Annotated in this window: 113 protein-coding genes, 1 tRNA gene and 1 riboswitch (2 of these 115 cut by a window edge); of the genes, 61 read left to right on the top strand and 53 right to left on the bottom strand. The window is 59.9% G+C overall.

From position 1 onward, the window contains the following. From groL to GRI91_RS06675, 3 genes are all read right to left on the bottom strand, one after another. Positions 1 to 237: the 5' end (the start) of a chaperonin GroEL gene (gene groL, locus GRI91_RS06685; RefSeq protein ID WP_160735830.1), read on the bottom strand. It extends 1413 nt beyond the left edge of the window; the window shows 237 of its 1650 coding nt (coding positions 1–237); it begins with the start codon at positions 235 to 237; the stop codon falls past the left edge of the window. Between the two features lie 56 nt (positions 238 to 293). Beyond that, positions 294 to 581, bottom strand: coding sequence for a co-chaperone GroES (groES, locus tag GRI91_RS06680; protein ID WP_160735829.1), 288 nt, complete (start codon positions 579 to 581; stop codon positions 294 to 296). A 151-nt stretch (positions 582 to 732) separates the two neighbouring features. Then, complete coding sequence (locus GRI91_RS06675) at positions 733 to 2130, bottom strand: MATE family efflux transporter (protein WP_160735828.1); 1398 nt, start codon at positions 2128 to 2130, stop codon at positions 733 to 735. Positions 2131 to 2295: 165 nt separating this feature from the next. Here GRI91_RS06675 and GRI91_RS06670 point away from each other — a divergent pair, with 165 nt between their 5' ends. Next, positions 2296 to 2778, top strand: a complete 483-nt coding sequence (locus GRI91_RS06670; protein ID WP_160735827.1) for a c-type cytochrome — start codon at positions 2296 to 2298, stop codon at positions 2776 to 2778. Positions 2779 to 3018: 240 nt separating this feature from the next. On the opposite strand, the gene rplL is transcribed toward GRI91_RS06670, so the two are convergent. The 3 genes from rplL to GRI91_RS06655 all read right to left on the bottom strand — a co-directional run bounded on the left by rplL (position 3019) and on the right by GRI91_RS06655 (position 5436). Continuing rightward, a complete protein-coding gene (gene rplL, locus GRI91_RS06665; protein ID WP_160735826.1) occupies positions 3019 to 3393 on the bottom strand; it encodes a 50S ribosomal protein L7/L12 in 375 nt (124 codons plus the stop codon). An 81-nt stretch (positions 3394 to 3474) separates the two neighbouring features. After that, positions 3475 to 3990 (bottom strand): 50S ribosomal protein L10, encoded by a 516-nt coding sequence (gene rplJ, locus GRI91_RS06660; protein WP_160735825.1) that lies wholly within the window; start codon positions 3988 to 3990, stop codon positions 3475 to 3477. Positions 3991 to 4608: 618 nt separating this feature from the next. Then, entirely contained in the window at positions 4609 to 5436 is an 828-nt protein-coding gene (locus tag GRI91_RS06655; RefSeq protein ID WP_160735824.1) for an oxidoreductase, read from the bottom strand. Between the two features lie 97 nt (positions 5437 to 5533). On the opposite strand from GRI91_RS06655, the gene GRI91_RS06650 reads away from it, so the two are divergent. After that, the gene (locus GRI91_RS06650; RefSeq protein WP_160735823.1) at positions 5534 to 6460 is read left to right on the top strand and encodes an AraC family transcriptional regulator; all 927 of its coding nucleotides are present in this window, start codon (positions 5534 to 5536) and stop codon (positions 6458 to 6460) included. Positions 6461 to 6610: 150 nt separating this feature from the next. On the opposite strand, the gene GRI91_RS16320 is transcribed toward GRI91_RS06650, so the two are convergent. The 5 genes from GRI91_RS16320 to GRI91_RS06625 all read right to left on the bottom strand — a co-directional run bounded on the left by GRI91_RS16320 (position 6611) and on the right by GRI91_RS06625 (position 9341). After that, positions 6611 to 6721, bottom strand: a complete 111-nt coding sequence (locus tag GRI91_RS16320) for a helix-turn-helix domain-containing protein (protein WP_160735822.1) — start codon at positions 6719 to 6721, stop codon at positions 6611 to 6613. Further along, positions 6722 to 8269, bottom strand: coding sequence for a hypothetical protein (locus GRI91_RS06640; protein WP_160735821.1), 1548 nt, complete (start codon positions 8267 to 8269; stop codon positions 6722 to 6724). 144 nt (positions 8270 to 8413) lie between these two features. Continuing rightward, on the bottom strand, positions 8414 to 8617 hold the full coding sequence (locus tag GRI91_RS06635) for a helix-turn-helix domain-containing protein (RefSeq protein WP_160735820.1): 204 nt from the start codon (positions 8615 to 8617) through the stop codon (positions 8414 to 8416). Continuing rightward, positions 8617 to 9165: a DUF2975 domain-containing protein gene (locus GRI91_RS06630; protein WP_237437698.1), complete on the bottom strand. Its 549-nt coding sequence runs from the start codon at positions 9163 to 9165 to the stop codon at positions 8617 to 8619. The genes GRI91_RS06635 and GRI91_RS06630 overlap by 1 nt, the downstream gene beginning before the upstream one ends. Positions 9166 to 9200: 35 nt before the next feature. After that, positions 9201 to 9341, bottom strand: coding sequence for a hypothetical protein (locus GRI91_RS06625; RefSeq protein ID WP_160735819.1), 141 nt, complete (start codon positions 9339 to 9341; stop codon positions 9201 to 9203). Between the two features lie 443 nt (positions 9342 to 9784). Between GRI91_RS06625 and rpoB the strand changes: the two genes are divergently transcribed. Beyond that, positions 9785 to 13960: a DNA-directed RNA polymerase subunit beta gene (rpoB, locus tag GRI91_RS06620; RefSeq protein WP_160735818.1), complete on the top strand. Its 4176-nt coding sequence runs from the start codon at positions 9785 to 9787 to the stop codon at positions 13958 to 13960. 74 nt (positions 13961 to 14034) lie between these two features. Next, on the top strand, positions 14035 to 18348 hold the full coding sequence (rpoC, locus tag GRI91_RS06615; RefSeq protein ID WP_160735817.1) for a DNA-directed RNA polymerase subunit beta': 4314 nt from the start codon (positions 14035 to 14037) through the stop codon (positions 18346 to 18348). An 89-nt stretch (positions 18349 to 18437) separates the two neighbouring features. Here rpoC and GRI91_RS06610 read toward each other — a convergent pair whose 3' ends face one another. After that, positions 18438 to 19322 (bottom strand): AraC family transcriptional regulator, encoded by an 885-nt coding sequence (locus GRI91_RS06610; protein WP_160735816.1) that lies wholly within the window; start codon positions 19320 to 19322, stop codon positions 18438 to 18440. A 130-nt stretch (positions 19323 to 19452) separates the two neighbouring features. Here GRI91_RS06610 and gltX point away from each other — a divergent pair, with 130 nt between their 5' ends. Continuing rightward, on the top strand, positions 19453 to 20784 hold the full coding sequence (gene gltX / locus GRI91_RS06605) for a glutamate--tRNA ligase (RefSeq protein ID WP_160735815.1): 1332 nt from the start codon (positions 19453 to 19455) through the stop codon (positions 20782 to 20784). A 350-nt stretch (positions 20785 to 21134) separates the two neighbouring features. Here the strand turns inward: gltX and pyk are convergent, their stop codons facing one another. Continuing rightward, positions 21135 to 22592, bottom strand: coding sequence for a pyruvate kinase (gene pyk / locus GRI91_RS06600; protein WP_160735814.1), 1458 nt, complete (start codon positions 22590 to 22592; stop codon positions 21135 to 21137). Positions 22593 to 22638: 46 nt separating this feature from the next. Here pyk and GRI91_RS06595 point away from each other — a divergent pair, with 46 nt between their 5' ends. The 8 genes from GRI91_RS06595 to GRI91_RS06560 all read left to right on the top strand — a co-directional run bounded on the left by GRI91_RS06595 (position 22639) and on the right by GRI91_RS06560 (position 26658). Beyond that, entirely contained in the window at positions 22639 to 22953 is a 315-nt protein-coding gene (locus GRI91_RS06595) for a DUF1244 domain-containing protein (protein ID WP_160735813.1), read from the top strand. Between the two features lie 119 nt (positions 22954 to 23072). Further along, positions 23073 to 23309, top strand: coding sequence for a DUF2312 domain-containing protein (locus tag GRI91_RS06590; protein ID WP_160735812.1), 237 nt, complete (start codon positions 23073 to 23075; stop codon positions 23307 to 23309). A gap of 155 nt (positions 23310 to 23464) precedes the next feature. Beyond that, positions 23465 to 23782, top strand: a complete 318-nt coding sequence (locus tag GRI91_RS06585) for a heavy metal-binding domain-containing protein (protein ID WP_160735966.1) — start codon at positions 23465 to 23467, stop codon at positions 23780 to 23782. Between the two features lie 125 nt (positions 23783 to 23907). Beyond that, positions 23908 to 24651 carry a YebC/PmpR family DNA-binding transcriptional regulator gene (locus GRI91_RS06580; protein ID WP_160735811.1) on the top strand — a complete coding sequence of 248 codons (744 nt, stop codon included), beginning with the start codon at positions 23908 to 23910 and terminating at the stop codon, positions 24649 to 24651. Positions 24652 to 24660: 9 nt separating this feature from the next. Then, positions 24661 to 25134: a crossover junction endodeoxyribonuclease RuvC gene (gene ruvC, locus GRI91_RS06575; protein WP_160735810.1), complete on the top strand. Its 474-nt coding sequence runs from the start codon at positions 24661 to 24663 to the stop codon at positions 25132 to 25134. 1 nt (position 25135) lies between these two features. Beyond that, on the top strand, positions 25136 to 25444 hold the full coding sequence (locus GRI91_RS06570; protein ID WP_160735809.1) for an antibiotic biosynthesis monooxygenase family protein: 309 nt from the start codon (positions 25136 to 25138) through the stop codon (positions 25442 to 25444). A 67-nt stretch (positions 25445 to 25511) separates the two neighbouring features. After that, complete coding sequence (locus tag GRI91_RS06565) at positions 25512 to 25859, top strand: ArsC family reductase (RefSeq protein ID WP_160735808.1); 348 nt, start codon at positions 25512 to 25514, stop codon at positions 25857 to 25859. Positions 25860 to 25890: 31 nt separating this feature from the next. Further along, positions 25891 to 26658: a siderophore-interacting protein gene (locus tag GRI91_RS06560; protein WP_160735807.1), complete on the top strand. Its 768-nt coding sequence runs from the start codon at positions 25891 to 25893 to the stop codon at positions 26656 to 26658. Positions 26659 to 26661: 3 nt separating this feature from the next. Here the strand turns inward: GRI91_RS06560 and ubiG are convergent, their stop codons facing one another. Continuing rightward, complete coding sequence (ubiG, locus tag GRI91_RS06555; protein ID WP_160735806.1) at positions 26662 to 27402, bottom strand: bifunctional 2-polyprenyl-6-hydroxyphenol methylase/3-demethylubiquinol 3-O-methyltransferase UbiG; 741 nt, start codon at positions 27400 to 27402, stop codon at positions 26662 to 26664. A gap of 52 nt (positions 27403 to 27454) precedes the next feature. Between ubiG and GRI91_RS06550 the strand changes: the two genes are divergently transcribed. After that, complete coding sequence (locus GRI91_RS06550) at positions 27455 to 28723, top strand: aspartate kinase (RefSeq protein WP_160735805.1); 1269 nt, start codon at positions 27455 to 27457, stop codon at positions 28721 to 28723. Between the two features lie 109 nt (positions 28724 to 28832). Continuing rightward, positions 28833 to 29624: a hypothetical protein gene (locus GRI91_RS06545; RefSeq protein ID WP_160735804.1), complete on the top strand. Its 792-nt coding sequence runs from the start codon at positions 28833 to 28835 to the stop codon at positions 29622 to 29624. A gap of 13 nt (positions 29625 to 29637) precedes the next feature. Here GRI91_RS06545 and GRI91_RS06540 read toward each other — a convergent pair whose 3' ends face one another. Then, on the bottom strand, positions 29638 to 31668 hold the full coding sequence (locus GRI91_RS06540; RefSeq protein ID WP_160735803.1) for a DUF3857 domain-containing protein: 2031 nt from the start codon (positions 31666 to 31668) through the stop codon (positions 29638 to 29640). 330 nt (positions 31669 to 31998) lie between these two features. Between GRI91_RS06540 and GRI91_RS06535 the strand changes: the two genes are divergently transcribed. Then, entirely contained in the window at positions 31999 to 33012 is a 1014-nt protein-coding gene (locus GRI91_RS06535) for an NAD(P)H-dependent flavin oxidoreductase (protein WP_160735802.1), read from the top strand. A gap of 112 nt (positions 33013 to 33124) precedes the next feature. Then, on the top strand, positions 33125 to 34132 hold the full coding sequence (locus tag GRI91_RS06530) for a glycerophosphodiester phosphodiesterase family protein (RefSeq protein WP_160735801.1): 1008 nt from the start codon (positions 33125 to 33127) through the stop codon (positions 34130 to 34132). Positions 34133 to 34267: 135 nt separating this feature from the next. Here GRI91_RS06530 and ligM read toward each other — a convergent pair whose 3' ends face one another. Next, positions 34268 to 35668, bottom strand: coding sequence for a vanillate/3-O-methylgallate O-demethylase (gene ligM / locus GRI91_RS06525; protein WP_160735800.1), 1401 nt, complete (start codon positions 35666 to 35668; stop codon positions 34268 to 34270). A gap of 110 nt (positions 35669 to 35778) precedes the next feature. Between ligM and GRI91_RS06520 the strand changes: the two genes are divergently transcribed. Then, the gene (locus tag GRI91_RS06520) at positions 35779 to 36180 is read left to right on the top strand and encodes a VOC family protein (protein ID WP_160735799.1); all 402 of its coding nucleotides are present in this window, start codon (positions 35779 to 35781) and stop codon (positions 36178 to 36180) included. Between the two features lie 12 nt (positions 36181 to 36192). Here GRI91_RS06520 and GRI91_RS06515 read toward each other — a convergent pair whose 3' ends face one another. Continuing rightward, on the bottom strand, positions 36193 to 37167 hold the full coding sequence (locus tag GRI91_RS06515; RefSeq protein ID WP_160735798.1) for a GlxA family transcriptional regulator: 975 nt from the start codon (positions 37165 to 37167) through the stop codon (positions 36193 to 36195). Between the two features lie 95 nt (positions 37168 to 37262). Here GRI91_RS06515 and GRI91_RS06510 point away from each other — a divergent pair, with 95 nt between their 5' ends. Continuing rightward, the gene (locus GRI91_RS06510; RefSeq protein ID WP_160735797.1) at positions 37263 to 37811 is read left to right on the top strand and encodes a cysteine hydrolase family protein; all 549 of its coding nucleotides are present in this window, start codon (positions 37263 to 37265) and stop codon (positions 37809 to 37811) included. Between the two features lie 99 nt (positions 37812 to 37910). Here GRI91_RS06510 and GRI91_RS06505 read toward each other — a convergent pair whose 3' ends face one another. The 12 genes from GRI91_RS06505 to GRI91_RS06450 all read right to left on the bottom strand — a co-directional run bounded on the left by GRI91_RS06505 (position 37911) and on the right by GRI91_RS06450 (position 47340). After that, a complete protein-coding gene (locus GRI91_RS06505; RefSeq protein ID WP_160735796.1) occupies positions 37911 to 38069 on the bottom strand; it encodes a hypothetical protein in 159 nt (52 codons plus the stop codon). 1 nt (position 38070) lies between these two features. Continuing rightward, complete coding sequence (locus tag GRI91_RS06500; protein WP_160735795.1) at positions 38071 to 38274, bottom strand: hypothetical protein; 204 nt, start codon at positions 38272 to 38274, stop codon at positions 38071 to 38073. 62 nt (positions 38275 to 38336) lie between these two features. Beyond that, positions 38337 to 38543, bottom strand: coding sequence for a cold-shock protein (locus GRI91_RS06495; RefSeq protein WP_160735794.1), 207 nt, complete (start codon positions 38541 to 38543; stop codon positions 38337 to 38339). Positions 38544 to 38766: 223 nt separating this feature from the next. Beyond that, positions 38767 to 39666: a TauD/TfdA dioxygenase family protein gene (locus tag GRI91_RS06490; protein WP_160735793.1), complete on the bottom strand. Its 900-nt coding sequence runs from the start codon at positions 39664 to 39666 to the stop codon at positions 38767 to 38769. Between the two features lie 222 nt (positions 39667 to 39888). Continuing rightward, positions 39889 to 40884, bottom strand: a complete 996-nt coding sequence (locus GRI91_RS06485) for a zinc-dependent alcohol dehydrogenase family protein (RefSeq protein ID WP_237437697.1) — start codon at positions 40882 to 40884, stop codon at positions 39889 to 39891. Positions 40885 to 40918: 34 nt separating this feature from the next. Then, positions 40919 to 41323, bottom strand: coding sequence for a VOC family protein (locus GRI91_RS06480; protein ID WP_160735791.1), 405 nt, complete (start codon positions 41321 to 41323; stop codon positions 40919 to 40921). Between the two features lie 12 nt (positions 41324 to 41335). Next, on the bottom strand, positions 41336 to 42109 hold the full coding sequence (locus tag GRI91_RS06475) for a glutathione S-transferase family protein (RefSeq protein WP_160735790.1): 774 nt from the start codon (positions 42107 to 42109) through the stop codon (positions 41336 to 41338). Positions 42110 to 42171: 62 nt separating this feature from the next. After that, positions 42172 to 42918, bottom strand: a complete 747-nt coding sequence (locus tag GRI91_RS06470) for an SDR family NAD(P)-dependent oxidoreductase (protein ID WP_160735789.1) — start codon at positions 42916 to 42918, stop codon at positions 42172 to 42174. A 96-nt stretch (positions 42919 to 43014) separates the two neighbouring features. Next, positions 43015 to 43887, bottom strand: coding sequence for an amidohydrolase family protein (locus GRI91_RS06465; RefSeq protein WP_202385483.1), 873 nt, complete (start codon positions 43885 to 43887; stop codon positions 43015 to 43017). Between the two features lie 154 nt (positions 43888 to 44041). After that, positions 44042 to 45553 carry an aldehyde dehydrogenase family protein gene (locus tag GRI91_RS06460; protein ID WP_160735788.1) on the bottom strand — a complete coding sequence of 504 codons (1512 nt, stop codon included), beginning with the start codon at positions 45551 to 45553 and terminating at the stop codon, positions 44042 to 44044. Between the two features lie 159 nt (positions 45554 to 45712). Beyond that, positions 45713 to 46501 (bottom strand): glutathione S-transferase family protein, encoded by a 789-nt coding sequence (locus GRI91_RS06455; protein WP_160735787.1) that lies wholly within the window; start codon positions 46499 to 46501, stop codon positions 45713 to 45715. Beyond that, a complete protein-coding gene (locus GRI91_RS06450) occupies positions 46501 to 47340 on the bottom strand; it encodes a glutathione S-transferase family protein (protein WP_237437696.1) in 840 nt (279 codons plus the stop codon). The genes GRI91_RS06455 and GRI91_RS06450 overlap by 1 nt, the downstream gene beginning before the upstream one ends. Before the next feature lie 110 nt (positions 47341 to 47450). On the opposite strand from GRI91_RS06450, the gene GRI91_RS06445 reads away from it, so the two are divergent. Then, positions 47451 to 48560 carry a 5-methyltetrahydropteroyltriglutamate--homocysteine S-methyltransferase gene (locus GRI91_RS06445; protein WP_160735786.1) on the top strand — a complete coding sequence of 370 codons (1110 nt, stop codon included), beginning with the start codon at positions 47451 to 47453 and terminating at the stop codon, positions 48558 to 48560. 73 nt (positions 48561 to 48633) lie between these two features. Here GRI91_RS06445 and GRI91_RS06440 read toward each other — a convergent pair whose 3' ends face one another. From GRI91_RS06440 to GRI91_RS06425, 4 genes are all read right to left on the bottom strand, one after another. Continuing rightward, complete coding sequence (locus GRI91_RS06440; protein WP_160735785.1) at positions 48634 to 50982, bottom strand: TonB-dependent receptor; 2349 nt, start codon at positions 50980 to 50982, stop codon at positions 48634 to 48636. Between the two features lie 194 nt (positions 50983 to 51176). Next, positions 51177 to 52304: an amidohydrolase family protein gene (locus GRI91_RS06435; RefSeq protein ID WP_160735784.1), complete on the bottom strand. Its 1128-nt coding sequence runs from the start codon at positions 52302 to 52304 to the stop codon at positions 51177 to 51179. Between the two features lie 68 nt (positions 52305 to 52372). Further along, positions 52373 to 52882, bottom strand: a complete 510-nt coding sequence (locus GRI91_RS06430) for a nuclear transport factor 2 family protein (protein WP_160735783.1) — start codon at positions 52880 to 52882, stop codon at positions 52373 to 52375. After that, on the bottom strand, positions 52879 to 53574 hold the full coding sequence (locus GRI91_RS06425) for a nuclear transport factor 2 family protein (protein ID WP_160735782.1): 696 nt from the start codon (positions 53572 to 53574) through the stop codon (positions 52879 to 52881). The genes GRI91_RS06430 and GRI91_RS06425 overlap by 4 nt, the downstream gene beginning before the upstream one ends. 74 nt (positions 53575 to 53648) lie before the next feature. Between GRI91_RS06425 and GRI91_RS06420 the strand changes: the two genes are divergently transcribed. From GRI91_RS06420 to GRI91_RS06405, 4 genes are all read left to right on the top strand, one after another. Continuing rightward, the gene (locus GRI91_RS06420) at positions 53649 to 54578 is read left to right on the top strand and encodes an SDR family NAD(P)-dependent oxidoreductase (RefSeq protein ID WP_160735781.1); all 930 of its coding nucleotides are present in this window, start codon (positions 53649 to 53651) and stop codon (positions 54576 to 54578) included. Between the two features lie 124 nt (positions 54579 to 54702). After that, entirely contained in the window at positions 54703 to 55587 is an 885-nt protein-coding gene (locus tag GRI91_RS06415) for a dienelactone hydrolase family protein (protein ID WP_160735780.1), read from the top strand. Further along, on the top strand, positions 55584 to 56207 hold the full coding sequence (locus tag GRI91_RS06410) for a GrpB family protein (protein ID WP_202385482.1): 624 nt from the start codon (positions 55584 to 55586) through the stop codon (positions 56205 to 56207). Before GRI91_RS06415 ends, GRI91_RS06410 begins: the two co-directional genes overlap by 4 nt. A gap of 74 nt (positions 56208 to 56281) precedes the next feature. Continuing rightward, positions 56282 to 56382, top strand: a riboswitch (SAM-I-IV-variant riboswitch). A 44-nt stretch (positions 56383 to 56426) separates the two neighbouring features. After that, a complete protein-coding gene (locus GRI91_RS06405; protein WP_160735779.1) occupies positions 56427 to 57485 on the top strand; it encodes a threonine aldolase family protein in 1059 nt (352 codons plus the stop codon). Between the two features lie 17 nt (positions 57486 to 57502). Here GRI91_RS06405 and GRI91_RS06400 read toward each other — a convergent pair whose 3' ends face one another. From GRI91_RS06400 to GRI91_RS06365, 8 genes are all read right to left on the bottom strand, one after another. Further along, positions 57503 to 58303: a CmcJ/NvfI family oxidoreductase gene (locus GRI91_RS06400; protein ID WP_160735778.1), complete on the bottom strand. Its 801-nt coding sequence runs from the start codon at positions 58301 to 58303 to the stop codon at positions 57503 to 57505. Positions 58304 to 58473: 170 nt separating this feature from the next. Further along, on the bottom strand, positions 58474 to 59460 hold the full coding sequence (locus GRI91_RS06395) for an aldo/keto reductase (RefSeq protein ID WP_160735777.1): 987 nt from the start codon (positions 59458 to 59460) through the stop codon (positions 58474 to 58476). Next, positions 59460 to 60419, bottom strand: coding sequence for a Gfo/Idh/MocA family oxidoreductase (locus GRI91_RS06390; RefSeq protein WP_160735776.1), 960 nt, complete (start codon positions 60417 to 60419; stop codon positions 59460 to 59462). The genes GRI91_RS06395 and GRI91_RS06390 overlap by 1 nt, the downstream gene beginning before the upstream one ends. A 102-nt stretch (positions 60420 to 60521) precedes the next feature. Further along, the gene (locus tag GRI91_RS06385; protein WP_160735775.1) at positions 60522 to 61430 is read right to left on the bottom strand and encodes a class III extradiol dioxygenase subunit beta; all 909 of its coding nucleotides are present in this window, start codon (positions 61428 to 61430) and stop codon (positions 60522 to 60524) included. Next, a complete protein-coding gene (gene ligA, locus GRI91_RS06380; RefSeq protein ID WP_160735774.1) occupies positions 61430 to 61837 on the bottom strand; it encodes a protocatechuate 4,5-dioxygenase subunit alpha in 408 nt (135 codons plus the stop codon). Before ligA ends, GRI91_RS06385 begins: the two co-directional genes overlap by 1 nt. A gap of 11 nt (positions 61838 to 61848) precedes the next feature. After that, positions 61849 to 62874, bottom strand: a complete 1026-nt coding sequence (locus GRI91_RS06375; RefSeq protein WP_160735773.1) for an amidohydrolase family protein — start codon at positions 62872 to 62874, stop codon at positions 61849 to 61851. Continuing rightward, positions 62871 to 63683 carry an NAD(P)-dependent oxidoreductase gene (locus tag GRI91_RS06370; RefSeq protein ID WP_237437695.1) on the bottom strand — a complete coding sequence of 271 codons (813 nt, stop codon included), beginning with the start codon at positions 63681 to 63683 and terminating at the stop codon, positions 62871 to 62873. Before GRI91_RS06370 ends, GRI91_RS06375 begins: the two co-directional genes overlap by 4 nt. A gap of 107 nt (positions 63684 to 63790) precedes the next feature. Further along, positions 63791 to 64930, bottom strand: coding sequence for a LysR family transcriptional regulator (locus GRI91_RS06365; protein WP_160735771.1), 1140 nt, complete (start codon positions 64928 to 64930; stop codon positions 63791 to 63793). 170 nt (positions 64931 to 65100) lie between these two features. Between GRI91_RS06365 and ligK the strand changes: the two genes are divergently transcribed. The 5 genes from ligK (at position 65101) to GRI91_RS06340 (ending at position 69452) form a co-directional block, all read left to right on the top strand. Beyond that, the gene (gene ligK / locus GRI91_RS06360) at positions 65101 to 65775 is read left to right on the top strand and encodes a 4-carboxy-4-hydroxy-2-oxoadipate aldolase/oxaloacetate decarboxylase (protein ID WP_160735770.1); all 675 of its coding nucleotides are present in this window, start codon (positions 65101 to 65103) and stop codon (positions 65773 to 65775) included. Between the two features lie 74 nt (positions 65776 to 65849). Further along, positions 65850 to 66908 (top strand): 4-oxalomesaconate tautomerase, encoded by a 1059-nt coding sequence (locus tag GRI91_RS06355; RefSeq protein ID WP_237437694.1) that lies wholly within the window; start codon positions 65850 to 65852, stop codon positions 66906 to 66908. A 48-nt stretch (positions 66909 to 66956) separates the two neighbouring features. Next, complete coding sequence (locus tag GRI91_RS06350; RefSeq protein WP_160735769.1) at positions 66957 to 67826, top strand: amidohydrolase family protein; 870 nt, start codon at positions 66957 to 66959, stop codon at positions 67824 to 67826. 172 nt (positions 67827 to 67998) lie between these two features. Beyond that, complete coding sequence (locus GRI91_RS06345) at positions 67999 to 68973, top strand: SPFH domain-containing protein (protein WP_160735768.1); 975 nt, start codon at positions 67999 to 68001, stop codon at positions 68971 to 68973. Beyond that, on the top strand, positions 68973 to 69452 hold the full coding sequence (locus GRI91_RS06340) for an NfeD family protein (protein ID WP_160735767.1): 480 nt from the start codon (positions 68973 to 68975) through the stop codon (positions 69450 to 69452). The genes GRI91_RS06345 and GRI91_RS06340 overlap by 1 nt, the downstream gene beginning before the upstream one ends. Before the next feature lie 20 nt (positions 69453 to 69472). On the opposite strand, the gene GRI91_RS06335 is transcribed toward GRI91_RS06340, so the two are convergent. Continuing rightward, a complete protein-coding gene (locus GRI91_RS06335) occupies positions 69473 to 70411 on the bottom strand; it encodes a complex I NDUFA9 subunit family protein (protein ID WP_160735766.1) in 939 nt (312 codons plus the stop codon). Between the two features lie 194 nt (positions 70412 to 70605). Between GRI91_RS06335 and GRI91_RS06330 the strand changes: the two genes are divergently transcribed. Together GRI91_RS06330 and GRI91_RS06325 are read left to right on the top strand one after the other, a co-directional pair. After that, positions 70606 to 70692: transfer RNA gene (locus GRI91_RS06330), tRNA-Leu, on the top strand. 162 nt (positions 70693 to 70854) lie between these two features. After that, entirely contained in the window at positions 70855 to 72090 is a 1236-nt protein-coding gene (locus GRI91_RS06325; RefSeq protein WP_160735765.1) for a tyrosine-type recombinase/integrase, read from the top strand. Here GRI91_RS06325 and GRI91_RS06320 read toward each other — a convergent pair. After that, complete coding sequence (locus GRI91_RS06320; protein ID WP_160735764.1) at positions 72082 to 72294, bottom strand: helix-turn-helix transcriptional regulator; 213 nt, start codon at positions 72292 to 72294, stop codon at positions 72082 to 72084. The genes GRI91_RS06325 and GRI91_RS06320 overlap by 9 nt on opposite strands. A gap of 275 nt (positions 72295 to 72569) precedes the next feature. Here GRI91_RS06320 and GRI91_RS06315 point away from each other — a divergent pair, with 275 nt between their 5' ends. The 4 genes from GRI91_RS06315 to GRI91_RS06300 all read left to right on the top strand — a co-directional run bounded on the left by GRI91_RS06315 (position 72570) and on the right by GRI91_RS06300 (position 78324). After that, positions 72570 to 73769, top strand: coding sequence for a DUF932 domain-containing protein (locus GRI91_RS06315; protein WP_160735763.1), 1200 nt, complete (start codon positions 72570 to 72572; stop codon positions 73767 to 73769). A 128-nt stretch (positions 73770 to 73897) separates the two neighbouring features. After that, a complete protein-coding gene (locus tag GRI91_RS06310) occupies positions 73898 to 76000 on the top strand; it encodes a ParB/RepB/Spo0J family partition protein (protein WP_160735762.1) in 2103 nt (700 codons plus the stop codon). A gap of 77 nt (positions 76001 to 76077) precedes the next feature. After that, positions 76078 to 77109, top strand: coding sequence for a DUF7146 domain-containing protein (locus GRI91_RS06305; protein ID WP_160735761.1), 1032 nt, complete (start codon positions 76078 to 76080; stop codon positions 77107 to 77109). A 294-nt stretch (positions 77110 to 77403) separates the two neighbouring features. Next, positions 77404 to 78324, top strand: coding sequence for a DUF2493 domain-containing protein (locus tag GRI91_RS06300; RefSeq protein WP_160735760.1), 921 nt, complete (start codon positions 77404 to 77406; stop codon positions 78322 to 78324). 27 nt (positions 78325 to 78351) lie between these two features. On the opposite strand, the gene hmuQ is transcribed toward GRI91_RS06300, so the two are convergent. After that, positions 78352 to 78663 carry a heme-degrading protein HmuQ gene (gene hmuQ / locus GRI91_RS06295; RefSeq protein WP_160735759.1) on the bottom strand — a complete coding sequence of 104 codons (312 nt, stop codon included), beginning with the start codon at positions 78661 to 78663 and terminating at the stop codon, positions 78352 to 78354. Between the two features lie 263 nt (positions 78664 to 78926). Here hmuQ and GRI91_RS15870 point away from each other — a divergent pair, with 263 nt between their 5' ends. Continuing rightward, positions 78927 to 79085 carry a hypothetical protein gene (locus GRI91_RS15870; protein WP_202385481.1) on the top strand — a complete coding sequence of 53 codons (159 nt, stop codon included), beginning with the start codon at positions 78927 to 78929 and terminating at the stop codon, positions 79083 to 79085. Between the two features lie 203 nt (positions 79086 to 79288). Here GRI91_RS15870 and GRI91_RS06290 read toward each other — a convergent pair whose 3' ends face one another. Next, complete coding sequence (locus tag GRI91_RS06290; RefSeq protein WP_160735758.1) at positions 79289 to 79921, bottom strand: tyrosine-type recombinase/integrase; 633 nt, start codon at positions 79919 to 79921, stop codon at positions 79289 to 79291. Positions 79922 to 80158: 237 nt separating this feature from the next. Next, positions 80159 to 81325: an alpha/beta hydrolase family protein gene (locus GRI91_RS06285; RefSeq protein WP_160735757.1), complete on the bottom strand. Its 1167-nt coding sequence runs from the start codon at positions 81323 to 81325 to the stop codon at positions 80159 to 80161. A gap of 219 nt (positions 81326 to 81544) precedes the next feature. Here GRI91_RS06285 and GRI91_RS06280 point away from each other — a divergent pair, with 219 nt between their 5' ends. Both GRI91_RS06280 and GRI91_RS06275 read left to right on the top strand, forming a co-directional pair. Then, complete coding sequence (locus tag GRI91_RS06280) at positions 81545 to 82750, top strand: FAD-dependent monooxygenase (RefSeq protein ID WP_160735756.1); 1206 nt, start codon at positions 81545 to 81547, stop codon at positions 82748 to 82750. Next, a complete protein-coding gene (locus tag GRI91_RS06275) occupies positions 82737 to 83336 on the top strand; it encodes a TetR/AcrR family transcriptional regulator (protein ID WP_160735755.1) in 600 nt (199 codons plus the stop codon). Before GRI91_RS06280 ends, GRI91_RS06275 begins: the two co-directional genes overlap by 14 nt. A 293-nt stretch (positions 83337 to 83629) precedes the next feature. On the opposite strand, the gene GRI91_RS06270 is transcribed toward GRI91_RS06275, so the two are convergent. Beyond that, positions 83630 to 84481: a DMT family transporter gene (locus GRI91_RS06270; protein ID WP_160735754.1), complete on the bottom strand. Its 852-nt coding sequence runs from the start codon at positions 84479 to 84481 to the stop codon at positions 83630 to 83632. 495 nt (positions 84482 to 84976) lie between these two features. Between GRI91_RS06270 and GRI91_RS06265 the strand changes: the two genes are divergently transcribed. The 9 genes from GRI91_RS06265 to GRI91_RS06225 all read left to right on the top strand — a co-directional run bounded on the left by GRI91_RS06265 (position 84977) and on the right by GRI91_RS06225 (position 96893). Then, positions 84977 to 86818, top strand: coding sequence for an AAA family ATPase (locus GRI91_RS06265; RefSeq protein ID WP_160735753.1), 1842 nt, complete (start codon positions 84977 to 84979; stop codon positions 86816 to 86818). A gap of 347 nt (positions 86819 to 87165) precedes the next feature. After that, positions 87166 to 87567, top strand: coding sequence for a hypothetical protein (locus tag GRI91_RS06260; protein ID WP_160735752.1), 402 nt, complete (start codon positions 87166 to 87168; stop codon positions 87565 to 87567). A 1-nt stretch (position 87568) separates the two neighbouring features. Further along, the gene (locus tag GRI91_RS06255) at positions 87569 to 88225 is read left to right on the top strand and encodes a hypothetical protein (RefSeq protein WP_237437692.1); all 657 of its coding nucleotides are present in this window, start codon (positions 87569 to 87571) and stop codon (positions 88223 to 88225) included. A gap of 206 nt (positions 88226 to 88431) precedes the next feature. After that, complete coding sequence (locus GRI91_RS06250) at positions 88432 to 89121, top strand: GIY-YIG nuclease family protein (RefSeq protein WP_160735750.1); 690 nt, start codon at positions 88432 to 88434, stop codon at positions 89119 to 89121. 109 nt (positions 89122 to 89230) lie between these two features. Continuing rightward, positions 89231 to 89878, top strand: a complete 648-nt coding sequence (locus GRI91_RS06245) for an AbiU2 domain-containing protein (RefSeq protein ID WP_160735749.1) — start codon at positions 89231 to 89233, stop codon at positions 89876 to 89878. Positions 89879 to 90132: 254 nt separating this feature from the next. Continuing rightward, positions 90133 to 94527, top strand: a complete 4395-nt coding sequence (locus tag GRI91_RS06240; protein WP_202385480.1) for an NACHT domain-containing protein — start codon at positions 90133 to 90135, stop codon at positions 94525 to 94527. Positions 94528 to 94540: 13 nt separating this feature from the next. Then, entirely contained in the window at positions 94541 to 95542 is a 1002-nt protein-coding gene (locus GRI91_RS06235) for a hypothetical protein (protein ID WP_160735748.1), read from the top strand. Between the two features lie 70 nt (positions 95543 to 95612). Next, on the top strand, positions 95613 to 95891 hold the full coding sequence (locus tag GRI91_RS06230) for a hypothetical protein (protein ID WP_160735747.1): 279 nt from the start codon (positions 95613 to 95615) through the stop codon (positions 95889 to 95891). A 675-nt stretch (positions 95892 to 96566) separates the two neighbouring features. Further along, the gene (locus tag GRI91_RS06225) at positions 96567 to 96893 is read left to right on the top strand and encodes a DUF736 domain-containing protein (protein WP_160735746.1); all 327 of its coding nucleotides are present in this window, start codon (positions 96567 to 96569) and stop codon (positions 96891 to 96893) included. 63 nt (positions 96894 to 96956) lie between these two features. Here GRI91_RS06225 and GRI91_RS06220 read toward each other — a convergent pair whose 3' ends face one another. Then, entirely contained in the window at positions 96957 to 97184 is a 228-nt protein-coding gene (locus GRI91_RS06220) for a helix-turn-helix domain-containing protein (RefSeq protein ID WP_160735745.1), read from the bottom strand. A 254-nt stretch (positions 97185 to 97438) separates the two neighbouring features. Between GRI91_RS06220 and GRI91_RS06215 the strand changes: the two genes are divergently transcribed. From GRI91_RS06215 to GRI91_RS06170, 11 genes are all read left to right on the top strand, one after another. Next, positions 97439 to 97711, top strand: coding sequence for a DNA -binding domain-containing protein (locus GRI91_RS06215; protein WP_160735744.1), 273 nt, complete (start codon positions 97439 to 97441; stop codon positions 97709 to 97711). A gap of 79 nt (positions 97712 to 97790) precedes the next feature. Next, on the top strand, positions 97791 to 98057 hold the full coding sequence (locus tag GRI91_RS16030; protein WP_337190331.1) for a transcriptional regulator domain-containing protein: 267 nt from the start codon (positions 97791 to 97793) through the stop codon (positions 98055 to 98057). A 13-nt stretch (positions 98058 to 98070) separates the two neighbouring features. Then, entirely contained in the window at positions 98071 to 98619 is a 549-nt protein-coding gene (locus tag GRI91_RS06210) for a DUF2285 domain-containing protein (RefSeq protein ID WP_337190333.1), read from the top strand. A 116-nt stretch (positions 98620 to 98735) separates the two neighbouring features. Further along, positions 98736 to 98999, top strand: a complete 264-nt coding sequence (locus tag GRI91_RS06205; RefSeq protein WP_160735743.1) for a helix-turn-helix transcriptional regulator — start codon at positions 98736 to 98738, stop codon at positions 98997 to 98999. Continuing rightward, positions 98996 to 99496, top strand: a complete 501-nt coding sequence (locus GRI91_RS06200) for a DUF2840 domain-containing protein (RefSeq protein ID WP_160735742.1) — start codon at positions 98996 to 98998, stop codon at positions 99494 to 99496. The genes GRI91_RS06205 and GRI91_RS06200 overlap by 4 nt, the downstream gene beginning before the upstream one ends. Beyond that, positions 99493 to 100050: a S26 family signal peptidase gene (locus tag GRI91_RS06195; protein ID WP_160735741.1), complete on the top strand. Its 558-nt coding sequence runs from the start codon at positions 99493 to 99495 to the stop codon at positions 100048 to 100050. The genes GRI91_RS06200 and GRI91_RS06195 overlap by 4 nt, the downstream gene beginning before the upstream one ends. Positions 100051 to 100086: 36 nt before the next feature. Beyond that, complete coding sequence (locus GRI91_RS06190) at positions 100087 to 100422, top strand: DUF736 domain-containing protein (protein WP_160735740.1); 336 nt, start codon at positions 100087 to 100089, stop codon at positions 100420 to 100422. Positions 100423 to 100426: 4 nt separating this feature from the next. Then, positions 100427 to 101182, top strand: coding sequence for a lytic transglycosylase domain-containing protein (locus tag GRI91_RS06185; RefSeq protein ID WP_160735739.1), 756 nt, complete (start codon positions 100427 to 100429; stop codon positions 101180 to 101182). A gap of 238 nt (positions 101183 to 101420) precedes the next feature. Next, positions 101421 to 103178 (top strand): relaxase/mobilization nuclease domain-containing protein, encoded by a 1758-nt coding sequence (locus tag GRI91_RS06180; RefSeq protein ID WP_160735738.1) that lies wholly within the window; start codon positions 101421 to 101423, stop codon positions 103176 to 103178. Positions 103179 to 103197: 19 nt separating this feature from the next. Continuing rightward, positions 103198 to 105174: a conjugal transfer protein TraG gene (locus GRI91_RS06175; protein WP_160735737.1), complete on the top strand. Its 1977-nt coding sequence runs from the start codon at positions 103198 to 103200 to the stop codon at positions 105172 to 105174. A gap of 9 nt (positions 105175 to 105183) precedes the next feature. Continuing rightward, complete coding sequence (locus GRI91_RS06170; protein ID WP_160735736.1) at positions 105184 to 105633, top strand: ribbon-helix-helix domain-containing protein; 450 nt, start codon at positions 105184 to 105186, stop codon at positions 105631 to 105633. Positions 105634 to 105850: 217 nt separating this feature from the next. On the opposite strand, the gene GRI91_RS06165 is transcribed toward GRI91_RS06170, so the two are convergent. The 5 genes from GRI91_RS06165 to GRI91_RS06145 are packed head-to-tail and all read right to left on the bottom strand — an operon-like array spanning position 105851 to position 109879. Then, positions 105851 to 106798 carry a copper resistance protein B gene (locus GRI91_RS06165; RefSeq protein WP_202385478.1) on the bottom strand — a complete coding sequence of 316 codons (948 nt, stop codon included), beginning with the start codon at positions 106796 to 106798 and terminating at the stop codon, positions 105851 to 105853. Beyond that, positions 106798 to 108558 carry a copper resistance system multicopper oxidase gene (locus tag GRI91_RS06160; RefSeq protein WP_160735735.1) on the bottom strand — a complete coding sequence of 587 codons (1761 nt, stop codon included), beginning with the start codon at positions 108556 to 108558 and terminating at the stop codon, positions 106798 to 106800. Before GRI91_RS06160 ends, GRI91_RS06165 begins: the two co-directional genes overlap by 1 nt. Positions 108559 to 108590: 32 nt before the next feature. Beyond that, positions 108591 to 109151, bottom strand: a complete 561-nt coding sequence (locus GRI91_RS06155; protein WP_160735734.1) for a sigma-70 family RNA polymerase sigma factor — start codon at positions 109149 to 109151, stop codon at positions 108591 to 108593. Between the two features lie 6 nt (positions 109152 to 109157). After that, positions 109158 to 109598, bottom strand: a complete 441-nt coding sequence (locus GRI91_RS06150; protein ID WP_119593153.1) for a Spy/CpxP family protein refolding chaperone — start codon at positions 109596 to 109598, stop codon at positions 109158 to 109160. Beyond that, the gene (locus tag GRI91_RS06145; protein ID WP_237437689.1) at positions 109595 to 109879 is read right to left on the bottom strand and encodes a hypothetical protein; all 285 of its coding nucleotides are present in this window, start codon (positions 109877 to 109879) and stop codon (positions 109595 to 109597) included. Before GRI91_RS06145 ends, GRI91_RS06150 begins: the two co-directional genes overlap by 4 nt. 125 nt (positions 109880 to 110004) lie before the next feature. Here GRI91_RS06145 and GRI91_RS06140 point away from each other — a divergent pair, with 125 nt between their 5' ends. The 3 genes in view from GRI91_RS06140 to GRI91_RS15865 are tightly spaced (at most 21 nt apart) and all read left to right on the top strand, a layout consistent with a single transcriptional unit that may run on beyond the window. After that, a complete protein-coding gene (locus GRI91_RS06140) occupies positions 110005 to 110715 on the top strand; it encodes a DUF2231 domain-containing protein (protein WP_160735733.1) in 711 nt (236 codons plus the stop codon). 21 nt (positions 110716 to 110736) lie between these two features. Beyond that, a complete protein-coding gene (locus GRI91_RS06135; protein WP_237437688.1) occupies positions 110737 to 111201 on the top strand; it encodes a DUF411 domain-containing protein in 465 nt (154 codons plus the stop codon). An 18-nt stretch (positions 111202 to 111219) separates the two neighbouring features. Continuing rightward, on the top strand, positions 111220 to 111613 hold the 5' portion of the coding sequence (locus GRI91_RS15865; RefSeq protein WP_202385477.1) for a hypothetical protein. The gene runs 23 nt beyond the window's last position; 394 of the gene's 417 nt are visible here — the first part of the coding sequence; it begins with the start codon at positions 111220 to 111222; the stop codon falls past the right edge of the window.

Raw genomic sequence — 111613 nt, 5'->3', positions numbered from 1 at the left:
GGAAGCCACTTCGCGCAGCATCTGTGCGCCCATATTTTCGAACTTGTCCTTAAGTTCGATTTCCTTGGCGACGGAAACGCCGTCCTTGGTAATACGGGGAGCGCCGAAGCTCTTGTCGATCACGACGTTGCGGCCCTTGGGGCCCAGCGTAACCTTTACGGCATTGGCGAGCGTATCAACGCCCTTGAGGATGCGTTCGCGTGCGTCGCGCGAGAATTTCACGTCCTTGGCAGCCATTATCGTTTCTCCTGAATTTCAGATTTCGTTGAAAGTAGCGTTGCGTCGGGGATGGCTCAGGCCATCACGCCGAGGATGTCGCTTTCTTTCATGATGAGCAGATCTTCACCGTCGACCTTGACTTCGGTGCCCGACCATTTGCCGAACAGGACGCGATCGCCTGCCTTGACATCGAGCGGGGTAACCTTGCCATCTTCAGCCTTGGAACCGGTGCCGACAGAGACGATTTCGCCTTCGCTGGGCTTTTCCTTGGCGCTGTCGGGAATGATGATGCCGCCGGCCGTTTTTTCTTCGGCTTCGATGCGACGGACCAGAACGCGGTCGTGGAGCGGACGGAATGCCATATGTATGACCTCTTCCAAAAATTGGTTGTGTGTTTTGGCACTCTCCGATTGAGAGTGCCAGCGACGCGGATATGGTTCTGTCGCCCGCCGCCGTCAACCACTGGCTGGGCAATTTTTTTGACGAGACAATGAATCGTACGGTGAAGCGGTGTCAGTGCCGGACGAGACCCAGTTTTTCGCGCCGGACCCAGCGTTGCAGCAAGGCGATGGCGACCAGCGTCAGGCCCAGCGCAAGCCCGATCCAGATACCGCGCCCGGCCAGCGGCGTGTAAAACGCCAGATAGGCGGCAAGGGTAAAGCCGCAGCCCCAATAACCGAGCAGGGCATAGGCCATCGGCACCCGCGTATCCTGCAAACCGCGCAACGCGCCCATCGCCACGGCCTGCACGGCGTCTGACAGCTGGAACGCGGCGGCAATCGCCAGATAGCTGACGGCGAGGCTGACCATCGCCAGATTTTCAGGTGCCTCCGGATCGATCCAGACCGACAGCAAGAGCCGCGGCATGAACAGCATCGCGCCGCCGGTTATCATGACGAAGACCAGACCGCACAGAATAGCGACCCAGCCCGCGCGGCCCATTGCATCACGGTCCTTCGCCCCGAAATGATAGCCGACCCGGATCACCGCAGCCTGTCCGATGCCAAAGGGAATCTGAAAGGCGAGGGCTGCAATATTGAGCGCCAATGTGTGCGCGGCCAGTTCCAGTGCGCCGATATTGCCCATCAGAAAGGCAGCGGCATTGAACAATCCAGCCTCGGCCACGATCGTGACGGCAACTGGCGTGCCGATCTTCAAAATTGCGCGAAAAGCTTCCCATTCGGGTCGCCAGATATTGCCGAAGACATAATAACGCTTCAGGCGCCGGTCGCGGAAAATTGCGACGACAAAGGCCAGCATCGTCACCACGCCTGTAACCACACTGGCCCAGGCCGCACCGGCGAGGCCCATTTCGGGTATCCCGAAGGCGCCAAAGACAAGGATGTAATTGCCAACGAAGTTCACCGGCAAAACCGCCAGCGCTATCATGGTGGCGAAAAAGGGACGCCCCAGCGCAGACACGAAGCTGCGGAGCACATTGGCGATCAGCTGGGGGATGAAGGCCCAGGCGATAATATTCAGATAAACCGCCGAATGGGCGGCAACTTCCGGCTCCTGACCGGTGATATCCATGAACCAGCGGCCGCCGAAACAGGCCAGCATCGCCAGCATGCCGAACAAAACAGCCTGCCACATGGCCATGCGTGTCGCCCGGCGGACCTCGCGGATGGCAGGGCCGCGGCGTCCGATAGCTTCGGCTATCAGGGCTGCGACCGATCCGGTCAGCCCGCACAGGCTCCAGATCATCGTCCCCTGAAACGCGACCGCCAGACTGGCCCCGGCAAGCTCTATGGGGCCGAGCCGCGCAATGAACATCACATCCATTGCCCCGATGGCCATCTGCAGCAAGCCGGCGACCGCCAGCGGTCCTGCCAAACGCAAGGTGGCGGCCAGCTCTTCGCGCCAGCTATCGGCGCTATGGCCGGAGGTTATGGGTAAGGTTGCAGTCATGGCGGCGTGGCGAATAGGCCTGTTTGTTATCTGGGCATAGGGACGATTTGCCCAATTGATCACATTGCCAGTTTGCAGCAGATCAGCTGGGTGAAGGTTTGTGCTTTTCGCACTGGATCAGGCGCGATAGTAACGACCGTGATAATTGATGGAGGGCCTTAGAATATGCGTAGAATCCTTTTGGGTGCAGCTCTTACACTGGCTTTGTCCGCCTGTGGGGGCGGGGACGAGCAAGGCGGTGCAACTGCTGATGATCAGGCGGCCGCTCCGGCCAGCAACGATACGGCACCCGCTGCAGAAACCACTCCAGCCCCAGAGGCAAGCGCGGAACCTGTGGCTTACGATCCGGCATCTGGCCCGCCACAGGCGTTCACCCAATGTGCGGTCTGCCATTCGGTTGAGCCCGGCAAACAAATGATCGGCCCGTCGCTGCACGGCATTTATGGTGAAAAAGCGGGCGACGTCGAAGGTTATACCTTTAGCAAGGCGATGCTTGATTCAGGGCTGACCTGGGACGATGAAACGCTTGATACCTATCTGCAGAATCCGCGCAAAATGGTCCCCGGAACCAAGATGAGCTATGCTGGTCTGCGCGATGACGCGAAGCGCCAGGAAGTCATCACCTATATCAAATATCTTTCGGAATAAGTCTCCGTCTCCCATGTGATCGCGCGCTGGCAACACGAGCTGGCGCGCGTTTTCTTTGTGGCCCCCCGGCACGGCCCAGTCGGTCAGCCTGTTACCCGTTCGTGAGTCCGGTTCTCGGACGCTGTCATTATGTAGGGAAGGCCGCCCGGCAAACAAAAAGGGTGGCACCTTGCGGTACCACCCCTTCCGAATCTCTCAGCAGAGAGAAGTAGCGGGGCCGGCAAACCGGCCCCAACCCAATTACTTGAGTTCGACGGTACCGCCGGCTGCTTCGATCTTGCCCTTGATTTCTTCGGCTTCAGCCTTGTTGACGCCTTCCTTGACGGCCTTCGGAGCGCCTTCGACCAGAGCCTTCGCTTCGGTAAGGCCGAGACCGGTGATGGCGCGGACTTCCTTGATGACCTGGATTTTCTTGCCACCGTCGCCGGTGAGAACGACGTCGAATTCGTCCTTTTCTTCAGCAGCCGGGGCATCGCCACCAGCAGCCGGGCCAGCAACCGCAACGGCTGCAGCAGCGGAAACGCCCCACTCTTCTTCAAGAGCCTTGGCGAGTTCAGCAGCTTCCATGACGGTCAGCTGCGACAGTTCTTCAACAAGCTTGGCGATATCGGCCATTGTGCTTCACTCCAATTAATTGACTGGCCGGGCGGGTCTTCATGACCCCGAACCCGGTAAATTCGCGTTTGGAAAAACCTCTTACGCCGCTTCTTTGGCGCCATAGGCACCGAAGACGCGGGCAAGCTTGGCTGCCGGCTCGTTGACGGTCCGGACGATCTTCGTCGCCGGAGCGTTGATAAGGCCGACAATCGTGCCACGCAGCTCGTCGAGCGAAGGCATCGAGGCAAGCGCCTTGATACCAGCTTCGTCGAGCAACTGGCCGCCCATGGCACCACCGACGATTTCGAGCTTGTCGTTCGTCTTGGCGAAGTCCACCGCAACCTTGGCAGCCGCAACCGGGTCTACCGAGGAAGCAAGAGCAGTCGGACCCGTGAGCATATCGCTCAGATCTTCGTACTCTGTGTCCTTAAGGGCAAGCTTGGCAAGACGGTTCTTCGCAACCTTGTAGCTCGCGTCAGCTTCACGCATCTTCTGCCGAAGATCGGTGGACTGAGCCACCGACAGGCCGAGATTGCGGGTGATGACCACCACGCCAACCTCGTTGAACATTGCGTTGAGCTGGGCGACGGATTCGGTTTTTTGCGAACGATCCATGCCGTACTCCTTCACTATGGTCACGGCAGTGGAACCCACCAGCGTGACCGGCTCACAATCATCCGCTCCGGACGAAATCCGGAACGGCAACGGTCCGCTGACTAGGGAAGGAGGAGCGCCGATAGCGCCAACAGGTCAGGGCCAGGCCCCGCCTTGAAAACTCTTTCCCGTCTAGGCTGGAAATTAAGAAGGCCCAATTGCCTTCACCAACTGTCTCGGACGGATGACCCCGCCGGAAATCCGGCAGAGGGTCGTGGCGGCAATTAGCGGAGCGGGCAGCAGAGTCAAGAAAATTTCCCCTGAGCGGCCAGAATACGCGATTTTCCGGGTGGAACGGAAGTGACACTGTTCTGGAGCACGTTTTTTGGCCGTTTTTTCTGTCCATGACCGGGTCTCCGTGGTGTGCGAAAAGTGCTTCCACTCTGGAAGGGGCGCGAGCCTGTAGGAAAGCGCGAAGAATACGGGCGTTCCGGCGCAGGACAGTGCGGTGTCCCACTCCCGGCACCGCCCGTGCTGGTCGTTACCCCGACCTCTCCCCATCGTCATTCCTGCGCGGGCGGGAAGCCATCAAGGCGACCCGCACACCCCAAGAAACTCGCGAGCCGCCATCGGGAAGGGTCAGCCATCCGTCGAACGGGTAAGTGATTCCCACTCGGAAATCTCAGCCTCCATCGCGGACAAGCGCTTGCGAACCAGAGTTAGCGCATCGCTTCCGAGCAACAATTGCGGCGGGGGGGCATCCGACGATACCAAGGTCAAAACCGCTTGCGCCAGCTTGTCGGGATCGCCGAGTTGGTTGCCGTCCTTTTGCCTGCGCGCTTCGCGGATCGGATCGAACAATGCGTCATAATCGGCGATCGCCCGGTCGGTGCGGACCATCGACCTGCCCGCCCAGTCGGTTCGGAACGATCCCGGACACAGCGCGGTGACATGCACGCCGAACGGTGCCATTTCAGCGCGCATGACTTCGGAAATACCCTGGAGCGCGAACTTGCTTCCGGAGTAATAGGCGATGCCGGGCATCGTGATGAGCCCGCCCATCGAGGTAACGTTTACGATGAACCCGCTGCGACGCTCTCTAAACCGCGGCAGGAAGGCTCTCGCCATGGCGACCGCGCCAAAGACGTTGACGTCGAACTGGCGACGCATTTCCTCGAGCGGAGATTCCTCCAACACGCCTTCATGTCCGTACCCTGCATTGTTGATCAGCACATCGACTGAACCGTGATCCTTTTCAGCCTGTTCGACAATCGCCGGGATCGCTTCGAATTCGGTGACGTCGCAAAGCACCGCCCGCGCATCTGGCAAACGCCCACACAGAGAGGCGCGCGCCTCGTCCGAGCGCACAGCACCAATTACGCGGTGCCCGGCGGCCAGGGCTGCGCGTGCGATCGCAAAGCCGAAGCCCGAATTGGCCCCCGTGATAAAAAAAGTAAGACCTGTCATTGTCATTGCTCCAAGATAGTTGCGCTGCAGGCTTGCTAATTGCTATCGATGGGCTGCCTCCTCAATCGCGATTCCTCGCAGTTTCTTGCTCAATTCTATGACAGCCGTCCCTGATCTGCCCCCCCTCGCGAAACTAGCTTCCCCGCTGGCGCCGCAACACGGCTACAATTCGACCCCACTGCCGGGGCTGCGCATCCTGCGATCGGAGGCCATGCTCGACGATGTGCCCGTGCTGTATCGGCCCGGCGCGGTCTTCGTTTTGCAGGGGGCGAAACAGGGCGTGCTTGACGGGCAGGTCCTGCGATATGATGTCGATCACTATCTTGCCGTGTCGGTGCCGGTTCCGTTCCGCATGACGTCGCAGGCGAGCGCAGAGCATCCGCTCCTCGCGCTCTATTTCGATTTCGACCTGCAGCTTGCGGCGGAAATCGTCAGCGCTCTCGACCGGCGGGTAGGGACTCGTCCGGCGGAGCGCGCGCGCAGCCTTGTCTCCAGCCCGACCGAGCCAGCCATCGCACAGCTGCTTGATCGGCTGTTGCGCGCGCTTGCCCAGCCCGACGAGCTTGCCATTTTAGGCCCCGGCCTGCTTCGCGAGCTGCATTATCGCGTGTTGGTCGGCCAACAGGGGGGAGCGCTGATGGCGGCACTTCGTGGCGACGGGGCGACGACGCGGCTGGTCAACAGCCTCAACCTGATCCGCCGCCGCTATGCAGAGCCTCTGACCATCGCCGATCTCGCGCGCGAAGCGGGGATGAGCGCCCCGTCCTATCACGCCGGGTTCAAGGCGCTGACCGGCAGCACCCCGATCCAGTATATCAAGGCGATACGCCTGCATGAGGCACGATGGATGATTGCGATGCGAACCGGACCCATCGCTTCAATCGCGACCCGGGTCGGCTATGCCAGCGCGGCGCATTTCAGCCGCGATTTCAAACGCCATTTCGATCGCAATCCCAGCGAGGAAGCTGAGTGGATGCGCCACCATTTGGGAGAGCTGGCCACTGAGCGCAAACCTTCTGGTTAGCCAAACCAGGGCGAGCGGCAGCTTTTAGCATTATGCAAACCGCGAACTGCCGGCCGATATCGCGGTGTAAAGCCGCCACTAAAGTCCTTTGTTTCAAACCAAAAAGGCCGAGGCTTACTCGGCCCTTTTCCCTTAGCCGTAACGCTGCAATCAACCCTCATAGCCCAGCAGATCGCCCGGCTGGCAGCCCGGTTCGCGGCAGATGGCTTCGAGCGTGTGGAGAACGGCTGTCTCGGTTGCACTCTGTCTTGATGCGCTCACTCACTCACTCGGTGGATAGGGATCGAACCCTTCAGGAAGGGTCTGCAAGACCGGTTGGGGCAATATCCGCCCGACTTTCTCCGCCGCGGCCCGGACATCCGGGGCGCGGCGCAGGGCCTGCCATCTGGGTTCCATCATCCGCTCGAATGGCGTGAGAGCTGGGGCGGCAGCGGGTTGAACCACCCCTAGAGCCAAGCTGCGCGTCTTGTCGTCCGCGAGACGTTCGATGAGAAAAGCGCGGGCCTGCTCCATGTCTCCGCGGCATAAAAGCATGTTCAGGACGGGATGTGCGAGTTTTGTGCCCTGTCCAAGTAATTCGGCAATAGACTTCTGCGCTTCTTCCTCGCGTCCCATTTCCGACAGGGCGCAGATCCGGAGCGCCTGAACTTCAGCGGTTGCCGATTGATTGACAGAGTATCCGAGCTCTTTCGCCTGCGTCAGAAAACCGTCGCTCCATTCGAGGACTTTGGGCCAATCGAGCCGGTGTTGTGCCAACATAATGTAGGCAGCGTCGATATTGAGTTCATTTCCGCCCATATTTTCGGGGAAGGCTGCATCAAGCCGCGCAAGTGTGGTTAGCGCGTCCTCCGCTTGTCCAATGCGCACCATCGCTGTGGTAGTGGGAGGCACGAGTTGCACCAACTTCCACTGCTCTTCTGCTTCGGCATCGGTAGTAGAATCAACGAGAATCGGTAGGAAAAGCTCGACCACGGCCCGGTCGGCGTGTCTGCGGCTCAGAGCGGATAAATAGGCCTGTGCAGTCGAGAAATCCTGTGAGGCCTGCCATTCCTCGCGCAGTTTTGTCAGATATTCCCTAGAGAGCCCGCTGAAATCAGTGCCGGCCCGGTCGGCGATTGCGGGCCAGAGCATGGCATAGCGCCGGTCGACATAGAGCGTCAGCAGATCGTCTGGATTACTGACTTCTGCAATCAGCTGAATGGCTTTGTCTTCATTGCCTGCGCGAAGGGCCTCATAGGTACGCCCAAGCGCGGCAGCAGAGCGATCGGACTCGAGCCCCGCATCGTAACCGATCTCGTCCAGCCGGGCATTGACCTTATCAATAAGCCGGTGATCGCCAAGATCATCCAGTCGGCCGAGAAGCGCGCTCAAAGTGTACTGGTCGAACTGTTTTGCCAGCTCCGGCGCTTCCTGGCTTGCTGTGAGCCAGAGTTCCGCTGCGCGCTGAGGAGAACCGGAAAAGGTGAATAGGGATGTGGCGAACAATTTCGGCAAAGGATTGTCTGGCAGTAAGACCATTGCTTCTTCAACTGCCTCGATCGCCGCGTCCTGCTGACGTGCTTCGCCCAGCACTTTGGTGCGCATGGTCTGGACCATGCCGCGAACGGGGGTTGGATCGGGCAATTGGGCAAGTGCAGCGTCCAGTCGGTCCAGCGACGGATTGGGAGTCTGCATGAGTGACGAAATCTCCTCATACAGTTTCTTTTCAGCCACCCAGGATGGCTGATCGCTATCATCAACCGCCGGTTCCTGTGCCGTTGCCGGTGTGGAACTTATGAATAAGAGCGCCAGTACAGCCAGATACTTCATTTCGTCCCCTTAGTATCTGCAGCGTATTCATCGGTTTCTGTGATTTTTGCAGATCAAGACGTAATTCTAGGGGTAGTTGCGGCGCAGAATCAAGAAAAGGCCGAGGTTTCCCCCGGCCCTTTCTCTTTAGTCGTAACGCTGCAATCAATCCTCATAGCCCAGCAGATCGCCCGGCTGGCAGTCCAGTTCGCGGCAGATGGCTTCGAGGGTGGAGAAGCGGATTGCCTTGGCCTTGCCGGTCTTGAGGATCGAGAGATTGGCGAGGGTGAGGCCGACCTTGTCGGCCAGTTCGGTGAGGGTCATGCGGCGATCATGCAGCAGATCGTCGAGTTTAACGAGTACCGGCATCACACGGTCCCTTCCAGATCGTCGCGCATTTCGGCTCCCTGACGGAACACACGGGCGAGAATAAAGAGCGTGAGGATCAGCAGCAATCCGCCGCCGGGAAAACTCAGGTCCACATCCGCATTTCTCCCCGAATCTGCGGCGATACGCGCGATCCATGTGCCGAGCGCTCCGACAGGGATGGTGACGAGCTGTCCGATCAGGGCTGTCCACCCCATGCGCGACAGGCGGCGGGCATTTTCAGGGATGAAGGGGTCGCCTTCGCCCACGCTCAGCACGATCCGGCGGAGAAGTAACAGGAAATAGACCATCAGACCCATCAGCAGTGCCACGAAGCCAAGTAGTAAGGCAATGCCGGGGATCAGCGCGGTGGGGACATTCTTACCATCGGCGGCCAGTTCGGCGAGAATGTCGCTCTGGAAGATCAGGAGTGCCGGGACGCCCAGCAGCACGGCTATTCCGGCGAAGGCGAATAGGGCGGTGAAGAAAATCAGGATGATCCGGGCAAAACCAAGCAGCGGATCGCGGGTGACGGAAGGCATGGCGGCCATGGGATGTCTCCTGTGAAAGCGGGGAAGGGTGGGGCTTAGGCCAGCGTTGCTGTGATCAGCACGGAGCTGGTGGCACTGGCGGGCGCGCCGGGCACGATGATGGCGGGTATGAACAATCCGAGCGCCATAAGGGCAGCGGCAAGAGCAGCAGAGCTGTTACGAAGGAAATGAACCATTTGTCGTTCTCCGATATATCCAATATCGATAATCAATAAGACGATTCGCACATATCGTCAATCGATAATATCGAAAAACGATAATTTGCATATCGAATAAAGGTGCGTGCGATGGTGCCGGGAGCTCATCGCGCCAGTCGCCAGAGCCCGGATTTTCGGCGTTTTGCCATTTGACAGCGGGGCTTCCTGTGCCTATATCGACAGCCACATAGCCGGTTTGTTTCGAGCAAGCCGAACCCGGCGCGGGGGTTCGGCAAGGGATGGAAACCCCGGTTTTCCTTGATACGCGAACAAAGTCGTTGCGAACCGACTCCGGTTTCGGAGTCGGTGGTGCTGCGGCTCTTTTCGCGTTTTCAGGGGCCACGTTCCGCGCGTGGCATGAATTTACCGTGGGGAGGATCTTTCCCCCGCGGCCTATAAAGCGAAGAGGCTTAACGCGACTTATGGCGACACAGGCGAACGTTCCGGCAACGACCGGAGCCCCCACCGGCAGCAAGAAGAAGCGCATCCGCAAGATTTTTGGCGATATCCACGAAGTCGTGGAAATGCCGAATCTGATCGAGGTGCAGCGCGAGAGCTATGAACAGTTCCTGCGCTCCGATCCGTCGATCGGCTATGTATCGGGTCTTGAAAAGACGCTGCGCTCGGTTTTCCCGATCCGCGACTTTGCCGGCACTGCCGAGCTGGACTTCGTGCATTACGAGCTTGAAGATCCGAAATATGACACGACCGAGTGTCGCCAGCGTGGGATTACCTATGCCGCGCCGATGAAGGTCACTCTGCGTCTGATCGTGTTCGAGGTCGACCAGGAAACCGAAACCCGTTCCGTGCTCGATATCAAGGAGCAGGACGTCTATATGGGCGACATGCCGCTCATGACCGAGAACGGCACCTTCCAGATCAATGGCACCGAACGCGTTATCGTCAGCCAGATGCACCGTTCGCCCGGTGTGCTGTTTGATCATGACCGCGGCAAGACCCACAGCTCGGGCAAATTCCTCTTCGCTGCCCGCGTCATTCCCTATCGTGGTTCGTGGCTGGATTTTGAATTCGACGCCAAGGACATCGTGAACGTCCGTATCGACCGTAAGCGTAAGCTGCCGGTTACGGCGCTGCTTTATGGTCTGGGCCTCGACAGCGAAGAAATCCTCGCGCATTTCTACAACACGGTTGTGTGGGAACGCGGTCCCGATGGCTGGAAAATCCCCTTCGTGGCGGAAACATGGCGCGGTCTGAAGCCGACCTTCCCGCTGGTGAACGCTGATACGGGTGAGGAAGTGTTCCCCGCCAATCAGAAGGTTTCGCCGCGCGCTGCCAACAAGGCGGAAAAGGATGGCCTCAAAACGCTGCTCATCCCGACCGAAGAAATCTTCGCGCATTATTCCGCGCGTGACCTGATCGATGAATCCACCGGCCGCATCTATATTGAAGCCGGCGATGAAGTGACGCCCGAAAATCTCGAAGCGTTGGACAAGGCCGGTCTCGACAAGCTGGAATTGCTGGATATCGACCACGTCAACACCGGCCCCTGGATCCGCAACACGATGAAGGTCGACAAGGCCGAAAATCGTGATGAAGGTCTGGAAGCCATCTATAAGGTGATGCGTCCCGGCGAACCGCCGACCAAGGAAACCGCCGAAGCGCTTTTCGAAGGCCTGTTCTTCGATAGCGAGCGCTACGACCTTTCCGCCGTTGGCCGTGTGAAGCTCAACATGCGTCTTGGCCTTGATGCCGAAGACACCGTGACCACGCTGCGCAAGGAAGACATCCTGGCCGTGGTCAAGGAGCTGGTCGACCTGAAGGACGGCAAGGGCGATGTCGACGACATCGACAACCTCGGCAACCGCCGTGTGCGTTCGGTCGGCGAATTGCTGGAAAACCAGTACCGCGTCGGTCTGCTGCGCATGGAGCGCGCGGTGAAGGAACGCATGAGCTCGGTCGATGTGTCGACCGTCATGCCGAACGACCTCATCAATGCGAAGCCGGCCGTGGCCGCGGTCCGCGAATTCTTCGGCTCCAGCCAGCTGTCGCAATTCATGGACCAGACCAACCCGCTGTCCGAAGTGACGCATAAGCGCCGCGTTTCGGCTCTCGGGCCGGGCGGTTTGACGCGTGAACGTGCAGGCTTTGAAGTCCGCGACGTTCATCCGACCCATTATGGCCGTATCTGCCCGATTGAAACGCCGGAAGGCCCGAACATCGGCCTGATCAACTCGCTCTCGACCTTTGCGCGGGTGAACAAATACGGCTTCATCGAAACGCCGTACCGCCTGGTGAAAGAGGGCAAGGTTTCCGGCGACGTGGTCTATCTCTCCGCGATGGAAGAGCAGAAGCACACGGTGGCGCAGGCTTCGGCTGAAACCGATGAAGAAGGCGCCTTCGTTGAGGAGCTGATCTCAGCCCGGCAGAATGGCGAATTCGTCATGGCGCCGAACGAAACCATCACGCTGATGGACGTTTCGCCCAAGCAGCTCGTCTCGGTCGCCGCATCGCTCATTCCCTTCCTGGAAAACGATGACGCCAACCGCGCATTGATGGGCTCCAACATGCAACGTCAGGCCGTGCCGCTGGTGAAGGCCGAAGCGCCTTTCGTCGGCACCGGCATGGAAGAAACCGTGGCCCGGGATTCGGGTGCGGCCATTTCCGCCATCCGCGCCGGCGTGGTCGATCAGGTCGACGCCACCCGTATCGTGATCCGTGCAAGCGGCGAAGTGGAAGCGGGCAATCCTGGCGTGGACATCTACACGCTGCAGAAATTCCAGCGGAGCAACCAGGATACCTGCATCAATCAGCGTCCGCTGGTGAAGGTGGGCGAAGTGGTCGAAAAGGGCGATACCATCGCCGACGGCCCGTCGACCGATCTGGGCGAACTGGCACTGGGCCGTAACAGCCTCGTCGCCTTCATGCCTTGGAATGGCTACAATTACGAAGACTCCATCCTGATCTCCGAGCGGATCGTTAAGGATGACGTCTTCACCTCGATCCATATCGAGGAATTCGAAGTCATGGCCCGCGACACGAAGCTGGGCCCGGAAGACATCACGCGGGACATTCCCAATGTCGGTGAGGAGGCTCTGCGCAACCTCGACGAAGCGGGTATCGTCTATATCGGCGCTGAAGTGCATCCGAGTGATATTCTGGTGGGCAAGATCACGCCCAAGGGCGAAAGCCCGATGACGCCGGAAGAAAAGCTGCTGCGCGCAATCTTCGGTGAAAAGGCCAGCGACGTGCGTGACACGTCACTTCGCCTGCCGCCGGGTGTGAGCGGCACGATTGTCGATGTGCGCGTCTTCAACCGTCACGGTATCGAAATCGATGACCGTACGCGTGCCATCCAGAACGAGGAAATCGAACGCCTCAAGAAGGATAGCGAAGACGAACGCGCCATTCTCAACCGCGCCACCTATAACCGGCTCAAGGATATGTTGATCGGTCAGACCGCTTCGGCCGCGCCCAAGGGCGTCAAGAAGGGTGTGGAGATTGACGAGGAGCTGCTGGGCACGCTGGAACGCCACGAATGGTTCAAATTCGCGGTGGCCGACGATGCCATGCAGACCCAGCTTGAAGCGGTGAAGGAACAATACGACCTCGCCGTGGCGCGGATCAAAGAGAAGTTCGAAGATCGCAAGGAAAAGCTGGAGCGTGGTGACGAACTCGCTCCGGGTGTTCTCAAGATGGTCAAGGTCTTCGTGGCCGTGAAGCGCAAGCTTCAGCCGGGCGACAAGATGGCCGGCCGTCACGGGAACAAGGGTGTCATCAGCCGGATCCTTCCGGCCGAAGACATGCCGTTCATGGAAGACGGCACGCCGGTCGATCTGGTGCTCAACCCGCTTGGTGTGCCCTCGCGTATGAACGTCGGGCAGATCTTCGAAACCCATCTCGGCTTTGCCGCGCGTGGCCTCGGCATGCAGATCAAGGAACAGCTCGAGGAATGGCGCGCCGCCAATCCCGACATCACGGCGGGTCCCCCGCCGGCAGTCCTGGTCGACAAGCTGAAGGATATTTATGGCGAGCAATATTACGATGATATTGAAAGCCGTAATTCCGAAGAACTGGCCGAACTGGCGGGCAATCTCGTCACCGGTGTCCCGATGGGTACCCCGGTATTCGATGGCGCGCGTGAAAGCGATGTCACCGACATGCTGCTGAAGGCCGGCTACGAATCCTCGGGCCAGTCCACGCTGTATGACGGCCGTACGGGCGCTGCTTTCGACCGTAAGGTGACGGTGGGCATTATTTACATGCTCAAACTGCACCACCTTGTTGACGACAAGATCCACGCGCGTTCGATCGGCCCCTACTCGCTTGTCACTCAGCAGCCGCTGGGCGGTAAGGCGCAGTTCGGTGGTCAGCGCTTCGGGGAAATGGAAGTCTGGGCGCTGCAGGCATATGGTGCGGCCTACACGCTGCAGGAAATGCTCACGGTGAAATCCGATGACGTCATCGGCCGGACCAAGGTTTACGAAGCGATCGTCAAGGGTGACGATACGTTCGAGGCCGGCATTCCGGAAAGCTTCAACGTGCTCGTCAAGGAAATGCGTTCCCTCGGCCTCAACGTCGAACTCTCGTCTTTTGACGACGGGGAAGATGGCGATGCTCTGCCGGAGGCGGCGGAATAAGGATGGTCGGGCGGCCCTGCCGGGTCGCCCCCTCCGCTTCCGCCAAAGACATCTTACCCGCGAGGGATTGAAACATGAATGAACTGACCAAATTCACCAACCAGCTCGCCAAGCCCGAGACGTTCGACCAGATCCAGATCGGGATCGCGTCACCTGAACGTATTCGCAGCTGGTCCTTCGGCGAAATCAAGAAGCCGGAAACCATCAACTATCGGACCTTCAAGCCGGAGCGTGACGGCCTTTTCTGTGCCCGCATCTTCGGTCCGGTGAAGGATTACGAATGCTTGTGCGGCAAGTATAAGCGCATGAAGTACAAGGGCGTCGTCTGCGAAAAATGCGGCGTCGAAGTGACCGTGACCAAGGTCCGCCGTGAACGGATGGGCCATATCGAACTGGCCGCGCCGGTTGCACATATCTGGTACCTCAAATCGCTGCCTTCGCGCATCGGTCTGTTGCTCGACATGCAGCTCAAGCAGCTCGAACGCGTGCTTTATTTCGAAAGCTACGTGGTCACCGAGCCCGGCCTGACGCCGATGGAAAAATTCCAGCTGCTGACCGAAGACGAGCTGCTGGAAGCGCAGGATGAATATGGCGAAGATGCTTTTGCTGCCGGTATCGGCGCAGAAGCCGTCAAGATCATGCTCATGGATCTCGACCTTGAGCAGGAGCGTGAAGACCTCCTGACCGAACTGGCCGAGACCAAATCCACGCTGAAGCCCAAGAAAATCATCAAGCGGCTGAAGGTCGTTGAAAGCTTCATCGATTCGGGCAACCGTCCCGAATGGATGATCCTTGAAGTCGTGCCGGTTATTCCGCCCGAACTGCGCCCGCTGGTGCCGCTCGACGGTGGCCGTTTCGCGACGTCCGATCTTAACGATCTCTATCGCCGCGTGATCAACCGTAACAACCGCCTGAAGCGCCTGATGGAGCTGCGTGCACCGGACATCATCGTCCGCAATGAAAAGCGCATGCTGCAGGAATCGGTCGACGCTCTGTTCGACAATGGTCGCCGCGGCCGGATCATCACCGGTGCCAACAAGCGTCCACTGAAATCACTCAGCGACATGCTGAAGGGTAAGCAGGGCCGTTTCCGTCAGAACCTTCTCGGTAAGCGCGTCGATTATTCGGGCCGTTCCGTGATCGTGACCGGTCCGGAACTGAAACTGCATCAGTGCGGTCTGCCCAAGAAGATGGCGCTCGAACTGTTCAAGCCGTTCATTTACGCCCGTCTGGATGCCAAGGGTCTTTCCATGACCCTGAAGCAGGCCAAGAAATGGGTCGAAAAAGAACGCAAGGAAGTCTGGGACATTCTGGACGAAGTGATCCGCGAGCATCCGGTTCTGCTGAACCGCGCGCCCACGCTTCACCGTCTTGGCATTCAGGCCTTCGAACCCGTGCTGATCGAAGGTAAGGCGATCCAGCTTCACCCGCTGGTCTGCTCGGCCTTCAATGCCGACTTCGATGGTGACCAGATGGCCGTCCACGTGCCGCTTTCGCTGGAAGCCCAGCTCGAAGCACGCGTGCTGATGATGTCGACCAACAACATCCTGTCGCCTGCCAATGGCAAGCCGATCATCGTTCCGTCACAGGATATGGTGCTGGGGATCTATTACCTTTCGATGGACCGCGAAGGCGAGCCGGGCGAAGGCAGCATCCTGGGCGACATGTCCGAAGTGCATCAGGCGCTGGAAGTCGGGGCGGTGACGCTCCATTCCAAGATTGTCAGCCGGGTTCCGCAGACCGATGAAAAGGGTAAGGAATACCTCAAGCGCGTGGAAACGACGCCGGGCCGTATGCTGATCAGCGAATGCCTGCCGAAGAGCCACAAGGTGCCCTACGACGTCATCAACCGCCTTCTGACGAAGAAGGACATCGGTGACGTGATCGACGAAGTCTATCGTCACACGGGCCAGAAGGACACGGTGCTGTTTGCCGATGCGATCATGTCGCTGGGCTTCCGCCATGCCTGCCGCGCCGGTATTTCCTTCGGTAAGGATGATATGATCATTCCCGACAGTAAGGTCGGCATGATCGAGGAAACCAAGACCCTGGTGGCTGATTACGAACAGCAATATCAGGATGGTTTCATCACCCAGCAGGAAAAGTACAACAAGGTGATCGACGCGTGGAGCCGTTGCGGTGACACGGTTGCATCGGCCATGATGGACGAAATTCGTGCGACGCCGAAGGATGAGAACGGCCGCGAAGCGCAGATCAACTCGATCTACATGATGAGCCACTCCGGTGCGCGTGGTTCACCAGCACAGATGAAGCAGCTTGCCGGCATGCGCGGCCTGATGGCCAAGCCGAGCGGCGAAATCATCGAAACGCCGATCATTTCGAACTTCAAGGAAGGTCTGACCGTTCTTGAATACTTCAACTCCACGCACGGCGCCCGTAAGGGTCTGGCCGACACCGCGCTCAAGACGGCAAACTCGGGTTATCTGACCCGTCGTCTGGTCGATGTGTCGCAGGATTGCGTCATCGTGGAAGAAGACTGCAAGACGCAGAATGCACTGGATATGCGCGCCATCATCCAGGGCGGCAGTGTCATTGCTTCGCTGGGCGAACGTATTCTGGGCCGCACCACGGCCGAAGAAATCGTCAACGCTGCCACGGGTGAAGTGATCGTCAAGGCCGGCACGCTGCTGGACGAACCGATGGTGAAAGCCATCGAGGAAGCCGAAGTGCAGAAGGCCAAGATCCGTTCGCCGCTGGTCTGCGAAGCGGAACAGGGTGTCTGCGGCAAGTGCTACGGGCGTGACCTTGCCCGCGGTACGCCGGTGAATATCGGTGAAGCTGTCGGCGTTATCGCCGCGCAGTCGATCGGTGAGCCGGGCACGCAGCTGACCATGCGTACCTTCCATATTGGTGGTGCCGCGCAGCTGAACGAAACCAGCCATCTGGAATCGATCTCTGACGGTACGATCGAATATCGTGATATGCCGACCATCACGGATAAGCGCGGACGTCGTCTGTCGCTGGCCCGGAATGGCGAAATTGCGATCATCGATGCCGAGGGCCGCGAACGCGCTATCCATCGTCTGCCTTATGGTACGATGCTGATGTTCGAAGATGGCGCCAAGGTGAAGGAAGGCGATCGGATCGCTGAATGGGATCCGTTCACCCTGCCGATCATCACCGAACAGTCCGGTGTCGTGAAGTATCAGGATCTTGCCGAAAACAAGACGATGGAAGAACGGACCGACGAAGCAACGGGCATGACCCAGCGCGTCGTCACCGAATATCGTTCCACCGGCCGTGCCAAGAAGGAAGATCTGCGTCCGCGTATGACTCTTCTGAATGAAGCGGATGACGATACGGAAGCAGCACGTTACATGCTGGCACCTGGTACGACCCTGTCGGTCGAGGATGGTCAGCGGGTTGAAGCGGGTGACATTCTTGCCCGTGCCAGCCGCGAAGCTGCCAAGACGCGTGACATCACCGGCGGTCTGCCGCGTGTGGCCGAATTGTTCGAAGCGCGTAAGCCGAAGGACAATGCGATCATCGCCAAGATTTCCGGCCGGATCGAATTCGTTCGCGACTATAAGGCGAAGCGCAAGATCGCGATTGTCCCGGAAGAGGGTGATCCGGTCGAATATCTGATCCCGAAGACCAAGGTCATCGACGTTCAGGAAGGCGACTTCGTGAAGAAGGGTGACACGCTGATTTCGGGTTCGCCCGATCCGCATGACATTCTCGAAGTGCTCGGCGTGGAAGCGCTGGCCGAATATCTCGTGGACGAAATCCAGGAAGTCTACCGTTTGCAGGGCGTGAAGATCAACGACAAGCACATCGAGGTGATCGTTCGCCAGATGCTGCAGAAGGTTGAAATCACCGATGGCGGCGACACCACGTTGCTGCCGGGCGAACAAGTCGATCTGGAAGAAATGAATGAGGAAAACGCCAAGCTGACCCGGTCGAAGAAGCCGGCTCAGGGTAAGCCGATCCTGCTGGGCATTACCAAGGCCAGCCTGCAGACCCGCAGCTTCATTTCTGCCGCTTCCTTCCAGGAAACCACCCGCGTGCTGACGCAGGCTTCGGTTGAAGGGAAGAAGGACGTTCTGACCGGCCTGAAGGAAAACGTCATTGTTGGCCGTCTCATCCCCGCCGGTACCGGCGCAGGTATGAACCGGGTCCGCGTGACGGCAACCAGCCGCGACGCCGCCCTGCGTGCCCAGTATCGCAAGATGCAGGAAGCGCTGGTGGCAGCAAACAGTGCCGAGGAAGAACGCAAGGCAGAAGCCATGCGTGATCCGGCCGACGATCTGGGCGACGATCCGCTCGCCCGGATGGAAGGTGAAACGCACGGTACCGATGCTGACGCAGGCGAATATCTGCAGCAGAGCGACGAAGGCGAGGCCGCAACGCCCGACGACGAAGCCTGAGAGCAGACTGACTGACAGAAAAAGCCCCGTCGGAGCGATCCGGCGGGGCTTTTTCGTGGGTGACAGGTTCGTGAGTGACGGGGCAGCGCTCAGGCGAGCGGTAAATAGAGCTCCACCACAGCGGAATTTTCCGGCACTTCGGGGAACAGCTGCAGCCGCTCGCAAAAGAGCGGATAGTCCCGCAGGCTCTCCCCGCTCTGTGACAACCACTCACGATAGAGGAAGTCCGCCGCTTTGCGCAGATCGTCCGTATTGCCGGTCTGGCGCAACAGGGCGCAGCGCCCACCGGGAATGATCCCTGCCTTTACCGGTGCGTCGACATCCAGATGGAAGCCTTCTGGCAATCCTGCGCAGAGATCCATCCGGTAGTTGTCGGATGGCGTATCGCCGGGGTCATTGTGAAAGATATTAAAGGTTCGGCTGCGTGACGGTGGCAATTTATGGGCCCGCCGCCACGCGATGAAGTCGCTGATCGTGTCATGCAGCAGGCGCGGGTCACCGCGATGTTCCATGATGGCGACCGCAGTGGGTTCGAAAAATACTGTCTCAACACAGTCAAAGGTGAAATCTGGCATCAGCAGGCTCCGTGCTTCGGTCAAGGGGGTGAGAGTTTGGAGCCATGAAAGCCAGTCAGCCTTGCCGCGAAAATCTCGCGGCCATTGCTGCACCATCCGATGGAAGGCTCTGGCGAAGCTTTCCGGCGCAGCAAAGCCTGCGTCATAGGCGATCTGGGTGATCGATTGCCGGTCACGCAGAGCCAGTTGATATGACGCGCGCTTGATCCGCGTGAGCTGGACATAAAGGTGCAGCGCAATGCCCAGATGGGCGCGAAACTGGCGGTGAAAATGACAGGGCGACAGCGCGGCAACACCCGCGAGTGTCTCCAGCGACAAATCACCATCCAGATGGGTATCGATATGGTCGAGCACGCGGATGAAGCGTTCATTCAATATGCTACGGCGGCTGTCTGTCATAATCTGTCCTTCATGGCAGAGCCCTCTTCGCGCGAAAATAAGCGAGCCGCCTGACCGATCTTGCTCTTCTGCACCGCATTTCCATCGATGAATGCTTCAATCCGCCGTTCCAATCCCTATAAGGCCGGACATGACCATCACCACGCGTTTCGCCCCATCACCCACTGGCCGTCTGCATGTCGGCAATATCCGCACTGCGCTGCATAATTGGATGCTGGCGCGCAAACACGGCGGACGCTTCCTGCTCAGGATCGATGATACGGATAAGGAACGCAGTGAGGAGCATTATGTCGAGGCCATCCGGCAGGACCTCGCCTGGCTGGGGCTTGATTATGATGCGGTCGAGCGTCAGTCCGAACGGCTGAGCCATTACGAGAGCGCCTTTGAAACGTTGCGCGCGGCCGGGCGGGTCTATCCCTGTTACGAAACCGCGCAGGAGCTTGACCTCAAGCGCAAGATCCAGCTGGGGCGCGGGATGCCGCCAATCTATGATCGCGGCGCTTTGAAACTGACCGCAGAAGAACGCGCGGCGAAGGAGGCTGAAGGCATTGCGCCGCATTGGCGTTTTCAGCTTGATCATGCAGAGGCGATCACCTGGGATGATGGCATTCGCGGTCCCCAGAAATTTGACGCGGCGCAGCTGTCAGACCCCGTCATCCGCCGCGCCGATGGATCATGGCTTTATATGCTGCCCAGCGCGGTTGATGACATCGAGATGGGCGTGTCTGATATTTTGCGCGGCGAGGATCATGTTTCCAATACTGCCGTGCAAATTCAAATGTTTACCGCACTTGATGCTGCGCCTCCGCGTTTTGCGCATGAGGCGTTGCTGGTGGGGCGCGAGGGCAAGCTATCGAAGCGCCTGGGCTCGCTTGGCTGTGATGCCATGCGTGAGGAAGGGATCGAACCGCAGGCGCTGATCGCGATGCTGGCACGGCTGGGGACGTCACAGCCGGTTGAACCCATCGCGACGATTGAGGCGCTGCTGGAAACATTCGATCTTGCCACGTTCGGCCGTGCGCCTGCGAAGTTCGACGATGCCGATTTGCAGCGCGTGAACACGGCGATCCTGCATGAAATGCCTTATGAGGCTGTGGCGGATCGTTTGCCTGACGGTATTGACGCCGCCGGGTGGGAGGCCATCCGGCCCAATATCGAGACACTCGCCGATGCTGGCGATTGGTGGCGGATTGTCACAGGCCCGATTGATCAACCGGAATTCGATGCCGAAACGCGCAGTTTTCTGGGCGAGGCAGCACAGGCGCTTAAGTGGTCGGATAATCCCTGGGGTGATCTCACGGCGACGCTCAAAGGCAGCACCGGGCGCAAGGGTAAGGCGTTGTTCCTGCCGCTGCGTCAAGCGCTGACCGGCATGGATCATGGACCGGATATGAAGGCATTGCTGCCGCTCATCGGTGAAGCGAAGGCGCGTGAGCGACTGTCGCTGGCAGCGGGTGGCTAAGGCCACGCGCCCTTGCCACTGCCCGCACTGACCAGTCCTTAAATGGTTATGATTCAGCCTTCATGGCTGCGCAGCGGAGGCTGCATAAGCCCTGCTGCCAATACCACTCGAGCAATTTGAGCGCGCCATCCTCTTCCACCGAAGGACGGGCCAATTCAGAACTGTCTGAACAGAACATAGTCAGGACCTTTGCCGGGATGCTGATGGTCCAGCGCGGATGCGCCGGACCTGCATCACGATAATGTCCATATGCGGGATGCGATCCCGCAAGACCGGCTAGCCGGTGGAAAATTCCGATGATCCGATGCCGCACGCGCCATCCCGGCGCGGCGGATCAGAGATGCAGGCAATCAGCTGTCGTCATGGTCCTGCAATTCGTCCCCGGTCAGGGTCACGACATGCAGTAGATTGGTGGCGCCCGGTGTGCCGAAGGGGACCCCGGCGAGCACGATCAGTTTCGAACCTGCTTCGCCAAAACCATGGCGCAGCGCCATACGCTTGCCCTTGCCGATCATTTCTTCGAAACTGCCAATATCGCGCGTTACCACCGCATGGACGCCCCACAGCAAGGCCACGCGCCGCGCCGCATCCATGGACGGGGTCAGCACCAGCACCGGCACGGATGGCCGTTCGCGTACCACGCGCCGGGCCGAGGCACCGCTGGACGTGAAGGTAGTGATCGCCGTGATTGGCATAGTATCGGCAATGGTCATGCAGGCATGAGCCAGCGCGTCCGAGGTGGTGGGGTCGGCAGGTGTCTCGACCAGCCGCACACGCATTTTATAGGCTTCGTCGCGCTCCACCTGACGGGCGATCGCATCCATCATCAGCACGGCTTCTTCGGGCCATTCGCCGGCGGCAGTTTCGGCGGAGAGCATCACCGCATCGGCGCCGTCATAAACGGCATTGGCCACGTCGGAGACCTCAGCACGTGTCGGGGCGGGACTTTCGATCATGGATTCGAGCATTTGCGTTGCCACGATCACCGGCTTGCCCACCTGACGCGCGGCATTGACGATCTGTTTCTGCAACGGGGGGACTTCTTCGGGATTAAGCTCCACGCCCAGATCGCCGCGCGCCACCATCACGGCATCGGAAAGGGCGATGATTTCGGAGAGGCGCTTTACGGCCTGCGGCTTTTCGATTTTGGCACAAAGCGACCCACGCGGGCCCATCAGTTCGCGCGCTTCGGCGATATCTTCGGGCCGCTGTACGAAGGATAGCCCTATCCAGTCGGCGCCCTGCTCCATGGCGAAAGCGAGATCGCGCCGGTCCTTTTCGGTCAGCGCGGGAATCGGAACCTCGGCATCGGGCACGTTCACGCCCTTGCGGTCCGAAATGACGCCGCCGACTTCGGCGGTGCAATGAATCACGTCACTCGTCGCTTCACGCACGCGCAGCCGGATCTTGCCGTCATTGATCAGCAGGCGCTGCCCCTTGGTCAGCAGGCCGAACAATTCGGGATGTGGCAGGCAGACGCGGTTTGCATCACCCGGCGTGGGATCACGGTCGAGCGTGAAATGGCGGCCATGCGGGATGACAGCGCGCCCATCCTCGAATTCACCGACGCGCAATTTTGGCCCCTGCAAATCGCACAAGATAGCGACCGGGCGGCGGAATTCCTTTTCCAGTTCCCGGATCGCCTTGAACGAGGCGGCATGTACTTCATGGTCGCCATGGCTCATATTAAGACGGAAAGCGTCGGCACCGGCGCGGAAGATGCGCCTGAGCATGTCCGGGTCCCGGGTTGCGGGGCCAATGGTTGCGAGAATTTTGACCTTACGGCCGCGTGGTTCGATTTTTGCCATAGGATCTGCCTATGACAAAGGCGCATGACAAAACAAGGAGGCTTTTTTGACAGATAACACGCAAGCGCTCGAAAATTTGCCTGATGATGTCGCGGCGCAGGCTTTTCGCCGGCTGGTACGCCATCTTCAGCAGCGCCATGATGCACAAAATATCGATCTGATGGGCCTGTCGGGCTTCTGCCGCAATTGCCTGGCGGACTGGATTCGCGACGCCGGGGCTGATCTGAGCAAGGATGAAGCGCGCGCGCTGATCCACGGTATGCCGATGGCCGAGTGGAAGGCGAAATATCAGAGCGAAGCAACGGCGGAGCAGATCGAGAAGATGAATGCCAGTGTGGCAATCAATCAGGAATTACGCTGATTTCCTCTCATTCGGGCGCGAAGGTCGGGGAAAAAACCGTAGCTCTCTTCACCCCCGGCGGAGTGGCCGTTATCAGCGCAGCAACTGATTCCCAATCCTTTCCCGGAGCATGAACACCAATGGCTGAAAACACTGACGATCGCCTGCGCCTTCTGGTCGAACGTATCGAGCGTCTCGAAGAAGAAAAGAAGGGCATCGCCGACGATATTCGCGAAGTCTATGCCGAAGCCAAGGCGGTTGGCTATGATGTAAAAATCATGCGCGAGATCGTCCGCCTCAGAAAGATGAAGCCCGATGATCTGCGCGAGAGAGAAACGATTCTCGATACCTACAAAGCCGCGCTGGGCATCGGTTGATCCGGCCCTGATCTGACTATCAGCAGCGCCCAGCTGCGAAACAGGCAGCCGGGCGTTTGCTGATTCATCCGATATGCCAGATCAAGTGCCGCGCCCGAATGGAGGAACTGTAATCAATGGCTAGTCCCTGGGAAGCAAAGCCGTCTGCGGGCGGGATGATCGTGACCACCACCACCGCGGTGGAAGGGCACCCGGTGAAAGAATATCTGGGCGTTGTGACCGGCGAAGTGATCGTCGGGGCCAATCTGTTCCGCGATATCTTCGCTTCCATCACCGATCTCGTGGGCGGACGATCCGGCAAATATGAGCAGGTCCTTGCCAGAGCGCGCAAGGAAGCGATTGCCGAGATGAAAGGCGAGGCGGAAGATCTGGGCGGCAATGCCGTGGTCGGCGTGGATATTGACTATGAAGTGCTGGGCCAGAACGGCTCCATGCTGATGGTCAGCGTATCGGGCACGGCAGTCAGGTTGTAGGCCATTCATGGCAGCAGGGGCGACCACCTGTTGCCCTTTGGTGCTCTGCCGGTGTAAGGCAGCGCCGCGACAGGTGGTGCCCGATGGGCCTGCCTCATCCCGAAAGACAGTTTCCGAAGGTTCCCATGGCAGGCCATTCCAAGTTCAAGAATATCATGCACCGCAAGGGCGCGCAGGATAAGAAGCGCTCGGCACAGTTTTCCAAGCTCAGCCGCGAAATCACCGTGGCGGCGAAATCGGGCATGCCCGATCCGGATATGAACCCGCGGCTTCGCCTGGCGGTAAACAACGCCAAGGCGCTGTCCATGCCCAAGGACAATATCCAGCGCGCGATTGACAAGGCATCGGCCAATGAGGGCGATGAATATGAAGAAATCCGCTATGAAGGCTATGGCCCGGCGGGTGTCGCGCTGATCGTTGAAGCGCTGACCGACAATCGCAACCGCACGGCGACCAATGTCCGTACCGCTTTCTCCAAGAATGGCGGCAATCTGGCGGCCAGCGGAGCGGTGAGCCACGGTTTCGAGCGCAAGGGGCTGATCGAATATCCGGCCAGTGCCGGCGATGAGGACAAGATTCTCGAAGCCGCGATGGAAGCGGGCGCCGACGATATCGAAAGCAGCGAAGACGGCCACACGATCTGGACCGAGATGGAAGCGCTGCATGAAGTCGCAGGCTCGCTTGAAAAGTCGCTCGGCGAAGCGGAAAGCGTGAAGCTGGCGTGGAAGCCGAACCTCACGGTCGATGTGGAAGAAGGCGATGCCGGTACGCTGTTCAAGCTGATCGACGCGCTGGAAGATGATGATGACGTGCAGACCGTCTGGGGCAATTATGAAGTCTCGGACGAAATCATGGAGAAGCTGGGTTAAGTCCCTTCCATGCTGATTCTCGGCCTCGATCCTTCGCTCACCTGCACCGGGTGGGGGGTGATCCGGGTCGAGGGTCCGCGGCTTACCCATATTGCCAATGGGCAGGTGGCCACCAATGCCAAGGCGCCGCTGCCCGAACGGTTGCTGCATTTGCATGATGCGGTGATTGCCGTGATCGAGACCTATCAACCCGACCGCGCTGCGGCGGAAGAGGTCTTCGTCAACAAGAACCCCCAATCGACGCTGAAACTCGCCCATGCGCGCGGTGCGGTTCTGACCGCTTGTGGCCGGATGAGCCTGACTGTCGCGGAACATTCATCACGCCTTGTTAAAAAGGCAGTGGTCGGGACTGGCGCGGCGGAAAAAACACAGGTGCAGGCAATGCTGAAAGTGCTGCTCCCTGCTGCTAAAATTGCCGGGGCCGATGCCGCCGATGCGCTGGCTGTGGCGATTGCCGATGCGCATCTTGGCGGATCGAAATAGAATGTATCTGGTCGTATTCCGCAATCGCAAACGCGCCGATATTGACCAGCAGGCTTACGATACGGAAAATGCCCGGATGGAAGCATTGGCCAGACAGCAGCCCGGCTTTCGCAGCTTCAAAGCCTATCTGAGTGACGATGGCGAAGTGGTCGCGCTCAGCGAATGGGATGATGAAGCGAGCGCCCGGGCATGGGGCGCCCATGCAGACCATCGGATCGTGCAGCGTCACGGGCGGCAGAGCTATTATCAAAGCTACACTCTGTTCGCCTGTGCAGATCCCCGGATTCATGATTTCCGGCACGATCCCTAGATTTGTTTTTGCGTTGCACTTGCAATAATGCGGGCTGCGTACCAAATTCGTACCAAGAGGCTTGAAGATGACAGTGACCGTTTACGGCATTCCCAATTGCGACACGATGAAGAAGGCGCGCAAATGGCTGGATGAGCAGGGAATCGCCTATAATTTCCACGACTACAAGAAGCAGGGCATCGAGCCGGACCGGCTGTATCATTGGATCGACCAGATCGGGTGGGAGCCGCTGCTGAACAAACGCGGCACCACGTTCCGTAAACTGCCGGAAGAGCAGAAGACTGATATTGATGCCGAAAAAGCTGCCGCCATCATGGCGGAGCACACATCCATCATCAAGCGACCGGTGGTCGAACATGGTGGCCAATTGCTGGTGGGTTTTGATGAAGCCCGCTGGCAGGCTGCCCTGGCCTGACACGGCACATACACCTAATTCGGAGACATCCATGGCACAATCCCGCCCCGAACCTCGCCAGCTGGAAGTTATCGCCAGCCGCAAGGTAACCCCCAACATGCTGCGCATCACGCTGGGCGGAGCAGGGCTGGACGGTTTCCCTGCCGATCAGGCGGGTGGTTATGTAAAATTGCGGCTGGAGCAGGATGGATCAGCCAAGCCGGTCGTGCGTACCTATACTATCCGTGCCCAGCGCGAGGGTGAGATCGATGTCGATTTCGTGCTGCATGGCGTCGAAAGCGGCGATGCAGGCCCCGCCACATTATGGGCGGTGTCCGCTCAGCCCGGCGACACAATTCTGGTTGGCGGGCCGGGACCGGCCAAGCCTCTGCCAGCCAATAAGGACCGATATCTGGTGGTGGGCGACATGACCGCGATTCCCGCCATCTGCGTCAATCTGGAGCAGCTCCCCGCCAATGCGAAGGGCATGGTCGTGCTCGAAGTGCAGGATGAAGCGGATGTGCCCGATGTGGACTTGCCGGCATCTATGGAAATGGTGCCCGTGGTGAACACGCATCCTGGTATCGCCGAAAGCCCGCTGCCTGAAAAAGTGAAGAGCTTCGATTGGGGCGAGGGCGCGGTCTATGCGTGGTCAGCCAGCGAATTTTCCGCCATGCGCGCGCTGCGTGACTTCTTCCATGGGGAGAAACAACTGGGGCGCGACGAGCTCTATATCTCGTCCTATTGGAAGAGCGGTCTGAACGAAGACTCGCACAAGGTGGTCAAGCGCGAGGACGCGAATGAGTCCGGCTTTGCCTGAGACTTAATCCTGATGCCGGGCGGTGAAGATATAATTCAGCGCCAGGTCGTCGGACAGGTGCAGGCCCTTGACCGGGGAAAAGCTGATTCCTTTCATCATGCCCGTGGTCAGACCGGCGCTTTCCAGCAATTCGGTGAACTCTCCCGGTGTGATGAAATCATCCCAGTGATGCGTGCCACGCGGAACAGCACCCAGTGCTTCCGCCGCGCCCACCAGCAGCAGGCGTGATGCAGGCGTGCGGTTGGGGGTCGACAGCACCATCAGCCCGCCGGGGGCCAGATGCCGTGCCAGGGCCGCAACAAATGCCGGCTTGTCCGCCACATGTTCGATCACTTCCATCGAAGTCACCAGATCGAATTGACCCAGACCGAGCGAATCCAGCTCACCATGCGAATAGGTAATCGGCAGGCCGGAACCTTGTGCATGGGCCGTGGCGGCGGCAATATTTTCTGCTGCCGCATCTACTCCGGTTACGTCGGCGCCCAGGCGGGAAAGCGGCTCGCAAAGCAGCCCTGCGCCGCAGCCGACATCCAGTGCCCTTTTGCCTGAAAGTGGCTTCAAACCCCGGATATCACCGCCCCAATGCAGGTCAATCGCCTCGCGAATGAAGCCCAGCCGAACCGGGTTCAACTTGTGCAGCATGGCGGATGATCCGGTGGGATTCCACCATTCGGCCGCCAGCGCTCCGAAGTGTGCGGCTTCTTCGGGGCGAATAGTTTCAGATGGGATGGTTGCATTGGGCATGTTCCAGCCTTAACAGCGCGCGAGTATTCGTACCAGCAGGAGTCAGCACGAATTGGCCCGTATCGTGATGAAATTCGGTGGCACATCCATGGCCGGGACCGAGCGTATCCGGCGAGTCGCCAATATTGTGCGCCGCCATCAGGAAGCCGGGCATGAAGTTGCCGTGGTTGTTTCTGCCATGGCGGGCGAGACCGACCGCCTGGTCAATTTCTGCCGGGAAGCCAATGCGCTTTACGATCCGGCGGAATATGATGTGGTGGTATCCAGCGGGGAACAGGTCACATCCGGCCTGCTCGCCCTCACGCTGCAGAGCATGGGCTGCAAGGCCCGCAGCTGGCTCGGCTGGCAATTGCCGATGAAAACGGTCGAGGCGCATAGCAAGGCCCGGGTCGACAATATTGATTCCGAAGCGCTGATTTCAGCCATGCAATCGGGCGAAATTGCTGTGATTCCCGGCTTTCAGGGTGTCTCGATGGAAAACCGCATCACGACGATGGGGCGCGGTGGGTCGGACACATCGGCCGTGGCCGTGGCCGCCGCGGTGAAGGCCGATCGCTGCGATATCTATACCGATGTCGATGGCGTCTACACCACCGATCCGCGGATCGTGGCCAAGGCGCGCAAACTTAAATATGTAACCTATGAGGAAATGCTGGAACTGGCCTCGGTCGGGGCCAAGGTTCTGCAGACCCGTTCGGTCAGCCTCGCCATGAAGGAAAATGTACGCATTCAGGTGCTGTCATCCTTCGTCGACGAAAACGCCCCCCTTGCCGATGATATGCCCGGCACGATGATCGTCTCTGACGATGAAATGGAAGATGTGGATATGGAACGCCAGCTGGTTACCGGTATCGCCCATGACAAGAACGAATCGCGCGTCGTCTTGACCCGCGTGCCGGACCAACCCGGCGCGGTGTCGAGCATTTTCGGGCCGCTGGCCGATGCGTCGATCAATGTCGACATGATCATCCAGAATGTCGGCCGCGATAAGGGTGAAACCGACGTGACCTTCACCGTGCCGCAGGCGGATCTCGCCCGGGCTCAGGCACTGCTGGAGGAAAAGCGCGAGGCGATTGGCTATAACCGCATCATCACCGATGCCCATGTGGCCAAGATTAGTGTCGTCGGTGTGGGGATGAAAAGTCATGCCGGCGTCGCCGCCACCATGTTCAAGACGCTGGCCGATCGCGGCATCAATGTGCAGGCCATTTCGACGTCGGAAATCAAGGTATCGGTCCTGATTGACGAGGATGAAACCGAACTCGCCGTTCGCGTGCTGCACACGGCCTACGGCCTTGATGCCACTGACGAGGCGGCCTGAGAGTAGCCGCTATGACCACCCGCCATCCCGTATTGCTGAGGGGTGGTGAGACAGGGGTGTGCCGTCAGGCGCGCAATCAGCGACATCCGGGGGCGCTAAGGGACACTCTATGTCTCACTATCGCCTGATTTCAGCCTTTCCCTGGCTTGAGCGTTTGACCGAGAAATATGGTCAGCGTGCCGTCGGCGTGACCATGGCGATCCTGCTGGAAATCGCCATGCTCGCCTTGCTGCTGACCCTGCAGGCGGGTGAAAAAAAGCCGGAATTTGTCAGTTCCACCGTCGCTACCTTCGATGTGCAAGAGCCGGCGAATGACAGTGCGAGTGAGGATGAGGCGGCACCCGATGCCGCCCCGCAGCCGCCCGATCCCCGGCCGCAGCCGGATACCCCGCAGCAGCCGCAACCCGATACGCCGGTTGAAACCCAGGCGGAACCCATGCCCGAACGTGCGGCGCTGATTCCGCTCTCGCCACAGAATATGGCAAAGGCTGATATCACGCCCCGGCCGGCGCCCAAGGCTCCGCCCAAGCCATCATCGGGACCACCGGCCTATGGTCCGCCCGATACCGGCTTTCCCGGTGACAGCGAACAGGTCGGCACCGCGCCCAATGGCGAGCCGCTTTATGCGGCAAGCTGGTACCGGGAGCCGCGTGATGGCGAATTATCGGGCTATCTCTCCACTGCACAGGGCCCCGGCTGGGGCCTGATCGCCTGCAAGACTGCGCCCAATTACCGGGTCGAGGATTGTGTCGAGCTTGGGGAGAGCCCCAAGGGATCCAATATTGCCCGTGCGGTGCTCGCCGCCGCCTGGCAGTTCAAGGTCCGCCCGCCGCGCGTGGGCGGGCGCCCTCAGATCGGTTCGTGGGTCCGCATTCGTATCGATTATTCAACGCGGCGGTGATTGGGGCGAAGGCCTAGCTCTCCGCCCCCGGGGTGCAGGCTGCGGTATCGTACATCCAGTCGACCTCTCGCAAATCGGGCATCGCGGGGTCGACGATCTCGGTTGAATCGCCCTCCCGATTCTCCGAATTGACCATGACCTTGTCATTGTCGAAAGCCTCCAGCTTGGCATTGATCGCGCTGCTGGCAGCGGCGGGAATCTCGCGCTGGACGGTGCGTGATGATCGCAAGAGGCGGACCACGCCGTGGTCGAGATTGGCGCTGCGATAATAATCGACTCCCGCGTAATTCTCGTTGATCGCTCTCGCGGTCAGGGTCCATCGGCCTTCGGTCAGTTCGGGCAGGACCATCCGCGTTACCGAACAGGAAAAGCGGTTCGGATCGTTGGCGAAGGGGGCGTCCTGATCCTGATCGGCAGGGCGTTCGAGCTTGGCGGGCTTGTAGAAACCGCCGCCGGGCAGATAATAGGTGAGGTAGTCGAAATCGCCATCCTTGTCCTCATCCCAGTCCAGTTCGGCTGTGCCTTCATAGGTCAGGCGCAGCGCGGCAGCCTCACCATCGAATGTCCAGCTGACATCATCCACTTTCAGCCAGTCATTGTCTCCGCTCGTCTTGAGCCGTTGAAGCGCCTGATCTTCTGGCAGGCTTTGAAGTGCCAGGCCGACCTGGATTGCGCCATCTCCGCGCAGGACGCGGACACTGGTCACGTCTGCGGGCTGCTCCGTTCCGGCCGAGGCATCGATATCGATATAGGTCAGTTCGGAGGGCTGCTGGCGCGGCTCGAACGGCATTTCCAGCAAATCATTGCCCATCGTGCTCAGAGGCAGGACAAAGCGATAGCCGACATCGTGATCCCGCATCAGTCGCGGATCTCCCGTGCGGGTTCCATCAAGCCACCCCCTTTTGCCATCTATCCTGCTGCGCACCAGAACATGGTCGAACAGATCCGGGCTGGGGAGAAACGCATCATAGCCATCCCCGCCGCCCGTGGGGACCAGGACGGCTTCGGCCTCGATCCCCATTTCACGGAGCAATGCCAGCAGCATCACCGTTTTGCCCTTGCAGTCACCAAAGCGCCGGTCCCAGGTTTCGGCCACGGTCGCAGGGGTGAAATTGCCGCCATCCATGCCTGAATAGACATAGCGGATCTGGTTCTGCACCAGCTTCAGAGCCGCTTTGGCGCGTGCGGCCTCAGTGGCGTTTTCGCGGCGGATGCGGCGCGCTTCTTCGCGCAGTTCGGGCACTGCATCGAGCTGCCCGCTGGTCTCGTAAAGTCGCTCTGCCTCGCGTGAGACGGATTGCCAGTCGGAAAAATCGCTAAACTGGATCATGCGCCCGACCTTATAGCGGACAGGGGCCCTGTCAGGCGCGTTGAAGTCGCCGGGATTGGTGAGCAATGCCTCGATGCTGTGATCGCTGCGTTTGATGATTTCGGCGAGGTCAGGGCTCAAATGCCAGCGCGGTTTGGCTTTATCTTCCCACTCCAGCCGCATCCGGAAAAGTCCCGGGCCAAGCTGCGCCGGCCAGAGCATCATGCCGAAATCCCGATTGCCAAAAGTCAGGTCGCGCGTTTTCAGGGTTTGAGCAAATTCGATCGTATCGCCGACGCGCAGGCCCGACACCTGCAGGTTCGCAGTCAGCAACCCGTCCAGCATGGATTGCTCCAACCGGCCTTCGCGTTGGAAGATGTTGAACTTCTGATCCGCCAGAACGTCTATTTCTTCACCCTCGCGAATGATCCTGACGCGGTGAACGGTGACGTCCATCATATCGGGTTGCCATACGAGGTTGATATTGCCGACCTGCAGGGCTTCGGGGCGCAGTAGTTTTACGCGATAGGTCGAGAAAATCTGCAGCCCGTCCTGATCAAGATGGGCCTGCTGATCATTATATTCGACGAAGAAGGCCCCACCTTTCGGAGGTGAGAGATCAGATTGCGGCGGGGGTGCGACCCATTGGGCAGGGGCTCCATAATGGACTTCGTCATCAGCAAGCGCGGCGTTCGGCACAAGAATAAGTGCCGCGCCCATAAATATCCGTCGCATTCAAACCCCCGCTATATTTACAGCTATTGTGCATTATCGGGTCAGGGGGGCACAGTAAACAAAACCCCGCGCCCAAGGGGGAGGCGCGGGGTCAGGAGATCGGAGCCAGACGGGGTCAACACGCTCCGACCGAGGGAGCACGAGCTCCTGATGAAGGTTTAGCTGACGTGGGATCAGCGGGAAAATGGATTAAACTGCTTATAGTTATCGACGCATCCGATCGATTGCGCCATGCAGGTCATTGTCCTCTCTGGCAAAAGGCTGCTTGCTCAGAGACGGCGGTCTGGCTAGGGCGCAAAGCTCCTCCTTTATCCCCAAGAGATGTGCGCAATGACGGATTTTCCCAAGACCCATGAACTGATGCGGCGCGGTGCCGAATTCCTCGGTACGGAGCACGCTATTCTGTGCGGGGCGATGAGCTGGGTTTCGGAGCGCAATCTGGTGGCGGCCATTTCCAATGGTGGCGGCTTTGGCGTGATCGCCTGCGGCGCGATGACGCCGGATCTGCTCGATGCTGAAATTGCCGGCACGAAAGAACTGACGGACAAACCCTTCGGCGTGAACCTGATCACCATGCATCCCGATCTGACCGATCTGATTGCGGTGTGCGGCAAGCACAAGGTTGGCCATGTGGTGCTGGCTGGCGGGATTCCGCCCAAGGGCAGTGTGGAAGCGATCAAGGGATTTGGGGCCAAGGTTATCGTCTTCGCGCCGACCATTGCACTGGCCAAGAAGCTCTTCCGTTCGGGCGCCGATGCGCTGGTGATCGAAGGGATGGAGGCAGGTGGCCATATCGGCCCGGTTTCCACCAGCGTGCTGGCGCAGGAATTCCTGCCCGCTCTGGCTGAAGATCATCTGGTCTTCGTGGCGGGCGGTATCGGACGCGGTGAGGCCATTGCCGGCTATCTGGAAATGGGCGCGGCTGGCGTGCAGCTGGGCACCCGCTTCGCCTGCGCCACCGAAAGCATTGCCCATCCGGATTTCAAGAAGGCGTTTTTCCGCGCCAATGCGCGCGATGCGATCACCAGCGTTCAGGTGGATGCCCGCCTGCCGGTTATTCCGGTGCGCGCGCTGAAGAACAAGGGCACCGAAGCATTCAACGTGAAGCAGCGCGATGTGGCCGGCAAGCTGGATACCGAAGAGCTGGCGATGGGTGAGGCGCAATTGCAGATCGAACGCTATTGGGCCGGCGCGCTGCGCCGTGCGGTGGTTGATGGCGATGTCGAAAACGGTTCACTGATGGCGGGCCAGTCGGTCGGCATGGTGAAGCAGGAAGAACCCGTGGCTGAGATTATTTCCGGCCTGATGGCGGAATCCGAGGCCGCGCTGACCAAGCGCGGATAACGCTTAAGCCAAAGGGGGGCGGGCCGCAGCGCACAGCCCCCCGTGCGCCGTCATAAAAGCGGAACAGCAACTTCCTAAAGGCAGCCGGTAAGGTTCACTGAAGGAAGTTACCATGACAATGATGATCCGCCCCGTGCTGGCCGGGTTGCTTGCCGCATCCACCTTGATCGCGGCCCCCTCTGCCGTGACCGCGCAGGAGGCTTTTCCCAGCCATGCCCGTGACGGGCGCCCCTTGATTATTGCGCATCGCGGGGGCGCGCAACTGCAGCCGGAAAACACGCTGATCGCCTTTCAGAATGCCCTGGATCTGGGCGCTGATGGGGTGGAAACCGATGTGCTGCTGACCAAGGACGGTCAGCTGGTGCTCAACCATGATTTTACGCTGGATGCCGATCTGGCGCGCGGGCCGGACCAGCAGTGGAATGCGCCGCAAACTCCGATCCGGGCGATGACCTTGGCCGAGATTCGTCGCTATGATGTCGGGCGGCCCGATCCGGCCAGCGATTATGCGGCACAGCACCCGGATCTGGAGGCGCATGATGATGTGCCGGTGCCGCTGCTTGGCGAATTGCTGGCGCTGATGGCACAGCATGATGATGACAGTGAATTGTGGCTGGAAATCAAATCCGCCCCGATCATGGGTGCGGCATCCTCTGACCCGCAAGTGATGGCGCAGGCAGTGGCGCAAGCCCTTGCCGAGGCAGATTTTGCCAGCCGGACCAAAGTGCTCAGTTTCGACTGGAATGTATTGCGCGCCCTCCATGCCATCGCACCCGATTTGCGGCTGGTGTATCTCAGCTATGACATCGAACGCGCGGCGCGCCTTCATCCAGAGAGTTTCCCGGTGCCTGCAGACACCATCATGCAGGCCATGACCGGGCGTGAGAGCTTTCAGGAAGGCGGAATCGTGCCGACTATTGCTGCAGAGGGTGCCTTTGGCTGGGATGCCGCCTATGCGGACTTTACGCCGCAGGACATCACCGCGGCACGCGAAGCGGGTCTGGAAGTGGGGGCCTGGACCGTGGATGATCCCGGTACGGCGCGGCTGCTTTACAATATCGGGGTTGATGCCATCACCACCGACCGACCAGACCTGATGGTGGCTGAATTCGCCGACTGACGAAGGGGGTGTGATGGCCCGCAACCGGGTGGCGCGCGGCAGCATTGCCCACAGCGTCCATCTCTACTGACCAGAACGCCAGATACAAAAAGGCCCCCGAAACCGGGGGCCTTTTCTTTAGCTTGTCGCCAGAGCTTAACGCTCGGTACGCCAACCCTGTGCGTAGCTCTCACGAGCAACGGAAGAGTAAGGAACCGGCGAAACGATCGCACGAACTTCCATCTGCTTGTGCGGCTCAACCGTGGTCTTCTTGGAACCGCCATCAGGCTCGCCCCAGATAACCTTCAATTCGGTGCCTTCGGGGATTTCGTGATCCACGGTGGCGAGGCTGAGTGCCTTCTTCTCGTTGAAGGAATAGCCGGTGAACATCGACAGGCCGACATTGGTGCCACCAGCATCCACGACCGAGTCGTAGTTGGAGTTGGCATAGTTGGCGAGCGGCAGGTCGAAGAACTTGTACGGCACGCCGCCTTCGGGATCGAACAGCGAGGCGAAGATCTTCGCCATGTCTTCGCTGTTCCATTCCAGCGTGACCTTCTTGCGCTGTTCAGCCGGGTTCAGAGCTTCGAGAGCTTCGCGGCCGATGAAGTCGTGGTCGAACTTCACGAACGGACCATAGCCCAGTTCCCACGGGTTCAGGTAATAGTCTTCGATCTTGTCGGAGACGAAGGAACCACCGATCGCGCCCACGGCTTCGTAGCTGTCCGCACCGAGCCACTTGCGATAGTCAGCCAGCTTGTCGCCGGTGTAGATCGCGGGCAGCGGGGAGGGGATCCAGCCCGATTCCAGGGTGTTGGACGGATAAGCGCGGCTACCGACCGGCACGATGCCGAATTCTTCGCCAGCCTTGAGGATCTGATCCTTGATGTAGTCCTTGTCTTCATACGGACCCCAGATTTCGAGACCCGGAGCGCCGGACATGCCGTGACGCAGCGTGCGAACAGTTTTGTCGCCGATGCGCATTTCGCTCATGTTGAAGAACTTCAGCTTGTCGAGCTTTTCGCCGTGCAGCTTCTCGATGATGTCCCAGGCCTTCGGGCCCTGGATCTGGAAGCGCCAGGAAATGCGGCTGATGGGCTTGCCCATCGGACGGCTGGGCGAACGGTCGTCATAGGTGATTTCGACGTCATACTTGCCGACTTCAGCCTGATAAACCAGCCAGTTAGCAGCAGGCGCACGGCCCACATAGACGAATTCTTCTTCTTCCTGCCAGAAGATGATGCCGTCGCCGATCACGTGGCCATAAGGTGTCGTGGGGACGTACTGCTTTGCCTTGTTGACTTCCCAGCCCTTGGGCGAGTTGATCATCGTTTCGGTCAGGAGCTTCAGAGCGTCCTTGCCGCGGATGTAAAGGTCAACCATGTGGTGCGACTGGTCGAACAGGACGGCGCTGTGCTGCCATGCCCACTGTTCGCTGCGCCAGTTGTGGAATTCGGGTGCAACAACCGGATACACATAGGCACCGATCTGCGAGTTGCGCAGCATGTCGACGACCGACGATTGCTGCTGAAGTTTTTGTTCAAGGTTTGCGGCCATGTTAGCTTCCTCTCTCAGGTGAAAACTCATATGCGAATTTGTAAGCACCACATACTATTTTTATCGGTGTCTGCAAGTCTTATCGCACATTACGACTAAGGAGCCATAAGATGCGAGTCGAGTCCCTCGATCACATCAACATCATCACCGACCGATTGGACGAGACCGCACAATTCTACGCGGAATTGCTCGATCTTGAGCGGCGGGATGCGCCGCCCCCTCTGACACCCGACAATGCGACCTGGATGTTTGATGCGGCAGAGCGTGCGATAATTCACATCAATTCCGTGGACTGCCCGCGCGCCTATGATCGCGACGTACAGCCGGGCTCGCTGACCGGGGCGCTGCATCACGTGGCGCTGAAATGTGAAGGCTATGAAACCGTGCTGGACCGGCTGAAGGCACGCGGCGCCAATTATCAGGAGAATCTGGTCGAAGCGATCAGCCTGCGGCAGATTTTTACGTCCGACCCCAACAATATCCTGCTGGAACTGAACTTCTTTGGCGGCTGAGTCGCTGGCGGCCTATCCGGCAAAGCGGCGGCGATAATCCGATGGGGTCAGGCCGACAATGCGGCGGAAGACCCGGCGGAAAGCGCTGGGATCCTGATAGCCGACGTCCCAGGCGATTCGGTCGGCCGGGGAATTGCTGAACTGGAGCAGGTCCTGTGCCTTGGCAACGCGCAGACGCTGGACATATTCGCTGGTCGTCCATCCGGTCGCCTTGCGAAAACGGCGTAGCAATGTCCTTTCCTCCAGGCCCGACACGCGCGAAAGGCTGCTGAGATCGGTCTGGCTGGCCTGCGTATTTTGCAACCAATGCTGTAATTTCAAGATCTGCGCATCGCCATGGGTGAAATTGGGGGCGAAAGCGCTGTAATATCGCTGTTCCCGGCCTGGCGGATCGATCAGGAACAGGCGGGATGTATCCATCATGACCGTCGGACCCAGAAATCTGTCGACCAGTGTCAGGCCCAGATCGGTCCATGCCATGACCCCACCAGCGGTAAAGATGTCGCCATCGTCGATCATCAGGCGGTCGGTATCCAATATGGCTTCGGGGAAGCGTGCACGCATGATGTCGCGATAGGCCCAGTGGGTCGTGACCGTGCGGCCTTTGAACAGCCCGGTTTCGCCCAAGATCAAGGCGCCGCCACAGACTGAGGCCAGGGTCGTGCCTTTGTCATGCAGGGCGTTCAGCCACGCGGCATAGCTGCGCGCCTCCTCAGGCGAGATCTTATGTTCAAGAGCGGGGGGCAACACGAGCACGGCAGGGGGCGAGGGCGCCCCATCGCCGCTTGCGAAGATGCGCCGGGGCAATGCGTCATCCTCTTCCCTTTCCCAATGGCTCACCTGCAGCAATGCCGAACTGCGCCGCGGCAGCTTTTCCTGCGCCATCCGGTTTGCTTCGCGCAAGATATCAGTCAGCCCCAGCACCGCCGCCATCTGACAGCCGGGATAGATTAATATGCCGATTTCGGTCGTGTGCGCGTTGGTCATATGGCGATATTAGCACGCTTAATGTCGTTAACGCCAATTCTGCCTGACAAGCAGAGGGTTATGATGGCGTCCTGTCACCAGATAGGAGAACCACAATGAGCAAAAGCGCAGTGATCGTCGTCGATCTTCAAAAGGAATATCTGCCCACCGGTAAAATGGCGCTGGAAGGGGTGCATGAGGCTGTCAGCACGGCACGCCGTATCATCGATCACGCGCGTAAAACCGGCGTGCCGGTGATCCATATCCGTCACGAAGAGGCGGGCGAAAACCCACCTGCTTATGTGCCGGGCACGGAAGGGGTCGAGATTATCGAAGAAGTCGCGCCAGTGGGCGATGAGCCGGTCATCTGCAAGAATTTCCCGAATTCATTTCGTGAAACCGAATTGCAGGCCCAGCTGGACAAGCTTGGCGCGACGCAGATCACGATGATCGGGGCCATGTCGCATGTCTGCATTGCCGCAACGGGCCGCGCAGCGACGGATTTTGGTTATGACGTCACCACCATCCATGATGCATGCGCCACGATGGCGGTCGAATTCGATGGTGTAACCGTGCCCGCCAGCCATGTTCACGCAGCCAATATGGCGGCGCTGGCTTTCGCCTATGGCCGCGTCATATCGGCGGACGAAGCGCTGGCAGAATAAGTTCAGATGGAAAGCGGCAGTTCGCATGGCATTTTATGCCATGCGGGCACGCCGTGGCCCGGTCCGCTGTTGGCGGATTATGCGGCGCCTGAGTGGCGCTCAGTCATATTGGGGAACGCCCAGATCCTCGCGCATATTGCGCAGACGGGAAGCGTAATGATCGGCAAGATCGCGGAATTGTTCGCGATCATCGCTTTCAGCGTGATCAGCGCGGATGAGGGCAATTTGCTCGCAGCGTAAAATATGGATGAGGTCCAAATCAGTCTCCTTCGTGGGACCGGGACTCCTTTTCTGCCAGAGCCTTGGTCCGATTTTCTTCGATGGAACGTGCGCGGTTGGCCATATCCTGCCAGACGCCTTGCGCCTGTTTGGCCTGATCACGAATATTCGCGAGGTCTGCGGTTTCCGCGACTTTCCCGGATTCGTCCGCGCGTTCTTGGTAAAAGCGGTAATTGGAGGACATGAAGCCTCCTTTATCAGAGGGTGAATACCGGGGCGCGGCGTAAACCGGCCCCGGAGATGCAATCAAACCTCTTCGAGGTTGATCGCGGATTCACGGCCATTGCGGCCCTGTTCCACTTCGTAAGAAAGACGCTGGTCTTCCTTCAGCGTGGACAGGCCAGCTGCCTGAACGGCAGTGATGTGCACGAAGCTGTCCGCGCCGCCATCTTCAGGCTGAATGAAGCCGTAGCCTTTGTCGGTATTGAAGAATTTAACTTTGCCGATGGGCATATGTGTTTCCTTTCAAGAAACTGAGAATTGCCCGGCCGCAACATGCAGCCGGGATAGTGCGTCAAGTCGTCAAATGAAAGGAAGTCGTCGTAAGGGCGACCGCAAGCAGGCAAAGCCAGCTTGCTGAAACACAAAGCGCCGAAGTCCGTCGCAAATTCTCGACGTCAGCAGCGCCTATGTAACACAGACCTGCCCGATAACCTAATGCTGATATCCGCGGCCCTTATTCAGGGGCCGTGCCAGCGGTGGTCGTGCGATACATTTCGCGGCGGTAGCCATCGTAATCATTGGCCGCCAGATGCAGCGTCGCCCGATTATCCCACAGCGCGATCATGCCCGGTTCCCAGCGCAAGCGGAACGTAAAGGCATGGGTGGTGATGTGCCGGCGCAGGAAATCGAGCAGCGGCGTGCTTTCATCACTGGTCATGCCTTCGATGCCCACGGCATAGACTTCATCCACATAGAGCGCTTCTTCGCCCGTTTCCGGGTGAGTCCGGACCAGAGGATGGAAACGGCCTTCGAGCGCTTCCTGCTTCTGCTGATCATCAGCGAAGGGAATCGCCTTGCCCGATACTTTCGCCTGCGTGGCATAATTGGCCGAAGCGGACATATGAACCTTCAGCGGGCGCAGCATGTCCTGCATCACCGGGCTGAGGAAGCGGAAGGCGAGCGCCGTGTTGGCCCATACCGTATCGCCGCCATAGGGCGGAATTTCTACCGCGCGCAGCATGGTGATGGAGGGAGGTTCCGCCAGAAAGGGGGAATCGGTGTGCCAGCCAGACCCGAACAGGGCTTTTGATTTCTGATCGGCTTCCTTGATGATCGGGTGGACATTGCGGTGCCCGGCCGTGCCCTGCGTATAGGCATCCACAGCGAAGGGGCCAAGACGCGCGGCAAAGCTCTCATGTTCTTCATGCGTGAGATCCTGGCCGCGTATGAAGAGCATTTTATGCCGGTGCAGTGCATCACGAAATTCCGCAAAACCGGCATCATCGAGATCAGTAAGGCGGGGCCCCTTTATCTCGGCTCCCAAAGACGACGCGGCGGGCAGCGCTGTAATATGGTCATATTGGCGGGCTGAATTGTCGAAATCGCCCGCCGGGCTGATGCGGCTTTCCTTCATGACGTATCCTCTTAGTTTATAGGGCATTTATACAAGGCCCGATTTCCTTGAGAAGTGACGCAAGGAAAATGGCCGCAAATGCCAAGGTCATGGTGGCACCGGTTGCCCGGATCACAGGATGGCCGCTGATGTGCAGACTTCCCCTCCATCCGGCGCGTGCTGCGCGTTTTTGGAGAGGAAGAAAACGACCGAAACTGTCTTCAGCCTAATTTTGTGGACGAATCAACTAAATTCAATAATTGTCTTGGCAAAGCTGTGCGCACCAGCGGCATGATCATAAGCCGCAATCGCATCGTCAAAGGCGAATCGTTTGCCGATAACCGGGGTGATCGCATTGGCATCAATCGTGGCATTGAGCTTGCGCGCCATGGCCCCAGAGCCGACGAAAATACCGCGCAGCGTACCTGCCGACATCATCAGCGCGTGGGGATCGGGCGGGTCGCCATGGGTCAGAACGCCGATCAGGCCGATTTCGCCATTCATGCCCAGCGCCTGAAAGGACTGACCCAAAGTACCCGTGCCGCCGACTTCGACGATCTTGTCCACGCCGCCAAATTCCTGCTGCACATAGGAACCCCATTCGGGCGTGCTTTTGTAATTGATCGTGTGATGCGCGCCGAGCGCCTTTACCTTTTCCAGCTTCGCATCGGAGGAGCTGGTGGCGATCACGGTGGCACCTGCGGCGCGGGCAATCTGCAACGCGAGGATCGACACCCCGCCCGTGCCCAGCACAAGCACCTTGTCCCCCGGCTGGAGCGGACGATTGCCTTCCAGCAGGCAATTCCACGCGGTTACGCCGGCACAGGGAAGGCAGGCCGCCTCGGCAAAGCTGAGGCTTTCAGCCATCGGCACCACTGCGGTTTCGGGCAGCACCACATATTCGGCCAGCATTCCCGGGCCGTGACCATCACCCAGCGCGGGGCTGCTGCGGGGGAGGCCATCATCCCAATCGGTGAAGAAGGCGCTCTGCACCCGGTCACCCTCGGCAAAGCGGGTTACGCCTTCGCCCAGAGCGGCCACTTCGCCGGCCCCATCGGAGAGCGGAATGGCGGCTTCTTTCAGCTTGCCGCCGAAGTAATTACCGGATGCGACGGCAAAGTCGCGATAATTGATCGACCACGCTTTGAGGCGGATGAGCACTTCGCCGGGGCCGGGCTCCGGCTGGGGGAGATCCTTCAAATGCAGTTTCTGATAGCTGTCCGATTCGGCGGGTAACATCCATGAGCGCATTATCGTTTCTCCCGGTTTATGCTCAGGTCAGGTCGATGAAGGGGTTGTAGGCCACCTCCCACAGGAAATTATCGGGATCGGCAAAATATCCCGAATAACCGCCCCAATCCGCATCCTTGGGTTCTTTTACGGCCATGGCGCCGGCCGCTATCGCCTCGGCGAAAACCTCATCCACGGCGGCTTTCGACTTCGCATTATGTGCCAGGGTGATGCCGGGAAAACCTTCGCCATTGGGCGAGACACCCGCTTCTTTCGCCAGCGATTCCTTAGGGTAAAGGGCCAGCCATGTTCCCTCGAGCGCAAAGAAGATCACGTCGCTGTCAGGGTCGCTGCCATAGGTTTCAAGCCCCAGACCATCGCGATAGAATTCCAGCGATCTTTTCAGATCGGACACCCCCAGAGTGATCAGGCCAATTTTAGGTTTCATGGATGTCTCTCCTTAACGGTCGCCGCTCCAGGTTCTGAGGCCCGGTGCCGTGCGGTCTTCACTGCTGAGCGCGTCGGCGACGGCCGGACGCGCGGTAACGATGTCACGCCATTTGACCATGCGAGGGAAGTGCTTGGCAACCTCCAGATCAGGAAACATACGTTCAACCATCATGCCGCAATGGGAATAGAAATTGATATCGGCGAGGGTGAAATGCGTTCCGGCCAGATAAGGTGTTTCACCCAGCTGCGCCTCCACCTTGTTAAGCGCATATTCGATCTTTTCCGTCGCAAGGGCGAGATCGGCATCGGAAAACCCGCTCCGCGCCTGCATCCATTTCTTGCGCTGATCGGGCAGCGGCACATGCTCCATCAGCTTTTCAAACTCGCCATTTTCGACATTGCGCGCAATCACGCCCACCAGGCGATGCCAGCCATGCATCGACACGTGGTTCATCACATGCTCGTCGACGAATTTGTTCCAGTAGCGCATCCGCGCGGCACCGGCCGGATCGGTCGGGCGTAGCGGGCCCGATTCAGGCTGCTGGTCGGGGAAGACGTCTTCGAGATATTCGTTGATCACCGTGGTATGGGTGATGATTGTGCCAGCATGATCGAGCACGGGCACCTGACCCTCGGGATTGATCGCTTTGAACCAGTCGGAATGCTGCTCAAACTTGTGCAGATCGACATAGGTGGATGTGTAGGCAATCCCCTTTTCCTTCAGCGGGATCATCGATTTAAGCGAATTGGCCAAGGGTTCGGCGTGGTAATATGTGATCGTCATTTTTAACGTCCCAAGAGATGCGGGCCCTGACATATTGTAGGCGGGCCGGCTTTGCCGTGATGTCAGACTTCAATCGTTTCCAATACACCGCCATCCACGGCCCAGTCCTGACCCGTGACATGGCTTGCCGCGTCGGAAAGCAGGAATGCTGCGACTTCGGCGAGTTCCTCTGGTGAGCCCATGCGGCGCTGCGGCACGCGGCTTTCAATCTTGCCCTTCTGATCACCGGGAATTTCGGCCAGCATCGGGGTTTCGATAAAGCCCGGTATCACGCAATTGCAGCGTACGCCCTGCGGTGCGGCTTCCACCGCGACGGATCGGGCAAGGCCCAGCACGCCATGTTTGGAGGCGACATAGCCTGCATTCATCGCCATGCCGCGCTTGGCCGCCAGGCTGGCCGTGATCAGGATAGACCCCTTGCCGCGCTGGGCCATCTTGGGCAGCACGTGCTGGATCGCCCAGAACGGCGCCTTCAGATTGACGGCAAGCACCTGATCAAAGGTTTCATCCGAATAGTCGCCAATCGGGGCAAAACTGCCGCCAATACCGGCATTCAGAAACAGGGCGTCGATCGGGCCATTCTGATCGATCGCGGAATCCAGTGCGGCAAGGGATGCGGCCTTGTCCGCCACATCGGCGGCGGCCCATTTGGCATTTTCGCCCAGCTCCGCGCAAAGCTCTTCCAGCAGATTGGCCCGGCGCGCGATCAGCGTGACCTTGCCCCCGGCGCTGACGATCCGCTGTGCTGTCGCCTTGCCGATCCCGGTTGAAGCGCCGGTGATGACGACATGCTGCCCGGTGAAATCCATCAGCCATTCTCTCCTTGTTTTCGTGCTGCGTCTTCGCAGTCACGCCAGATAGTAAATCGGCCGCTTCCGCTGCTGCGAAAACGGCCGAAGGAAATTTTAAGAAAGACCCAGCACCCTTGCGGCATTGTCTTTCATGATCAGCGGCATGACTTCTTCCTTGAAGCCCACCTCCTGCGCCGCCTTGATCCATTTGTCGGGGTGGATCAGCGGAAAGTCCGAACCGAACAGCATCTTCTTTTTCAGCTGCGTATTCGCGTAACGGATGATCTGCGGCATGAAATATTTGGGGCTCCAGCCGGACAAATCGATAAAGACATTGTCCTTGTGCAGCGCCATGGAGAGGCTTTCATCCACCCACGGCCAGCTGGGGTGGGCCAGGATGATCTTCATATCGGGGAAGTCCACCGCGACATCGTCGATCAGCATCGGTTGACCATATTTCAGCCGCATCCCGCCGCCGCCACGCATGCCGGTGCCCATGCCCGAATGACCGGTGTGGAAGATGACCGGCAATTTATATTCATTGATCACTTCGTAGATGGGATAGGCCATCCGATCCGCCGGATGCGCATTCTGCGCGATGCCGTGGAATTTGAAGCCTTTCACACCGTGATTTTCGATCAGGTCGCGCGCTTCGCGGGCGCCATATTTGCCCTTATGCGGATCGATCGAAGCGAAGGCGAGGCAGATATCGTCATTCTTCTGCGCGAATTCGGCGATTTCGTAATTGGAAACGCGCTTGGCGCCCATGCCGCTTTCGCAATCCACGGTGAACAGGCACAGGGCGATCTGTGATTCGCGGTAAAGCTCGATAATTTCGGGAATCTTCGGGCGTTCGCGCGGTGCCTTGAAATAGGCGCTGGCGGCATCGAAGAATTTCCCCATCACCGGATCTTCAGGATCATGGCAGGAAACTTCGGCATGGACGTGCACGTCGATGGCGCGGATTTTGTCAAGATTGATGGGCAAAATGGCCTCCCCTAATTGTTGCCCCGCTCTTACGTCAGCGAGCAGCCAAAACAAAGCCCCTGCGGTAAAAACAAGGCCCCCTTTGCCAGCAAAGGCGAAGGGGGCCGGGGCGTGTCCCGCCACGTGGGGGCGGGACAAGTTCAATCATGCCGAATTACAGCTTGATGATAACCGTCTTGGTTTCGGTATAGGCCTCGATACCGGCCAGGCCCTGTTCGCGGCCAATGCCCGATTCCTTGAACCCGCCGAAGGGCAGCGCCGGATCGATCATGGCGTGACAATTGCCCCAGATCGTGCCGGCTTTGATCTTCGATGCCAGCTTGTGCATCGCGGCGACATCCTTGGTCCAGATGCCCGCAGCCAGGCCGAAGGGCGTATCATTGGCTTCCTTGGCCACCTCGTCGAGGTCTTCGAAACGCTGTGCAACCACAACCGGGCCGAAGATTTCTTCGCGCACGACGCTCATTTGCGGGTTCACATCGGCGAGAATGGTCGGGTTGACGTAATAGCCATCATCACCCGGCGCATCACCGCCCATGATGACGCTGGCGCCATCGCGCTTGCCAGCTTCGATATAGCCCATCACGCGGTCATGCTGTTCCTTGGAAACCAGCGGTCCCATATGCGCTTCGGGATCGAGCGAGGCGCGCGGTGCCCAGAAAGCGGCGGTTTCCGCCATGCCTTCCATCACCTTGTCGAACACGCTCTTATGCGCATAGATGCGCGAACCGGCGACGCAGACCTGCCCCGAATTGAAGAAGATCGCCTGGGCGGTGCCGGGGGCGACTTCGGCAGGGTCGACATCGGGCATGATGATGACCGGGCTCTTGCCGCCCAGTTCCAGCGTCACGCGCTTCATCGTTTCGGTGGCGGTGCGGTTGATGACCTTGCCGATTTCGGTCGAACCGGTGAAAGCTACCTTGTCGACATCGGGATGGCGGACCAGCTGATCACCCGCGGTGTGACCATTGCCGGTGATAATGTTGACGACGCCGGCCGGGATGCCGCTCTGCGCGACCAGATCGGCGAGGCGCAGCGCGGTGAGCGAGGTTTGCTCGGCGGGCTTCAGGATCAGCGAGCAGCCAGCGGCAAGCGCCGGTGCGATCTTGAGCGTGCCCATCAGCAGCGGGAAATTCCATGGCACGATCTGCGCTGCGACACCGATGGGTTCGCGCTGGGTGTAGCTGAAGAATGTGCCGGTCGGTGCGCCTGCGGGCTGCACGACTTCGCCTGCGAGTTTGCTGGCCCAGCCAGCCATGTAACGCAGGTGGTTGGCGGCACCCGGCACGTCGATCGCGGCGGCCATGCCCTTGGGCTTACCATTGTCGATCGCTTCGAGCTCGGCCAGTTCGTCCGCATGTTCTTCGATCAGATCGGCGAGGCGGTTGATGATCTTTTCACGTGCCACCGGCGGCAGACCATTCCAGCGGCCATCATCGAAGGACTGGCGTGCGGCAGCCACGGCGCGGTCCACGTCTTTGTTCGACGCATCGACGATCTGGCCAATAACCTTGCCCGATGACGGATCTTCGACGTCCAGAACCTTGTCATGCGAACTGTCGACCCATTCGCCATTGATGAACAATTGCGGCTTACGGCCAATCGAGGCCTTTGCTGCCTCCGAATATTCGCGCTGCTTGCGATCAATCTTGGTTACTTCATTCATATCTCAGGCTCCTTTCCCGAACCGAACTTTGCGTCGGTAAAATTTGTCAGGCCATGCGGCAGACTTGTGATTGTCCCGCCATGTTAACGCTCGTTATAATGCTCTCGCCACACCTGTCGATAGGCTTATCGGCCAGCGGTGCCGGGCGCCGGATCAACATCAGCCCCAGCGGTTGATTTCCGGGCCTGGGGCAAAGGCGCGTTTCGGATTTTCCGTCACAGCTTTGGCCAGAGCGCTTTGCACGCAGGGGCGCTGTTCCAGCCGGTCCATCCAGCTGCGGCATAGCGGCGCGGATGTGAACGCATCGGCTTCCAGCTCGGTCATGGGGCGCAACCAGGCGAAGGTTTCCAGATCGGCAATCGAGAAATCACCCATCAGCCACACACGGCCGTCCGCCAATTTGTCCTCCACGCGCTGCACAAATTGGCGGACTTTGGCCTCGCTGTCTTCGCGGCGCGCCGCATCCACCACATCATCGCGCAGGTCCTGCCACCGCTGACGCAGGTCATCGCTGAAAATGCTGCGGGTAATGGCGGCAAACTCTTCCTCGGCCAGCGCGGCAATGGGCGCTTGTGAACAAGCGAGATTGCCGAGATAGGCGACGGCGGGTGACAGGCGTTCGTTCACTTGCCGGCACCACATCATCATCTCCCAGTGGAGATACGCGTCTTTGGGCTGCAATCCGCAGCTACCCGCGGCTTCGTCGAAATATTGCGCGAGAAAGACCGCCTCGCTCATCGTCTCGCCATCTTTCAGCAGGATCGGGCCTTCGCCTTCCACCGCCATGTCGCTGGCCAATGTTTCCTGCGCATCGTGCAGCGTGTGGCGTGCGCCTTTCAACAGGTCGATGTGCCGGCATTCAATGTCCAGCCCGCTTTCGGCCAAGGCCGCCAGCACGGAAAGCGACGGGCCATTGGGTTCGCCATGATAAAGAATGTCTTCCGCCATCAGATGTCCTCCATGATCAGGCTGTAACGATGGGCGAGATCGGTCTTGCCCATGGCCCATGTCTGCTGAACTGCAGGGCGCAGATAGACCGCTTTTAGCCAGCGCATGATGTTCGGTGTGGCGTCCTTGCTCGCGACATCGGGGTGCGACATCGGCAGGGAATAGGTGGAATTGAAGATGTTGATATCCGCCAGCGAATAGTGATTGCTGCCGACATAGTCCCGTTTGCCCAGCTCCTCTTCGAGCCGGGCCACGCCGAATTTCACACGGCGCTTGCTTTCAGCCAGTTCCTCCTCACCAAACTGGCCGAACATCGCCTTGCGCCAGGCGCGGCGCCGCTCTGGCAAGGGGATGCGTTCGATCAGCGCTTCCAGCTCTTCCTTCGGCTTGTCGCGCACCATCGGGCCGACAAAGGTGCTCCAGCCGATCATCGAGAAGCTGGGGCCGAGCCATTGATCCATGAATTTCATCCACCAGCGGATGCGCCAGCGATCCTGGGCGTTCGCAGGCATCAGAGCTGGCCCGTCAAATTCCTCATTCACATATTCCATGATCGCGGTGCTTTCGGTCAGCACCCGGTCGCCATGGGTCATGGCGGGAATCGTCCCTTGCGGATTTATCGCCAGATAGTCCGGCTTGTGCTGATCAAATTCCAGCATGTTGATGTAGTGGGACTCAAAGGGAACACCCTTTTCCATCAATGCCAGCATCGGCTTGCCGGAATTGGCATTCGGCTCCCAGTGATAGAGCGTCACATCCGCCATATTCTCTCCCATCTTTCGGCTGATTTCCGCCGATTTTCCCCGCAGTACATAGGGCGAATTTCCAGCTTTGGTCAAGCTGATCGCATGGCGTGAAAGGAGGAGTCAATTTCGCCTATTGGATAAAAAATCCGCATGTGTCATATCCTGTGCCGGATCAATTCACAGATATGAAAAATGGGGTACTCATGCGTAATTCCTTACCTTTGCATGCGGACCATGTCGGTTCGTTTTTACGCCCGAAAGACGTCACCGATGCGCGTGATGCCTGTCAGGCGGGCAAGATTTCTGCGAGCGATCTGCGGGAAATTGAAAATACTGCCATCGCCGAGCTGGCCAAATGGCAGGAGGGGCTGGGCCTCAAATCCATCACCGATGGGGAATATCGACGGTTTTTCTTTCACACGGATTTTCTGTTGCAGCTTGGCGGCGTAGAAGAGCAGGGCGGCATTGAAAAAGCGTTCAAGAATGACAGCGGCAAGGATGTGCATTTCGCGCCGCCGAAAATGGTGGTGACGGGCAAGGTCGAACATCGCAAGCCGATCCAGAAGGCCGATTACGAATATCTCGCCAGCGTCACGAGTGAGACACCGAAAGTTACCATTCCGTCCCCGACCATGCTGCATTTCCGGGCGGGGCGTCAGGGTATTCCGGCGGATATATACCCTGAAATGGAAGATTTTTACGCCGATGTGGCGGCTGCATATCGTGCTGAGGTGGCCAGTCTGGCGGAGGCGGGCTGCCGCTATCTTCAATTCGATGACACCAATCTGGCCTATCTGTGCGATGACACGCACCGCGCGGATGCCAAGGCGCGCGGGCTCGACCCCGATGACACGCCGCGCCAATATGCGCAGCTGATCAATGACAGTTTCCGCGATGCGCCGGAGGATATGCTGAAGGCGATCCATTTGTGCCGGGGTAATTTCCGGTCCAGCTGGGCGGCAGAAGGCGGTTATGAGCCGGTGGCCGAGATCATGTTCAACGAACTCGATATCGACGCCTTCTTCCTTGAATATGACGACCCCCGTTCCGGCGATTTTGCGCCGTTGCGCTTCCTGCCAAAGGGCAAGACTGTGGTGCTTGGTCTTGTCACGACCAAGCTGGGTGATCTGGAATCAAAGGACGATATCAAGCGCCGGATCGAGGAGGCGGCCAAATTTGCGCCGCTCGATCAACTGGCGCTGAGCCCGCAATGCGGATTTTCCTCCACCGTCCATGGCAATGATCTGTCGGTCCAGCAGCAAGCGGACAAGATCGGGCTGGTTATCGATGTGGCAAAGGAAGTCTGGGGCTGAGCCCTTTCGCTGATTTTGCGCAAACAAAAAGGGCGGCCATCTGGGCCGCCCTTTTCATTAAGTGTTCGAAGGATCAGAAATCCTTGCGGAGCGATACGCGCCATTCGCGCGGACGGCCGACCAGAGCGTAAGCCGTACCCGTGAAACCATACACCGCATCGAAACGCGCAGGCATATAGTATTTGTCGAATATATTCAGCACTTCAAGCGAGACCGACAGATCGCGATCGGCATTGCGATAGGTCAGGCGGCCATTCGCCAGCGCATAAGCATCGATATATTGATATTCGTCGCTGACTACGTCGAGTGCGTGCCCGCGGAAATCCTTGCCACGATAGGAAAGATCGAAGCGCGGAGTGACCGAGCCACTGTCACCCAGACCAATCTCATATTGAATACCGGCGCTGAATTGCACTTCCGGCGAAACAATCGGGTCGTCATCCTGAACACTGTTGCCGACTGCCGGTGCAATATAGGTATATTCCGACCCCAGCAGGCTGAGCGATCCATCAATCATCAGACCGTCAATCGGTTCGGCATTCAATTCGGCTTCGAAGCCGTAAATCTTGCCATCGCCGGCATTGGCAACCACTGCGCAAGGATTGCCGCCATATGCGGAACAATCGGACAGTGGCAGCTGAATGTCCTTATAGTCATTATAGAATGCGGCGAGGTTCAGCTGAACCCTGCGGTCGAACAGATTTGTTTTCAGACCGGCTTCATAAGACGTCACGGTTTCCGGGCCGAAATCGCCCTCTTCGGCATGTTGCGGCAGGAAGGGGCGCGCTGTCACGCCGCCGCCTTTGAAGCCGGTGCTGACAGTCGCATAGGCGAGTACCGCAGGTGAGAAGCGATAATCGACTGATACGCGCCAGTCGACCCGGTCGCCATCATAGACTGAGGTCAGACCGTCCAACTTGTCGATGTCGAGCAGGATGGGGGCTTTTTCATATTGGAAATTACGGCGGACGAAGGTGTAATCCTTATGCTCTTCCGTATAGCGAATACCGCCGGTAATCGTCATGCCATAAGTGGGCTTGAAGATGACGGTACCGAAAGCCGCCTTGGAATCCGCATTGACTGGATCGTTGCCGATGAACTGTACCGCTGCACCTGGAATGATGTAGCGAATATCCTGCTGCGTGAAATAGGTGCTGCGCTGATCGGAATAGAAGCCGCCGAGCGTGAAATCGATATTCTCGCCAATCGAACCGTTCAGGCGCAGTTCCTGGCTGAAGAACCAGAAATCGAGATCGTTGATACCACCGGCCGCGATTTTTGGATCAGGTGAGAAATCGTCATCCGTGCCCCATTTGTTGTTATATTCCCGGTAGGCGGTGATCGACTGAAGCTGCAGACCTGCGCCCAGATTGATGTCCGCATGACCGGAAACGCCCCAGCCGCTGAACTTGTTACGGTTGCTGGTGTAATAGGCGCCGGCCTGGCCCGCAGCGGGCAGGAACCAGTTGGCATAGGTGCAATATTTGCCGCAATCGAACTGGCTGGGACCGACCAGCTGGACTTCACCCGCGCTGTAGCGATCCGAATTCTGATAATCGGCAATCACCATCAAATCGACGTCAGGTGAGGCTTCCCAGCGCAGCGCACCGCGCAGACCCGAATAGTTGGTATTGCCGAGATCGGCCAGCTTGCAGGTTTCGCCGGTTCCGTCACTGCCGATGGTCGGCAGGATCGGTGCACCGTCGACACCGTCCGTGTTGTTGGGATTGGCGCAGCCATAGTCGATCTGGTCGACATAGCCGTCCTGCTCCTTATGCACGCCGGACACGCGGGCATAGAGGTTGGAGGTAATGGGGATGTTCATCCCGGCACGCAGTTCCAGACGGTCGCGCGAGCCATAGCTGGCTTCGGCAAAGGCGGAGCTTTCATTGCTCGGCTTCTTGGAAAACAGCTTGATCGCGCCGCCGATCGAGTTCCGGCCGGTCAGCGTCCCCTGCGGGCCGCGCAGAACTTCCACCCGTTCCAGATCGAGCAGGTCGAAATTGGCGCCGGTCAGCGTCGGATAATAGACATCATCGATATACATGCCAACGCCGGGTTCATAGGCCGGGTTGAAGTCGAACTGGCCGATGCCGCGGATGGAGGCGCCCATGGAAGCGCCATAGGCACCGCCCTGTTCCTGCAAGGTGACCGAAGGCGCCTGCTTGGCCACGGCTTCGATATCGTCCTGACTGCGGGCTTCGAGCAAAGCCGAATCGACCGCAGTGATCGCCAGCGGCGTATCCTGCAAACGCTGTTCACGGAACTGCGCCGTCACGACGATTTCCGCAATCTGATTGCCGGTTGCAGCGGTGGTTTTGTCCGCGTCCTGAGCGAAAGCCGGAGCGGAGACAGTCAATGCCAGGGCCGATGCGCCAAAAGCGAGCGCACGGGTGCTGTGGGTGAATTTTCGTGTGATCATCAGCATCCTCATTTATTACCGGATCGGCCTCTAACGTGCCGAATTCCTACAAGTTCATCTAAGCCATTTTGGCGCAGTCCATGCAACCACCTATTCCAGATGGATGCAGAAACACACGTTATGTGTAGTAATTACGCCACAGATTTTTTGCGGAATGCGCAGATAATGTCAATCTTAATGGATTGGAGGCGGTGTTATTTCAGGCGAAAAACGCGCTTGGCGTTGTCTTCCATCAACAATTTTTTGTCCGCGTCCGAAATTCCCAGCCTGTCATAGGCCGCCACTTCATCGCTGCTTTGCTGATAGGGGTAGTCCATTGCATAGAGCACCCGGTCAGCGCCCATCACATCCATGCAGAACTTGATTGCAGGTTCCCAGCCAACGCCGCTGGTGGTGATCCAGATATTGTTCTGGAAATAATGGCTCACGGGGTGTTTCAGCTTTACCGGCGGCTGCCCACCGCGCAGGCCGGGAACATTATCGGCATTACTCTGCATCCAGTCGAAGCGATAAAGATGCAGCGGCATACATTCGCCAAGATGGCCAAGAATCAGCCGCAATTTGGGGAAGCGGTCAAAGGCGCCGGAGAAAATCAGGCCCATGGCATGCAGCCACACATCATGCGGAAAACCGCCCAATGCGCCAGTGAAGCCGCGCTGCGCATATTGCGGCGCATCAAAGGGCGCGGTGGGGTGAATATAGAGCGCCGCATCATTGGCTTCCAGCGCTTCCAGAATCGGCCAATAGTCCGGCTCGTCGAGATAATGCCCCTGAAAATGAGAATTGAGGACCGCGCCGGCGAGGCCGAGATAGTTCATGGCGCGCTCAATTTCGCGGACTGATCCGGCGACATCGCGCGGGTCAAACGCTGCGCAGGCGGAAAAACGATCGGGATGGCGGCGACAGGCATCGGCGGCGATGTCATTCGCCTCGCGAGCAAGCGGTGTGCCCTCACCCGGGCGCACCACCTGCACACCGGGCGCGGTGAGCAGCAGCAATTGCCGGTCGATGCCATATTCATCCATGTGGGAGAGGCGCAATTCGTCCAGATCCTGCAGCATCTCCTGCAAAGCTGGCATGGCCGCAAACATTCCAGCCATTTTGAGCGCAGGGTCGTCCATTTCCCCGCTGGCGAGATATTCCCGCTGGGCCTTTACCAGGGCGGGGAAGGTCCAGGCTTCCTCCACCGCGATGCGTTTATAAGGCGTATCGCGCAGGATCTGACCGGCTGGCGGGGCCATGCCCACTCTTTCACGAATGCCGCGCTCATCACTCAGATGACCGCGCAGCCCCTTCTCGCTCCCATCGGGAAGTTTCGGCATCGCTCTATCCCCTTTGTATATTGCCCGGCGGCGCTGTTGCGCTCCTGTGCCGGGCAAATTCACGGTATTCAGAACATGGTGTTCTCGTTCATGGATTTGTCCGGCACCGCCTGGATCACATCCCAATGTTCAACGATTTTGCAGTCTTCCACGCGGAAGATGTCGATGACGGCGCTGCCGCGGTCCTCTTCATTCATCTTCAGATGGTTGTGAACCATGACCAGCCCGTCTTCGGCGATGACCCGGTGCACGGTATATTGCATATCCGGCATGGCATCGAAAAAGGGCTGCAGCGTGTTTACAGCCGCTTCTGCGCCGTCGGGGGCAATCGGATTATGCTGGATATAATCAGGATGAACCCAGCGATCGAAGGCCAGCCTGGCATTTTTCTGATCGTAAAAAAGCGGAATGAAGCGTTCCACGACCTGCCGGGCATTGAGCGTACAATGGCGCGTTTCCGCAGCAGGCGCAGCATTTTCTGCAGCATCTGACGCGCCACTATCCCGCGCCAACAGAGGCATTGGCGCGGTGATGAGGGCCAGCGCGCCTGAGATCAACGCGCCTTTGAGCAGGCTCACTTTTCCTGCCCGGCAAAGAGGGCGCCGAAACGCGGATGGGCAAAATGCATCGGCACATCCTTGCGCAGCGGCCAGGTGGGGCGATGCGCGCTTTCGGGGAGCAGCCGGTCCGGGCCGAGCGGATCTTCCGGATAGGTCTTGTCGGCGGGCTGGAGATGCGATGTCGTATGGGCCCAGCCCTTGTCGTAATCGCCCTGCCATTGCATCATGTAGTCGAGGCGTTTGATCTTCCAGACGCCGTCTTCCAGCACATAGTCATTTTCATAAATGCCGGCCTCGTAGAACTGCTCAGGCATGAAGTCTTCCTTCGTTTCCTGATAGTCCTTGTGCCACCCGCCAAACAGGATGCCGTGGAAACGGCCCTTCGCGGTCTGACGGTCAGGCGCGACAGTGATGATGTCCTGCATCTGGAAATGATCGAGCAAAAGGCCATCCACCGGGCCGGGGCGGCCACCGGTGAAGCGCCCGGCGATCCAGTCGCCATAAAGCCGCTTTACGCCCGCATGGCCAACATATTCACCCGACAGGAAGACCACCACGCCATCTTCGGCAAAAAGCTGCGCGACTTCTTCAGGTCGGTTAAAGTCAATGTAATAGCCATAGGACCAATGCAGCCGGCGAATGGCGTTGATGTCTTCCAGTTCGCCTACGCGGTGTTCAAGCTTCTGCAAGCGGACTTCTGTGTCGCTCATCTCGACTCTCCCCTTTTGTTTGTTTGTATGAGGTACTAACAAAGCACAAAGAATATGCGAGAGGAAAAACGGACATGAGCAACGAAAACCGGCCTTGGGAAGGGCGCGTGGCCTTCATCACCGGCGCCGTCACTGGCATTGGTCTGGGGATAGCGCAGGCCTTCGCCGATGCCGGTATGCGGCTGGCGCTATCCTATCGCAATGAGGCGGACCGGGCACAGACCGCGCAATGGTTTGCCGCGCAAGGATATGAAGAGCCGCTCTTCTGCAAGCTGGATGTGACGGACCGTGATCGCTTCGCCGAAGTGGCAGCGCAGGTGAAGGATCATTTCGGTGAAGTGCATGTGCTGGTCAACAATGCCGGCGTGTCTGTCTTTGGCCCGACGGATGAGGCGACTTATGATGATTTTGACTGGATCATGGGGGTCAATTTCGGGGGTGTGGTGAACGGGATCGTCAGTTTCCTTCCCGCTATCAAACAATCGACCGGGCGCCGCCATGTCGTCAATATAGCCAGCATGGCTGCCTTTCTGCCGGGGCCACAGGCAGGGATCTATACCGCCAGTAAATTCGCGGTGCGCGGCCTGACCGAGAGCCTGCGCTTCAATCTTGCCCCGCATGGGATCGGCTGCTCGCTTTGCTGTCCCGCTCTGACGCGCACCAATGCCTGGACCAGCGCGCTGAAGCGGCCCGATGATTTTGGCGAAAGCGGCTTTGGCGAAACGGATAAGACCGAGCTGGAGCAATTCGGAACCGCTTTCGAAGCCGGCATGGATCCGCGCGAAGTGGGCGAGAAGGTCCTGCGCGGCATGGGTGAACAGCGCGGCCTGATCCTGACCCATCCTGAACATGGGCCGGATTTCAAGGAGATATATGACGCGAGCATGGCCGCGCTCCCGGATGAAGAAGCGCCCGCCGATCGCCTGAAAATCGAGGAACTGCGGCGTGAGGCCATGCGCAAGGCAGAGGCAGGAATCCTCATGAAAATGGATGATCTCACCTGATACAGTCACCGCCGGGGCCGCTTCATGGTGGTGTCATAGTGGAATGACTGGACCACAAGCGACCGGATGATACACTTTCCTTTCTTGGGCCTCCCTTGGGCGGATAACGAACCGGAGAGCGAATATGTGTGATGAAAGTGATCTGGCTCGCTGGGCGCGCGGTGTTAACCGGCGGCAATTTGCCGCTGGCGGTACGCTGGCGGCGTTGGCGGCCTGCTCTTCCGGAAACGGCAATGCGGCGACGGAAACGGGCGATGAAGACAGTCCGGAGCAGCTGACCGAAAAATCGGTACAGATTACGACGGCTGATGGCGTGATGGATGCGTTTTTTGTCCATCCGGCTGGCGGACAAAGCCCGGGCGTGATCATCTGGCCCGATATTGCCGGATTGCGCGATTCCTTCCGTATGATGGCCCGGCGTCTCGCGCGGGAAGGCTATGCGGTGCTGGTCGCCAATCCCTATTACCGCGACATTGCCGCGCCGCAATTTTCAGATTTTGCCGATTTTGCCGGGAATGACGGTTTCCAGACGGTCGGCCCGTGGCGCGGCAAGTTGACCGCGGAATCCATCATGCGTGATGCGGAGGCTTTGGTCGACTGGCTGGACCAGCAAAGCGCCGTTGATACGGAAAAAGGAATCGGCACGCAGGGATACTGCATGGGCGGGCCATTTGCGGTCTGGACGGCGGCTTCGGTGCCACCCCGGGTGAAGGCTGCGGCCAGTTTTCATGGCGGCGGTCTGGTGGGCAATGATCCTCTCGCGCCGGTCAAGCTGCTGGGGGATACGGAGGCGCAATTCATCTTCGCGATCGCCGAGAATGACGATGAGAAAGACCCCGAAGCCAAAGATGAGCTGCGCGACGCAGCCGAGGCAGCAGGGAAAAAGGCCGAAGTGGAAGTGTATCCGGCAGACCATGGCTGGACGGTGCCCGATTCCCCTTCCTATGCGAAGCCGCAGGCGGAGAAGGCGTGGACGCAGCTCCTGTCGCTCTACGATACCGCCTTGTGAGTACCCAGAAACCATCGGAGAGCGGCCAGGCGCCGCGCACGGAATCTGACCCAGACCCGATGCATGGTGTTCTGCTGCATCCCTATCAGGATGACTGGCCGCAGCGGTTCATCGAAACCCGTAAATGGTTGCGGCGGGTGGCTCCGCCGGAGGCAACGATCCACCATATCGGTTCGACCGCCGTGCCGGGGCTGGCAGGCAAGGATGTGATCGATATCCAGATCAGCGTCGACACGCTGGATCAGGTTGAGCCGGATGACTGGCTGGAGCTGGGCTTCCAATATCGCGCTGGCCTGAGCGATCATATGCCGCCAGGGCGCCAGCTGCCCGAGGAGGAACTGGTCAAATATCTATTCTGTTATCAGAACCCGCGGATCAATGTGCATATTCGCGAAAGGGGCCGCTTTAATCAGCGTTTTGCACTGCTCAACCGCGACTATCTGCGATCGCATCAGGATGTCGCGGCAGCCTATGGCGCCTTCAAAGCGGAACTGGCCGACCACTTCCCCGATGATGCGACCAGCTATTCACGGATCAAGGACCCGGTTTTCGACATCATGATGGGTGCGGCCAATCACTGGGCGAAGGAAACCGGCTGGCAGGAACCGCCGGAGGATTAAGTCTCCTTTCCGTGCCGCGCCTGACACGATTTCAATTGAAACCTTGCCACGGTGTCTCTCTCGGCCTAGGGCGCACTCAGCATCAAGAGTCGGATTTCCGACACCAACCTGCTCCGCGCAAGGTGGTGCCTCCAGCTGGAGGGATGTGGCCTGACCGGCAATAGCGGATATCAGCCACATATCGCCCGGCCTGCATGCAGACCAGATATGAGGAGCGATATGACCCAACCACGACAGCAATTCGCCAGCGACAATTATGCCGGTATCTGCCCGGAGGCGATGGCGGCAATAGCGCAGGCCAATAGTGGCTCCGCACCTGCATATGGTGAAGATGTCTGGACTCTGGCGGGTGCGAATGCCTTGCGGGAGCTGTTCGGCACGAATTGCGATGTCTATTTTGCCTTTAACGGCACGGCGGCCAATTCACTGGCGCTGGCGGCCTTGTGCCAGTCATACCATTCGGTGATCTGTTCAGGTCTGGCCCATGTGGAAACCGATGAATGCGGCGCGCCGGAGTTCTTTTCCAACGGGTCGAAGCTGATGGTGGCGGAATCGCCTGATGGCAAATTGACGCCGGAGGCGGTGCGGGATCTTGCCACCAGCCGATCCGACATTCACTTTCCCAAACCGCGGGTGGTCACGATCACCCAGCCAACCGAAAGCGGGCTGGTCTATTCCGTTGCGGAAATAGAGGCTCTGTCCGCGATATGCCGCGAATTGGGCTTGAAGCTGCATATGGACGGTGCGCGTTTCGCCCACGCCTGTGCGGCGCTGCAATGCGACCCAGCGGATATAAGCTGGCGTGCGGGGGTCGATGTGCTGTGCTTTGGTGGAACCAAGAATGGCATGGCAGTGAGCGAAGCGGTGGTGTTTTTTGACCGCGATCTGGCGCAGGATTTTGATTATCGCTGCAAACAAGCGGGGCAATTGGCCTCCAAGATGCGCTTCCTTGCTGCACCGTGGAGCGGGGTGCTGGAAAGTGGAGCGTGGTTAAGCAATGCCGCACACGGCAATCGCTGTGCGCAGCGTCTGGCCCATGCGATCGCCGATTGCACCGATCTTCACCTGATCTTCCCGGTGGAATCCAATGCTGTGTTTGTAAGCGCGCCTCAGCCGGTGCTCGATGGGATCAGAGAGCGCGGCTGGCGTTTCTATACCTTCATTGGCAATGGCGCGCGCTTCATGTTCGCTTGGGACGCGGACCCGCAGCAGGTCGATCTGCTCGCCGCAGACATCCGTGCCGCGGCCTGTCAGCAGGGGGAGGCCATCCCGGCCTGAGCGGCGGTCAGACGCGGTCAGGCGGGGTCAAACCAATAGGCTGTCGCGCGCATTTCAATGCTGACGCGCGGCGGTGCATCATCGGGGGCCTGCGGATTGTCAAAGGCCACATGCGGCGTGCATTGCGCGCGCTCCGGATCGCTGTCGCTGCTCTTGAAGACGATCGCTTCTTGCGGGGTCATATCGGAGAACCAGCGCCAGCGATGGCCTGCATCATGGGCCACGACCCAGCCTTCGAAACTCCATTCCGCCGCGCCGCCGGGGGGATCGAAAATCGCATCGGCGCCGATCAGCTCGGGCCCTTTTACGCTTGGATATTCGCACAAGGCGAGGCTGACATCCTGCGGCGCTCCTGAAATGGCGCGCCAGATATTGAACTGCGCACTACGGCGGATGGCTTGCCCTTCAGGCGCACTGGCATCGCGTGCATTTTTTGCTGCGCTAGAGGACATGTCGACATGGGCAAAACGGGCGGGATGGGAATTGTCACTGCTGCCGGTCTTGCCCGATTTTTCGGAATAACGCAGGATTCCGTGCCCTGCGACTGCGACATGATCTGCACCTGTCAGTTGGCGGATGATTTGTTCTATTTCTGCCGGATAGGTCGCCTGAACAGCTTCCGCATCGGTGAAATCCAGCACGGCGCTGTCATGGCGGATCAGGGTAAACCCTTCACGGTCCAGTGACAGGTCTTGCCCGCGCGCATCGGTTAGTTCCATAGGCTGCGGCGCGACGACGACCGTGTCTTTCTCATGCACATTGGCATAATAGCGCGGGCGCTCGCCCGTATCTTTCACATAGGCAATATTCGCGCGCATCCTGTTTCCCTTTCATCGCCGGGTCTTCTTGTTCGAGATCCTCGGCTGGTTTGGTTCCGATTGTATCGGTGTCCGCCTGTTCAGCGCAAGTTTGCTCTGGAAATGGCCATGAAAAAGCCGGTCTGCCACGCGGCAAACCGGCTTTTTCAATTGCCAGAGGCAAGGATCGATCAGACGAAATCTTCCGTATCGATCGTACCCCGCATCACTTCGGGATAGCGATGGCCAGATACGGTCTGCTGATTGATCAGCGCGCCCGCACGGGTGAGGACATCGTCCCCGACCGGATTGTCCAGCGCATGAAAATTGTCTTTCATATGCTGCATATTGGTCGTGCCGGGGATGGCATGGAGATGGTCCCCGCGGGAGATGACCCATTGGAGGGCCAGCTGGGCCGGAGTGACATTCGCTTCTTTCGCCAGAGCAACGAATTGCTCGACCAGAGCGAGGTTCTTAGGCCAGTTTTCCTCGTTGAAACGGGGATGGTTCCGGCGAAGATCATTCTCATCCAGCTTGGCCGGATCAGTCATCATGCCGCAGACGGCACCGCGCGAAACGGGGGAGAAGGCGACCAGCGAAATGCCCAGTTCCTTCGTCGTTTCGAGCACGCCCAGCTCCACATTGCGGGTCCAGATCGAATATTCGGTCTGCACTGCCGCCATGGGATGCACGCCATGTGCCTCACGGATATGGTCTGAATTCCATTCCGACACGCCATAGGCGCCGATCTTGCCGGCATCGATCGCATCCTTCAGCGCGCCGACGCTGTCCGCGATCGGCACTTTGGGATCGAAACGATGCATGTAGAACAGATCGATGTGGTCGGTCTGCAACCGCTTCAGACTGTCCTCGATCGACTGCGTCATGGCTTCCGGGCTGCAATCGATGCCGCGTTTCGGGCCATCGACGATAATCCCGGTCTTGGACGCGAGGAAGAACTCCTTGCGGCGGTGCATCACCGCTTTGCCGAGCAGTTCCTCATTCTTGCCCTTGCCATAGATATTGGCCGTATCGAGATGGTTATAGCCTTCATCCAGCGCCTGGTTGAGGAGCTTGATATTCTCCTCTTCCCCCGGCGGTGTCCCATAGGCCCAGGACATGTTCATGCAGCCCAGGCCAATGGGGTGGACCGGCGTTCCGGCAAGTGTCCGTTGCATCAGGACCAGCCATCCTGCTTTTCAAGATCGGCGGCAAGTTCACCAATCACGCGGTAGCAATCGAGCACCGATTTTACCGAGCTGTTGGGCTCGCGGCCTTCCTGAATGGCGGCAACGAATTCACGGTCCTGCAATTCAATACCGTTCATCGAGACATCGACATTGGAAACATCGATGGCTTCCTCGCGGCCGGTGACGAGATCGTCATAGCGCGCGATATAGGTGCCGGTGTCGCCGATATAGCGGAAGAAGGTGCCGAGCGGTCCGTCATTGTTGAAGGACAGGGCCAGAGTCAGAATCTGACCCTTATCGGTCTTCATCTGAATCGACATGTCCATGGCAATGCCGAGATCGGGATGCTTCGGCCCCTGCAATACATTGGCCTTCACCACCTTGGCGCCGGTCATATATTGGAAGATGTCGATCGTATGGGCGGAATGGTGCCACAGCAGGTGGTCGGTCCAGCTCCGTGCTTCGCCCTTGGCGTTCTTGTTTTCGCGGCGGAAGAAGAAGGTTTCGACATCCATCGCCTGAATGTTGAATTCGCCCGCGTCGATCTTGTTCTTCACCCATTGGTGAGACGGGTTGAAGCGGCGCGTATGGCCAGCCATGCAGACGAGGCCGGTTTCCTGCTGCTTCTTCATGACAGCTTCGGCATCGGCCCAGCTATCGGCCATCGGGATTTCCACTTCGACATGCTTGCCGGCATCCATGGCCTGAATGGCCTGTTCGGCATGCATCTGAGTGGGCGTGCAAAGGATAACGGCATCAACGTCGTCATTCTTCAGCACGTCGTCATATTCGGTTGAGGCGTGGGGCACGCCATATTTGTCGGCCAGGGCCTGGGTCTTGTCGAGCGTGCGGCCAACCAGGCTGACGACTTCGACGCCGTCAATCTTGGACAGTCCATCAAGGTGCTTTTCGCCAAAGGCGCCGCCACCTACGAGTGCGATACGCATATATCTCTCCTCGGATAATTGTTTCGCCATGGTTCTCGGTCGAGAACCGGAATGTATGAGCTTCTAATGGGAAAGGCCGGAGAACCGGCCTTTCCTGATGCTTCAGTCAATCATCGCCTGAGCGGCGTCATTGTTCCCTTCCAGTGTCGGACTGGGCGGAACCGATGAATCTTCCGGCTCCAGAACAATGTGCCCCAGTGCGGTGTTGCTCATCGGGATATGATAGTGGCGGTGCAGGGCCTTGGTGCTCTTGCCCAAAGCGCCGCGCATGATCAGCCACATCACCATTTCGATGCCTTCGCTGCCGGTTTCACGCAGATATTCGATATGCGGAACATTCCGCAATTCCTGCGTGTCGCCAATCAGCTTGTCGAGGAAGGCGTTATCCCATTCCTTGTTGATCAGGCCAGCGCGCGGGCCCTGCAGCTGGTGACTCAGGCCGCCCGTGCCCCAGATCTGAACATTCAGATCGTCGGGGAAGGAATTGACAGCGCGGGCAATCGCTTCACCCAGTGCCCAGCAACGGTTGCCGGAGGGCGGGGGATAGGTCACGACATTGACGGCCAGCGGAATGACCTTGACCGGCCATTTCTCGACATCGCCATACATCATGGTGAGCGGCACGGTCAGGCCGTGATCCACGTCCATATCGCCGATCATGGTCATGTCGAATTCGTCGAGGATCAGGCTTTGCGCCACATGCCATGCCAGATCGGGATGGCCTTCCACGGTCGGAACCGGGCGCGGGCCGAAGCCTTCATCAGCCGGTTCGAACTTTTCGGCCGTGCCGATGGCGAAAGTCGGGATGATCGACATGTCAAAGGCCGAAGCATGGTCATTATAGACCAGGATGATGACGTCGGGCTTGGCCTCTTCCTTCATCCATTTGCGAGTCCAGTTGAACCCGTCAAAAGCCGGTTTGAAATATTCGTCCTGTTCCTTGCCCGTATCATGGGCGAAGCCCAGCACGGGGATGTGGCTGCAGCCGATTCCGGCAGTAATGCGTGCCATCAATTTTTCTCCTTGATCGAGCGAAGGCCTACGGGGGAACGGCCACCGGCGTTCATCATCGCCTGATATTCTTCAACGCTCATACCGGTCATGGTCGACACGGCCTGAACGAAGCTGAGCCCGTCCGTGGAGAACACTTTCGCGAGGAAATAGATATTGCCGCCCAGATCGAGCAGCGTGTTGTAATCGCGTTCGAGCAGCGCCTTTTTCTGTTCGGGGGTCAAATCCCACTCGTCGATATAGGCGGATTCGTCTGCCTTGAACTTCTTGCGGTTCTCGTCCTTCATCAGGCTCATGGCCATCTGATTGAGCTTGTAGCCCTGACGTGCGCGCTTGGCGGTATATACTCGCGTGCCGGGAATATCTTCCATCTCGGCAAGGTAGCTATGGATGTCCTGCTTGCTCATAATAGGGTTCCTTACAAGCCTCTCTCTTTCAATATGGCGTCCAGCCGGGGGTATACCCGACGAGCATTGCCTTCGAAAATTGCCGCACGTTCAGCGTCGGTAATGTCGAGTGCATCGACGTAACGCTTGGTGTCGTCAAAATACTGCCCGGTGGTCGGATCGATGCCGCGCACCGCGCCGACCATTTCCGATCCGAACAGGATATTCTTGTTCTCAATCACGTCAGCCAGCAGATTCACGCCCGGCTGGTGATAGACGCAAGTGTCGAAGAACACATTGGTCATGATATATTCGTCCAGGCTGGGCTTTTTCAGCATGTCAGCCAGCCCGCGATAGCGGCCCCAGTGGAACGGCACTGCGCCGCCGCCATGTGGGATGATCATGCGCAGATTGGGGAAACGGCTGAACAGATCGCCTTCCATCAATTGCATGAAGGCCACCGTGTCAGCCGCCAGATAATATCCGCCCGTGGCGTGCATCGCCGGGTTGCAGGAGCCCGAGACGTGGATCATCGCCGGTACGTTCAATTCGCACATGGCTTCGTAGAACGGGAACCAATATTCATCGGTCAGCGGCGGATGGGTGAAATGGCCGCCGGCGGGGTCGGGGTTGAGGTTACAACCCACGAAGCCGAGCTCTTCGACACAGCGCCGCAATTCCTTGATGGAAGCGGACATGTCGGCCTTCGGACTTTGCGGCAGCTGGCACACGCCGACAAAGGTTTCCGGATAAAGCTGCGTCACGCGGTAGATCAGATTGTTGCAATGCTGCGACCAGGCTTCGCTGACCGCCTGATCGCCTACATGCGGTGCCATGCGGCTGGCGCGGGGTGAGAAAATGGTGACATCCGCACCGCGTTCCTTGATCAGTTTGAGCTGGTTGCTCTCGATCGTTTCGCGGATTTCGTCATCCGTAATGGTGGGGTAGGCCGGAGCGGCCGTGCCGTTCTTATAGGCTTCCACCTGCGCGCTGCGCCATTCATCATGCTGCGGCGGTGCGGTGGTGTAGTGGCCGTGGCAATCAATTACCAAAGTCATCGGGTTTCATTCCTCTCATTCGAATTTTTTGCCGGAGTTTTTGCGGCAGCCTGACGCTGGCGGATGACGGTGCCTCTGGTCATGACCGGCTCCACGCTAAATCCATCCAGCGTTTTGGCCGATTCTTCCATTTCCGCCGCACGCCTGACACCATGCGTCGTCATTCTTTCGCGGTTATAGGCCACACGGCGGCTCCACGGCCAGCCTTTCTCACTGGCGTCGAGCGAGGTCATCACCTCATCGAATACGCCGGCCTCATCAGCTGCGGCTGCGCATTCCCAAGTCAACGCCTCCAGCCCCTTCACCATGACCGAGCGGATCATCTTTATCGACGAGGCGCGGCCAATATCAGCGCCGGTGATGCGGGTCTTGGCAAAACCGAGCGCGTTAAGCCGCTGCTCTGCTTCGTCTGCGTCGGGCCCGGCAATCAGCAACGGCACATTCAGTGCGGTGGGATCAACCGGCGCCATCACGGCAATATCGACATAGCGCCCGCCCGCTTCATTCACTGCGCGAGCATTGGCCTGTTTGGTCTGCGGGGCGATGGAATTCATATCGCAGAACAGCGCGCCTGATTTCAAGAACGGCGCGTAATCTTGTGCCACCAGAGCCGCGCTGTCGGCGGTGACCAGTGACAAGACCACATCTGCGCCCTGCAGCGCATCCTCTGCGCTGTTGCATGCGGTGATGCCGCATTCTTCCATGAGGGGGCGCCGCGTCGGATCAATATCAAACGCATGCGCCATGCCGCGCCAATTTGCAGCGCGTGCGAAAGTGGATCCGGCTTCGCCGAAGCCAATCAGGGCCAAAGTGCTCTCCATCACTCCATTGATGTGTGCAGCCGGCCACCATCATGCAAATGGATAGATCACTCGCGCCATAAATTTTTGCGAAGCAATGTTGGCGCGCCGGTGTTTCAGGCAACCTCTTTCAACAAGGTGATGAAGGCCGCTTGCGGCGGGGTGGGGCGCCAGCCAGCGCGGGTAACAACGCCAATCGTGCGGCTGACCGGCTGCGGTGGGGGCAATGTGGCCAGCATTCCGCTATCGAGTTCAACCTGCAGCTGATCAGGGGACAGCAAGGTCAGCGCATCCCCCGAAAGCAGCAATTGCCGGACCGCCAGCACCGACCCGCACTCGATTCCCACATGAGGCGGTTCCTCACCGCATTTGAGCAGCATATCTTCCCAATATTGGCGCAAGGGCGTGTCGATGGACGGCAGGATCCACGGATAGTCGAGCAATTGCCGCGCACTGGGGCGCGGTGTCGCGCAGAGCGGGTGGCCCGCGCGCATGATCAGCGCCGGGCGATCTTCAAAAATCGCCTCCTGCGTCATATCCTCGACCAGCGCGGCCTCCCGCAGGGCGCCCAGCATCATATCGATTTCGCCGTCGCGCAGCGGGCCGGACAGTTCGGCATGGCTCCCTTCCATCACGGCGATATCGACACGCGGATATTCCTGGACGAAGCGGGCGATCGCGTCTGGCAACCAGCGTGCGCGTGACAGCGGCATGGCCCCAATCACGATCCGCCCTGCAGCCTTGCCCTGCCATGCGGCGACTTCTGCCAGCCCGGCGCGCAATTCCGCCATGGCCAGTCCGAAACCGCGCGCCCGGCGCTGACCGATCTGGGTCAGGATCACGCTGCGTCCCCGCCGATCGACCAGCCTTTGCCCCAGCGCCAGCGACAAATCCCCCACCGCGCGGTGCAGTGATGCCGGGGAGAGGCCTGTCGCCTCCGCAGCCGCGGCGTAGCTACCCGCGCGGGCCAGCGACAGGAAGGCGCGCAATTGTGTTCCGGTAACGCGGGAAGAGCCAATTTGACGCAAGGCTTCTTCCGCCCGCGGAGCCAGCAGCAAGGCCGGCTCGGTCGGTGTCATGCCGGTGCTTCCGCGTTGGAACAACAGGCATTCCAGGTCACCTTCCAGCCTGGCGATGGCCTGCGTCAGGGCGGGCTGGGTCAAATGGATTGCCCGCGCCGCCTTGGTCACGCTGCCATGGCGAACAACAGCGGCCATTGCGGCAAAGTGACGGATATTGAAGCTGCGCTGAGTCATGAGGTATTTTTAGCATTTCCTTATGGCCTGCGCCATGCTTCCCATTGGCGGCTGGCCGGGGGTGCCCCCCATCTGGCATATAGCTATCAACAGCTTTGCCTGAAGATCGGGCAAAACAGGTTTTTTGGGCCCGGCGGTATCCGGCCCGGAGCGTATTTAGGAGAGAGAGTATGAGCGGCGTCGTTGTCCAGAATATCGAACGTGCAGACAAGGCTGTGGTCGAAGCCCTCGGCAAGTGCGGCGTAGCCACCGTGCATGAGGCGCAGGGCCGCACCGGTCTGCTCGCTTCCTATATGCGCCCCATCTATCCCGGTGCCCGTATCGGCGCATCGGCGATCACCATCTCCGTCCCCCCGGGCGACAATTACATGGTCCATGCCGCGATCGAGCAGTGCCAGGACGGCGATGTCCTGGTGATTGCCCCGACATCCCCCTGTGAAGACGGCTATTTCGGCGATCTGCTCGCGACATCTGCGCAGGCGCGCGGTGTGAAAGGGCTCATCATCGATGCCGGCATCCGCGATGTGCGTGATCTGAAGGAAATGGACTTCCCCGTCTGGTCGAAGCGCGTTTTCGCGCAGGGCACGATCAAGGCGTCGCTGGGCAGCGTGAATATCGATGTGGTGTGCGCCAATGCCTTTATCCGTCCCGGCGACATTATCGTGGCTGATGACGATGGTGTCTGCGTGGTGAAGCGTGAACGGGCCGAAGAAGTGCTCGAAAAAGCGCAGGCCCGCGAAGCCAATGAAGAAGAAAAGCGCCAGAAACTGGCCGACGGTGTGCTTGGTCTCGACATGTATGGCTTCCGCGACAAGCTCAAGGATATGGGCCTCAAATGGATCTGATCGGCTGATCATTGCCGGGGCGCTGATCCGCCCCGGCAGTTTCCTGCATTGAGAGGCTGAAAGGATATCCGGCAATGGACCAGACAAATGTAATGTGGATGCGGGGCGGCACGTCGAAAGGCGGTTTCTTCCTCGCCGATGACTTGCCCGGCGATGCGGCGGAACGTGACGCGTTTCTGCTGAAGGTCATGGGCTCCCCCGATAATCGCCAGATTGACGGGATGGGCGGGGCCGATCCACTGACCAGCAAGGTCGCCGTGGTGAAGAAATCCGACCGGGACGGGATCGATGTCGATTATCTGTTCCTGCAGGTCTTTGTCGATAAGGCGCTGGTGTCCGATCAGCAGAATTGCGGCAATATGCTGGCTGGCGTCGGCCCCTTCGCGATCGAGCGCGGGCTGGTGAAGGCCGATGGTGACGAAACACGCGTTGCCATTTTCATGGAAAATACCGGACAGAGCGCCGTCGCCACGGTGGAAACGCCCGGCGGCACGGTCAATTACCGGGGCGATGCCAGCATTGACGGCGTGCCCGGTACGCATGCACCGATCCCACTGGAATTTCGCGATACGGCCGGTTCATCCTGCGGATCCTTGCTGCCCACTGGCAATGCAGTGGACACGATCGAAGGCGTGGATTGCACGCTGATCGACAACGGCATGCCCTGTATTGTCTTCAAGGCGGAAGATGTCGGCGCGACCGGTTATGAAACGCGCGACGAGATGGAGGGGGACGGCTTTGCCCCGATCCGTGAAAAGATCGAAAAGATCCGTCTGGCAGCAGGCTCGATGATGAATCTGGGCGATGTGACCGATAAATCCGTGCCCAAGATGACGCTGGTGGCGCCGCCCAAACATGGCGGTGCGGTGACCACGCGGGTGTTCATCCCGCATCGCGCCCATGCCTCGATCGGTGTGCTTGGCGCCGTGACAGCTGCCACCGCATGCCTGGTCGAAGGGTCGCCGGCGGCAGAGGTCGCCAATATACCCGATGGCCCGAAAAAGACCCTCAGCATCGAACACCCCAGCGGGGAGATGACCTGCATCCTGACCGTGAATGATTCCGGCGATGTGGGCAGCGCGGCTTTGCTGCGCACCGCCCGCAAGCTGATGGATGGTACGGTTTTTGTCTGAACGCCTGCCGGTCTGACCGGATTGATGGCCAATAAAAGAGACCCTGAAATGAGTGATCGCATTACTTCTTGGCATTCCAGCCCGTCCAAGCCCGCCTTTACGCCGCCGCCGGGCGCCGTGGATGCGCATTGTCATGTCTTTGGGCCCGAGGCAGATTTCCCCTTCAGCCCCAAGGCCAAATATCATCCCGAAGATGCCGGGCCGGACAAGCTCTTTGCCCTGCGCGATCATCTGGGCTTTTCGCGCAACGTCATCGTCCAGGCGAGCTGCCACGGCACGGACAATGCCGCGACGCTGAACGCCATCGCCAAGTCGGAGGGCAAGGCGCGCGGTGTTGCCGTGGTCGATCCCGACATTTCCGATGCGGAATTGCAGGCGCTGCATGATGGCGGAATGCGCGGCGTGCGCTTCAACTTTCTCAAACGGCTGGTTGATAACGCGCCCAAGGACAAATTTCTCGACGTCGCCGGACGCCTGCCGAAGGGCTGGCATGTCGTGATCTATTTCGAGGCTGACATTCTGGAGGAACTGCGCCCCTTCCTCGATGCGATACCGGTGCCGGTGGTGGTCGACCACATGGGCCGCCCCGATGTGACGCAGGGCCCTGATGGCGCCGATATCAAGGCATTCCGCAAACTGCTCGAAAGCCGTGATGATATCTGGTTCAAGCCGACCTGCCCGGACCGGCTCGACCCCTCAGGCGATCCGTGGAACCAGTTTGCCGAGGCTATCGCACCGCTGGTGGCCGATTATCCCGATCGCTGCATCTGGGGCACCGACTGGCCGCATCCCAATCAGCAGGACGTGCTGCCTGATGACGGGCATCTGGTCGATATGATTCCCCGCATCGCGCCAACCGCCGAGCTGCAGCAGAAACTGCTCGTGACCAATCCAGACCGTCTTTATTGGGCGGATTGATAAACATCTGAAGGCCGGCGAAGTAATTTTGCCGGCCTTTTCTTTTACGCCGTATGTTTGCGCGGCGTAGTTGACGCGCGCATTTCATCCTGCCCGCGCGGCTTTTCCTTGCCCCCAATTCTCCCTGCGGTACGATAGTTTCAAAGGGCGCTGTGCCCGCTGGAGATGAAATATGGGCTACTTCCTGATCGCATTGATCGCCGTGCTGGTGATTTTCCTGCTGATGGCAGTGCGGGTGGTGACGCAGGGCTATATCTATACGATTGAACGGCTCGGCAAATTCACCAAGCAGGCCGAACCCGGCCTCCATCTGATCATCCCCTTCATCGACAGTGTCGGGCACAAGATCAACGTGATGGAACAAGTGCTCGATATTCCGGGACAGGAAATCATTACCCGTGACAATGCCATGGTCGGCGTGGACGCAGTGGTGTTTTTTCAGGTGCTGGATGCCGCCAAGGCGGCCTATGAGATTTCCGGCCTGCAAAATGCGATCATGGCGCTGACCACCACCAATCTGCGCACGGTGATGGGCTCGATGGATCTTGATGAAACCCTGTCCAAGCGTGATGAGATCAACGCCCGGCTGCTATCGGTGGTGGACCATGCTACGTCGCCATGGGGCATCAAGATCACCCGCGTGGAGATCAAGGATATCCGCCCGCCGCTCGACATTTCCGAAGCGATGGCCCGCCAGATGAAGGCCGAGCGCCTGAAACGTGCCGAAATCCTCGAAGCAGAGGGCGACCGCGCTTCGGCGATCCTGCGTGCCGAAGGAGAGAAACAGTCGGCAATCCTTTCCGCAGAGGGCAAGCGCGAAGCCGCCTTTCGCGAAGCCGAAGCACGCGAGCGCGGGGCTGAGGCGGAAGCCAAGGCGACCCAGCTGGTATCCGATGCCATCGCCACCAGCGGCAGCCAGGCGATCAATTATTTCGTGGCGCAGGAATATACCAAGGCCGTCGCCAAATTTGCAGATTCCCCCAATGCCAAGACAATCCTGTTCCCAGTGGAGGCAACCCAGCTTATCGGTACGCTGGGCGGCATTGGCGAGCTTGCGAAAGAGGCTCTGAGTGGCGGTACTAAGGGGGATGTGAAGGTTCCTGCACCGCGAACCCCATCCGGTGTACCGACGACGGATCCGCGTTGATGGACGGGTTCAGCGACTTTGATGCCCATTGGGTCTGGCTGACGCTGGGGGTCGTGCTGGCGGGGCTCGAAATGCTCGTGCCGGGTGTCTATCTGATCTGGCTTGCCATTGCCGCGATCATTACCGGCCTGCTGACGATGGTGCTGGATCTCAGCCTGCTGATGCAGGTGGTGGATTTCGTTTTCCTCGCCCTGATCGCCGTTTTCTCGGCCCGGCGCTATTTGAACGATAGCCCAATCGAGAGCGTCGATCCCATGCTCAATCACCCCGGCTCACGGATGATCGGTGAAACGGCGCAGGTCACGCAGGCGATTGACCATGGCACGGGCAGGGTGAAGCTGGGCGATAGTGAATGGATCGCCCGCGGCCCGGATATGGAAGTCGGCGCGCGCGCGCGTATCATTGGGGCGCAGGGGATCGTGCTAATGGTCGAACCGTTCACCGCGCTGCCAGCAGAAGACAGCGACACGCAAGGCTAAAGTGCTAGTTACCCCGACGCTCAGGCCGCCTTGGTAAAGCGGCCATGCTTGCGGAAACGGACCATCCAGCGATCAAGCATCAGCCCCAGCGGATGCGGATTGACGCCCAGCTCTTCGATCCCCGGGTAATCGCGAGTGGCAACGCTGCCTTGCTGCAGCAAATTCCACTGATCTTTGCTCATCGGGGTGCCTGGCAGTGAGGCAAACAGGCTGGAGAGCGAATCCGACATTTCGATAAAACGGCGCTTGCGTTCCTGGGCTGCGGCGATGCGGCGATTGATATCGCCCATCGTGAGCACTTCTGGCCCGGCGAGCTCGTAAGTCTTGCCGCCGTGCTTCACGGGATCGGCGATCGCATTGGCCACGGCTTCAGCGGCATCATTGACCCAGACCGGCTGCAATTTGGCGTTGGGGCCAAAAATCGGGATCACGGGCGAAGACGCAATCAGCTGACCAAACATATTGAGGAAATTGTCATCCTCTCCAAACAGGATGGAGGGACGCAGCACTGTCGCTTGCGGAAAAGCGTCTCGCGCCTGCTGCTCACCCAGTGCCTTGGTCCGGCTATAGGCAATATCGGAATTGGCGTCGGCGCCAATGGCAGAGATCTGGACGAAGGCGCTGGCACCGGCCTTGGCTGCAGCTTCAGCCGCGAGACCTGCGCCGCGCGCCTGTACCGCGTCGAGATCGCCGGTGAAGCTGCCCACCAGATAGGCCGCCGCGTCGGCGCCCTGCATGACGGCTGCAATGCTTTCGGGCTTGGTCACATCACAGCGGGCGAATTGCATCTGGCCCAGATTGGCCAGTGGCTTCAGCTTCCATGCCTTTTCAGGATTGCGGCTCGCAACGCGCAAGCGTGCGCCGCGGTCGAGCAATTCCTGAGCGACATTAGAACCGAAAAAGCCGCTGCCTCCAATAAGGACGACCAGTTTTCCTTCGAGCGCGTTCGATTTCGCCATCTTAACTTCCGTTCCGTTTAGCGCAGGACACATGCCATGTTGGGCGTGCCATGCCGCATGATGCGCGCCTTCGCAAGCGGTGGAACGCTTTTCATTTCATTCTTGCGCAACGAATCCATTGACAAGCAAGACCACCCTCCGCTATCGGCGCGCTCCTACCCAGCGACGAACTTCGATGATCGTTTGCTTCCGGTGCCCAGATGGCGGAATTGGTAGACGCACCAGCTTCAGGTGCTGGCGATCGCAAGGTCGTGGAGGTTCGAGTCCTCTTCTGGGCACCATCTACCCTTCTCAGGACAGCTCAAAACGTCCCAGAAGTGGCTGTTTTCCGACGTTTTTTCGTGGTATATGTTTCTCACCGGAAACGGCTGGATACCATCACATACCATCAACTTGATGGTATTTCTGATGGTATCGGCGAGGGTCGATGAGGAGATACCATCATGGCGCTGTCAGCGGTTGCGATCAAAGCTGCAAAGAGTCGTGACAAGCCGTACAAGCTTGCCGACCGAGACGGACTTTATCTGGAAGTCTCTCCGACAGGTGCCCGCAGTTGGCGGATGAACTACCGCTACCTCGGCAAGCAGAAGACGCTCACGTTTGGAAGGTGGCCTGCGGTCGGCCTCGCCGACGCGCGCAAGAAGTGCGACGCGGCGCGCGAGGTGCTCGCCCGTGGAGACGATCCTGGCGAGCAGGTGAAGCTTGAGCGCATTGCCGCAAGTGTTGCTTCCGCCAGCAGCTTCGAGGCTGTGGCCGAGGAATATATCGCAAAAATCGAGAAAGAAGGCCGCTCCCCAGTCACCATGAAGAAGAAGCGGTGGCTGATCGGCTTTATCGACAAGTCCATCGGCAAGCGGCCGATCAGCGCGATTTCGGCCCCGGAGCTGCTGCTCACCCTTCGCAAGATGGAAAAGAAGGGGAAGTACGAGACGGCGAGACGGCTCCGCAGCACCTGCAGCCAGATCTTCCGATATGCAATCGCCACGGGACGCGCAGAACGTGACGTGACCGTTGATCTCAGAGGAGCGCTGATCGTGCCGAAAGCGGTCCATCGACCGGCGATCACCGATGCGTCTGAAGTCGGCGGCTTGCTCCGCGCCATCGAATCGTTCGATGGGCACCCCACCACACAGATTGCACTCAGGCTGGTCCCGCACGTCTTCGTCCGGCCGGGAGAGCTGCGCCACGCCGAATGGGCTGAGTTCGACTTGGACGCGAACGTCTGGACGATCCCGACGGAGAAAACGAAAATGCGCCGGCCGCATGCCATCCCGCTGTCGCGTCAGGCGCTCGAAATCCTCGCTTCGATTGAGCACGACGCAGACTACAGTCGCTACTTGTTTCCCTCGCTGCGCTCGGTTCAACGACCAATGTCGGAGAACACCGTCAACGCCGCCCTCCGGCGCATGGGTTACGCCCAGGAGGAGATGACTGGCCACGGCTTTCGCGCAATGGCGGCGACGCTCCTCAACGAGATGGGCCTTTGGAACCCCGATGCTATTGAGCGGCAACTCGCGCATCAGGACAGCAATGCCGTTCGTCGCGCCTACGCGCGCGGAGAGTTTTGGGAAGAGCGTGTCCGCATGATGCAGCACTGGTCCGATTATCTCGATCAACTGCGCGATGGAGCGAAGGTCTTGAAAGGTGACTTCGGTCAGCGAGCGACGAATTCAAGCTAGTCCATCAAGCTCGTCAGCATCATAACCCATCGGGTCGGCGATCCAGCGTTCTACCGCGGATTCGCGCCACCCTGTTCCGCGCGCGCTGATCGGGATTTGGCGAGGGAACGAGCCTTCATCGATTTTACGGTATAGCGTCGAACGAGAAAGACCGGTCCGGTCGAGGACGGTCTTGAGGCGAATAATTCGGTCGGTTTTCGACATGGGATGTCCTTCCGTCTCCTGCGAGTTGGCGGCGCTCCCTGAGCCAAAATGAGAAGATCGTGCGCCCCGCGCAATCGGCAAATCACTCCCATCATGGCCACGTCAGGGCGTGGCGGCAGATACTGATCGTCGGCGGTCCCTTGCGGTGCGCGTCGCCTCGGCGGAGCTGGCGCCCCGTTTTGCGAGATTTTGAGAGTAAGAGGTCGGCGGCTGTCGCCGTGACGGTTCGAGCGTCGGGAGAGAGGCTCTCGGCCGGACCGTCGCGGAGATATGTCATGACGCAAGTTCAAGTTCTCGACGGGGGCCCCGACCGAAGCGGCGGCTACAAGGTGGATGTCGGTCGCGGCCAGCGGATCGGGCGGGTCTCGTCCGAATGGTTCAGCCGCCCAGCGGACCAGCGCTATCTGTCGCTGACCGAGTTAATGGCGGCGGTGAAGGGCCGCGCCGAACGGAGCCGGACACGCACGGTGGAAAGCGCAGCGATACGGGTCGAAGCCCACCGCGAGGATCCCGAGCGGCTCGCGCTGGCCCTGCCCGATGCGGACAAGCCGTTGGCGCCCACCCATTGGAGCTTTGGCCAGCTTGCAAGTCTGGTCGGCGCACCGGCGGCCTATATGCGCCAGCTTCCCGCGCCGCTCGCGGCGATTAATCTGCAATATGGCCTCACCAGTCACCGCGCTGAGCAGGTCAAGACGCTGGAGACCGACGATGGGCGCACCGAGCTGCGCGCTGTCACCGGACCCGACTATGGTCGCATCTACGATCATGAGCTGGTCGCCGCCGTGCAGCGCATCGCCGGCAACGGCACGGGCGATACGCGTTGGAAAGTGCCGGGCGTGCTCGACTGGTCGACCGGCGTTCACAATCCGATGGTCGACATCACGTCCGATACGACCACGCTCTATGCCTCCGACCGCGATGTCTTCCTGTTCCTGGTCGATGACATGAACCCCATCGAGGCGGGTAAGCTGCCCGACGGATCGCCCGACCTGTTCTTTCGCGGCTTCTACTGCTGGAACAGCGAGGTCGGCGCGAAGACGCTCGGCATTGCCAGCTTCTACCTGCGCGCGGTCTGCCAGAACCGCAATCTCTGGGGCGTCGAGGATTTCCAAGAGATCAGCATTCGGCATTCCAAATATGCCGCCAATCGCTTCGCGCACGAGGCGGCACCGGCGCTGACCCGGTTCGCCGACAGTTCGCCCCAGCCGTTTTTGAACGGCATCCGCGCGGCCCGCCAACGCATTGTTGCCCGCAGTGACGACGATCGGACCGAGTTCTTGCGCAAGCGCGGCTTCGGCAAGGCGGAGACGGCGAAAATTGTCGAAACTGTCCTGGCCGAGGAAGGCCGACCGCCTGAGTCCGTGTTCGACTTCGTACAGGGCATCACCGCCTATGCACGGGGCAAGACGCAGCAGGACGCGCGGCTCGATCTCGAGACTCGCGCCAAGAAGCTGCTCGACCGGGTCGCAGCGTAGCGCCCCTCCTCAGCGTCATTCCCGTACGCGGCGTCGCTCTCTTCAGAGGAAGAGGGCGGCGCTGCGCTTCGTGACGGGTCGGGAGGTCGGGAGAGAGGCTCCCGGCCGGCCCGTCATGGAGAAGACCCATGACCAAGTCAGTCAAGACCATCGCGCTCAGCCCCTCGAGGGACATTCCGTTCGACAAGCTGTTGCTGAGCCAGGCCAATGTCCGCCACGTTAAGGTGGGCGTCTCGATCGAGGAACTCGCCGAGGACATCGCCCGGCGCACGCTGCTTGCGAGCATCACCGTGCGCGCCGTCACCGACGCCGACGGCAAGGAGGCCGGCATGTTCGAGGTGCCGGCGGGCGGGCGCCGCTACCGCGCGCTCGAATTGCTGGTGAAGCAGAAGCGGCTGCCGAGTAACGCGCCGGTGCCCTGCGTCCTGCGCGAGGGTGGCCATGCCGAGGAAGACAGTCTCGCCGAGAACATCCAGCGCGCGCCACTCCATCCGCTCGACCAGTTCCGCGCCTTCCAGGCATTGCGCGAGAAGGGCATGAGCGAGGAGGAAATCGCGGCCGCGTTCTTCGTCTCGGTCAATGTCGTCAAGCAGCGGCTCAAGCTCGCCAGCGTCGGCGAAGCCTTGCTCGACGCCTTCGCCGCTGACGAGATGACGCTCGATCAGCTGATGGCGTTCACGGTCAATCCCGATCATGAGCGGCAGGCCCAGGTCTGGGAAGCGGTGCGCGGCAGCTACAACGACCAGCCCTACCAGATCCGGCGCATGCTCACCGAACATTCGGTGCGGGCGTCGGACAAGCGCGCGCAGTTCATCGGCATCGATGCCTATGTCGAAGCTGGCGGCGCGGTCATGCGCGACCTGTTCGAAAGCGACGATGGTGGTTGGCTCGAGGATGTCGGCCTCGTCGAGATGCTCCTTACCGAAAAACTGAACGAGGAAGCCGAAGCCATTCGCGCGGAAGGCTGGAAGTGGATCGAGGTCGGTCTCGATTTTCCCTATGGCCACACCTACGGGCTGCGCCGCATCTCGGGCGAGCAGCCAGAGCTGACCGAGGAGGAGCAGGCGACGCGAGATGCGCTCCAGGCCGAGCTCGACCAGCTCGAAGCCGAATATGCCGATGCGCCCGAGCTGCCCGACGAGGTCGACGAGCGCTTAGGCGAGATCGAGACCGCCATTGATGCGATCGACGACCGGCCGGTGCGTTACGACGAGGATGACATTCCCCGCGCGGGCGTGTTCGTCAGCGTCGATCATGGTGGGCGGCTGCGGGTCGATCGCGGCTATGTACGGCCGGAGGATGAGGAGAAGGTCGAACCGGAGGATGATGACGCGGCCGAAGCCTCATCGCTTCCAACTGCATCCACGTCCGGCACATCGGACGCCGGCAGCACCGTGGACAGCGACGATGAGGACGACACGCTGCGTCCGATCCCCGACCGGCTCGTCACTGAGCTGACCGCGCATCGTACGGTCGCGCTCCGTCTGGCGGTCGGCGGCAGCTACGGCACGGCTTTCTGCGCTTGCCTTCATGCGCTCGCGCTCAAGCTGTTCTACAGCTACGCGCCCGAAAGCTGTCTCGAACTCGATGCCAAATGCGTGTTTTTCGGCAGCCAGGCGCCGGGGCTCGGCGATACGCCTTATGCGACCGCGCTCACTGAACGGCACGAAGCGTTCGCGGGCGCGCTGCCGGACGACAGCGAGCAGCTGTGGGGTGCAATCGTCACCATGCCGATAAAGCTCAGGAACGCGCTGTTCGCGCACTGCGTCGCCATGACGGTCAATGCCACGGTCGAGACCTACAATCGCCGGCCACGCGCGCTTGCCCATGCCGAGCGTCTGGCCACCGACATCGATCTTGACCTGGTCGATGCCGGCTGGACGACCACTGCCGAGAACTATCTCGGCAAAGTCACCAAGGCGCGGATCGTCGCGGCGGTGCGCGAGGCGAAGGGCGACGAAGCCGCCGATGGCATCGAAGGCATGAAGAAGGATGCCCAGGCCGAACGCGCCGAAGAGCTGATCGCTGGCACCGGCTGGCTACCGGAGCCGCTGCGCACCGCGCCGGTCGATGCCGAGTCGGAGGATACCCGCAAGGAGACGGCCACCGACGCAGAAAGCGAAGCGCAATCGGCGAAAGAAGACGGCGCACGGTCCATGGCGGACGACGAGACGATCGACGACAATGAGCAAGTCGAGGGCGAGACCCCCATCGCTGTCGCCGCCGAGTAGGTTCCCGCTCCCCGGACCTGCTCACTTCGAGGGTCCGCCGATCCCCGGCGGACCCTCTTTCTGTCAAGGAGGATGCGATGCACCAGGCATCCGACCTCGCGCGGCGACTTGCGCGCAACGCCGAGAGCGTCTGCCGACATTACCTGCCAGAGAGTCACCGCCAAGGACGCTATTGGCTCGTCGGCGATGTCGAAGGCACGCCGGGCCGCAGCATGTTCGTGCGGTTGACTGGTCCGGAGAGCGGCAAGGGCGCGGCCGGCAAATGGACCGATGCGGCCACCGGCGAGCATGGCGACTTGCTCGACCTAATCGCCGCGAACAGGCGGCTCGGCTCGCTCGCCGAAACGCTCGAAGAGGCGCGGCACTTCCTGTCGCTGCCTGCTCCCGATCCTCGCCAAACCACGCAACGATCCTCGGCGCCCACCGGCTCGTCCGAGGCCGCGCGGCGGCTCTGGGCGATCTCGCGGTCGATCCATGGCACGCTCGCCGAGACCTATCTGCGGCGTCGCGGCATCGCAGACTTGAGAAACTGCGGCTGTCTGCGCTTCCATCCCAATTGCTGGTATCGCGCCGACCGGGACGATCTCCCCGGCACCCCCCACGCGTTCCCGGCGCTGATTGCAGCGGTGCGCGACAATGACGGCACGCTGACCGGTCTGCACCGCACGTGGCTCGATCCGTCCGGAACATCGAAAGCAAACATCGCGACCCCGCGCCGCGCAATGGGCGACCTGCTCGGTCATGGCGCGCGATTCAGGCCATCGGGCACAGCGATGATCGCCGGCGAAGGAATCGAGACGATGCTTTCGCTCCGACAGATCATGCCCACCATGTCGATGATCGCCGCCTCATCTGCCGCCCACCTCGCGGCGATCGAGTTCCCGTCCGTGCTGAGGCGTCTCTATATCGCTCGCGACAGCGACCCTGCCGGTCATGGTGCATACGATGACCTTGCATCACGCGCCTCTAAAGCCGGGATTGACGTGCTTCCGCTCGATGCCAGGCTCTGCGATTTCAACGACGATCTGAGGCAATTCGGGACGGAAGCCATGCGGGCCGATCTTCGCATCCAGCTCATGCCCGAGGACGCCGAACGCTTCATCGGTTGATGACCGGAAAGCAGAATGGGTAGCCGCGTGTTGGACGTGGCGGCTCCATTCCTCTCAAGAGCCACGCCCTAGCCTTCCAGAGCGGGCGAGAGAACCGGAGCCGGCCCGGTCCGGCAACGGCTGCGTGCGGCTTTCTTCCCCGCCGCTACGCGGCTCCTCGCGCAGCAAGAAAGCCGCGCTCCGCCGTCCTTCACTGGCGCTGCGGCCCTTCAGGTGTCGGCCCGTTCCGCCCCCGCTCTCTGTTCGCCCGTGAAGGCCGCGAGAGGCGTGGTCTTCGAAAACGGAGCAACCGCCATGACCGATCGCGAAGACCCGCACGACCAATCGCAAACCGCGCACATTCTCGACGAATTGCAGCTTTACGGCTTTCGGCGCTACCAGGAGGAACCCGATCCGCGACCGCTCCCCGACGGCGACCGTATTGCCGGAGCCATCGCCGACATCTTCGATGCGTTGGTCGGGACGCTGGCTGAAACCCGGCTCGAGCCCGATCTCGACGACCTGCTCTGGTCCTCCGTCAACCTGTTCCACCGTTCCGCCGAACGCGTCGAGCGCGAGCTCGACGACAACGAACAGGCACAACGCCGCTCACAGCGCGAGCAGGACGGGTCCGAGGTCGCCTCGGTCGAACTGGAGAACCTGCTGGCGCAGGGACTGACGCTGATTGAACGGCGCGACACGCACGAACTGATGCGCGACATCGCTTGCGATCTCTACCGCACGCACACCGGATCGGCCTGGCGCCCGCGCCACGGCAGCCTCGTCAACCGCCGCGCGCTGACCGCAGCGGTCATTGACAGCCGCGACTTCATTGCCGCCCGCCGCCGTGCCGAAACCGCAGTGACGGTGCCTCCCGGCACCAAGATCGCATTCACCGGCGGCAAGGAGTGCAACGATACCGATGCGATCTTCTCCGCGCTGGACCGGGTGTATGCCAAGCATCCCGATATGGTGTTGCTCCACGGCGAGGCACCGTCCGGTGCCGAGCGCATTGCCGCGTGCTGGGCCGACAATCGCAAGGTGTGCCAGGTCGCGTTCAAGCCCGACTGGAACCGCCACGGCAAGGCGGCGCCGTTCCGGCGCAACGATACGATGCTGGAAGTGCTGCCGATTGGGGCCGTGGTGTTCCCCGGCACCGGTATCCAGGACAACCTCGCCGACAAGGCGCGGAAACTCGGTATCCCGCTATTCGACTTTCGAAAGGGCGCCGCGTGAGCGCCGCCTGCATTGCATGCTGTTTGGTCAGTCGCCGCCGAGCACGACCGTAAATCCTTCGAACTCGGGATGGCCGAGATAGAGCGCGCTGTTGTCGCCGGCCTGAGCATGCGCCTTGCGGAACGCGTCCGACCGGGTCCAGGCGCTGAACGCTTCTTCGGACCCCCACACGCTGTGCGAGGCATACAGCGTATGATCTTCGCGCTCGGGACCGCGCACCAGCTTGAAGTCCTTGAACCCCGGCACGCCGTCGAGATGGCTGTCGCGGTCCGACCAGACCTTTTCGAAGGCGGCTTCCTGACCCTTCACAATCTTGAACCTGTTCATGGCGATATACACGGTGTCATTCCTTTCTGGGGCGAACTGCTGATGTTGCCACGATGGAAAGCTGGCCTGCTCTCCGTATTATGCCGCGGGTACAGCCCCGCTCTCCTTGGCTTACTCCTAGCCTCTGCATGGCCTTGTGACGATCAACCCGCAGGGGGTCCGCTAAGCGAAGCTTGCGGCCTCCAGCTGCGCCTCCGGTGATCGCGGCCCCGCGACGGCCGCCCGTGCGCCTGTCGAGCGGGGGCGGTTCCCGCTCCGAACACAGGAGCAGGATCATGTCGCTTCCCATCGCCCAGAAATTCGCCTGGAGCCTCGCCCAAACGCTTATGACATGCGTGGTTCTGATCTATACCAGCGAAGGCTATTCGGTGCTGACCGAAGCCGATTACGACGGCGATCCCGGTCTGATCGTTCACGTCTACGATCCGTTCTGAAATCTTCAGCAACGGGGCCACCTGCGGACTGTCTGACTCAGAGCGACCGAATTGGCGAAGCTGACATTTAGGCGAACCATGGACTCTGACTGCAGTCGCGAACAAAGCAGACCTTCATTGAATCAGAACTGCGCCCCGATACCTGCCGGTCGTTCATCAGACAAAACCGGCTTCCCTGCGACCTCGGGAAGCCGGAGGTGGTGTCAAATTTCCGTTCGTTCGGATAATGTTAGGGCGTCATCCACGTCGACGCCGAGGTAGCGGACCGTGTTCTCAATGTTTGCATGACCCAGCAGGATCTGGATGGCGCGAAGATTGCCTGTTGCTTTGTAGATCAGTGCTGCCTTGGTCCGACGCATCGAGTGCGTGCCATATTCTCGTTTGTCGAGGCCAATTGTTGAAACCCATTCGTCGACAAGACGAGCATATTGCCGTGTGCTCAGATGGCCGAGATAGTCGATCCTGCTTGGGAATACGAAGTCGCGAATGGTCCCGCCGCGTCGATCGAGCCATATCTTCAGGCTCTTGCGCGCTTCCGTCATGATCTCGAACTGGACGGGTCGATCTGTCTTTTGTTGGATGACAGTCGCGCGATCCCGAAATGACCCTGCGCTCATCAGGTCGCCGATCCTGATTTTGACCAGATCGCAGCCTCGTAATTTGCTGTCGATGGCGAGATCAAACAGGGCCCGGTCACGCAGACGCTTGTGTTCGTCCAGATAGAAATGGATCGCCCAGATATCGCGAGGCTTCAGCGGGCGCTTGGGTCCAACGTTTATGCCTGCATTCCAAGGGCGTCGGTGATGTACGGCGGGGTCGAGGTCTGAATGTCCCATGATAGTTCTCCGATGGCCGAAATGGCCAGCGTGAGTATGGATTCATCATTCGCGTCCGCCGACGTGTTTCGCGCGACAGGTGTTGAGACCAGACTACAACTGCGTGAACTGCTCGCACGGCCACCTCAGCCGAATAACCGACTTATCCGGTAGCCAGAGCATCGCCGGCATTCGAAAGCGTCGCCTCGCCACATGCGTAGTGGCAGCGCATTTGCACTGCCACTACGCTTTCGCTGATTAGCGGTTTGCGGGCCTTGGAGCAGATGGTCCAAGACCAATCGAACAGAGCCAGTTCAACACGACCTCGTGCACCACATGCTTGTTATCGACCTGACAATGTTCGAGCCCTCCTAGACGCCGATCCTCGATCGCGACAAATGTCTTGTTGCTCGATCCGGCTTGCTCGTAGTTCGTTAGAGCCTGTTTCAGGGGATGCGGCTGCACCAGCTCTTCCTCGGCGCCGTGAACGACCAACAGCGGGCATTGGATCTGGTCCAGAACGCCTTCGAGGTCGTAGGCGAAACGGGGATCATTGGCGAAATCGTCGAGGCTCTTCGCGCCGAGAATGCGCAGGCCGTGTTGGGCAAGGCTCGGGGGCATCCATTTGAGCATCTCGCCCCAGTCGAATTTGTGCGTTCCCCCATCGGAGACGACTGCGGCAATGCGGTGATCGAACGACGCCAGGCGCAATGAATCATAGCCCGAAAAGCTCTCACCGAAGACGATGATCTTGTCTGGATCGACTTCGGGCCGCGTCAGCAGGAAGTCGATCGCCCGCGAATGGAACGCTTCGGTGTCGGCGCGCCGGGCCTTGCCCTTCTCATAAAGCGAAAGGCCGGTGCCCGGCTGGTCGTACACCAGGAAGTTGTACCCGCTAGCGATCATTGCCGGGCCAAGGTTGAAATAATTCTCGGTGGTCTGCTCGTCACCGCCGTTGAGAGCGAAGAAAGTTGGCTTCGGTTCTTCGATCCATGGTGGTGAGAAGAAATAGCCGTCCAGCTTGGCGCCCTCATAGTCGACGTGGATTTTCTCGGGAGGAACCTCGAAATATTTCGCAGCCGCGTCGAACAGCTCGGTGGTCTTGCGGATGAGGCGAACCTTTTCGGCATCGTCCCCGTGCACCATGAACTCTGCGCATCGATTGTAATTGCATGCTCGGCTGAACGCGCTGCGGGCGGACAGCCAGTTGCCGACCGCCTCTGCTTCGCGGCCATGCCTTTCCACTGCTTGCGCGGTAGCGAGCCACTCCCTGACCCATGTCGCGTCGTCGTTTGGATCGATGCGCTTGCAGGCCTCAAAAATTTCCGTGGTGTCGGCAAACCCGAGGGATGCGAGACCCAGAATTTTGGTGACCTGAAATGATTTGCCATAATTTTCGGGCCAACGGCTGAACTCGATTGTCATTGGTTCCGCTCCTTTGCGGGAAAGATGCAAGGTTTGGTCACGTGCGCCATCCACGCTGTCTGGGTTCCGGCATCGCGCTTTGAGCAAGGCGCGGCGCTGAAAACGACTCGGTGAGGAGCACACGCTCCAGAGCCCAATGAACACAAAATTGCGTCACAAGCAATATTGCGTAATACGCATTTTTGTGTTCTAGGCAGGGAGATTTTCTGGAGTAGCCCTGTGACAAAACCTACCGTTCTCATCTCCGGCGCAAGCATCGCTGGTCCTGCCACCGCCTGTTGGCTCGTTCGGGCGGGGTTCGCCGTCACCATCGTCGAGCAGGCGGTGGGGCTGCGCAGCGGTGGCAACGGCGTCGATATCCGTGCCGAGGCGCTGGCGGTCATCGAACGCATGGGGCTCAGCGCCAAGGTGTGCGAGAGAGCGGTGGAAACATGCGGGTTACGGTTCGTCGATACGGAAGATCGGGAGCGCGCCCGAGTTGGAACTGCGGGGCTGGAAGCCATGGTCGGCTCCGAGGATGTGGAAATCCTGCGCGGCGACCTGTGCGAATTACTCTACGACGCCACGCGCGACGATGTGCAGTATGTGTTCGGCGATTCAATTGCGTCGATCATGCAGGATAGCGACGGCGTTGACGTCACCTTCAAAAGCGGAAAGCAACAGCGTTTCGATCTGATCATCGGTGCCGACGGGCTGCATTCAGCGGTGCGCCGGATCGCATTCGGACCTGAGGCCGAATTCACCCAGTTCCGGCACCACTATTTTGCCGCGGTCAGCGCCGACCTGCCGGTCGGCGAGCACCACTGGACGACCTTCTGCAACGAACCCGGCCGATCTGCGGCAGTGTATCGCGCCGAGCCCGGCCATGGTCAGCTGACTTTCATGTTCTACAGCGCGCAGCCGCTGACCTATCATTACCGCGATCTGGCGGCGCAGCGGCGCCTTGTTCGGGAGGCATTCACACGCATGGACTGGCATGTGCCGGCGATGCTCAATGCGCTAGACGATGCCGAGACCTTCTATTTCGATTCGCTCACGCAGGTGCGGATGGAAAGCTGGGCGAAAGGGCGCGTCGTGCTGGTCGGCGATGCCGCCTATTGCGCTTCGCCCGCTTCCGGAGCGGGGGCGCTGCTTGCGCTAACCGGAGCCTACCGCCTCGCAGGCGAACTGGCTGCGGGCGGCATCGCGCCGACCGCGCTGGAGCGGTATGCCGCAGCGCAGCGCCCGATCGTGAAGCTTAAGCAATCCCAGCTCTTCACCGGCATCACCGTGCCCCGGACGAGAATCGGCATTGCTGCGCGCGACCTCTTCCTCGCCTCCCCCCTGACGGGCGTATTGTCGCGCTGGAAGTCCGACCGCTCGAAACCGTTGCACGAATATACATTTCCGGACGCGGCGTTATATCCGCGTCATGACCAGCGATAAGCCAAGCGAAGGCCTGCGTGATCGCAAGAAACGAGCGACGCGCGCACAACTGAGTGCAATCGCGCTGCGCCATGCGATCGAACGCGGCGTAGCGGGTGTGCGGGTGGAGGATATCGCCGCCGAAGCGAATGTCGCTCCGCGGACCTTCAACAATTACTTCCGAAGCAAAGAGGCGGCGATCGTCGGGACTGCCACGATCCGCGCGGATCGTTTCTGCGAGATCCTGCGCTCTCGGCCCGGTTCCGAACCGCTGAACGACGCACTTCGTGAAGCCGCGGTGGCGCTGTTCGAACAGGAGCCGGATCGCGAATGGATCGCCCGCGCACGATTGATCCGCGGCGAGCCGTCATTGCTGGCGGAGGCGCGCAAGTCCGACATCATGATTGAGCACAGCATCGCAGCCGAGATCGGCCGACGGACCGACACCGATCCCGCAACGAACCTGAGCCCACGACTCGCCGCAGCCACTACGGTGAGTGCTATTCATGCAGCAGTCCAGTTCTGGCTCGATGCTCCAAAGGAAGGTGCGCTGCGCGGTATGGTAGAGAGCGCTATGACGATGCTTCACATCAACTTCGACGAATGACGTTCGCGAGGCGAGTTATGGCGCGTTTTGGGCCGGGACGAGACAGGCAGCGATCAACGTGGCAACAAAGGAAAGCCGACACTCTGACGAAACCAACTGCGGGCCCGCAGCGCCTGAAAAGCGGTCATCTGCTTGCTCAGATGAGCAGTCGAAAGCTGCGCTCCGTTTCAGCCCTGGCTGGGTCCATGGGTAGGTTGCGCCAGTTTGGCTTTGGAGCGCGAAACACCCGAACCGTTGTGTCGAATATCTGCCAAGAGAGACGTGTAAAGCTGATGGCAAGCGCCACGTAGCTGTTAACTCGATCGTCCTAGGCGCGTCATGAGCATCCCTGCCAGGACCATCATGGAAGACACTACCTTTCCGAGACTCAGTTTTTCCCTCAGCACGAATACGCCGATCAGCAGAGCGAACACGATCGACGTTTCGCGAAGCGCTGTTACGAGTGCGATAGGCGCTTGCGTGAACGACCAGATTACCAGCGCATAGGCTGCATAGGATGCGCCGCCTCCAAGGATCATCAAACGCAGGCCTTCAACAGGCAGACGTTTCAAGGAAGAGGGGCGCGCGACGGCGGTGATAGCACAGAATGCCAGAGCATTTCCGATTGTGAGCCAGCCATAGTAACCTAGTGCCGTACCCGCTTGCCGGGCGCCCAGCCCGTCCACGAGGGAATACGATGCGATGAACCCGCCTGTGACGAGCGCAAGCACGGCCGCCTTCCGGTTGTGCAGCCCGTCGCTTTTTCCAGCCATGGCAATCGACATGATGCCCAAGCCAATCATAGCGATCGCTCCCAGCTCGATTGGCTGGAGGGTCAGCCCGAGAAAGATCACGGAGATGAGGGCGACAATCAACGGTGCGCTCCCTCGCGCAAGCGGATAGACCTGCGTGAGGTCCCCTGCACGGTAGGAGGCCATCAAGAAGAACTGATAGCCCAGGTGCAGGACAATTCCCGCAAGCAGCAGAGCGTAGCTGGAGGGATCGGGCGCGGGCACGAGGAAAAGCGTCGGTATCGCGAAGATCGCTTGCCCCACGACGACAGATGCAGTGCTGAGATACTTGTCCTTCCCACCTTTGACCATCGCATTCCAGACTGCGTGAAGACCGGCGGCAAGGACGACAGTGATGAATACAGCGACGCTCATGGCTGGAGCTATAAGCGTATGAAATACGCGATGCCAAGGATGGGGTGCGGCTTATCGGGTTGCTGGTTGAGATCAGTGGCTTTCGAGCCTCATCGGTCAGAAAGCAGATGACTTTGAAGTAGTTCGAAGCACTGGTCAGCACCCGCCTGAAGAGCTGTCATTCAACTGCTGAAAACAGCTCCCTGAAACCTGCCCTTCATTCATCCTAGCTTCGGCAAGTCCAAATGACGTGGCTTGGGACATTCCTGTCATTGCCAAGCGGCATGTCGGACGGCAGGTTTGGTTAGGAGCCGACTGCCGACGTTTTCCAGATATTCTCTTAAAACGACGGGGTTACAACGCTCGAAGATCACCCTCAGATCATAGGGGGCTTAGCCAGGTAAAGTAGATGTTCTGACCGCAGGGTTCTCTCGCTTGCCCTGATCATTGAAATCAGGGTAGGCAAAGAAAAACTGCCGGATTGCTGGGCTCCCCAATCTACGGATTGTCGATGACATGATCGAATCGCTGACGATGCCGGCCACCGCCGGGATAAACCCTATCCTTTTTCCAAAGCCAGCTCCCGGAAACCAAGGCACTGTGACCGTCCTATGCGGTCCGAATGGAGGCGGAAAAAGTTTCATCCTCAAGACTTTGGTCAGCCTGCTAAACGACGATGACGAGGACAATACCCTGCCCGCGCGCGGGTGGGTTTTGCACAAAACGGGAGAGGCCGCGAACTTCTACCGTGCTCGGCACCATGCCACCACCATGCGGTCAGCCGGTATACTCGGACGGACGCGCGCAGGTTCTACGATTAAGGAGACTCAGCCTGAAAAATACGCCCGTCTGATTATTTTCGGCGCCCTGCTTGCGTCGCTCCCACAACTACCAAAGTTCGATCGGCATCGGTGGATGGTCGAGCCGATTTACCGGCAACGGCAGATCGGTGCGGTCGGCGCAGTCGACGAGGAGCAGGGCTACTGGTTCGGTATGGGAGCCCCCTCCTTCGTCTCGACGTTTAACAGCGCCGTACAGGGGCGTCTCGGGCTTCGCGTTGTCAAGGATGGTCTAGAGCTTGTGCTGTCGCAGGGAGAGGGTGCAAGTTCCCCTTATCCAAACTGGAGCGACGGTCAGAAATCTCTGTTTACAATTCTCGCCGTCACAGAGATGCTTAGGCCCGAGGTGTTCGTCTTCGACGAGATCGAGAACTTCCTTCATCCAGCCTTGGTCTCCGTTCTCGTCCAACATCTCAAGCAGCATTGTCGACAGACAATCCTGTCCACTCATCACCCCCATCTCGTTTTTGGTACGATTATCGACACGGTCTATTACGTCGAACGGTCGGAGAGGCCCGGTGACCTGCCACAACGCCTTCTGAAGTATCATTCCCAGCCCGCCGTGCAGCGACGGATCTCGTTGCTGAGCGACGATCGATCGAAGCTTGCCAGTCTCTACAGGCTCTTCGACGTCAAGGATGCCGCCCTGCTGGCGACGGGGGCCATGGTGCTCGATGCCCTCGACCTTGAGGTGCATGCTGCACTTAGCGGACACTTCGAGTGCGGGGCCGTAGGCGCCAAAAGCAGCGTCTATGTGGACCGCCAGAGCGAGCAGATAGGTCAGCTGATCCGATCTTTTTCCCCCACGCCCAACGTGGTATTAGACTGGGGCGCCGGGATAGGCCGCTCCCTTGCCGAACTTGCGAAACGCGTATCCGTGGTTCCGACGGATCATCACTCATGGATTCTGTACGACCCCGATCCCGCCAATGAGGCGCCACTAGCGCGCCTCGCCGCAGCGCACGATACCGTCAGCGTAGTGCACGACAGGTCCAGCCTGACCGGGATCGAGGCCGGTGTTTTCCTCCTCACCAATGTCCTGCACGTCCTCGATCCGAGCGCCTGGTGCGAGGCGATAGAAGACGGCTGGAACGCGATCCGCCATAGCGGCCGCGGGATCATTCTGATCACCGAAATCTATCCGCTGCTGGCGGCCGAGAGCAGAGCCATCCCCATTCCACCGAACTGGGTAGTGGGCCTGTTCAGAGAACTCGGCTTCAAAGCAACCATCCGGCATTTCTCAAGCCACGGTACCGAGAGCTACTGCGTCGCAGTGAGCCAGCCGCCGAGTTTCCTGTACTCGCGCGACGCCATCCTCAACATTGTCGTCGCTCATTGGGAGGCGCTGAAGACCCAGTTAATTGGAGAGTATGAAGGGATGGGGCACAAGCTTTCAATGGGAGACCATCAGCGCCTCCTCAACTCAGCATTTGGGCTTGCTCGCATCACCTCTTGCCTTCGTGCAATTGAGAGTTCGACAGACCGATCATCCGGAAAGTCGGTGCCGACCGCTATATAAGGAATCTTTCGGGCGTGAGCTGAACCGCACGGAACGTCCTGAACGGGACGTTATCGGCCGCTGTCAGACTTACAAACGGCCGAACCCGGCGTGAACGGACATTCCCGCCATTGCATCGAACGACCGGCATTGGGTCGGCAGCCGCCAACATAGCGGCCGTTCGAGGGAAACAAGCAGTCACCTGATTCCTGCCTTTCGTTCACATTCTCTGGCAGCGACAGCTTCACGTCGTAAAAACCAGTTATTGAAGACCTATTGCAGCGACCATAGAAGTTGCCGCCTCACCACGCTTCGAACTGCGGTATGCATTGTTCCTTGAGCGGTGATTTTGACGTTCGGGGGCTGTCATGGACGAAGAGGAAGTAGAGGGGCTGATCGCTGAGCTGCGCGCGATGTTACGGGGTATGGGTTTCGACTGGGCCGCTGAGCAGGCCGAAGGGGGAATTCATCCTGCCACCGCAAGCCGAGCAGTGGCACGTGCGTTAATCGACGCCGCCGAGGCAGTGACGGTCGATCTGGCGCAGGCGGAGCTCGCTACCATGCAACTGCTCAAGGTCGATGAGATCGTCTTCATGCCGGACCCCGACGCCGATGGTGATGCTCGCGACTTAGTGGAGACCAAGCAAAGTATCGGCCTCGACCAGAACGACCGGGTGCGCGGCCAGCAGCGACGCTCGGCGCTCGACATCGTGTCCGGATACGCGCCGACGTTCGCGGCCCTGAGGGGGCGCCTCGATGGCCTTGTCTAGCATGCTGTCGACGATTCAGGCGGCGCTCTCCACCGCCGCCACGCTCGGCTACAACGGGGCAAGCGCCGCGCATGACGTCTACGAGGGGTACGTGCTGGCGCTTTTCGTCCAGGCTGCGTCTGCGGATCACTGGACCACCGAACTGCGCGACCGGTCGGACAACCCCACGACGTACGCGGTCTTCCGCCTAGCGCCGGGACGGTTACCCTCCGGCAACTTCACGCACGTCCGGCTCACGAAGCCAGGCAAGGTCGACCTAGAGGCGCACATTGGCGTCAAGGTTCGAGGCGCCTCCTCCATCGCGCATGAGTTCGACCTCCTGTTGCTTACCGCTTCTGTCGCCGCAGCCTGTCGCCGGGCCAATCAAGACCCCTCTTACGCCGATGTAGTAGCTCACGCGGAGGCTAAGTATTATGGCGGTAATCTCTCGCTACCAATTGGCCGCGCCGTAGTGGGATTGGCTACCGATTGTGGGATGACCGCACCGCTCCATTCAAACGGGCGCTCGGTTTTGGTTACCAATCAGAACGGTTCGACGGTGGAGGCCCTGATCCGGCACTACGGAGTGACGTTCAGGTTCCTGATAAAGCCTTCCAACAGCTTTGGCATCTACCACTTGGTTCAGCGCTTCCGAGCCATGCTGAATTCGGCGCCCTAATTACTCGGCTCCCTGCAGATACCGGTCTTCGATTCGGCAGGCTGCGCGAATGACCGATTAATCATCGTTTAGAGACTACACAGCGGGAGCGGATCTATTAGTGTTCAGAGACCCTGGCAATTCGAGGGACCTGGTCGCTCGAATGATGGATCTGAGTTGGGACAGCACTTTGGATGCCTGATGTGTTCGTAGGAGACGCTTTCGAAATGAACGGTGACGATCTTCTCAAGGAATTTGAACGGCGCATCATGAGAGCGAAGGGAACCAAGTCGGTCACGGACACGGTCCTCGCAAGGGCGATCGGTGTTACCCAACCACAATTGGGCAACTATCGCGGCAAGGAACTCACCCCCCGCCAAGTCGTCAACTTGGTCGAGAAATACGCGAAGGCGTCAGAGAACAGGCTGGTAGCGGAAACCGTAGTTCCGATTGTCGAGTTCTTGCAAGTCGACCGCACGGAATCTCGCAGAGGCGCACGTTGGGAGCTGTTCCAGAGTGCGGACGAGCAAGGCAACGAACACCCTTATCTTACCGGTCTGCGAGCGGCGCTGGAAGACAAGCACGGGATTTACGTGTTCCATGATAGTCGCGGCCGCGCGATCTACGCTGGGAAAGCCCAGCGACTTTCGCTCTGGACGGAAATGAACAACGCCTTCAACCGAGACCGGGGGGAAGTTCAAAGCATCAAGCGTGTCTCACACCCCCAGAACCGGGTCGAGTATCGCGAGCCAATGGAGCAAAAGCGTCAGATCGCGAAGCAGCCGATCGCACTTCATGATGTTGCCAGCTATTGTAGCGCGTACGAGGTTCCGGACCAGCTAATCGGGAAATTCGAAGCTTTGATCGTGCGAGCGTTCGCAAATGACCTATTGAATGTTCGGATGGAGCATTTTTGAATCCGGATTCCGCCAACATAGCTGACATTCACGGGGTAGATTCTGCTTTCCCCAAGCCGCCGTCTGTTCATCTGTGAAAAGCGCTCACTGGCGGGCGATAGGAGAGACCGTGAAAGCCCAAATTCAGGCGAACTATGAAGAGCGGCTTGCCCGCTATGTCACGCTTATCCAAGGCACGGAGCCGCCGGGCCTCGTGCCCAAGCTGGCAATCTATCGCGAGCTTCTCCGACAGCACCGCATGCATGGGGACCGACTCTGGAAGATCGAACCGGTCCTCCATCCCCTGATCTTCGCAGTTGAAACCGATCTGTATCTTGCAACGGCGCGACTGCTGGAGGAACCGCGCCGAGCAGAGGGCAGCTTGTTCGCGTTCCTTGACTTTTGCATGAAGAACCAAGCGAACATCACGTGGAAATCCGGGCAGCAACCGGTCGAGGTCCTGGAGAAACAATTCAATGAGTTGGAATCGCGGCGCAACACGATCAATGCAATCATGGGACGCCGCGACAAGTTTTTTGCTCATCTCGACAAGCGCTATTTTAAGGAGCCGGCGCGTATCTACGTCGACTATTCGCTCGAAGCGGACGACGTTATCGCACTGGTGAACGCCGTGATCGGGGTGATCGCCGAGCACCAGTGGAAGCTGAAGGAGAGCGCCGCCATCAGTGTCGCTGAATTCTACACGATTGGCGTTGACAACATGGTGCGCAATCTGGAGGCTGGCCGCCGCAAGAACTTCCCTGGGCAGCTAGACTGACCTATCGGCCGGCGTTCAGGCCCGGGGGCTGGCTCCCCAAAAAGGCGGATGCTAATTCAGGTGATGCCAGGCCTCCGAAACTGGGCCGTTTGCTGTCAGTCAGCTCCCGGCGAAAAATCGTAAAGAGCGGACATTCGACCGCCGTCACCGAAAATATCAGTCAGACGTCGCCTGCAAACCTACTTTAGGTCCATTCAGGTATAGCCTGAATCCTGTGTTGGCATTATGTTCTATCTGAGCAAGAGAAGAACTCTATGGCAACAGAATCCGAGACCAACGACATCGAGCGCAGCTTTCAGGACATTCCTGACGATAAGATCACTGAGGCCGAGCAAACTGCCTTCCTCTTGGATTTGGGCTGGCACAAGGGCTCGAATTGGGCTGACCTGTTAAAATCCAAACGTATCCTAATCATTTCCGAAGCAGGCGCGGGCAAAACCTATGAATGCCGAACGCAGCAGCAGGTGCTTTGGGCTGCCGGTGAACCTGCTTTTTATGTTGAGCTGGCAGACCTTGCGCGCAACAACCTGCGCGAACTCCTCTCGCACGATGAAGAAATCCGCTTCGTTGCTTGGCATGCGTCCCAATCGGATGTCGCGACGTTCTTTCTCGATTCCATCGACGAGCTGAAGCTTAGCCTCGGCTCATTCGAGCAGGCATTGAAGCGGTTGGCCAAGGCGGTTGCCGGGCAGCTCGGCCGGGTCCGCGTGATTATCACATCCCGCCCCATTCCCGTCGATGAGCAAATCTTCCGTCAGATTTTGCCGGTGCCGGATGAACCGGACGAAGCCGCGACCAGCGAGGAGTTCGCGAATAGCGCCATGGCGCGCCGAGCGCAGAAATCTTCCGAGGAACAGATTGCGCGAGATTGGCGCAACGTTGCCCTGCTGCCTCTCTCGACTGCTCAGATCAAGCAAATGGCGATCAAGGAAGGCGTGGAAGATCCCGATGCGTTGCTCACCGACATCCGGCAGCGCAACGCCGAGGAGTTTGTTCGCCGCCCACAGGACCTGATCGAACTATGCGCCGATTGGCGAGAGCATCGCCGCATTCGCTCGCATCGCGATCAGGTGGCGAGCAACATCGCCGTGAAGTTGAAACCGCGCCAAGATGGCAGAGAAAAGGCTGCTTTGTCTGCCGACAAGGCATTGGAAGGAGCACGACGTCTTGCTCTAGCGGCTAGCTTGAGCCGCAAGCTTACCTTGCGCCATAGCGCTGAGGCCGACCGCGAAGGAGATCCGGCCGACGCGCCGCTCGATCCTTCATCCATCCTGCATGACTGGACGCAGGACGAACGCACGACGTTGCTGGAGCGCTCACTTTTCGGCTTTGCTTCTTACGGTCGGGTGCGTTTCCATCACCGCTCGGTGATCGAATATCTGGCCGCCGAGCATCTTCTTGCCTTGCGAGAACAGGGTGTGCCCGTCCGGTCGATCAAGCGCATTCTGTTTACGACGACGACACAAGGCGACGAGGTGGTAAAGCCATCGCTACGTCCGGTTGCTGCGTGGATGGCTTTCCGCGACGATGCCATTTTTGAAGAAGTGCTGCGACGCGAGCCGGACGTTCTCCTGAATTTCGGTGACCCTGAATCGCTCTCGCCTGCGCAACGGCAGCGAGCACTACGTGCCTATGTTGAACGCCATAGCGCTGGCGGCTGGCGGGGATTGCGTGTGCCCAGCGTCCAGCTTCATCGCTTTGCGGCCGCCGACCTAGGACCGGAGGTCCAGCACCTTTGGGAAGGTGGCATCGAGAACCACGAAATCCGCGAAATTCTACTGAACCTGATCGGCCTCGGAAAGATGGCCGATTGCGCGGATATTGTTTACGGTATCGCGGTCGATGCCACCGCGCCCGAGGGCGAGCGGATTGATGCACTCGACGCGCTCATCCATTTGAACGATGCCCGCCTTGCTACAATCAGCAACAGCTTGGCCCAAAATGGGCCGATTTGGCCAAACCGTCTCTCACGCGCTGCGCTGCTGCGGCTATTCCCGGCTCATCTCTCCGTAAAACTCCTCTGCAAGGTGCTCACCCGGATCACGGAGAAGAAGCGCTCCGTTGGCGACATTTCATGGAATCTCCCGCGTCTGATCGAGCATGTCGATCTATCGCCGGATGCGCTGGATGCTTTGCGTCATGGGCTTACGGAACTGGCGGTGGAAGGCATTGCCTGGAATGAGAAGCAATGGCCCCGTCTCGCCAGCAAACGTCAGTTCCTATTGCCAGCGTTGGCTACCACCTGCCTTCGCCAGATTCAAAACGGCACCACCACCCCGGAAGTGATGCGCTCCACCGCGATTGCGTTACGACTGGCAGAACGCGAATATGATCACACCGAGCCCGCGAAGCAGTTAGAGGCAGCCCTTCCTAGCTTGCCGCCTGATGCCCGGCGCCTCATGTTCGAGGCCGAAGACACGTTCCTACAAGCGTATCAGCCACAAACGGACCCCTTCAAACGCTATGCCCGTTTGGCGTTTCATAGGGCAGCGTTACATCTAGGTGCCGTCGATGCTGGTTGGGTTCTCGCGTCGCTCGCCGATCGCGGCCGCTCCGCCGACGATCGCGCGATGATGCTCGAAGCAGCCATCCGCATCCGCGAAGACAATGTTGAATGGACCGACCACCTAGCATCGTTGAAACCACGTGTTGATGATCTACCCGACCTGGTTGAACGCCTCGATCAGCTTGCGCAGCCGCGAAAGCCCGATCCCGAAGAGCTGCGCTGGCAACGAGAAGATGCGAAACGGCAGAAACAGGAGGAACGCCGCGACGCGAAAGCCCATGCCAGTTGGGTGATGTTCTGGTGCGAAATCGTCAATGACCCTGAGGCGGTGTTTGCCGCCGACCGTTCCCAGAACACCGCTTGGAATCTCTGGCGCGCGATGGAGCGCAACGGCGAGGAAAGCCGGGCCTCCGGCTGGAACCGGCGCTTCATCGAGCGGCATTTTGGCAAGGAGGTTGCTGACCGATTGCGCCTCGCGGTCATGGCATTCTGGCGCAAAGACCGTCCGACCCTGCGAAGCGAACGCCCTGAGGAAGAAAAAGGCACATACCTGACCCGGTGGCAGCTTGGCCTCGCAGGGATCTACGCCGAGGCCGAAGATCCTCAGTGGGCGGAAAAGCTCAGTCAAGACGAGGCCGAATTGGCCCTGCGCTACGTGTCCATCGAGCTGAACGGTTTTCCCGCCTGGCTTGAAGGATTTGCCACCGTGCATCCCGCCGCGGTCGACACCGTGCTGGGAGCGGAACTGACGGCGGAACTTGACGAGCAAGCGGTGGGCCATTCCGGCATGCTGCAAGACATTCAATACGGTGCCCCCACCGTCGCACGCCTTTTCGTGCCACGCCTTCGTACATGGCTAGATGCGGGCAAATGGCGGCTTGAGCACAACGAGGATGAAACGGCCCGCGCGAACCGGCTTCGCCAAGTGGTTCAAATCCTCGTGCAGCATGGCGACTCCGACATCACGGCGCACATCCATACGCTCGCGAAGACTGAACTGGCGGAGGGCGCAAAAGATGCGGTGAACAGCATTTGGTTGCCGGTTCTGATGCGGCTCGACGCGGCAGATGGCATCGATGCGCTTGAGAAAACCGTAAAGCCACATGCACCAGCAAAATTGGGTCCGGCAACGGATTGGTTTAGTTCGCTTTTTGGCGACCGACATGGTGATGGGGAAACTTATCTTTCGGCGTCCGGCTTCACCCCGGATTTGCTGCTTCGGCTCGCACGCCTTGCCTACCAGTATATCCGCCCCTCCGACGATATTGTGCGGGAGGAGGGCAGCTTTTCGCCCAACGCCCGCGATCACGCCGAACGTGGGCGTAGCAATATCGTCAATGCGCTTTTGTCGACCACCGGGGCTGAAGGTTGGGCAATCAAACTCAGATTGGCCGACGATCCGCTCTTTGCCGACTTCAAAGACCGGGCGTTGGCCATGGCTCGCGAACGGGCAGCCGAGGAGGCGGACGCAGCCGCCTTCACCGAGTCCGACATCGTAGCGCTCGATCGTTATGGCGAACTGCCACCGCTGACGCGTGATGAGTTGTTCGCCCTTCTGACCGATCGCTTGGACGACATGGACGATGCGTTGCTGCGTGATGATTCGCCCCGTGCAGCTTGGGCGCTCATCAATGACGAGAAAATCATGCGCCAGCAGATCGCCCGCGAACTGCGCACCAATGCCAACGGTGCTTATACGGTCGATCAGGAGGCGGTGACGGCAGATGAGAAAGAAACCGACATCCGCCTGCGCTCTACCGGCTCGATACATGAGGCGATCATCGAGTTGAAGATTGGCGAGAAGGACCGCTCCGCCGCCGACCTGAAAGCCACGATCAAAGACCAGCTCGTGGTCAAATACATGGCAGCGGAAAACAGCCGCGCAGGCTGTTTGCTCATCACCGTTAATTCTGCCCGCACGTGGCTGCACCCCGAGACTGGCGCGGCATTAGACTTAGCCGGGCTCATCGCCATGTTGAATGAAGAAGCCGCTCGGATCGAGCAGGAAATGGGCGGCAGCTTGCAGTTGATTGTGCGCGGCCTCGACCTCCAGCCGCGCTTGCCGACCGAGCGCGCAAAATTACGCGGCCGTCAGCGGAAAGCCTCTTCCGAGCGGGAGCCGGAAGAAATGCCTGCCGGATGAGCGGGATTCGCGCATGACGATCTTTGCGCGACGGCGCTTGCAATCAATGCTGGACCAGCTTGCTCCCGTATTGGTGGAGGGCAAAGGTAAGGACATTCTTGGCCGTTTGAACCATCCAAAAAATGTCGAGCAAGCGCTTCCAGCCGAGATGGAGCTTGCACTCCTATGGGCCATTCATTCGCTTGGTGATTTGGAAGTCGAGCCGGAATGGTGGGGGGATTCCAAGCGTCCCGATGCCATTACCGACACCTTGGTGCCCGGCCGCACCGTTGCCATCGAAATCGCGGCCACCAACGACAATGCCATTTCCGGCGAAGAAGCAATGGATGCCATCGCTTTGCAAGTTAGTGCGGCGGCTGACCGTGCTGAAAAGGGTGTTGGCAATTTCCTCTATTTCACCTTTCGCGAGGAAAGCGGCTATCTGGCGGGGCAATATATCCGCCGACGCCTTGCACCCAAGGACTTCGTGCTCCCCGAGGCGTTGAGCAAGACGGTCCAGGATTGGGTGTCGTCGGGCCGCTCTGAACGTGAACGGCTTCGTCTTCAGAGTACAGGTCTTGATGTCGAGATTGAGCGCAAAGCGTATCGGCAAACACGCTACCACAACATCCATTCGAGCATGCCGCCCGAAACCCATTCGGTGGACGATAATCCGCTCTACGATTTGTTGCGCCGAAAGAAGCGTCAATTGAAGGCGGCAGCGCCCGGTACATTGCGAATGATCTTCGTCGCAGACGTAGGATCGACGCTGCTGCGGCGTATCGGCCAGTTCGGCGAACATGACTGGACCAATCGCCGCGTGTCCGGCTCGCAGATCATCGCGCATTTCATGACCACCTACGGCAAGGACGTGGACGCGGTGGTGGCGTTCTCACCTTACAAGGAATCGTCGAGTTGCGGCTTCAATGGCCTTTCTGACCGTAAACCCCGACGCTGGACCGTGACGTATTGCGGCTCTTCGGCGCTTCCTGAAGCTCCACAGACGCTTCAACGGGCTGCCGGACCCGCACTATGAAGGCTATCAGGCCCGGTCATTGTTCAGGCAAGGCGCGTTTTCACCTAAAGGGCGAGGGCAATATCTCGGCATGACCATCAAAAGCACCAAGGGTCTCGACGACCTTCGTGTCGAGTTCCCCGCGCGTATGCTGCTCGATCTTCTCGCAGGCAGGATAACGGAGGAGCTGTTCAGGCGGCAACTCGACAGGTCGGGATCGAAGAATATATTTGAGCACTGGCTGAGCAGGGGGCTGACCATCAGTCGTGCCGAAATGGCCCCGCGCGACATAGACGAAGACGACGACCATATCGTCCTCTATTTCTCGGATGATCCAGCCGCGCGTGCGTTCAAGCTACCTGAAAAATGAAAGAGCCAGGATCGATTGGACCTCTCGGTCGATCCGCGCGCTCCTGCGCAGCCAATAGTGTCTCGTTAATTTCGGGGCCGTGAGCCCAGGCGAACCGCTTCTATCAGGTGGAAGCACCAATCGCCGAAATGGCTCAGATTGGGGCGTGTAGCTGCCATCGGACAAACCACAACGAAGGGCAGCTATCCGCAAGCAGCGGCCTAAAGTCTGCCGTTCCGGATCGTCCAACTTTGCAGCCAAACCACGATGAAGGTGCCGATGCTCGGTTTGGGCTTCCACGATAGCGCCCAGAACGCAAAAACGCCGTACGCTGACCGATTTTACTCGCATGTTTTCTCGGCCCGACGCCTGTTATCTGGTCGCCATTTCCCACGTCCGTCAGCACGCCACTGACTGCGATCTCTTCACGGGTCTGATCTGCCCGGGACGGCTGCGCCTCGGTCGTCTAACCGCAACGGCGGATCGGCAACTTTCTTCCCCTGACCTTCGGTCATTCCTCGCGATTCAAGAAAGCCGCTTTCCGCCATCCTCCGCTGCGCTTCGGCCCTACGCCCACCCCAGAAAGTAGTACTTTCTGGGGACCCCGACCTGGGTGCGGCGACGCCCATCCCGGCCTTTCGATCACCCGTTGAGACCGCAAGTCCGCGGCTCGCAAAGACGGAAAAGGAATTGAACATGGCTACCATCGGAACCTTCAAGAAGGCGGGCGAAGAATTCTCCGGCGAGATCGTCACCCTCTCAGTCCAGGCGAAGAACGTCCGGATCGTTCCCGAAGAAACGCGCGCCAGCGAGAACGCCCCTTCACACCGGGTGTTCGCCGGCAAGGCGGAGATCGGCGCTGCCTGGGAGAAGCGCTCGAACGAAGGCCGCGACTATCTCGGTCTCAAACTCGACGATCCGAGCTTCACCGCTCCTATCTACGCCAACCTCTTCGACGACGAAGGCAGTGAGAGCTACTCGCTCATCTGGTCCCGCCCGAACGGTCGCCGCAACGGTGACTGAGCCGAACCGACACCCCGCCCGGGTACGCCCGGGCGGGGCTGTTCGTCGTCTTTCTATTGCGCCCTACGCACCTTCATCGCGTTTTGGGCGCTTCAATAGATCGGCGGCCTCCACCCCCAATTCGCGCGCCAAGCGATCGACCACATCGATCCCGGCCGCATAGATGCAGCGTTCGAGCGAGCTGATATAGGTCCGGTCGATGTCGGCCCGATGCGCAAGTTCCTCCTGCGACAGACCCGCCGCCTTGCGATAACGCTTCAGATTGCCAGCCAAGACCTCGCGGATATCCATGCAGCCGAAAGGCCATGCTTGTGGAGTATTCCGCCACGGAGTATTCTCTACAACGACTCGTTAGGATCGGCGGTTGGCTTTATGAATAACCGCATCAACAGATCGCTATTTATCGCATAGTGCCATGCGATTGCCCAAAAAATGGGCCGCGCTTTACTGCATGCCTTGCATGCAGCGATGCAGCAGTTGCGCATAGTCCAGCACGGCATTTGCTCTATTATGGTTACCACATTTTTTTGCGACCGGCGGGCTCCATGACCAAATGCAGATTTGACGATCAGGCGCCCGATGCACCGGTTCTGACACCTTATGACAACGACCACCTTACCGACTATCTCCGTCTGCTCGATGCCGAGGATGAAGGGGCCGACTGGCGCGAAACTGTCGTAGTTCTCTTCGAGATCGACCCGACTGCCGAACCAGCACGGGCTGAACAAATGCATGCCAGCCATCTCGCCCGTGCGCGGTGGATGACCGAGGTCGGATATGCGCATCTTCTGGGCCGCCAGGACGCACTAAAGCGTTAACTCTTCGTCCGAATTTGGGCAAATCATCGGTCCGTCCGCGCATCGCTTGGTGCGGACTCGGCGCTGTCCGCTCACATCTATGAAGGCCACGCTGCGGTTCCAAGACCGAATCAAAGGCGGTCAGGAGGATGCCATGTCGAGATCATCGCAGCGACGCGAGGCAAGCAAGTCCCCGGCGCGGGGTCGCGCAGAACTTGCCGCCGAGTTTCTGAAACGCAATCGACAATACCGATCCGAGCACGCGCGGATGCGACAACGTATCGCGCGCGGCGCCGTCGCCGAGGAAGCCGCCGAGGCGGCCTTCGCCCGGCGATGGGGGTTGTCCTTTCGCCTATGCGCCGGATGACCTCGACAGGACGATTGTCTGGCGCCCGGAGCTGACCGCCGTCACCGTCATCCTGGAGACAGCGCCGGAAGGCTTCGACAGCGCCAAAAGGATCGATCCGCATGCGCTTGGAGCACTGCTTGTCGACGACGCCGGCGTAGACGGCCGCCATGTCATCGTTGCCGACGACGCCGGTGATCACTGGCTGTGGCTGCGCGATCCGACGCCGGGCAAACCTCTCGCTGCGATCGTTCCGCTCGACAAGGATTTCGTCACAAGGATGACGAGCCTGTTGCGCTTCCATCGCCGCCTCTTCGACAAGGAACCGGGACCGCCGCCGCGCGGATGGCCGCTCAGCGCCTACCGGCTGGCGCGGCTCGATCTGATGCTGCGGGCGCTCGATTTGCGCGAGGCGGGCGCGACCTATCGCGAGATCGCGGTCGCGCTGGGGCGTGAGAACGATGCGAAACTGCCTGCCACAGAATGGAAAGTCTCAGCGGGGCGATCCTTTGTCATCCGGCTCGTGCGCGATGCCACCGTTATGATGAACGGCGATTATCGCAAGCTGCTGCAAATTCGCTGAACGCATCGTCCCTATGGGTGGTCACATCGGTGCCATCGCAGATATTCATACTCCATCGCGCCGCTCGCGATCCGCCACAAACGTCCCCTGCCGCCCATGACCGCAGGAGCACGACCTTGGCCGATACGACGAACCTTCCGCCCCGCTATCTGAGAACGCCTGAAGCCGCACGCTTCCTCGGCCTATCCGGTCGCACGCTCGAAAAGCACCGCTATTTCGGAACCGGTCCCGCATATCGCCGGATCGGCGGGCGGGTGATCTATTCGGTCGACGATCTCCAAGCCTGGGCTGATCTCGGCATCAAGCATTCGACCAGCGATCCCGGACAGGACGATCTCCTGCCACGCGAAGGCTCGGCATTCGCCCGGAGCCGCAAATGACCCGCGCGCCAGTGAGCCTTCAAAAGCTCAATCCCGACGGTCTGACGCATGTCGAACTGACCTGGATCGAGAAGCGGATCGAGCACTGGATCCGCTTCGGCCGCGTGGCAAATGACCGGATCATCGATCGCCGTCGGCGTATCGTCAGCTTCCGTGCGCACGCGATCTTCGCGTTCGTCCGCTGGGCGGCCAACGATTACGGAACGATCATGTCGCGCATTGATGTGGTGCGGGCGGTCGCCGCGAACGAGCCGTTCACGACGCTGCCGTTCGTCCGTCCCGGCGGCGAGATTCTGCTCTCCGTCCAAGGCTGGCCGAAGGTTTCAAAGGTGCTTGCCGCCATTGATACAACCGATGCGGCGGGCGTCGATCCGTGCGACGCCGCGCCCGACCATTGGCGTCATGTCCACAACCGGATCACCGCCGGACAGGAGCCGCGAGCCTATACGCTGGAACGCCACTACGCCTGGCTCAAGCGGCGGAAGGCCGAGGGATGACCCGCCGGTTCTACATATTTGCGACGGCGATCGCCGCATCGCTGTTCGCTGCCGGCTATACCGCCATTGCGATCACCGATCCACTGCCGCGCGTCATCTGGAACGCCAGCGCCAGCGTTCCGATCGGGTTCTATCGCGTCACGCCGGATAGCGATCCGCCAGTTGGTTCGCTGGTCGCGGTCGCGCCGCCCGAGCAGCTCGCGCGCTGGATGACTGAACACGGCTATCTCGGCGAGCATGTACCGCTGCTGAAGCACGTCGTCGCCAAGTCCGGCGCCCGTATCTGCCGTATCGGCAACATCGTCAGTATCGATGCACGCCCAGTCGCAACCGCACTTTCCAGTGACCGGCTCGGGCGTCCGCTGCCGGTCTGGCAGGGCTGCCGCACGCTACGCGATGTCGAAATTTTTCTCCTCAATCCTGCCCATCCGGACAGTTTCGACGGTCGCTATTTCGGCCCGTTGGATGCGTCCACCGTACTCGGTCGTGCGCGTCCGATCCTCACCCGCGATGCTCTTGGCGCTCCGTTCGAATGGCGCTCGGGCAACCCCTGATCCGGCAACCGATCCACCCAACGAAAGGACATTCCCATGCAGATCGGCAACTTCATCCGCACCGACAATGGCTATGAAGGTATAATCGAGACGGCAACGCTCGACCTTCGTATCTCGCTCATTGCGGCCGAACGCAACGATGCCGAGAAAGCGCCCGACTGGCGCGTCCATCGCGGTTCCGATGCCGAAGGGCCGGAGATCGGGGCGGGCTGGAACGAGACCGGCGAGCGTGCCGGCGACTATGTCTCGCTGCGCATCGACGATCCCGCCTTTGCGCAGCCCTTGCGCGCGGCGCTGTTCCGGAACGAGGGCGACGAAAGCTCATGGGTGCTGCGCTGGAACCGGCCGCAGCCGCGCCGCGAACAGGACTGAGACCGTGCTGTCGCGCCATCTATTCCCTGCCATCCTTCTGCTCGCTGGCTTCGCTTCGCCCGGCACCGTCCTGGCGCAGGACGTGCCTGCGAACAGCGTTGCCGCGAGCCGCCCCTATGCGGGCCAGGTCGCAGAAGCTGCGGATCGCTTCGGCATCCCGGAAGCGTGGATATGGGCGGTGATGCGCGTCGAGTCCGCTGGTAGGCGCACCGCCATATCGCATGCCGGGGCTATGGGTCTGATGCAGATTATGCCCAGCACCTGGGCACAGCTGCGCGCGCGCCATCGTCTCGGGTCCGATCCGTTCGACCCGCGTGATAACATCATGGCGGGCGCAGCCTATTTGCGCGCGATGTACGACCGCTATGGCAATGTGACCGCGATGCTGGCGGCCTATAACGCGGGGCCGGGTCGCTACGATCAGTTCCTATCGCGCGGCCGCCCGCTGCCCGCGGAGACGCATGCATATCTTACAAGGCTAACGTCGATATCGGACTATTCGAGCGCCGTTCGGGTAGTCGCTGCGACGCCTGCCGATCCGCATGCCTGGCGCCGCGCCGGGCTATTCGTTCGGACTGCGAGCACCGCCGGACTGTCTCCCACGCCGCCGCCGACCGGCATGGTCGCTGCATCTGACGGTGCTCGCGATATGCAGTCTGAGCGTGCGCAAACCGTCCACGATGACGCGTCGGCGCTGCAATCACCCGCGCCGACGGACACGCTCTTCGTCCCGCACGCTGGCACGGGCCGACCGCAATGATCCCGGCTGTCTGCGTCATCATATCTCCACCTGTGCAGAAGGGAGGAGGAGCTGGAAAACGGGGTGGGAGACGATTGCAAGATACAAGGCGCGCCCCGTTTCGCTGCCAAACCATTGCTTTTGCTTGGCTTCATGCGGGTGCGTCGGTCGGCGAGCGTGTCGCTCGGAAGGGAAAAGGCAAAGATTTCAACGGTTCGAATGGCACCATCGGGCGTTTTTGGCGGAAAGCGCCTCGGTCATGAGCGAGGACAGCGAGTTTCGCGTCCGGCCAGGCAAGGCAAAGCGCGGCAAGGCGCAAGGCCGCAATTCGCGGGGGCTGGTCGCCGAGGTTCTGCGCGTCGCCGCGCTGCATGGCGGGACGAAGCGCAAAGGCTGGGGCGGATCGCCTCGGCGTGGACAGTCGAGCTTTGGCAAGGGCCGAACTTCTTTCGCGCGCGGCCGTCTGTTCGCTTCGGGCCGGCGTGTGCTGGTGAAGGCGCTGCCGGTGCGCCATCGGATCGGCGGGCGGCGCATGGCCCCGCTTACCGCGCACATCGCCTATTTGAAGCGCGAGGGCGTCACGCGCGATGGCTCATCCGCGGGCTTGTTTGATGCCGACGGCGACAACGCTAACGATCGCGGTTTCGCCAAGCGGTGCCAAGATGACCGGCATCATTTCCGCATCATCGTCTCGCCCGAAGACGCGGCCGAGCTGACAGACCTTCGTGAGTATACCCGCGACCTCGCGCGCCAGATGGAAGCTGATCTCGGCACACCGCTCGATTGGGTCGCGGTCGATCACTGGAATACCGATAATCCGCACGTCCATTTGCTGGTGCGCGGCGTCAACGAGCGCGGCGAGGATCTCGTCATCGCGCGCGACTATATCGGACATGGCCTGCGCTCGCGCGCCGAGGAACTTGCGCTCGCCGAGCTCGGGCCAAAGCGTGAGCACGAAGTGCAGCGCGCCCTCGACCGCGAAGTCTCCGCCGAGCGTTGGACACGCCTCGATACCGAGATCGCGCGCGCAGCGGACGAGCTTGGCGTGATTGACCTGCGCCCGGAGCGGGCAGGCCCGGACGACCCGCGACTACGCCGATTGATGATCGGTCGCCTGCAGCATCTGGAGACGATGGGGCTCGCAGCCGAGGGCGAGCCCGGCCAATGGGCGGTGGCGGAGGGCGCGCAAGCCAAGCTGCGAGAATTGGGCACGCGCGGCGATATTATCCGCACCGTCGGCAAGGCGCTCAAGGAACATGGTCAAGAACGGTCGCTCGAGAGCTATGCGGTCCTGAGCGGCGCTCCCGAAAAGCCGATCGCCGGTCGATTGATCGACAAGGGGCTGCACGACGAACTGACCGGCAGCGCCTATGCCGTGATCGACGGCACGGACGGGCGCACGCATCATGTCCGACTGCCCGGCATCGAGGCGCTGGAGCACAGCCCGAACTCAGGCGGCATCGTCGAATTGCGCGCGGTCGCAACGCGGGATGGCAATAAGTCCATAGCTTTCCTCGCCACGCGCTCCGATCTCGATCTTGCGGCACAGGTCAAGGCGCCCGGCGCGACTTGGCTCGATCACCGGCTGATCGAGCGCGGCGCCGACATTGCCGATGCCGGGTTCGGCGCAGAAGTGCGCCGGGCAATGGACGCGCGCACCGATCATCTCGTGAGCGAGGGGCTGGCGCGGCGCTTCGGCGAGCGGACCGTCTTCGAGCGCGGTTTGCTCGACAGGCTGCGCAAGCGCGAGTTGGACAGCGTCGGCGGGAAGATCGCGGGCGAGACCGGGCTCGCCTACCGCCCAACGCAAGCTGGCGCAAAGGTCACCGGTGTGGTGCGCCGGCGGCTCGCGCTCGCCTCGGGCCGTTTCGCGATGATCGACGACGGTCTCGGCTTCCAACTGGTCCCCTGGTCGAGCGGTATCGAGCGTCAGCTTGGCCGCGAGATATCGGGCGTGGTGCGCAGCAGCGGCAGCCTCGATCTCATGCTGGGCCGCAAGCGCGGCCTAAGTCGGTAACCGGGAAAAGGAGGCGTCCATGTCCGCCACGAAAATTCTCTGGGGTCAGGTGATCATCGTCTTCCTGATCGTGCTCGCTGGAGTCTGGGGCGCGACCCAATGGACCGCTGCGGCGCTCGCCTATCAACCCGAGCTTGGATCGCCGTGGTTCGTGGCGTTCGGGAGGCCAATCTATCCGCCGCCCGCCTTTTTCTGGTGGTGGTTTTCGTTCGATGCCTATGCGCCCAAGATATTCCTCACTGGCGCCTACATCGCCGCTTCAGGCGGGTTTGCATCGATCGCCGTTGCCATCGCCATGTCGGTCTGGCGCGCCCGGGAGATGAAGAACGCCGAAACCTACGGCTCGGCGCGCTGGGCCAGCGAGCGCGAAGTGCGTGACGCAGGCCTTCTTGGCGGCGACGGCGTGGTGCTGGGCCAGCTCGGCCGCGACTATCTGCGCCATGACGGTCCCGAACATGTGCTGTGCTTCGCGCCGACGCGTTCGGGCAAGGGCGTAGGACTGGTAATTCCCTCGCTACTGACTTGGCCCGGCTCGGCGATCGTCCACGACATCAAGGGTGAGAACTGGCAACTCACCGCCGGTTTCAGGTCGCGCCACGGGCGGGTGCTGCTGTTCGATCCGACCAACGCGGCCTCCGCCGCCTACAATCCGCTGCTCGAAGTGCGGCGCGGTCAGTGGGAGGTGCGCGACGTGCAGAATGTCGCCGACGTGCTGGTCGATCCCGAGGGCAGTCTCGAGCGCCGGAACCATTGGGAGAAGACATCGCACTCGTTGCTGGTCGGTGCGATCCTGCATGTCCTTTATGCGGAACCGGACAAGACGCTCGCCGGCGTGGCGTCGTTCCTCTCCGATCCGACGCGCACGATCGAGCAAACGCTGGCGGCTATGTTGGCGACGCCGCATCTGGGCGAGGTCGGTGTCCATCCCGTCGTCGCCAGCGCTGCGCGCGAATTGCTGAACAAGTCCGATAATGAGCGATCGGGCGTGCTCAGCACCGCCATGTCGTTCCTGGGGCTTTACCGCGATCCAGTCGTGGCGCGGGTTACGCGCGCGTGCGAATGGCGCATATCGGATCTGGTCGAGGGAGAACATCCGGCGACGCTCTATCTCGTTGTGCCGCCCAGCGACATCTCGCGCACCAAGCCGCTCATCCGCCTCATCCTCAACCAGATCGGTCGCCGACTGACCGAGGAATTGATCCCGAAAGCGAACCGCCATCGCGTACTGCTGATGCTGGATGAATTTCCCGCGCTCGGCCGGCTCGACTTCTTCGAGTCCGCGCTGGCGTTCATGGCGGGCTACGGATTGAAGGCCTTCCTGATCGCGCAGTCGCTTAATCAGATCGAGAAGGCCTACGGGCCGAACAACGCGATCCTCGACAACTGCCATGTCCGGGTGAGCTTTGCGACGAACGACGAGCGTACCGCCAAGCGCGTGTCCGACGCGCTCGGCACGGCGACCGAGATGCGGGCGATGAAGAACTATGCCGGTCATCGGCTGTCGCCCTGGCTCGGGCACTTGATGGTTTCCCGGCAGGAGACCGGGCGCCAGTTGCTGACGCCCGGCGAGGTGATGCAATTACCGCCCGACGACGAGATCGTGATGGTCGCGGGCGTGCCGCCGATCCGGGCGAAGAAGGCGCGCTACTTCAGGGATCGGCGCTTAGCAGAGAGGATCATGGACGCACCGGCACTGTCGAGAGCGTCGGTCCGATCCGACGACTGGACCGGGCGACAGGTTATGGCCGATCCAGAGCAATTCGCCCGCATTGTCCGCCCTGCCGAAGATGCCGCCAATGGCGGGCTACGCCGCGAACCGGAACTGCCCGAGCATGTCGATATCGCGAGCAAGCAAGAGGAAGCCTCGCCAACCGATGAGTTCGTGATCGTCAACGACGATCCTGATGAGGTAGTGCGCGCATCGGCCCAGCGGCGACGGATGCAAGGGCTGGCGCGGCAGGCCTCGCTCAATCCCGACGACGGCATTGATCTGTAGGAGATTGTGATGCGAACCCGGCTCAACGTCTATTTTCCGCCCGCACTTGCGAAACAGGTCAGCGAACTGGCGATCCGCAAGCGCATCTCTCGCTCGGCAATAATCGAGGCGGCAGTAACTTCCTATATGTCGCCTGACGGGTCAGATCGGCTGGAAGCAGCGTTCGCCCGCCGGCTCGATCGGCTCTCGCGGCAGATACAGAGGTTAGAGCGCAACACAGGGCTTACGATCGAAACGCTGGCGCTGTTTGTCCGGTTCTGGCTCGCGGTAACGCCGCCGTTGCCTGAAGAAGATCAGGCAGCGGCGCAGATCAAGGGGCGCAAGCGCTACGACGGGTTTATCGAGACGCTCGGGCGGCGGTATGCCTCTGGCAAAACCGTGTTCGAGGAAATTCCTGAAGATGTGTGGCCGCAAACTTCTGGCGGCTATTCGCATACTGATGAGGAGCAGGGGCAATAACGGTTTCGACCCCAATCACGGTCATTGCGCCGGTCCCAAATCCGGACCTTTAAGCGCCACGGGTCTGGTCGGCTTCGCGCCCCAATAGTGGTCATCAAAGCATCATTGCAGGTTAGCTGAAAGCGGACATCACAGCAGAGGCTTTTAAGGGCTGAAATGGAGGAGAAACCAGAATGGCGTGCCGATGCAGGTGATTTGCGTCGGATTTCAGCTGATTTCAAAACCAGAAGCGAACACCGAATACAAAGTTGGTCACGCTCGGATCTTCACCAGCTGCTCGCGCATAGTCTGCACTGCCGCCAACCTTCCATTCCTGCTCGATCCCGACGTAGGGCGCAAACTGCCGCGTAAATTCGTAACGCAAGCGCAAGCCGAGTTCGGCGCTGTCGAGCCCGGCACCGACACCCAGTTCGGGTATGTCTTGCGCGGCCAGGTTCAACTCGGCGCGAGGTTGCAGGATCAGGCGCTGGGTAATGCGCTGGTCAAGTTCGGCTTCGATACGTGCCGTGATGTCGCCCTCAGTCGAGAGGAAAGCGGCAGCATCGACCTCGAAAAGGTAGGGTGCCAGTCCCTGGATGCCGACCACTGCATGGGTGCGCTCCGGTCCGGTGAGGTCCTGACGAACGCCTGCCTGTAGATCCCACCAAGGACCGATCGCATGGCTCCACAGCCCTTGCACCTCGGCGCTTTCAAGTTCACCGCCGAAGTTGCCCTCACCTTCGCTCTTGAACCAGAACTTGTCGAGGTCACCGCCGTAATAGCCTTGCACATCCCACAGGTAGGCATCCTGACCGCCCCGCGCCCGATACTCGGCGCGATCGGCCTGGAACCAGAAGACTGGCAGGCCACTGATCTCACGAGCGACCGCCGCGCGCGACGCGGCCATTTCTTCTTCGCCGACAAAGGCATCCGCAGCAAAGAGCGGCCCTGAGAAGGCTTCGGGAGGCGGTGGACCTCGCGGTATCTCTGCACTGTCCCGCGCTGCACCGTGATCCATTGCGGAGTGATCCATCGCCTGATGCCCGGCGTGCGGATCGTCGGCACTCTCCTCTTCAACCGGAGCGGTGACCTCGGCGGAATTGGGGCTGGAATGGTCGTGGTCCTGCGCCACAGCCACCTGCGACAGGGCAACAAGGGGCAGGCACAACAGCGTGGTCTTGCGCATCAGCCTTCTCCTCCTTGCAGAGGTCGAACGGTGACCACCTGGAACATGCCGTTGTGCATGTGGTAAATCAGGTGACAGTGGAACGCCCAGTCGCCCGGCTCGTTCGCCGTCAGGTCGAACTGGGCGCTGCCCCCCGGCTGGACGACCAGGGTATGCTTCAGCGGCTGGTAACCGTGCGGGGCATCGTTCACCAATTCGAAGAAGTGACCGTGCAGATGGATCGGGTGCGCCATCATTGTGTCGTTCACGAGCTTCACGCGCACCCGCTCGTTGAAGGCGAAACGGATCGGATCATCGGCCACGGCAGAGAATTTCTGACCGTCGAACGACCACATGTAACGCTCCATGTTGCCGGTGAGGTGAATCTCCTTGAGCCGGGTCGGCTGCCGCATGTCGCGGTTCATGTTGGCTGCTATCAGCTGACGATAATTGAGAACCCGGTGGCCGACATTGTCGAGCCCGATGCCGGGGTCACCCATGCGATCTACCGGGTTCATGGAAACCATGTCCACACCTGGCCCCACCGCAACGCTGGGTGGTAGCAGCGAGGTATCGCGCATGTTCATGGCACCCATCGCCTCGCCCCCGGACGAAGCGCCATGATCCATCGCGCCGTGATCCATGGCTGCGCCGGAAGATCCATGGCTCATGCCCATGTCGGCCATGGTCAGCAGTGGCGGGTCGCGCAGCGGCGGCACCTCCGCCTGCGCGCCGGGCTGGCTCGCCAACATAGCGATTCCCATGCCGGACCGATCCATTGCCTCGGCAACAATGGCGAAAGCGGCATCGCCGGCAGGCTCCACGATCACGTCGTAGGTTTCGGCGTTGCCGATCTGGAACTCATCCACTTCGACCGGCCGCACATCCTGCCCGTCGGCAGAGATCACCGTCATCGGCAGACCGGGGATGCGGACATTGAAGAAGGTCATGGCCGATCCGTTTATGAAGCGCAGACGAACCCGCTCGCCCGACCGGAAAGCGAACTCAAGCCCGTCTTCAGGGCCATGCCCGTTGATCAGGTAGCTGTAGAGCGGGGCAGAAACGTCGGAGATGTCCGTCGGCATCATCCGCATCCGCGCCCACATGCGACGATCCTCGCCTGACAGCGGGTAATCGTCGGTTGCTGTCGTTTTCTGGTAATTGAAGGGTGCTTCGCCGACCTTGAGCTTCCGCATGACTTCGTGCGGGTCCATCGGCGACCAGTCCGACAACATGACCACGTAATCACGGTCCACTTGGTGCGTATCGCCACCAGCCGGATCGATGATGATCGGGCCGTAATGCCCCATCGGTTCCTGCAAGGTATGGGCATGCCACCAGTAGGTGCCCGCCTGGCGGACGGGAAATTCATAGCGGAAGCTTTCGCCCGGTTCGACTGCCGCCATGGTCACACCCGGCACTCCATCCATCAGGAACGGGACGAGTAAGCCATGCCAATGAATAGATGTGCCCATCGAGCTTTCATTGAGAAGGTCGACGACGAGGTTCTGCCCCTCGCGCAGCCGCACCAGCGGACCTGGCACCGAGCCGTTGACGGTCACAGCAGGGCCGCGGCGATTGCCGGTGGCGAACCGGGCATCGGCAACGGTCATGGTCAGGTGTTCGCCGGACAGCACATCGCTGCCTTTGTGAGCCAGCGCCCCTGCGTGACTGCCGGTCGCCCAGGCCGGTATTGAATGGCCAAGGCCAATCAGGCTTGCTGCACCTGCACTGGCAGAGAGGAATTTGCGGCGATCGATGCTTATCGGGTTCGTGCTCATGCCAAGTGTTACGCAGCCTTTGCAAACACCCCTCAGAATCCGTCGAATTTCTCCCGCAAGCGCGCTCGCGCACGGTAGACACGGGTCTCGACCGCCTTTTCTGTAACCCCAAGCACCTCCGCCGCTTCGCGCTGGGACATGCCCTCCATGCTCACCAGCACCAGTGCTTCGCGCAACCTGACAGGGAGGCGTTCCATCGCCTGCTGGACCCTTTCCAAAGCCTGGCGATCTGCTGCGATAACTCCGGCATCGGGCTCATCGGCGGCAAGGTCGAGATCGAAATCGTTGCCGGCGAACCCAAAGAAGCGAGCTGCCTTGCGCCGCCGCAGGGCATCGCGACATTTGTTCAGGGTTACCGTGGTCAGGAAGGCTACCGGGGGACGTTCAGGATCGAGTTTCGCGCGTGCCACCCAGACAGATGCCAAAGCGGACTGCACGGCATCTTCGGCTTCGCTCGCCGAACCCAGCATGCGGCGCGCAAGCGTAAGCAATTGCGGGACGAGTGGCGTGACCAGCCGATCAAAGGCCGACCGGCTGCCAGTCTGGACCTGCTCTACCAGATCGTGTTCAGCGGGCTGCGTCTCTTTGACCACCGCCGTTCATTCGCCGGTTTCGCCGGTGAGGGATGCCGAGACCTGCCTGTCGAATTGAGCCCGCTGCTCTTCAGTCAGCAAGTCGCGCATGGCAAAGACATGGCGCACTGTCGCTTTCTGCAAGTCACCCATTGCGGCGTGGACGTTGTCGATCGCCACGGAGACTTGCGGTCCGTATTCGTGCTCCTCATCCATCGCGGCTGCGAGCTGCGCATTCTCCGCACGCAGGGAAAGCTCCAGCTGTCGGCGTTCGATGGCGAAGTCGGCTTCCAGCTGTTCAAGCGCCGCGGATTGCTCCGCATCGAGATCGAGCTTGTCGTGGACAAAGGCATGCAATCCCTGGCCTTGTTCGCCGTCACGCCACTCACCCGCTGCGAACGCGCCGATGCAACCGGCAGCTATCGCCAGCAGAACACCGGCCATGATCTGGAGAATGCCGAACTTCATGGTTCGACATGAAGAAGTGCAGACGGGGAGAGATCGGCCCCGTCAATCAATTGATAGCTGGCAGGCTCGGCCGAGGCAGGAGCCTGCACTATGCCTATTCCCGTTCCCAGCCCGATAAATGCCATGCCAGCCATCAGCGCCAGGCGGCGGCGCTGGCCCGCAGCCTGCTCCATCTGCCCGGCTCGCAGCCACACGCCATCCATGAAGTCGCCCGACAACGAGGGCGCTGCGACATTGCCGAGGGACTTGAGCGCCCTGTCCAGATGATCGTCATGGTGCATATGCAATTCTTTCCGTGTTTGCCCAGACATACGCATGCTCGCGCAGCGCCCCTCAATTTTTCTTGAGGGTTGGCGGCTCGTCATTCGTAGGACTGGTTATCTCGCCTGGCCAATGGATGGCAAACATGATCGCACGATTCCGACGACTGCTCCTGCCTGTAATGGCAATTGGCCTCTCGATTGCATTGGCAACTCCTGTCAGTGCCCACGAAGAACATCAGCAGGACATGACTGATGCCGAAATGGTGCAGATGGAGATGGGGCACGACGCTGATGCGGATCACCATGCCGGAGACGATCATCCCGATACCGACATGCTGGGCCAGCACGATGGCGAAGACGCTCCTGCAGTTGCGCCAGCCGAGGCGAGTCTGACGCCGGAGCAGGCGATGGAACTGGCAATTGCAGAAAACCGCGCCACGTCTGCGAGCGACGTGCTTGGGCGGCTCCACCCGGTCGCCGCGCATTTCCCGATCGCATTGTTGCTGGCCGCAGCAATCGCCGAACTCATGTTGCTGGCGCGCCCCTCCACTGGCCTGGAGGTGACCTCTCGCTTCCTCGTTGCCGGTGGCGCGGCCGGTGCCGTAGTCGCTGCGCTCTTGGGATGGACTGCGGGAGGCTGGCGGCTTTCCGACCGATCAGAGACACTTGGCCTACACCGCTGGAACGGGACCGCGATCGCCGCACTGGCGATACTAGCCACATGGCTCGCGTTCCGAAGCGAACGCAGAACCGCGCTCCGGGTGGTCCTGCTCGTTCTTGCGGTCGCTATCGTCGTCCAGGGTTACCTCGGCGGAGAAATGGTGTTCGGCCCCAACCACCTCGGCCTGCGCTGAATAGAACTGGAGATACTTCCCATGACACTTTCACCCATCATATCACTGCGTCGATCAATGGCCCCTGTCCTGCTGATGGCGCTCGCGGCCTGCTCCAATGCTGCCCAAGCGGCGAGCTACTCGATGTTCCGTGATCCGAATTGCGGGTGCTGCGAAGAGTGGGCCGATCATGTCCATGCGGGCATGCAGGCAGAGATCGCAGTGGAAGAGCGATCGGACATGGGCGCGATCAAGGACCGCGAAGGTGTGCCGGTCGATTTGCGGTCATGTCACACCATGATGGTCGATGGATATGTCATCGAAGGTCACGTCCCGGCGCCGGATATTGCCCGCCTCCTGCGCGAGCGACCGGAGGGCGTTGAAGGTCTCGCGGTTCCCGGAATGCCGATCGGCTCGCCTGGGATGGAGATGGGTGATCGCACGCAACCCTACCAGGTGATCGCTTTCGGCAGCGCCGGCCGCAGCGTGTTTGCCAGTTACGAATAGAACCGAAGGAGAATGACCATGAAGCGATTGATTGTGGCACTGGCTGCAACAAGCATGTTTGCTGGACCGCTTGCAGCGCAAGACCAAGATACACCTGCTGAAGCCGAACAGCCGCAGATGTGCGAAATGATGCACAACGGCGAGCGGATGCAGGGCATGATGATGCGCGGCGAAGACGGCACGATGACCTGCCAGATGATAGAACACGGCCACATGGACCATGCGAACATGGATCACAGCCAGATGCAGCATGGCGCAATGGACCACGGACAAATGGACCATGGCCACATGGGCCACGGCCAGGCCGCCCAACCCAGCGCGACCGAAGGTCAGACAGATGCTCCCCAGAGCGATCCCGCCTCGCAGGATCATTCGGCCCACGAAGGCCACACCCCAGCTAAGTCCTCAGGGG

It is taken from the genome of Altericroceibacterium endophyticum (assembly GCF_009827595.1).
Classification (GTDB): domain Bacteria; phylum Pseudomonadota; class Alphaproteobacteria; order Sphingomonadales; family Sphingomonadaceae; genus Altericroceibacterium; species Altericroceibacterium endophyticum.
The sequence above is the reverse complement of the archived record's forward strand: the minus strand, read 5'-3'. Positions and strand labels throughout refer to the sequence as shown.

What these genes read in the sequence shown, in the direction of transcription:
- groES (WP_160735829.1), bottom strand. Translation starts at nt 581, where the DNA reads ATGGCATTCCGTCCGCTCCACGACCGCGTTCTGGTCCGTCGCATCGAA.
- GRI91_RS06675 (WP_160735828.1), bottom strand. Translation starts at nt 2,130, where the DNA reads ATGACTGCAACCTTACCCATAACCTCCGGCCATAGCGCCGATAGCTGG.
- GRI91_RS06670 (WP_160735827.1), top strand. Translation starts at nt 2,296, where the DNA reads ATGCGTAGAATCCTTTTGGGTGCAGCTCTTACACTGGCTTTGTCCGCC.
- rplL (WP_160735826.1), bottom strand. Translation starts at nt 3,393, where the DNA reads ATGGCCGATATCGCCAAGCTTGTTGAAGAACTGTCGCAGCTGACCGTC.
- rplJ (WP_160735825.1), bottom strand. Translation starts at nt 3,990, where the DNA reads ATGGATCGTTCGCAAAAAACCGAATCCGTCGCCCAGCTCAACGCAATG.
- GRI91_RS06655 (WP_160735824.1), bottom strand. Translation starts at nt 5,436, where the DNA reads ATGACAGGTCTTACTTTTTTTATCACGGGGGCCAATTCGGGCTTCGGC.
- GRI91_RS06650 (WP_160735823.1), top strand. Translation starts at nt 5,534, where the DNA reads ATGACAGCCGTCCCTGATCTGCCCCCCCTCGCGAAACTAGCTTCCCCG.
- GRI91_RS06640 (WP_160735821.1), bottom strand. Translation starts at nt 8,269, where the DNA reads ATGAAGTATCTGGCTGTACTGGCGCTCTTATTCATAAGTTCCACACCG.
- GRI91_RS06635 (WP_160735820.1), bottom strand. Translation starts at nt 8,617, where the DNA reads ATGCCGGTACTCGTTAAACTCGACGATCTGCTGCATGATCGCCGCATG.
- GRI91_RS06630 (WP_237437698.1), bottom strand. Translation starts at nt 9,165, where the DNA reads ATGGCCGCCATGCCTTCCGTCACCCGCGATCCGCTGCTTGGTTTTGCC.
- GRI91_RS06625 (WP_160735819.1), bottom strand. Translation starts at nt 9,341, where the DNA reads ATGGTTCATTTCCTTCGTAACAGCTCTGCTGCTCTTGCCGCTGCCCTT.
- rpoB (WP_160735818.1), top strand. Translation starts at nt 9,785, where the DNA reads ATGGCGACACAGGCGAACGTTCCGGCAACGACCGGAGCCCCCACCGGC.
- rpoC (WP_160735817.1), top strand. Translation starts at nt 14,035, where the DNA reads ATGAATGAACTGACCAAATTCACCAACCAGCTCGCCAAGCCCGAGACG.
- GRI91_RS06610 (WP_160735816.1), bottom strand. Translation starts at nt 19,322, where the DNA reads ATGACAGACAGCCGCCGTAGCATATTGAATGAACGCTTCATCCGCGTG.
- gltX (WP_160735815.1), top strand. Translation starts at nt 19,453, where the DNA reads ATGACCATCACCACGCGTTTCGCCCCATCACCCACTGGCCGTCTGCAT.
- pyk (WP_160735814.1), bottom strand. Translation starts at nt 22,592, where the DNA reads ATGGCAAAAATCGAACCACGCGGCCGTAAGGTCAAAATTCTCGCAACC.
- GRI91_RS06590 (WP_160735812.1), top strand. Translation starts at nt 23,073, where the DNA reads ATGGCTGAAAACACTGACGATCGCCTGCGCCTTCTGGTCGAACGTATC.
- GRI91_RS06585 (WP_160735966.1), top strand. Translation starts at nt 23,465, where the DNA reads ATGATCGTGACCACCACCACCGCGGTGGAAGGGCACCCGGTGAAAGAA.
- GRI91_RS06580 (WP_160735811.1), top strand. Translation starts at nt 23,908, where the DNA reads ATGGCAGGCCATTCCAAGTTCAAGAATATCATGCACCGCAAGGGCGCG.
- ruvC (WP_160735810.1), top strand. Translation starts at nt 24,661, where the DNA reads ATGCTGATTCTCGGCCTCGATCCTTCGCTCACCTGCACCGGGTGGGGG.
- GRI91_RS06570 (WP_160735809.1), top strand. Translation starts at nt 25,136, where the DNA reads ATGTATCTGGTCGTATTCCGCAATCGCAAACGCGCCGATATTGACCAG.
- GRI91_RS06565 (WP_160735808.1), top strand. Translation starts at nt 25,512, where the DNA reads ATGACAGTGACCGTTTACGGCATTCCCAATTGCGACACGATGAAGAAG.
- GRI91_RS06560 (WP_160735807.1), top strand. Translation starts at nt 25,891, where the DNA reads ATGGCACAATCCCGCCCCGAACCTCGCCAGCTGGAAGTTATCGCCAGC.
- ubiG (WP_160735806.1), bottom strand. Translation starts at nt 27,402, where the DNA reads ATGCCCAATGCAACCATCCCATCTGAAACTATTCGCCCCGAAGAAGCC.
- GRI91_RS06545 (WP_160735804.1), top strand. Translation starts at nt 28,833, where the DNA reads ATGTCTCACTATCGCCTGATTTCAGCCTTTCCCTGGCTTGAGCGTTTG.
- GRI91_RS06540 (WP_160735803.1), bottom strand. Translation starts at nt 31,668, where the DNA reads ATGCGACGGATATTTATGGGCGCGGCACTTATTCTTGTGCCGAACGCC.
- GRI91_RS06535 (WP_160735802.1), top strand. Translation starts at nt 31,999, where the DNA reads ATGACGGATTTTCCCAAGACCCATGAACTGATGCGGCGCGGTGCCGAA.
- GRI91_RS06530 (WP_160735801.1), top strand. Translation starts at nt 33,125, where the DNA reads ATGACAATGATGATCCGCCCCGTGCTGGCCGGGTTGCTTGCCGCATCC.
- ligM (WP_160735800.1), bottom strand. Translation starts at nt 35,668, where the DNA reads ATGGCCGCAAACCTTGAACAAAAACTTCAGCAGCAATCGTCGGTCGTC.
- GRI91_RS06520 (WP_160735799.1), top strand. Translation starts at nt 35,779, where the DNA reads ATGCGAGTCGAGTCCCTCGATCACATCAACATCATCACCGACCGATTG.
- GRI91_RS06515 (WP_160735798.1), bottom strand. Translation starts at nt 37,167, where the DNA reads ATGACCAACGCGCACACGACCGAAATCGGCATATTAATCTATCCCGGC.
- GRI91_RS06510 (WP_160735797.1), top strand. Translation starts at nt 37,263, where the DNA reads ATGAGCAAAAGCGCAGTGATCGTCGTCGATCTTCAAAAGGAATATCTG.
- GRI91_RS06500 (WP_160735795.1), bottom strand. Translation starts at nt 38,274, where the DNA reads ATGTCCTCCAATTACCGCTTTTACCAAGAACGCGCGGACGAATCCGGG.
- GRI91_RS06495 (WP_160735794.1), bottom strand. Translation starts at nt 38,543, where the DNA reads ATGCCCATCGGCAAAGTTAAATTCTTCAATACCGACAAAGGCTACGGC.
- GRI91_RS06490 (WP_160735793.1), bottom strand. Translation starts at nt 39,666, where the DNA reads ATGAAGGAAAGCCGCATCAGCCCGGCGGGCGATTTCGACAATTCAGCC.
- GRI91_RS06485 (WP_237437697.1), bottom strand. Translation starts at nt 40,884, where the DNA reads ATGTTACCCGCCGAATCGGACAGCTATCAGAAACTGCATTTGAAGGAT.
- GRI91_RS06480 (WP_160735791.1), bottom strand. Translation starts at nt 41,323, where the DNA reads ATGAAACCTAAAATTGGCCTGATCACTCTGGGGGTGTCCGATCTGAAA.
- GRI91_RS06475 (WP_160735790.1), bottom strand. Translation starts at nt 42,109, where the DNA reads ATGACGATCACATATTACCACGCCGAACCCTTGGCCAATTCGCTTAAA.
- GRI91_RS06470 (WP_160735789.1), bottom strand. Translation starts at nt 42,918, where the DNA reads ATGGATTTCACCGGGCAGCATGTCGTCATCACCGGCGCTTCAACCGGG.
- GRI91_RS06460 (WP_160735788.1), bottom strand. Translation starts at nt 45,553, where the DNA reads ATGAATGAAGTAACCAAGATTGATCGCAAGCAGCGCGAATATTCGGAG.
- GRI91_RS06455 (WP_160735787.1), bottom strand. Translation starts at nt 46,501, where the DNA reads ATGGCGGAAGACATTCTTTATCATGGCGAACCCAATGGCCCGTCGCTT.
- GRI91_RS06445 (WP_160735786.1), top strand. Translation starts at nt 47,451, where the DNA reads ATGCGTAATTCCTTACCTTTGCATGCGGACCATGTCGGTTCGTTTTTA.
- GRI91_RS06440 (WP_160735785.1), bottom strand. Translation starts at nt 50,982, where the DNA reads ATGATCACACGAAAATTCACCCACAGCACCCGTGCGCTCGCTTTTGGC.
- GRI91_RS06435 (WP_160735784.1), bottom strand. Translation starts at nt 52,304, where the DNA reads ATGCCGAAACTTCCCGATGGGAGCGAGAAGGGGCTGCGCGGTCATCTG.
- GRI91_RS06425 (WP_160735782.1), bottom strand. Translation starts at nt 53,574, where the DNA reads ATGAGCGACACAGAAGTCCGCTTGCAGAAGCTTGAACACCGCGTAGGC.
- GRI91_RS06420 (WP_160735781.1), top strand. Translation starts at nt 53,649, where the DNA reads ATGAGCAACGAAAACCGGCCTTGGGAAGGGCGCGTGGCCTTCATCACC.
- GRI91_RS06415 (WP_160735780.1), top strand. Translation starts at nt 54,703, where the DNA reads ATGTGTGATGAAAGTGATCTGGCTCGCTGGGCGCGCGGTGTTAACCGG.
- GRI91_RS06405 (WP_160735779.1), top strand. Translation starts at nt 56,427, where the DNA reads ATGACCCAACCACGACAGCAATTCGCCAGCGACAATTATGCCGGTATC.
- GRI91_RS06400 (WP_160735778.1), bottom strand. Translation starts at nt 58,303, where the DNA reads ATGCGCGCGAATATTGCCTATGTGAAAGATACGGGCGAGCGCCCGCGC.
- GRI91_RS06395 (WP_160735777.1), bottom strand. Translation starts at nt 59,460, where the DNA reads ATGCAACGGACACTTGCCGGAACGCCGGTCCACCCCATTGGCCTGGGC.
- GRI91_RS06390 (WP_160735776.1), bottom strand. Translation starts at nt 60,419, where the DNA reads ATGCGTATCGCACTCGTAGGTGGCGGCGCCTTTGGCGAAAAGCACCTT.
- GRI91_RS06385 (WP_160735775.1), bottom strand. Translation starts at nt 61,430, where the DNA reads ATGGCACGCATTACTGCCGGAATCGGCTGCAGCCACATCCCCGTGCTG.
- ligA (WP_160735774.1), bottom strand. Translation starts at nt 61,837, where the DNA reads ATGAGCAAGCAGGACATCCATAGCTACCTTGCCGAGATGGAAGATATT.
- GRI91_RS06375 (WP_160735773.1), bottom strand. Translation starts at nt 62,874, where the DNA reads ATGACTTTGGTAATTGATTGCCACGGCCACTACACCACCGCACCGCCG.
- GRI91_RS06365 (WP_160735771.1), bottom strand. Translation starts at nt 64,930, where the DNA reads ATGACTCAGCGCAGCTTCAATATCCGTCACTTTGCCGCAATGGCCGCT.
- ligK (WP_160735770.1), top strand. Translation starts at nt 65,101, where the DNA reads ATGAGCGGCGTCGTTGTCCAGAATATCGAACGTGCAGACAAGGCTGTG.
- GRI91_RS06355 (WP_237437694.1), top strand. Translation starts at nt 65,850, where the DNA reads ATGGACCAGACAAATGTAATGTGGATGCGGGGCGGCACGTCGAAAGGC.
- GRI91_RS06350 (WP_160735769.1), top strand. Translation starts at nt 66,957, where the DNA reads ATGAGTGATCGCATTACTTCTTGGCATTCCAGCCCGTCCAAGCCCGCC.
- GRI91_RS06345 (WP_160735768.1), top strand. Translation starts at nt 67,999, where the DNA reads ATGGGCTACTTCCTGATCGCATTGATCGCCGTGCTGGTGATTTTCCTG.
- GRI91_RS06340 (WP_160735767.1), top strand. Translation starts at nt 68,973, where the DNA reads ATGGACGGGTTCAGCGACTTTGATGCCCATTGGGTCTGGCTGACGCTG.
- GRI91_RS06335 (WP_160735766.1), bottom strand. Translation starts at nt 70,411, where the DNA reads ATGGCGAAATCGAACGCGCTCGAAGGAAAACTGGTCGTCCTTATTGGA.
- GRI91_RS06325 (WP_160735765.1), top strand. Translation starts at nt 70,855, where the DNA reads ATGGCGCTGTCAGCGGTTGCGATCAAAGCTGCAAAGAGTCGTGACAAG.
- GRI91_RS06320 (WP_160735764.1), bottom strand. Translation starts at nt 72,294, where the DNA reads ATGTCGAAAACCGACCGAATTATTCGCCTCAAGACCGTCCTCGACCGG.
- GRI91_RS06315 (WP_160735763.1), top strand. Translation starts at nt 72,570, where the DNA reads ATGACGCAAGTTCAAGTTCTCGACGGGGGCCCCGACCGAAGCGGCGGC.
- GRI91_RS06310 (WP_160735762.1), top strand. Translation starts at nt 73,898, where the DNA reads ATGACCAAGTCAGTCAAGACCATCGCGCTCAGCCCCTCGAGGGACATT.
- GRI91_RS06305 (WP_160735761.1), top strand. Translation starts at nt 76,078, where the DNA reads ATGCACCAGGCATCCGACCTCGCGCGGCGACTTGCGCGCAACGCCGAG.
- GRI91_RS06300 (WP_160735760.1), top strand. Translation starts at nt 77,404, where the DNA reads ATGACCGATCGCGAAGACCCGCACGACCAATCGCAAACCGCGCACATT.
- GRI91_RS15870 (WP_202385481.1), top strand. Translation starts at nt 78,927, where the DNA reads ATGTCGCTTCCCATCGCCCAGAAATTCGCCTGGAGCCTCGCCCAAACG.
- GRI91_RS06290 (WP_160735758.1), bottom strand. Translation starts at nt 79,921, where the DNA reads ATGGGACATTCAGACCTCGACCCCGCCGTACATCACCGACGCCCTTGG.
- GRI91_RS06285 (WP_160735757.1), bottom strand. Translation starts at nt 81,325, where the DNA reads ATGACAATCGAGTTCAGCCGTTGGCCCGAAAATTATGGCAAATCATTT.
- GRI91_RS06275 (WP_160735755.1), top strand. Translation starts at nt 82,737, where the DNA reads ATGACCAGCGATAAGCCAAGCGAAGGCCTGCGTGATCGCAAGAAACGA.
- GRI91_RS06270 (WP_160735754.1), bottom strand. Translation starts at nt 84,481, where the DNA reads ATGAGCGTCGCTGTATTCATCACTGTCGTCCTTGCCGCCGGTCTTCAC.
- GRI91_RS06265 (WP_160735753.1), top strand. Translation starts at nt 84,977, where the DNA reads ATGATCGAATCGCTGACGATGCCGGCCACCGCCGGGATAAACCCTATC.
- GRI91_RS06260 (WP_160735752.1), top strand. Translation starts at nt 87,166, where the DNA reads ATGGACGAAGAGGAAGTAGAGGGGCTGATCGCTGAGCTGCGCGCGATG.
- GRI91_RS06255 (WP_237437692.1), top strand. Translation starts at nt 87,569, where the DNA reads ATGCTGTCGACGATTCAGGCGGCGCTCTCCACCGCCGCCACGCTCGGC.
- GRI91_RS06250 (WP_160735750.1), top strand. Translation starts at nt 88,432, where the DNA reads ATGAACGGTGACGATCTTCTCAAGGAATTTGAACGGCGCATCATGAGA.
- GRI91_RS06240 (WP_202385480.1), top strand. Translation starts at nt 90,133, where the DNA reads ATGGCAACAGAATCCGAGACCAACGACATCGAGCGCAGCTTTCAGGAC.
- GRI91_RS06235 (WP_160735748.1), top strand. Translation starts at nt 94,541, where the DNA reads ATGACGATCTTTGCGCGACGGCGCTTGCAATCAATGCTGGACCAGCTT.
- GRI91_RS06230 (WP_160735747.1), top strand. Translation starts at nt 95,613, where the DNA reads ATGACCATCAAAAGCACCAAGGGTCTCGACGACCTTCGTGTCGAGTTC.
- GRI91_RS06225 (WP_160735746.1), top strand. Translation starts at nt 96,567, where the DNA reads ATGGCTACCATCGGAACCTTCAAGAAGGCGGGCGAAGAATTCTCCGGC.
- GRI91_RS06220 (WP_160735745.1), bottom strand. Translation starts at nt 97,184, where the DNA reads ATGGATATCCGCGAGGTCTTGGCTGGCAATCTGAAGCGTTATCGCAAG.
- GRI91_RS06215 (WP_160735744.1), top strand. Translation starts at nt 97,439, where the DNA reads ATGACCAAATGCAGATTTGACGATCAGGCGCCCGATGCACCGGTTCTG.
- GRI91_RS16030 (WP_337190331.1), top strand. Translation starts at nt 97,791, where the DNA reads ATGAAGGCCACGCTGCGGTTCCAAGACCGAATCAAAGGCGGTCAGGAG.
- GRI91_RS06200 (WP_160735742.1), top strand. Translation starts at nt 98,996, where the DNA reads ATGACCCGCGCGCCAGTGAGCCTTCAAAAGCTCAATCCCGACGGTCTG.
- GRI91_RS06195 (WP_160735741.1), top strand. Translation starts at nt 99,493, where the DNA reads ATGACCCGCCGGTTCTACATATTTGCGACGGCGATCGCCGCATCGCTG.
- GRI91_RS06190 (WP_160735740.1), top strand. Translation starts at nt 100,087, where the DNA reads ATGCAGATCGGCAACTTCATCCGCACCGACAATGGCTATGAAGGTATA.
- GRI91_RS06180 (WP_160735738.1), top strand. Translation starts at nt 101,421, where the DNA reads ATGAGCGAGGACAGCGAGTTTCGCGTCCGGCCAGGCAAGGCAAAGCGC.
- GRI91_RS06175 (WP_160735737.1), top strand. Translation starts at nt 103,198, where the DNA reads ATGTCCGCCACGAAAATTCTCTGGGGTCAGGTGATCATCGTCTTCCTG.
- GRI91_RS06170 (WP_160735736.1), top strand. Translation starts at nt 105,184, where the DNA reads ATGCGAACCCGGCTCAACGTCTATTTTCCGCCCGCACTTGCGAAACAG.
- GRI91_RS06165 (WP_202385478.1), bottom strand. Translation starts at nt 106,798, where the DNA reads ATGCGCAAGACCACGCTGTTGTGCCTGCCCCTTGTTGCCCTGTCGCAG.
- GRI91_RS06160 (WP_160735735.1), bottom strand. Translation starts at nt 108,558, where the DNA reads ATGAGCACGAACCCGATAAGCATCGATCGCCGCAAATTCCTCTCTGCC.
- GRI91_RS06150 (WP_119593153.1), bottom strand. Translation starts at nt 109,598, where the DNA reads ATGAAGTTCGGCATTCTCCAGATCATGGCCGGTGTTCTGCTGGCGATA.
- GRI91_RS06145 (WP_237437689.1), bottom strand. Translation starts at nt 109,879, where the DNA reads ATGCACCATGACGATCATCTGGACAGGGCGCTCAAGTCCCTCGGCAAT.
- GRI91_RS06140 (WP_160735733.1), top strand. Translation starts at nt 110,005, where the DNA reads ATGATCGCACGATTCCGACGACTGCTCCTGCCTGTAATGGCAATTGGC.
- GRI91_RS06135 (WP_237437688.1), top strand. Translation starts at nt 110,737, where the DNA reads ATGACACTTTCACCCATCATATCACTGCGTCGATCAATGGCCCCTGTC.